The following is a 115,343-nucleotide window of genomic DNA, read 5'->3' on the forward strand; positions in this document are numbered from 1 at the left end:
CGTCGAGCAGGTCGTCCTGCAGCACCACGGCAGCCCCGGAGTCCGACGCCTCGTCCAGCGCGGCACGATTCGAGTCGGTGACGGTGACGATGGCACCGAGATCGAGCAACGGTTGCACGACGGCCAGTCCCGAGATGCGGGCACCGGTCACCAGCACCGAACTGCCGCGCAACCAGGTCAGGTCGGTCCGAGCGTGGTGCGGAGATTCGGCCATGCCCTATCCGCCGACAGCAGCGAGATACTCGCTGTAGAACAGAGCGAGTCCGACGGCCGACGCGATGGCGGCCAACAACCAGAACCGGATGATCACCGTCGTCTCGGCCCATCCGGCCAACTCGAAGTGATGATGGAACGGTGCCATGCGGAACACGCGTCGGCGACTGGATCGGAACACCGCGACCTGGATGACGACCGATGCGGCCTCGGCGACGAACAGCGCACCGATGACCACCATGATCAGTTCGGTCTTGGTCACCACCGACAGGCCTGCGATCAGACCGCCGAGGGCCAGGGATCCGGTGTCGCCCATGAAGATCTTGGCAGGCGCGGCGTTCCACCACAGGAAGCCGATGCAGGCTCCCGCTGCGGAGGCGCAGACCAGTGCCAGGTCGAGGGGATCTCGGACGTCGTAGCAGCCCGGGGCTGGCCCGGCGGGGCCTGCGCACGCCTGGCGGTACTGCCAGAAGGTGATGACGGTGTAGGCACCGAGCACCAGTGTCATCGACCCGGCTGCGAGGCCGTCCAGTCCGTCGGTGAGGTTGACCGAGTTGGACCACGCGATCACGAGCAGGCAGACGAAGAACACGAAGACCACCGCGGACATCGACCAGGTGGCGATGTCGCGTACGTACGACAGTTGGGTGCTGCCAGGAGTGAGCCCACTCTCGCTGCGGAACTGCAACACCAGGATCGCGAACAGCACGGCTGCCGTTATCTGACCGACGTACTTACCGGTGGCGTTCAGACCCAGGTTGCGCTGCTTGCGGATCTTGATGAAATCGTCGAGAAAGCCGACGAGACCGAGCACCGTGGTCAGGCCGAGAACGAGCAGGGCCGAGGCCGACGGACCGTCTGCGTCGTAGCCGATACCGATCAGATGCGAGCCCCAGTAGCCGGCCCAGATGCCGACCAGAATTGCGACGCCGCCCATTGTCGGTGTGCCCCGCTTGGACTGGTGACTCGCCGGGCCCTCCACTCGAATCTCCTGGCCGAAGCCCTGTTTCGAGAAGGTCTTGATCAGCACCGGGGTCAGGAGGATCGCGACCGCGAGCGCGATGCCTCCGGCGAAGAGGATCTGCCTCACTGCTCACCCTCCGCGGTGGCGCTCGACGCATCGGCCAGCAGGGCGTCTGCGACGGTCCACATCGCCCCGGACTGCGAGGCCTTCACCAGCACGATGTCGCCGGGACGCACTTCCTCGTGCAGTACTGCGATCGCCGTTTCACGGTCGGGCACCAGCATCGATTCCTCGCCCCACGAACCCTCCATGACGGCACCCTGGTGCAACGCCCGGGTGGGACGGCCGGTGTCGACGATGATCAGACGGTCGACGTCGAGGCGGACGGCGAGGCGGCCGATCGCGTCGTGCTCGACCACCGAGTCCGAACCCAGTTCGCCCATCTCTCCCAGCACCGCCCAGCTGCGGCGTTTCGGCCCGTCGTCGCGACGCGACATCGACACCAGTGCTTTGAGTGCGGCGCGCATCGAATCGGGGTTGGCGTTGTACGAGTCGTTGACGACGGTGACGCCGTCGGCGCGGGTGCGCACGTCCATCCGCCTGATCGACGTCGGTGCGGCGGCCCCGACCGCCTGGGCAACCTGCGTCAGCGTTGCTCCGCACTCGAGTGCGACGGCCGCTGCCGCGAGGGCGTTGCCGACCTGATGCTCACCGTGCACCGCCAGGGTGATCGGTACCGAACCCGCTGCGCATTCGAGCGTGAACGACGCCCGGGCGTCGGTGTCGACCTGCACGTCGACTGCTCTGATGTCGGCATCTGCGTTGCGCCCGACCGTGACGACGGCAGCCGTTGTACGCGTGACCATTTCGGCGACGAGGCGATCGTCGATGTTGAGGATCGCCACTCCCCCGTCGGCGGCACTCGGCAGCGCCTCGACCAGCTCGCCCTTCGCCAGTGCGATGGCCGCGCGCGAGCCGAACTCGCCCAGGTGCGCGGTTCCGACGTTCAGGACAACCCCGATCCGGGGCGGTGCGAGCGTGGCGAGTTCGGCGATGTGGCCGATTCCTCGGGCGGACAATTCCAGACAGAGGAAATCGGTGTCGGCATCCGCTCGCAGCGCCGTCCACGGATGTCCCAATTCGTTGTTGAACGATCCGGGCGGTGCCACCACCGAGCCCAGAGGCTCGAGGACCGCAGAGATCAGGTCCTTGGTCGAGGTCTTCCCGGAGGATCCCGTCACACCGACGACGGTCAGGCCGTGCTCGGCCGTCAACTCGAGCACCGAGGCCCGGGCCAGAGCGCCGAGCGCGGACAGTACTGCCGAACCGGAGCCGTCCGGGTCGTTCTCGAGTGCCATCGCGCGGCTCTCGTGCGGAACCGGACTGACGACCACGGCCGGTACGCCCACCGGACGCGCGGCCAGTACCAGCGCCGCACCTGCGGCAACCGCGGCGGGGGCATGGTCGTGACCGTCCACCTTCGCGCCGGGTAAGGCGAGGAAGATGCTGCCGGGGGTGACCTTGCGGGAGTCGAACTCCACCGGTCCTGGCACCACGACCGTCGGATCCGGCACATCGTGCACCGTGCCTCCGACGATCTCGGCGAGGCGGTCGATCGAGAGGGGGATCACCGTACGCCCGCGCTCGTGCCGACCCGACGCGCATCGATGGCCGAGGCGAGTATCACTCGATCGTCGAACGGATGCTTCACACCCGCTACCTCTTGTCCGGTCTCGTGCCCTTTACCTGCGATCAACACAACATCCCCTTCGCGTGCCCACGCCACGGCCTGTTCGATCGCCGCTGCGCGGCCTGCCACGTTTCGTACTTCACCGCGAGCCTCGTCCGGCACCGACAGTGCGCCGTCCTCGACGGCCTGTCGAATGATGGCCGGGTCCTCGCTGCGCGGGTTGTCGTCGGTCACCACCAGGAGCTCTGCGCCGCGCGCACCGGCGGCACCCATCAGGGGACGCTTCGCGGTGTCGCGGTCGCCACCTGCTCCGAGTACCACCGCGATTCGTCCACGCGAGGATTCGCGCAACGTCGCCAGCACGGCCTCGACGGCGGCAGGCTTGTGCGCGTAGTCGACCACCGCCAGGAAGTTCTGTCCACGGTCGATCCGCTGTACGCGGCCCGGCACGTCGACCGTCGCGACCCCGGTCACGGCCTTGCTCACGTCGGCCCCGGCCGCCGCGCAGGTCGCCAACGCCAGCACGGTGTTCGCGACGTTGTAGCGACCCGGCAACCGGACCGAGACCGGCAGCGACGCACCCTCCGGATCGGCGACCGTGAACGACTGGGTGCCGTCGTCGTGCTTGGCCCAGTCCGAGACCGTCCACTGCGAATCGGCCCCGGTCGACGCGGTCACCACGGCCGACCCGGCCGATCGAGCGATGTCGGCCATCCGCATGCCCCACGCGTCGTCGACACAGACGACGGCGGTGTCGGCACGAACCGCCGAGTCGGCCGCGAACAACCGACTCTTGGCCGAGAAGTAGTCCTCGAGAGAGTCGTGAAAATCGAGGTGATCCTGGGAGAGATTGGTGAACGCACCGATCGCGAAGCAGGTGCCGTCGACCCGGCCGAGGGACAACGCATGGGAGGACACCTCCATCACCACCGTGTCGACACCTTGCTCGACCATGACGGCGAAGAGCGCATGCAGCTGCGGGGCCTCGGGCGTGGTGAGCGCGCTCGGTACATGCCGGCCCAGAACACGTGTCTCGATGGTGCCGATCAGACCGCATCGACGACCTGCAGCAGTCAGGCCGGCTTCGAGCAGATACGACGTCGTCGTCTTTCCCGAGGTACCGGTGATACCGATGACGGTCATCTTCGACGACGGGTTGCCGTACACCAGAGCGGAGACCGCACCCAACACCTGGCGCGGGCGCTCGTGCACCAGAACCGGAACTTGTCGACCCGTGCCTGCGAGCGCTCCCCGCACGATCTCGAGTCCGGCCGGATCGGTGAATACCGCCACGGCACCCCGCTCGACTGCGTCGGCGACGAACTCGGCACCGTGTCGAGACGATCCGGGCAGTGCGGCGAAGAGATCGCCGGGAAGAACGGACTGCGCGCGCAGATCGATACCGGTCACGCTCACACCGGCGGGATCGGCCTCGCCGATCGTTGCACCGACCGCGGACGCCACCTCCCGCACTTCGGTGTGCGGTGGATGCGCCGGACGTGAACCCGGAGCCGGTTGTGAATCCGATGACACAGTCACTCCTGCTCCCTTCCTCTCTACTGCCGGCCACGCGCCTGCCGCGGCTCGATCACGCCGCGGCGGCAGACGAACGAAGACGCCCGAGCCGATGTGTCAGATTACCGGCGTCCGGGATCGTGATGTCGCCGCCCCGACTACGAGGACCGGCGGGTCGGGATCTCAGTCCGCCTGCAGAACCAGCTTGGGTCCGGGGTCCGCGGACATCGGCACGCTGTCGCGCTGCAGCATCCAGCTGGCGATGTTGTGGAACAGCGGTGCTGCCGACTGGCCGCCCGAACCGTCGGCGCTGCGGGTCGGGGCGTCGAGCATGATCCCGATCACGTAGCGGGGATCGTCGGCGGGCGCGATACCGGCGAACGTGATCCAGTAGTTCGAGTTCGAGTAGCACTTGCACTCGGGGTCGACCTGCTGAGCCGTACCTGTCTTGCCGCTGATCTGGTAGCCCTCGACCCCAGCGGCCACTCCGGTACCGCGCTGGTTCCCGGTGTCGTCCTGGGTGACGGATCGGAACATGTTGCGGACGGTCTTCGCGGTATCGGGACTGACCACGTACACCCCGTCCGGCTGCTGGGTCTCGGTTCGCTGACCGTTGGCGTCCACTGTCGCTTCGACGATCCGCGGCGGGATGCGAACCCCGTCGTTGGCGATGGCCTGATACATCCCCGTCATCTGCAACAGCGTCATGGACAGGCCCTGACCGATGGGGAGGTTGGCGAACGTTCCACCCGACCACTGATCACGGCTCGGTACATTTCCCGCGCTCTCGCCTGGCAGACCGACGTCGCTGCGTTGGCCGAGGCCGAACTTGGTGAGCATGTCCGCGTAGCGATCCTCACCGACGCGCTGCGCCAGCATGAGGGTGCCGACGTTGGAGGACTTACCGAACACGCCGGTCGTCGTGTACGGCACGACGCCGTGGTCCCACGCGTCCTTGACCGACACGCCGGACATGAAGATGCTGCCCGGTACCTGCAGCACCTCGTCGGGTGTGGTGAGTCCGTACTCGACGGCTGCGGCCGCGGTGATGATCTTGTTCACCGAACCGGGTTCGAACGGCGTGGTGACGGGCAGATTGCCCATCTCCTTCGTGCGCTCGTTGTTGCCGACTCCGATACCGGGGTTGAAGGTGTTGTCGTTCGACATGGCGAGCACCTCGCCGGTGTGCGAATCCTGCACGTACGCCGAGGCGTTCTTCGCTCCCGACAGGTCCTTCGCCAACTGCACCTGCTGTTGCACGTAGTACTGCAGATCTGCGTCGATGGTCAGTTCGACACTCGAACCGTTGACTGCAGGCTGCTTGTCCCGCCAGCTTCCTGGAATGACGGCACCGTCGGATCCGCGGTCGTAGGTCTGCGAACCGTCGGTTCCGGCCAGGGTCGCGTCGAGCGAATCCTCCAGACCGAGCAGACCGTGTCCGTCCCATCCGGTGGCACCGACGATGTTCCCGGCCAGCGATCCGCCCGGGTACTCACGGATGTCCTGACGCTCGAGTCCGACCTGCTTGAAATCCTTGCTGATCTTCGACGCCACGGTGGCGTCCACACCGCGGGCGAGGTAAGTGAATTCGTCGTTGCTCTTCAGCTTCGCGAGCAGGTCCTTCTCGCTGATCACATCGCCGAGATCGCTGTGGATGCGGGCAGCGATGTCCTCGAGGTACTGCTCGGTCTCCGGCTCGGTGGGGTCCTTCGCCCTCGCCTCGTCGAGTTCCTTGCGAACCCGAACCGGTTGGAACGTCAGCGCTTTGGCCTCCATCGTGAAGGCGATCGGATTGCCGTTGCGGTCCAGGATGGATCCACGCATCGCCGGATCGACGAGAGTCGTGGTGCGTTGCGACGCCGACTCGGCCGACAACCTCGGCGCATCGAATCCCTGAATCCACAGCAACTGTGCCGCCGCGACGGCGAGCGCCACATACATCAGGACGCGACCGGTGCCGTGACGGAACCGAAAGGTGGACGAGTCGAGACGCTTTCGGCTCGGTGGCCGACGGCGTGGAGCAGGCGACGGCCTGGTCACTGCCCGCCACCCGATGCTTCGCCGGTGGACTCGGGGGCTTCGACCGAAGGTGTTTCGAGCGAGGGGATGCTCATGGGAACCAATTGTTCAGCAAGCGCGGTGTTTCCAGCTCCATTGCTTGTACTCGGCGTGGCGGCGCGGGTGTCGATCGTGCCCGAGGTTCGGTTGGGCTGAGACGCGCTTCGCGGCGTCTGCTGCTGCGATGACTGCGTGCTCGGATTCGCGACGGTGCCCTCGCCTGCGGCCGCGGCCGGTACCGGATCGAGCGGTGCCACCGGTGCACCGTCGGCCGGAGCCGGAGTACCGACGACCTGGACACCGCCGTCCGGCGCGACGATCAGACGCGCGGAGTTCTTCGCCGGGACCATCCCGAGCTCGGCGGCCTTGCGCGCCAACTCCGGAGCCGATTCCGCCAACTCCACATCACGCTGCAACGACGCCCGCTCCTGAGCGAGTTCGGCGTTGACGGCCTTGGCGGCGCTGAGATCGTAGGAGTCTCCTGCGGACCGAGTGGTCAGGAGCAACGTCAGACCGAGACCGATGGCGAGCAGGCCGATGATCAAGGCGACGAACGGAATTCGCGCGGCGATAGCGCTTCCGTTCAGCGAAGGCCGCGCACCGGCCCCGGAACCACGCGCAGAATCCGAGGTATGGATCGACGCACGCTGCTGCCTGCGCTCGTATGCGCGAAGTGCAGCGCCTGATCGTCCACCACCCTTGCTCGTACGTTCGGGTCGCGAGAGTGGAGCCTGCGGAGCGACCCTGTTCCTCGGTGCTGGAACCCGATTGCGTTGTGTTCCAACGGTTGTGCCTGGAACCGTCATTCCGCTCTCCTTGCAATCCGTTCGGCGGCGCGCAATCTCACCGGAGCCGAACGTGGGTTGTCGTCTATTTCTGAATCCGAGGCACGCTCGGCACCTCTGGTCAGGAGCCGGAACTCCGGACCCATTCCTGGAAGCTCGACCGGCAGCCCCTCGGGACTGCGGGACTTGATCCGAGGTGCCAACTCCTGCTTGACGACTCGGTCTTCGAGCGATTGATACGACATGAAGACGACCCGGCCGCCGACAGCCAACGCGTCGAGCCCGGCAGGTACCGCCGCCTTCAACGAATCCAGTTCACCGTTGACCTCGATGCGAAGTGCCTGGAAGGTGCGCTTGGCAGGGTGTCCGCCGGTGCGCCGGGTCGCGGCCGGAATTGCGGCATAGAGCAATTCGACCAACGGGCCACTCGTGGTGAAGGGCGTGTGCTCTCGGCGTCGCAGTACAGCGGAAGCGATCTTGCCGGCGAACCGTTCCTCGCCGTACGTGCTGAGGACCCGTGCGATGTCGCCGTGCGAGTACGTGTTGAGGACGTCTGCGGCGGTGATTCCCACGGTCGGATTCATTCGCATGTCGAGTGGGGCGTCCACGGAGTAGGCGAATCCGCGATCGGACTCGTCCAACTGCATGGACGACACTCCGAGGTCGAACAGAATCGCGTGAACGGAGCCGACAGCAGGCAGACCGGCCTCGTCGAGGGCTTCGGCGATGCCGTCGTAGGTCGTGTGCACCAACGTGATTCGATCGGTGAATGGAGCCAAGCGGGCTCCGGCCAGCTCGAGCGCATCGGGATCCCGGTCGAGTCCGATGAGGTGCAGGTGCGGACAGGTCCGCAGGAAATGCTCGGCGTGACCGCCGAGGCCGAGCGTTGCGTCGATCATGACGCGAGTACCGCCGGTGGAGCCGAGTGCGGGTCCGAGCAGTTCGTCGGCTCGTTCGAGTCGAACCGGAACGTGGAGCGGGCCGGCGGATCGACGGTGGGTTCGGTCGGCGGACGACTCGATGTCGTCCGGTCCGGTGCCCTCCGTCATGGTTCCTCCCGGTCGCGCGTACGTACTTCTCGCCCGGGTCCGGGCCGTGCGGGTCGCCCACCGAAGCCGACGCGAATGCATCGAGGTCCCTGTCCGATAGGGAACCTGGCGTTGGGGAAGAACGTCAGGGTCCTGATCTGCGAAACCTGGCGTTGGGGAAGAACGTCAGGGTTCTGATCGGGCAGAGGCCTCGCTGCACTCGCAGGCGACCTGGTTCGGGCTACAAGATCCCTCCGAGGGACTCGTCGAAAGCGTCGGAGAAATCCTGTTCGTTCTCAGCGGAGTAGCGCGCCCACGCTTCGTCGTTCCAGATCTCGATGAAGTCCATCGAACCGATCACCACGCAGTTTCGTTCGAGCCCCGCGTACCGGCGATGCTCGGGACTGATGGTGATTCGACCCTGTCCGTCCGGCCGCTGTTCGTCGGTTCCCGAGAAGAACTGGCGAACGTAAGCACGGGCTTTGGGGTTGGCACGAGAAGCCGCCGTCAATTTCCGAGAGCGCTCTGCGAAATCGGCCGCGGTGTAGACAGCGAGGCTGAAATCCTGCCCCTTGCTCACCATGACCCCTCCTGCAAGCGCGTCCCGAAACTTGGCCGGCAACGTGAGTCGACCCTTGTCGTCGAGCTTCGGCGTGTAGGTACCGAGAAACACTCGCCACCTCCAGCCTCGACTCTCCGCTGCGGACCACTTTACCCCACTCTCCCCCACTTCGAACCATCCGAAGCCGGAAAACTTTGGCGAAAGTGACATTCATGCAGCTCAGCATGCACAAGATCGGCGGCATCGGCAGCGATGCCGCGGGTGATATCGCCGGTTCGATTCGGGAGCGACAGCCCTCGGGTCCGTCACTGAAGCCGCCTGACCAGCACCTCGACGTCGGGTGTGGCGGATGGACGCAGATCTCTGCCCTTCAGTGGGGCCTCGGTGGGGAGAAGTGGGGAATGTGGGTGAAAGTGGGGAGTGTCGGGGAGGGATCCCAGAATTCCCGTGCGCGGGAGTGTTCGAGCCGGCCCTCGACGCGGAGCGGAGGGCTGCAGGCAATTCTGCGGCGTCTGTTCGCGGGCAGAAAACGACAACAGCACCTCACCCGAGGGTGAGATGCTGTTCTACGTCGACGCGTGAAGTTGTGGAGACGAGTCGGTTCGATGGAACCCGGTCGATTCAGTCCTGCTCGAACCTCTTACGGAACCGATCTTCCATGCGAGAGGTGAAGCTGCCGCCCTTGCGACCACCCTTCGATTTCTGCCCGGTAGAACGCCCGGACGTCTCGGCAGCATCGTTGGCTGTGCTGCTTTCGTCCTGCGACGCTGCGGCTCCCTTGCTGGAACCGCCGAACAGGAACAGTGCCCCGGCACCGAACATCAACAAAAAGCCGATGAGACTGACGACGAGAAAAGCCAAACTGTTCGTCGACAATGCAACACCGGCGACGAGCAACACGAGTCCCACTACGAACAGCGCGGCAGCCTGAAAGCGCCTCCTGCTCGACGCCGCGCGTACGCGACCGCCCCTCACATGAGACGCGAATTTGGGATCCTCGGCGTAGAGAGCGCTCTCGATCTGATCGAGCATGCGCTGCTCGTGCTCGGAGAGTGGCACGGTACCTCCCCCTGCACAGATATTGAAGGTCATTTCGGTTACGAAACGACGGGAAGCTGACCTTGGCGGCTACCTGTTGTCGATGATACGAGCTGAATCGGCCGCTTACCACCTACTCGGTCGATGTGTTCCTGAGAAACACCGAAGTTTTCGAGACGCACGTCCCGAAAACTCCGTGCGAACACCGCATGACGTGGCGATTGTCGCCTGACGTCCAGCTGTGTGAGCTACGCCGACAAGGGTGCGGTCATCGGGTCGACGGACGCGAAACGCCCCTGCCCGCCGAGTCGATCCTCGACGGAGTTCAGAAAACGACCGACGTGCCGCTGGAAATCGTCGGCGTCGAGATCGTCGATCGTGCTCGACGCACCGGCCTCGACTGCAGCCCGGGTGGCCGAGAAGGACGCGAAGTAGTCGGCCCAGACAGCGAGGTCCGGTGCCGCCTTCGCCATCAACACCCACGCACTGCGTGAACGAGGACGCGCTCCGATCGAGTTCGGCAACGACGCGAGCACCGCTGCCGCGCCTTTCAGTGCGGCGGCGTAGCTGCCGAGAAATCGATCTCCGGCATTGCTCTCCCCGATGGACTCGGACAGCAGAGCATCCGCTCGACCCAACAGAACCTGAGCCTGACGCGACACCGGCGACCGCACTCCGGCATCGAATGCCTTCGTGATCGTCATACTCGAACACCTCCAGTTCGAATCTCCGGCGCGCACCTGGCGCGGCCGGAACCGTGGCGAAGCCTTACAGTCGAACTCCGGAGAATCCGACTCGAGGATCCGAGCCGGAACCACCGGCGCACTCGGCCCCGATTGTCGAACACCCGTTCGACACATTCAATATAGCTGTGCCCACCGACAAGTTTCCGAAGAAAGGTTGAGAACAGTCGTCACCGATGCGCAGACAACGCCGTACCTGGTCGATCTGACGCCCCCGGAATTCCGCCAGCGGCTGTTCGAGGCACTGTCCATCTACGTCGAGGCCATGGGCTATCCGCGTGGAACCGAACAGAGCAGAGCACCGATGTGGAGCGAACATCTGCACCGGCCGGGCTGGCGAGCAGTCGGTGCACTGCTCCCGAACACCGACCCGACACAACCCGATTCCCTGGTCGCCGTCGCATACGGCTACAACGGTGCCGCGCACCAGTGGTGGCATCAACAGGTTCGCGACGGTTTGCGACGCACGGGGCATTCCCCACAGAACGTCGAGGCCACGCTCGACGACTACTTCGAGCTCACCGAGTTGCACGTCCTGCCGAGCGCTCAGGGGCACGGCCTCGGCGGACGACTGTGCAGCCGTCTGCTCGACGGCGTTTCCGCGCAGAACGTGATGTTGTCCACACCCGAGGTCTCGGAGGAGGACAATCGAGCCTGGCGGTTGTACCGGCGGCTCGGCTTCGCGGACGTACTACGCGACTTCACGTTCGCCGGTGACCGACGCCCCTTCGCGGTCCTGGGCCGCCGGTTGCCTCTCGACGGGCCAGTAGCCTGAAGGTGTGATCGATGCTGTGGTGGTGGGCTCCGGCCACAATGCCCTGACCTCTGCCTGTTACCTGACCGACGCCGGCATGTCGGTCGAGGTTCTCGAGCGCGACTCCGTCGCCGGTGGCGCGGTATCGACGGTGGAACGCTTTCCCGGCCACCGTGTGGACCGTGGTTCGTCGGCGCACATCATGATTCGTCACACCGGCATCATCGAGGAGCTCGGACTCGCCGACTTCGGTCTGCGCTACATCGACTGCGATCCCTGGGCGTTCGCGCCTGGGGCCGTCGGCACCGACGAACGCGGCATCGTGTTCCACCGCGATCTCGACCGAACCTGCGACTCCATCGCCGCTGCCTGCGGCACAGCCGACGCACGCGCCTACCGCACCTTCGTCTCCGTCTGGGGTCCCCGCAGCGAACGCACCATGCGTGCGTTCGGCGGACCACCAACCGGGGCGAAACTGCTCCGATCCTTCTGGGGCCTCGGCGCGCCCGACGGCGGCAGCATGCTCTCGCGGGAATTCCTCGCCACCGGCGATTCCCTGCTGGACGAGATGTTCTCGAGCGAACGCCTCAAGGCCGCACTCGCGTGGTTCGGCGCACAGTCGGGTCCGCCGATGTCCGAGCCGGGTACCGCACCGATGGTCGGCTTCGCTGCCCTCATGCACACCCTTCCGCCGGGCCGCGCCGTCGGCGGTAGCGGCGCGCTGACCGAGGCGATGATCTCTCGGCTACAGCGCGACGGTGCCGTACTGACGCTCGGCGACGCCGTGACCTCGCTCGTACGCCGCCCACACGGCTGGACCACCAGGACCGCGTCGGGACGGGAGGTCGACAGCCGCATCGTCGTGGCCGGTTGCCACATCGTGACCACCCTCGACCTGCTGGCCGCCGGCGGCCACGATTCGGCGCAGCTCGCGCGGTGGCGCAGCACCATTCGGGTGGGGCCCGGGATCGGTACCGCGGTCAGACTGGCCACCGACGCCCTTCCGGCGTTCCCGAGCGCGGACCGGATCGAGGACGGCACCCACGGTCTGGCGCTGCTGGTACGCGACCGCAGCCAACTGCGGTTGGCACACGGGCACGCGCTGGCGGGCGATCTGCCGCCCACCCCGGCTGTGCTGGGGATGTCCTTCAGCGCGCTCGATCCCACCATCGCGCCGCCGGGACAGCACCAGATCTCTCTGTGGTCGCAGTGGCATCCCCACACCCTCGCCGACGGCAGACAGTGGCGATCGGATGTTCCCGGCGAGCGATCGTTGGCCGAGTACGAGGCGGATCGGATCGTGGCCGAATTGGACCGATACGCACCCGGTTTCGCGGGATCGGTGCTGGATCGGTTCGTTCAGTCGCCGCCCGACATCGAGCGGGAGCTCGGTCTGGTCGGAGGCAACATCATGCACCTGGACATGTCGTTGGACCAGATGATGATGTGGCGACCTCATCCTCAACTGGCCGGACATCGGGTCCCCGGTGCAGACGGGCTCTATCTCACCGGCGCATCGACCCATCCCGGCGGAGGGGTCACAGCGGCCAGTGGTCGCTCGGCGGCGCGGATCGCGATCGCCGACGCCCGCGCCGCCCGCCGTCGCACGTTCTTCGGAAGGAAACGGGTATGAAGGTTGCGCCGATCGTCGTGGCTGCCGCTGCCGTGGGCTGCCAGATCCTCTACCCCTTGGTGTCGGGATCGACCAGAGACGTGGTGACGGTGGCGGTGGTGGCCCTGCTCGCGCTTGCGTCGATCCTGCACGCGGCACTCAATCGCGGCGTCGTGTGGGCCACCATTCTCGTCGTCGTGACCGCAGGTACCGGATTCGCGTCCGAACTCGTCGGCACGGCAACCGGCATCCCGTTCGGCGAATACTTCTACGCGCAGAATCGATTGGGCCCGAGCCTGTTCGAGGTGCCTGTCGTGGTTCCCCTGGCGTGGACGGCCGGGTTCTACCCGATCTGGTGTGCAGTGACCTTCGTCGTTCGCCGTCTCGATACGACGCAGGTACGCGCCACCGCCCTCCGAATCGTGGCGGTCGCGGTGGGAATGGTCGGTTGGGACCTGTATCTCGATCCACAGATGGTCACCGACGGACAGTGGACCTGGACCGCCGGATCCGCCGGACTGCCCGGGGTGCCGTCGATTCCGCTCACCAACTACCTCGGCTGGCTGGTGGTGGCCACCCTGATGGCTGCGGTGATGGAATCGCTCGACCGCGCCGTCGGTCGCCCACAACCATCCGACGACGCGGTGCCCATCGGGTTGTTCCTGTGGACGTGGCTGGGGTCGGCGCTCGCGCACGCGGTGTTCCTCGACGGTCCGGAACTCCGATACTCGGCGGTGTACGGGTTCGTCGTCATGGGCCTCGTCGGCATCCCCCTGTTGTGGATTGCCCGTCGCGACCGACCACTCGGGGCCGGACCGCGTGCGGCCGTCGATCGCTCCGGTACCGACACGCCTCGCTGACAACCCCTGCCGACTGACATCACCTCGATGTCCTGGCACGATGTCGCTGTGCAGTCGACATCGCGAACATCTCATCGAACCCACCGCCGCCGTGTTCTCTCGGTGGTCGCGCTGGCGCTGCTGGTCGCGCCGATGCTGGCCGGTTGTCTGCGTGTGCAGGTCACGATGGGCGTGTCGGCCAACGACCGCGTCGCGGGTCAGATCGTGGCTGCCAGCGTGCCGACATCGGACTCCGACACCGGCCCGGAACTGGTGGTGCCCTCCTCGATCGAGGACAAGGTTCGCGTCGAGCCGTACAACCAGGACGGATACGTCGGGTCGCAGGCCATCTTCGACGATCTGTCGTTCGGCGACGTGCAGACCCTCGGCTCGATCTTCCAGAACGCGGCCGGATCGTTCCAGCTGACGCTGCAGCGCTCGGGTGACACCGTCACTCTGGCAGGCAACGCCGATCTGTCCTCCGTTCCGGTGCAGGGCTCGGACGTACAGTTCACCATCGCGTTCCCGGCCCGCATCGGCACCACCAACGGCACCCGCGAGAGCGACAACTCGATCTCGTGGAAGTTGCCTGCGGGCGAGGTCACCTCGCTGCGCGCCGAGGTCAACTATCCCGATCCCAACACCCGCAGCTTCGCCGGCTGGGCCGGCATCGTGGGCGGCGTGACCGTCGGCGTCGCGGCCATCGTCGGGGCCATGGCCTGGGTGTCGCGCAACCCACCGCTACGGGGCCGCGGGTCGCGCAACACCGACTCCGGAAGCTCCACCGACAGAACGTCTGTGTGAGAGCCCGCCTGCTCGCGCGCACAACGGCGACGGCAAGCGTCCTCGCGACAGCGTCGGCCGCGGTCTCCGTGTTCAACTCTCGATTCATGCCGAGCCTGCGCTCCCCGGACCACGACGTCACCGAGCGCGTCGTCGTCTGCATTCCCGCCCGCAACGAGGTTTCGACGCTGCCTGCGCTGATCGGCGACCTCACGCGGCAACGATCGTGCACAGACCTGCGCGTGATCGTCCTCGACGACGATTCGACCGACGGAACGGCGTCCGCTGCCCGTGCGGCTGCGGACGGTGACCCGAGGATTCGCGTCGCGACCTCCGGTGTCGCTCCCCCGGCCGGCTGGACCGGCAAGGCCGCAGCGTGCGCCGAGCTCGCCAGACTGGCCGACGAGGACGACCCGATGACGTCGCTGATCGTGTTCGTCGATGCCGATGTGCGACTCGAACCGGAGGCGGTGGCGGCAGCGGCCCGGGTACTGCGACGGCGCGGTGCCTCCCTGCTGTGCCCGTGGCCGGAGCAACTCGCCGAGAGCACCGTCGAGCGACTCGTCCAGCCCCTGCTCGCGTGGTCGTGGATGTCCACGCTTCCGGTACCTCTGGGCAACGCCACTCTCGCACCGTCGATGGCGGTCGCGTGCGGGCAGTTCATGGCCTTCGACGCCGCCGCCTATCGCGCCATCGGTGGCCACGGATGCGTGGCGGCGAGCGCAACCGAGGACCTGGATCTGGCACGCGCTCTGCGTCGACGAGGATTCTCGACGGCGGTGGCGTCGGGTGCGGGGTTCGTCCGATGCCGGATGTACCGATCGGCCGCGGAGTTGCGGTCCGGCTACAGCAGGTGGTTGTGGAGCGAGTTCGGTGGACCGGCCGGTTCGGCTGCGGCGGCCCTGGCACTGACGGCCGTGTACGTCCTGCCCCCGATCACCGCACTCACGTCCTCGGGTGTCACGCGCCGCCTCGGTCTCGCCGGGTATCTCGCCGGCACGGTATCTCGGATGTCCACCCGTCGGCGCGAGGTGGGATCGCGATTCGGGGTGGTCGACGCAGTCGATGCTGCGCTGCACCCGGTGTCGATTCTCGCGTTCGTCGGCCTCGTCGCGGAATCCCACGTGCGTAGGCGTCGTGGCGCGCTGTCGTGGAAGTCGCGCCCGATGCCGCGCGGCGAGACCTGACCCGTCTCACACTCGTGCGGCCGCGAGCCCCAGGTTGCTCAACACCTCACGCGTCGCGCGCGCGAAGTTCAGGGTGATGAAGTGCAATCCGGGCGCGCCCTCGGAGATCAGGCGCTCACCGATGTTCGTGGCGAGTTCGATGCCCACCTCTCGGACGGCGGCGCGGTCCTCTTCCGGACCGGATCCTGCTGCGCGAGTGAACTTCTCGTCCAGGTGCGACGGAAGCGTTGTACCCGAGAGCTCGAGCATCCGGCGAACCGAACGAAGTGAGGTGATGGGCATGATCTCGGGAATGATCGGCTTGGCACCCTGCTCGGCGTCGAACGCACTCACGCGGTCCCGCAGGCGCAGGTAGTCGTCCACATCGAAGAACATCTGTGTGATCGAGTACTCGGCACCCGCCCGCAACTTGCCGACCAGGCACCGGGTGTCCTGCTCGAGGTCGGCGGCGCGGTGGTGACCTTCGGGGAACGACGCCACGCCGACGTGGAAGTCGCCGAGATCACGTACCAGCCGGACGAGCTCCTCGGCGTACTCGACTCCGTCCGGATGCTTCTCCCAGTCGCCGAGTGGATCTCCGGGGGGATCTCCCCGCAATACGAGAATGTTGGTGATGCCGCGGTCAGCGTACGACCCGACCATCGATCGCAGCTCGTCCACACTGTGCGAGACGGCAGTGAGATGCGCCACAGGGAGGAGGGTGGTCTCCTCGGCGATCTGCCCGGTGACACGCACCGTTCGATCGCGGGTGGAGCCGCCTGCGCCGTAGGTCATCGACACGAATGCGGGCTGAAGTTGTTCGAACTCACGAACCGCCCGCCACAGCCTGGCCTCGGCCGCCGCGTCTCGTGGAGGCGAGAACTCCACCGAGAACGGGATCCTGGCCTCGGGTTCTGTCCGTAGTCGGTCGACGATGGACGGTGTACTCGTCACGAATCCTCGACTCGACCGCCCCCTGACGGATTCTTCGCTCACCCGAAGATCATAGGTTGTGCCCCAGCGACGCCCGTGAGGCCTCCCGGACGACAGATGTTCGCTGCACGTCGGCCCATGGTGTGCGCGGCTATTACTGTGGGAACCGGAATCCACGCAATTCACAGCAACCTTGGAGGATCGTCCTGTCCGGAGACTTTTCTTCACCCGTAGCCGACGCCCCCGTCGCCGCGAACGACCCGAAGGCGATGCGTTCGGCGGTCGACGCGACTCTCGCCGAGTTCTTCGCCTCGCGCCGAGGTGTCGTGGACACCGTCGGCGGCGGCTACCCCGATGCGGTGGCCGATCTCGAGGCGTTCGTGCTTCGCGGCGGCAAACGCATGCGCCCCGCGTTCGCTTGGACCGCGTGGCTCGGTGCAGGCGGTGAATCCACCGGTGCCCGCGCCGAGGCAGTGCTGCGGGCGTGTTCGGCGCTGGAACTGATCCAGGCCTGCGCTCTGATCCACGACGACATCATCGACTCGTCCAGCACGCGCCGCGGTTTCCCGACCGTGCACGTCGGCTTCGCCCAGCGGCACCGGGACGCGGGCTGGACCGGCTGTGCGGACCATTTCGGTGAATCGGCAGCGATACTCGTCGGCGATCTCGCTCTGTGCTGGGCCGACGATCTACTGCGCGAGTCGGGTATCGACGCCGATGCCGCGCGGCGAGTCCAGCCGGTGTGGTCGGCGATGCGCACGGAGGTTCTCGGCGGTCAGTTGCTCGACATCGAAGCCGAGGCAGGCACCGACGAGAGCGTTGCGGCGGCAATGCGCGTCAACCGCTACAAGACCGCCGCGTACACCGTCGAGCGGCCGCTTCATCTCGGAGCAGTCCTCGCCGATGCCGACGAGAACCTGATCTCGGCCTACCGCAACTTCGGTGCGGACATCGGAATCGCGTTCCAGCTGCGCGACGACCTCCTCGGCGTGTTCGGCGATCCCGAGGTGACCGGCAAACCGTCCGGCGACGACATCACCGAGGGCAAACGCACCGTCCTGATCGCGCTGGCACTGCAGAAGGCGGACGAGACGAGGCCGGATCACGCAGCCACGATCAGGGCCAGCCTCGGGACCGAACTCGACGCCGACGAAGTGGCCGACATCCGTTCCATTCTCGTCGAACTCGGCGCAGTGGACGCGGTCGAGAAACAGATCGACGACCTCGGGACCCGGGCCGTCGCAGCCCTCGACAACAGTTCGATCGAACCGGTCGCTGCCGCGCACCTGCGCGCCATGGCAACCGCCGCCATCCAACGGCAGTACTGAAAGAGAGCGCCATGTCTTCGATCCGCACGGTCTCCGGCACCACCGACTCCGTCGTCGTCGTGGGAGCCGGATTGTCAGGCCTCGCCGCCGGTCTGCACCTACTGGGAGCGGGCAGGAAAGTCACGCTCGTCGAGCGTGACGAGACCGTGGGCGGCCGCGTCGGGGTGTACCCGGTGTCGGACGCCGACGGATCGCACCTCTACGACATCGACAACGGTGCAAGCGTGTTGACGATGCCGAACCTGGTGCTCGAGGCACTCGCCGCCGTGGGGGCCGACTTCGAATCGACCACGCCGCCGATTCGGCTGACGGCTCTGTCGCCGTCCTATCACACGCGCTACGCCGACGGCACGTCCATCGACGTCTACTCCGATCCCGAAGCCATGGCGGCCGAGGTGGAACGCACCTGCGGCCCCGCCGAGGCGCAGGGATACCGCGAACTGCGACGATGGCTCGCCGACATCTTCGACGCCGAGTTCGACCGCTTCATCGACTCGAACTTCGACTCACCGCTCGATCTCGTGGGATCGAAAGCTGCGATCTCCGACACCGCGACACTGACGAAGCTGGGCGGCTTCGGTCGCCTCGGGCCCCGCGTCGACAAGTTCCTGAAGGACACCCGCCTACGCCGCGTCTTCACGTTCCAGGCGCTCTACGCAGGCATGGCACCCCAGAAGGCCCTGGCGGTCTACGGAGCCATCGCGCACATGGACACCTCCCTCGGAGTGTTCTTCCCCGAAGGCGGTATGGCGGCCATCGCCAAGGCCATGGCCGACGCGTTCGTCACCGCGGGCGGCACGCTCGAACTCGGCACCGAGATCGTCGACATCACCGTCGACCGGGGTCGGGCCGACTCCGTGATCACCGCAGCCGGTGGTCGAATCGCCTGCGACGCACTCGTTCTCACCGCAGACCTGCCCGTAGTCGATCGACTCCTCGACAGGGCGTCGGTGTCGAAGAAAGGCCGACGGAACGGATACGGCGTGGTCTCACCGTCGGCGGTCGTCGCGCACGGAACCGTTCCCGTCGAGCTGACGGAGACGTGGCCCGCCCGCGCTCACCACACCATCGACTTCGGCGACGAATGGGCCGAGACCTTCCGCCGCATCACCGCGCGATCGGGCAAGGGATCGTTGATGGCCGATCCGTCCCTGCTGATCACCCGACCGTCGGTGAGCGATCCCGATCTCGAAGTGGTGCGCGGCGGAGTACGCAGCGAACCGGTGTCGATCCTCGCACCGTGCCCCAATCTCGACAGCGCTCCACTGCCGTGGGGCGAGCTGGCGCAGCCGTATCTGAACGAGATCCTGACGACTCTGGAGGCTCGCGGATACAAGGGTCTGCTCGACGGATTCACGCTCGACCACATCGACACACCCGAGACCTGGGCGCAGAAGGGCATGATCGAGGGTTCTCCGTTCTCGTCCGCCCACGTGTTCAGGCAGACCGGACCGTTCCGACGCAAGAACATGGTCGCCGGGCTCGACAACGTGGTTCTCGCCGGCTCGGGCACGACTCCTGGAGTGGGCGTCCCCACGGTTCTGGTGTCGGGAAAGCTCGCCGCGCAGCGGGTGACAGGGCGCACGGGCCGGTAGGTTCGTTCGATTCACTGCGTCGACCAACTAAGCTGAGCGCGATCGTTTGCCGGTCGCGCTCATTGCTGCGACCATGATCGTTCGGTGATCGGCGAGAACCATCGGCCGACGTACACATCTCGACCCACAACTCGTTGCAGAGGAGGAGCAGGCGGCAATGTCTTCGATCTCGTCGCACTCCACCTCCGAGGATCGATCGTCGGACGGCGGCACCCCACCCTCGGCTGCGCGACGACCGTCCAGACTGACCGCAACCGGCAATTTCCTGCGCAGTCCCGAGGGCAAGGCAGCGATACTCGGTGTGGTCGGTGCCGTCTGCATCGTGTTCGGCGGGTTCGGCGCGGGCAGTGTGCGCCGACGCGATCCGTTGCTCGAGGAGATGCACCTGTCGTGGCTGCGATTCGGTCACGGATTCGTACTCTCCACCATCATCGTCTGGGTCGGCGTACTGCTGATGATCACCGCGTGGGTTCGGCTCGGGCGCGCAACCCTGCACGGCCGCACCACGGTGGGCGAACTGCGCTGGATCGTCCCGGCATGGACCGCTCCGCTACTGCTGTCGGTGCCGATGTTCAGCCGCGATGCGTACTCCTACCTGGCCCAGGGCGCTCTGCTCCGCGACGGATTCGACCCGTATGCCGTTGGCCCCGTTGCCAATCCAGGAGTTCTGCTGGACAACGTCAGCAACGTCTGGACCACCACCACCGCCCCGTACGGCCCGCTGTTCCTGCTGCTCGGTCGCGGAATCACCAGCCTGACCGGCGACAACGTCATCGCCGGGACCATGCTGCTGCGCCTGACGATGCTGCCCGGCCTGGCACTGATGATGTGGGCGGTTCCGCGGCTGGCGAAACACCTCGGCGGCCGCGCGACCACCGCGGTGTGGCTCGCCGTCCTCAACCCTCTCGTCCTGATCCACCTGATCGGCGGAGTGCACAACGAGTTGCTCATGGTGGGCCTGATGACCGCAGGGATCATGCTGACGCTCGAACACCGACACGTGGGCGGCATCGCACTGGTCGCGATCGCGGTGGCGATCAAGGCCACAGCAGGCCTGGCGCTGCCCTTCCTGGTGTGGATCTGGATGCTCCATCTGCGGGAGAAGGCGCGGGCCGAGGGGCGAACCCCGATGCCGCCCGCCCTGGCGTTCGTCAAGACCGCGGGCATCGGAGCCGCCGTCTTCGTTGCTGTGTTCGCCGTGGCGTCGGTGATCGCCGGAGTCGGAATCGGTTGGCTGACCGCGCTTTCCGGATCGGCCAAGATCATCAACTGGCTCTCGCTTCCCACGATCCTGGCTCACCTGGTGACCGTCAGCACGTCGTGGTTCCTCGATCTACGCCTCGGACCCGTTCTCGACGTCACCCGCCTGCTGTGCGCCATCGCGCTGGTCGTCGTGCTAGCGGTCGCCTGGTGGTTGGGCCGCAGATCCGAACGCGACGCGGTCAAGGGCATTCTGATCGCCCTGGTCGCCACCGTCGTCCTCTCCCCCGCGGCCCTGCCCTGGTACTACTCGTGGCCACTGGCTGTCGCCGCAGGCTTCGCACTCTCGCGCACCACCCTGATGATCCTGACGGGTCTGTCGACGTGGCTGATGCTCGTCTTCCAACCCGACGGATCGATCGGCCTCTACACCCTCGGACACGTCGCACTGGCGGTCTTCGCCGCGGTCGTCGCAGCTCTGTCTCTGACGCGCGTCGATCCGCTGCGTCTACGATCGGACCGATCCAGGCAACACCGTGCCGTGCCGAACGCACCCAAGACCCCAGCAACGGAACCGACCGGAGACGAATCCACGTCATGAAGGCTCGCGTGATGAAAGAACTGGACGGGATCGATCCGGAGCTGCACGAGGCATACCGCATCTGTCGCGAACTCAACGCCCAGCACGGCAAGACGTATTTCCTCGCCACTCGCCTGCTCCCCACCGACAAGCGCGCAGGCGTGCATGCGTTGTACGGGTTCGCCCGGATGGTCGACGACATCGTGGACCTCGAGGGCACCGACATCTCCGTGGGATCTGACGAACTCAATGCCAGACGCATCGTCGAACTCGACGTGATCGAGTCCCGGGTGCGCGACGCCTTGGCCGGAAAACCGTTGTCCGAGAGCGTGTCCGATCGAGTGTTGAGCGCGTTGTGCGACACCGTGGGGCGCTACGACATTCCGCACGACTATTTCTACGCGTTCATGCACTCGATGCGGATGGACATTCCGGGGAGTCCGATGTTCGTCTCGCGCTACCGGACGATGGAGCAGCTGCGCGAGTACATGTACGGCTCCGCTGCGGTCATCGGACTGCAGATGTTGCCGATCCTGGGAACCGTCGTCGAGCGGTCGGAGGCCGAGCCTCCCGCCGCAGCCCTCGGCGAGGCGTTCCAGCTCACCAACTTCATCCGAGACATGGGTGAGGACCTCGATCGCGACCGCATCTACCTACCCACCGACGAACTCGCGGCGTTCGGTGTCGACGAAGAACTGCTCCGGTGGTGCCGCACCACGGGAAATGTCGACGCCAGGGTGACCAGGGCCCTCGCGCACCTGATCGCCGTCACCCGCTCGATCTACCGCACGTCCGACGCGGGAATCGAGATGCTGGATCCGCGAGTGCGACCGTCGATGCGCACGGCATCGATCCTGTACGGCCGCATACTCGCAGAGGTCGAGTCACAGGGCTACCGCGTGCTCTCGCAACGCGCGACGGTGCCGCAGTGGACCCGAGCTCGCATCGCGCTTCCGCAGTTCGCCGTCACCGGCTTCAAGCGCGCAACGATTCGCTAGAAGGCCATTGCCTGAGCTCGCCTGATCACTTCGCGCATCAGGTCGCCGTGCAGAGCAGCGACGGGTGCACCGGGCAAGCTCTCGTCCTCGGTGAACAGCCACCGCAGGATTTCCTCGTCCTCGTAACCGCCGTCGTGCAGCACGGCCAGCAGACCCGGCAGGCCCTTGACGATGGTGCCCTTGTCGGTGTCGAGGAACTGCTCGGGAACACCGGGCACACGCGAACGCTTCAGCGCCAGCAGCTGCCGATCTCGAATCAGCTGCTCGACGCGGGTCTTGGGAACGTCGAGAATCTTCGCGACGTCGGCGAACTGCAGCACGGACACCGACGGATCGAGCACGTCGTCGGCATAGGGAATGGCACTCACGCAGGTAACGTTAACGGGTCCGGCATCCAGACATCAAAAGCGTGACAGTCGGCCCAGCAGGACGAACACACGAGCCACGATCGTCGGTCGGCATCTCCTGCACCGATACGATCGACTTCAGCATCCGGCGTCGAACGCCGGAAGACCAGTGGACGACGAGGGGAGGTTCGGTGATACCGGGTTCGATGCTCGATCGTCGATACCGAATAGACGCACCGATCGCGCGCGGCGGTATGTCGACGGTCTACCGCGGACTCGACACCAGGCTCGACCGCCCCGTGGCGGTGAAGATCATGGACCCGAAGTTCGCCGAGGACCCACAGTTCGTCCAGCGCTTCGAGTTCGAGGCACGGGCAGTGGCCAAGCTCAGTCACCCGGGCCTCGTCGCCGTCTACGACCACGGTCGAGACGGCGAACACGCCTTCCTCGTCATGGAACTCGTCGAGGGAGGAACTCTGCGTGAGCTGCTGCGCGAGCGTGGACCGATGCCTCCGCATGCTGCAGCGGCCGTCATCCGGCCGGTCCTCGACGCACTCGCCGTCGCCCACCGAGCCGGTCTGGTGCACCGCGACATCAAGCCCGAGAACATCCTGATCAGCGACGACGGTGACGTGAAGATCGCGGACTTCGGACTCGTCCGAGCCATAGCGGCCTCCACCGTGACGTCGAGCAGTGTGATTCTGGGCACCGCCGCGTACCTGTCTCCCGAGCAGGTCACCACCGGTTCCGCGTCCGCGAGCAGCGATGTCTACGGCGTCGGTGTCGTGTTGTTCGAGCTGCTGACCGGACGCACGCCGTTCACCGGCGACACCTCGCTGTCCATCGCCTACCAGCGCATCGACAACGACGTACCGCTCCCCTCCACCCTCATCGCAGGCGTCCCCCCGCAGTTCGACGAGGTGGTCCAGCGTGCCACCGTCCGCGCCCCGGAACACCGGTACCGCAATGCCGACGACATGGCCCGGGCCCTGCGCGCGGCCGCGTCGGCGCTGGCGCTGCCCGAGTACCGAGTGCCGGCACCCAAGCGCTCGGCCGAGCACCTGAGCTCGGCCGCAGCCGGAGCACCGACGACGGTCGCGGGCAACCGTCCGCCGTCCGCTCGCACCCAGGTCGTGGACACTTCGCCGCCGCCATCTCCGCAACACGGGGTGCAGCACACCAGGGTGGTCACCTCGCCCACAGCGCGGGGCATCGACGACGGCCAGGACATCGCCGAGGTGCCGCCCGCCGGACCACCCCCGACCGGCAGGCGGCACTACGAGTTCCCCGATTTCGACGCCGACCGCCAGCGCTCGCGCCGAGCGATCGTCATCTGGCTCCTCGTCGTCGCCCTGCTCGCGGTGTTGGTCGGCTTCGGCGGATGGTGGATGGGCTCGGGTCGCTACACCGCAGTCCCGATGGTGGACGGGCTCGACACCACCGGTGCCACCAGTGCCGTGGAAGCCGCCGGTCTCGAAGCCGCGGTGCGCGGAACCTACTCCGACTCGGTGGACACCGACCTTCTCATCGGCACCGACCCCACCGGCGGATCGCGAATCGCCAAGGGCGACACGGTGTCTCTGTTGGTGTCACTGGGACGCCCCACCGTTCCCTCGATCGACACGAGCGCATCCGTCGACGACATGGAGCAGCAACTGCGAGACCGAACGTTCACGCCCGTCGACGGCGGCGAGGCCTTCAGCACGTCCGCTCCGATCGGCGGCGTCGCAGCCCTGGACCCGCCGCCCGGCACCGTACTGACCACGGGAAGCTCGGTCACGGTGCTGCGCAGCAAGGGGGCACCGCCGGTCGAGGTACCCGACGTACGCGGGCAGAGCGTCGACCAGGCCAGGACAACGCTGGAATCGGTGGGCATCACCGTCGGCGAGGTTCGGGAGACCTTCGACGAGGACACCGACGGCGGCAGGGCGATAGGGACGACGCCGGAGGCCGGGCAGACGGTGCGATCCGGGACCACCGCTGCGCTCGAGGTGTCCAACGCCGTCACCGTGCCGTCGCTGCTGGGTCGCTCGGTCGGCTCGGCCCGGACCGCTGTCGAGACGTTGGGCCTGACGATCGACGTGCGTCAGGTGGTGGACACCGACGGGTCGCTGATCATCACCCAGAGCCCCGGAGCCGGTTCTCGGGTGGAACCGGGCTCCGAGGTCATGGTCGTCTCGCTACCCTGATCAGTCGCGGAGCATCTCGGCGACCAGGAATGCCAGTTCGATGCTCTGCTGCGTGTTCAGACGCGGGTCGCAGGCGGTCTCGTACCGGCCGGCGAGGTCCAGGTCCGAGATGTCCTGGGCACCGCCGAGGCACTCGGTGACGTTGTCGCCGGTCAGTTCGACGTGAATTCCGCCCGGATGCGTTCCGAGGCCGTTGTGCACCTCGAAGAATCCCTGGACCTCGTCGACGATGCGGTCGAAGTGGCGCGTCTTGTAGCCGGTCGAGGCCTCGTGAGTGTTGCCGTGCATCGGATCGCACTGCCAGATGACCTGGTGGCCGGTGGCCTGAACCTTCTCGATGATGGCGGGCAGGATGTCGCGAACCTTGCCGTTGCCCATGCGTGAGATCAGCGTCAGACGTCCCGGCTTGTTGGTCGGGTCGAGGCGCTCGACGTACTCGACGGCCATCTCGGGCGTGGTCGTGGGCCCGATCTTGAGACCGATCGGGTTGGAGATCAGCTCGGCCAGCGCGATGTGCGCCCCGTCGAGCTGGCGGGTGCGGTCGCCGATCCACAGGAAGTGCGCGGACAGGTCGTACAGCTTGGGGTGATCGTCGGTGTTGTCCAGGCGCAGCATCGCACGCTCGTAGTCGAGAACGAGCGCTTCGTGGCTGGCGAAGATCTGCGCGGTGTGCAGGTTCGGGTCGGAGACGCCGCAGGCATCCATGAAGCGCAGGCCGCGATCGATCTCCCCCGCGAGCGCCTCGTAGCGCGCACCGGCGGGCGACTGGGCGACGAACTCGCGGTTCCAGTCGTGCACCTTGTGCAGATCCGCCATCCCTGCACCGGTGAGTGCGCGGACCAGGTTCATCGCCGCGCTGGCATTGGCGTACGCGCGCACCAGTCGTGACGGATCGTGGCCGCGGACGCTCTCGTCGGCGACGAGCGAGTTGATCATGTCGCCGCGGTAGGACTGCAGACCGAGCGCGTCGATGTTCGACGACCGCGGCTTGGCGTACTGACCGGCGATACGGGCGACCTTGACCACCGGCATGCTCGCGCCGTAGGTGAGCACCACAGCCATCTGCAGCAGCGTGCGGATGTTGCCCTTGATGTGCGGCTCGGTGTTGTCGACGAACGTCTCGGCGCAATCGCCACCCTGCAGCAGGAAGGCCTCGCCTCGGGCGACGGCCGCGAGCTTGTCCGACAACGCCTCCACCTCACCGGCGACGGTGATCGGTGGCACGCTCTCGAGCACCTTGCGCATGTCGGCAGCATGCTCGGGATCCCACTGCGGTTGCTGCGCAGCCGGCTTGGCCAACGCATCGTCCAATCGAGAGCGCAGCGTCGGCGACAACGGCGGCAGGTCGGGCAAGCGATCGATGGGTACGTCGACAGTCCAGTTCACGGCTACAGGATATTCGCACCGCCGAAGCCGCAGGACAACGGGTGTTCACCCGCGGTGCGAGTACTCCTCGATCGTCTGGAACTTCGCCAGATTGTGCCGCGCGTCGGCCAAGGCATCGTGAGCGTCGTCGGGCACCGACGGCAGCTCGGGACTGCCGCGATCCTCCCAGTGCTGGCGCAGCTCGCGGGTGAACCGCGGCAGCGAACGCGGCAACTCGGTCATCGAGCCCCACAGCTGGCAGAGCGCGACGTGGTCGTACGCCGCCACCCACGCCCACAGTTCGACCTCGGCACCGTAGTGCGGAACGAGAAATTCGAGCAGTTCGTCCCGGATTCGCGACCTGCTCATCCACAGCGGCGACGAGTACGGTGGCAGCTTGGGAAGCACGTTGCGTCGAACCCAGCGGCCGGCGCGCTCGGGGTCGAACTCGGAGGACACCGCATAGAACTCGCGGCCGTCCTCCGACACCACACCGATCGAGACCAACTCGATTGTGCGACCATCCTCGATGAACTCTGTGTCGTAGAAGTAGCGCACGCGGCTCACCCTAGCGCGTCCCCGACACGTCCCCCCACGTGCCGGTAGCCCCGATCCGAACAGCCCTGAAAGGCAACGCCAGTGACTCCGCCCGACACCAACCGTCCGGTCGCCGAAGCATCGGAGCCGGCGGCGCCGACGCGACGCCGGTGGCCGAGTTGGGCGGTGGCGTCGAGCAGGGTTCTCGTCCTGATCGGTGCTCTCGTCGGCGTGCTGTTCCATCTCAACGGCTTTCCGGGGTTGCGTGAGCTCGGCGAGCACTACCGACTCGATCTGGACGTGTATCGACTCGGCGGTCAGGTGTTCGCCGAGGGCGGGGATCTCTACGGTCAACTGCCGCCGATCGCGACCGGTACGACGCTGCCGTTCACCTATCCCCCGATCGCCGCGGCGATCTTCAGCCCGCTGTCGTCGGTGTCGCTGTACGCCGCCTCGATCGCGGTCACCGTGCTGTCCATGCTCTTACTGCTGGTGACCGTGGTGGCGACCCTCACCTCGCTCGGACTGCGTCCTCGCACGCTCGTGTGGTGGACTGCCGGAGCAGTCTTCGCCGTGGCCGTGCTGCTTCTCGAGCCGGTCACCTCGACGCTGAACTACGGGCAGATCAACATCGTGCTGATGGCGTTCGTTGCACTGGACTGCCTGCCGAAGAAGACGCCGTGGCCCCGAGGTGTGCTGATCGGACTCGTGGCTGCCGTCAAGCTCACCCCCGCGGTGTTCGTATTGTTCTTCTTGTTGCGCAAGGACTTTCGAGCCGCTGTGGTTTCGGTCCTGAGCTTTGCGGTGTTCACCGCGGTCGGTTTCGCGCTGACGTGGTCGGACTCGGTGAAGTACTGGACCGAGACGATCGTCGATTCCGACCGAATCGGCGGTCCGGCCTACCCGCCCAACCAGTCGATCACCGGAGTGCTCGCGCGGCTCGGGCTGGACGAACTGCCTCGGTCGATCCTGTGGCTCGCGTTGTCGGTGGTGGTCCTTGCCATCGCGGCGATAGCGATGCGAAAGGCGTTCTCCGCGGGCGAGACTGCTCTCGCCCTGACGATCAACGCCATGTTCGGTCTGCTGGTGTCGCCGGTCTCCTGGTCACACCACTGGGTGTGGGCCATCCCGTTCACCGTGGTGCTCGCCGTCCTCGGCTACCGACGCCGCAGTGCGCTGTTGGCAACTCTGGTGGCCGTCGGGCTGGCGTTGATGGTCTACCCGCCGCACTGGAAGCTCGGCGAGGGCCGTTGGAGCGGTCTCGGTTGGCCGCTCGTGGATCAGTTCGCGGCCTCGGGATACGTGTGGTGGGCGCTCGCGTCGATCATCGCGGTGGCCGCGGTCGGCTGGACCGACCGGGCCGATACGACAGTCGACACCCGCTCCGCAGTCTGATCACGGAGCGGGCCGAGCAGATTCAGCTCGCCTTGGAATCCGGGATGCGCTGCGCGGTCGGACCCGACTCCGCCTCGGGTGCAGCCTTCTTCAGCGATGCGGCGTACACGTCCACGTACTCCTGACCGGAGAGCAACATCAGGTCGTACATCACTTCGTCGGTCACCGCACGCTCGACGAAACGGTTGCCTGCCATGCCCTCGAAGCGCGAGAAGTCGATGGGCTTGCCGATCCGGATGGTGACCTTCGCCGGACGCCACACGCGCGAACCGATCGGGTTCATCTTCTCGGTACCGATCATCGCGACCGGAATCACCTGAACTCCGGTCTGCAGTGCCAGACGCGCCATCCCGGTCTTGCCCTTGTACAACCGCGCGTCGGGTGACCGAGTGCCCTCGGGGTAGATACCGAGAACCTTGCCTGCTTCGATCACACGCACGCCTGCGTTGAGTGCGTCCTGTGCCGCGTCGGCTCCGGTGCGATCGATCGGCACCTGCCCGACGGCGGTGAAGAACCATTTCTGGAACTTGCCCTTGAGTCCCGGTCCGGTGAAGTACTCGCTCTTGGCGAGGAAGGTGATGCGTCGAGGCGTCTTGAGCGGAAGGTAGAAAGAATCGAGAACGGCCTTGTGGTTGCTGGCCAGAATGACCGGCCCCTCCGTCGGGATGTTCTCCGCACCCTCGATCGTGGGCCGACCCAGGGCGATGAGAAGGGGGCCGACGAAAATGTACTTAACCAGCCAGTACCACATTGACATGCTCCCTGATGATGGTCGGGAAATCGTTTGGTGCCGCCTCGCCCTGAAGCGAATCGACTGCGGCCGTGCGTCCTCGAACCGTGCCGCGTAGTGAACTGTACCCACGGTTTATGACACCAGCCACATCATCGCCGACACCAGGACCGAGGTCACAGAAAGCAGTCGAAGAACCGTCAGCGAACGCCGGTGACGAACTGCGCCCGGGCCAACTCCGCGGCCCCGATCATGCCTGCTGCCTCACCGAGTTGAGTACTGCGAATACGCGCCAGGGGGCGATGCCCCGCACCGGTCACCAGCTCCGCGTACTTGTCGGTCGCGCGAGCGAGGAACTGACTCGACGACGTCGCCACTCCACCGGCCAGCACGATCAGATCGGGGTCGTACACGTCGCTGACCATCGAGAGCCCGACGCCGAGCCACTGCGCGAAGTCCTCCATCGTGCGGCGGGCGATCGAGTCACCCTCGTGCGCGGCACTGGCGATTCGGCGGCCGGTCAACGAACCCGGGTCGAGGAACACCTCACGTGCCAGCGTCGTCGAGGACGCCGGGTCCGCCGCCAGCAACTCGACTGCGGTGTCCACCAGAGCGGTGCCGCTGCAGTACCGCTCCCAACAACCGCGCTTGCCGCAGGGGCACGCACGGCCGTCCGGCACGACCTGGATGTGACCGAGTTCCGGTGCCACACCGTGGCTACCCCGATAGATCCTGCCGTCGATCAACAGGGCCGCGCCGATTCCGGTGCCGATGGCCACCATCACCACGTTGCGCCCCCCGGACGCCGCACCGAAGCGATACTCGGCCCACGCCGCAGAATTGGCGTCGTGCTCGAGCAACACCGGCAGACCGATGCGCATGCTCATCTCGGTCGCCACAGGGGTGTTCACCCACGGCAGATGTGGGGCGAAGAGAACCGTCGTGCGATCGGAGTCGATGAACCCGGCGACGGCGAGCCCGACGGCCGCGATGTCGTGTCGCCCGGCCAGCTCCTGCACGGCCCGATCGAGACCGCGTTCGAGCGCACGCGCAGTGTGCGGAGTGGGAGCGGCCGTCGAATCGAGGACTTGCCCGTCCTCGTCGACGACGGACGCGCGCAGGCTCGTCCCGCCCACGTCGATTCCTACCGTCAGTCGCTGGTGGTGGCGCTTCATTCGTTCATGCCTTCCTCGCCCGTCCCCCGCGCGGGCTGCACCCGAGTCGCTCCGATCACGGACGCTCCTGCTCGTCCGAACGCGAATTCTTCACTCGAACGGTAATCGGAACGAACGAAGCGGGACGATCGCCCTGAAGTTTCGTGTCGATCGACACGTCCGCGACCTCCGCGGGGTCCGAGGGGACACCGGCACTACCGGACCCGGGCTCGGGCGCAGTCCCCGGTGGCGGCGAGGTCGGCGGAGCCTGCGCTGCGGAGTGCGTCGCCCCGGAGGTCGTGTGATCGGCCAGCAACTGACGCAACAGCGCGATCACCACGGCGCTCTCGGAGGCCACGAGCTCGACGAGATCGTGGCGCTCCCCGCGCACCAGTGCCGCGAGAGCGCAAACCGGACACCAACTGCATCCCTGGCGGTCACGATCCTGCTGCGTCTCGGCGACGCGACGCAGGATCGGCTCGAGTCGCGTCAGCACGGTCTCGGCCAGGGCCAGCAGGTCCGCCCCAAGCTCGGAGTGGTCCGAGGTCATCGCGACACCCCGGCCGTCGGGGTTGGCGGAGTCACAGCGGCCACACGTCGGGGTTCGGACGAAAACGCACCACCAGGCACGGTCCGTCGAGTTCGGCGGAGTCGGCCACGCACCGACGCAGCACCGACGCCAATCTGATGCGCCGTCGCCTCCCGTCGGCACTCACTATCAAGTCGTCCTCCACTCGCCCCAGGCCCAAGGTCGTCGAATCCACCACCGGCAGCAGCATTCTCATCGCGTACACGGATTCGAGTCCGCCACCCGACTCGAGCACGACCGAAGGCTGCTCACCCCAGCCCGGCGCGCGCCGTTCGAGGGAGTCCGGTTCGAGGCGATCGGCAACATCTTGCAAGGGCCCCAACCCTACCGGTTCACCGGGAGCCTGCTCCACCTCCACGATCGGCACGGTACCGATGCGTCGGCGCAGCTCGGCGACCGCGTCGAGCTGCGCCGCCCGCCACCTCTCGAACCAGAACACGGCCGGATGAGCGCCCACCAGACCGACCGACGATGCGTTGAGCTTCGGCAGGATTCTGTTGACCAGCACACGATCGATTCTGATTCCGAGCAGAGCAGCTGCCGACAGAGTTCGTTCCGCGTCGACGATCGAGAGCTGTTCGGCGGTGACGACCACGGTCGCCCCGGTACGGTCGGCGTCGGTGATCAGGGACCGGACGGAGTCGATCTGCGCAAGGATTCGCTCGATCATCGCCACCACGAGAGTGAGCCGCACATCGGAACCGGTGCCGGCGACCATCCGAGCGTGCAGAGGCCAGATCCGCTCGACGTATGCGGCGACGGTGTCGGGCAACTGCAGGGTACGTAAGGCATCCGCCGATGCGGGAAGGTCGACTATCACTGTGTCCCAGCGATTCTCGTCGGCAAGACGGCTGATCTCGTGCATGCCGAGCAGCTCTTCTATTCCCGGGAGACCGAGCAGCTCCTCCGGTTCGATCGCCCCGAAGCTCACCCCGTGCTCGTGTCCCGCGGACGCCACGGCCAACAGTGAGCCCAATCCCCGGTACCGGGCTTCGAGCAGCCTCAACGTATCGATCTCGAGGATGTCGAGGCCGGGTGCGATCGAACGAACACCGGACGCATCCTCGACCTCGGCGTCCCCCTTGAATGCATCGGCGAGCGAGTGAGCCTGGTCGACGGACGCGATCAGAACCCGTTCGCCGGCCTGGGCGAGTCGTAGCCCCGACGCAGCCGCCAGCGTCGTCTTACCCGCACCACCTTTGCCGAGGAACAGCAACACCGTGGTGCGGGCTTCGGTGCGAGCTTCGCTCAGCCTTCGACCCGCTTCTTCAATTCCTTGAGTGCAGTGTCGGTGATGACCTTTTCTGCCTTGCGCTTGAACAGACCGATCATCGGAATGTTCAGATCCACGGTGAGCTCGTACGTCACGTCGGTGCCGCTGCGGGTCTCCTTCAACGTGTACGAGCCGTTCTGCGATTTCTGCATTTCGCCCGATACGAGGTTCCAGGAGACCGAATTGCCGTCGGCTGCCCAGTCGTATTCGAGCTCGTAGGTGTCTTTCACCATCCCGGCGTCGAGCACGAACTTGACCCGCTTGCCGCGGCCGTCCGCACCGACCTCGAGGACCTCGACGGATTTCGCGGCCGACACCCACGTGGGGTACGCGTCGAAATCGGCGATGACGTCCATGACCCGGCTCGATGGAGCTTCGACGACGATCGACCTCTGGGTTTTCTCCGCCATGACTACTGGTCCGCTTCCTCTCGGGTACTTCGATCAGCTCGGTTCGCTTCGGTGCCGCAGAACTCGCGCAGGCCTATCTCACACGATCGATCCGCGGACGCACAATGCGAACCGGCCGACCGTACCGCGCGGTTCATTCGCGAGCTGAAGTCGACGCTACGTGGTGGGGTGCTTCACCTGCAGACCGACCGGCCTCGAGCTCTCGCTTGAGCTCGAACGTCATCGCACGTCCGGCCACCCGCCGGGCATGCTGGTGCGCTGCCACGTCGGCGTCCGCGGCGGGTTCGGCGTGCAGGAAGTAATGGACGATCACCCCGTCCAGCGCAGGCTCGAGCCACAGCTCCATCGTTCCGACCACACCGCCGCGCACTGCCCAGCGGATCCCCTTCTCACCCCGGTCCTCGGTGATCGTCAGGTTCAGATCCGGCCACCATCGACGCCACCGCGCAGGCGACGCGAACGCCTGCGCCACCCGCACGCCGGGGGCGGCCACGAATGTCTGATCCGCAACTTGAATACTGCTCATCGACAGAGCTTCACACATCGGGTCGGGGGCCGTGCGCGTCGAGGCGTATTTCGACGCCGGGAGCCCGGGTCTAGAGTATCTGTGAAGCCGAGCTATCGACTTTCGTTCTCCCCAAGTTCTATCCGGAGGTAATCCCGTGCGCGAGTTCACCGTCGCCGCCAAATACGCCATCGCGGACACCGACTCGGCTGTCGATACCGTCTTCGCTCGCGCCCGCACCTCGCCCGACGCGGTGGTGTTCCGACGCACAGTGGACGGACAATGGATCGACGTCACCGCCGCCGAGTTCGAGCGCCTGGTGGTGGGGGTGGCACGGGGTCTGATCGCCGCAGGCATCGAGCAGGGCGATCGGGTCGCACTGATGTCGTCGACGCGATTCGAGTGGTCGGTAGTGGACTACGCGATCTGGGCCGCGGGCGGTGTGACGGTGCCGATCTACGAGACGTCCTCGGCCGGTCAGGTCGAATGGATCCTCGAAGACGCCGAGCCGGTCCTGCTGATTCTCGAGAACGACGCGCATGTGCAGGAGACGAAGTCCGTTGTGGCAGCAGCCCCGTCGGTCCGACAGACGTTCGTCATCGCGAACTCGGCGGGCACCGACGCAGTGCAGGCACTGCTCGACGGTGGTGCCGAAGTCGCCGAAGACGAGGTGCACCTACGGGTTTCGAAACTCGTCTCGTCCGACCCGGCAACCCTGATCTACACCTCGGGAACCACCGGTCGGCCCAAGGGCGTCCAGCTGACCCACGCCAATCTGCTCGCCGAGTCACTCGGGATTCGTGAGACGTCGCTGAAATCGCTGATGACACAGGGCCGCAGCACGCTGATGTTCCTTCCGCTCGCACACGTCCTGGCACGCGCAGTGTCCATCGCGTCGTTCGACGCCGGGGTCACCATCGGCCACACCAGCGACATCCCCAATCTCGTCGCGACGTTCGGCACGTTCCAACCGGACTTCATCCTGTCGGTTCCGCGAGTGTTCGAGAAGGTCTTCAACACCGCCAAGCAGAAGGCGCACGCCGACGGCAAGGGAAAGATCTTCGACCTCGCCACCGAATGCGCAGTGGCATGGAGTGAAGCGCAGGATACCGGAGGTCCGGGAATCGTGTTGCGCGCCAAGCACACCGTGTTCGACAAGTTGGTGTACGGCAAACTGCGAGCAGCGCTCGGCGGCAAGTGCGAACTCGCGATCTCCGGCGGAGCGCCCCTCGGTTCCCGGCTCGGCCACTTCTACCGGGGCATCGGTGTGACGATCTACGAGGGCTACGGACTGACCGAAACCACGGCAGCGTTCGCGGTCAACACCATCGGATTCCAACGCGTGGGCAGCGTCGGGCGTCCACTGCCCGGCAACACCGTGCGCATCGCCGAGGACGGAGAGATCCAACTCCGCGGACCGGTGGTGTTCGACGGCTACTGGCGCAACGAGACCGCCACCGCCGAGTCGCTGGACGAAGGCTGGTTCCGCACCGGTGATCTCGGTTCCGTGGACGACGACGGCTACATCACGATCTCGGGACGCAAGAAAGAACTGATCGTCACCGCAGGCGGCAAGAACGTCTCACCCGCCGGGTTGGAAGACCACCTGCGGGCGGGTGCACTGATCAGCCAGGCCGTCGTCGTGGGCGATCAGAAGCCCTTCATCGGCGCGCTCATCACCCTCGATCCGGACGCGTTCGATCGCTGGAAGTCCGCACACGGCAAGGCCGCCGACGCCACCGCGGCGGATCTGCAGACGGACCCCGAACTCGTCGCGGAGATCGACGCCGCCGTCGCCGACGCGAACAAGTCCGTCTCGCATGCGGAGTCCATCAAGAAGTATCGACTTCTCCCCCACGACTTCTCGGAGGAGAACGGCGAGCTCACTCCCACGATGAAGCTCAAGCGCAACGTCATCACCAAGTCGTACGCCGACGAGATCGAGTCGATCTACTCCCGTTGAGCCGTACTGCCTAGATCAACGAACGCAGCTTCTCGGTCAGCACGTCCCAGCGCCATTCCGCGTCCACCCAGGCGCGGCCGGCGTTGCCCATCTGCGTCGCCAGCGTGCGATCGGACAGGATTCGCACGATCGCGTCGGTGGTGTCCGAGACGGACGTGCCGTCGACGACGAGGCCGGTCTTGTTGTGCTGCACCGCTTCCGGCGCACCCCCGGACATGCCGGCGACTACGGGTACACCACAGGAAGACGCCTCGAGGTAGACGATGCCGAGACCTTCGACATCGAGACCGGCACCTCGGGTTCGGCTCGGCATCGCGAACACGTCGGCGATCGTGTGGTGGGCGCCGAGCTCCGCCGACGGCACGGTACCGGTGAACACCACGTGTTGCTCCATGCCGGTGGATCGGACGAGCTCGCGCAGAGTCTTCTCGTACGGCCCGCCGCCGACGATCACCAGAATCGCTCCGTCGACGGCCCGGCGGATCCCCGGGAGCGCCCGGATCAGGACATCCTGACCCTTGCGCGGAACCAGCCGGGACAGGCACAGAACGGTGGGGCGATCACCGAGGCCGTAGCGGGCACGAAGTTCCGCTCGCGCTGCGTCGTCGGGCACGAAGCGATCGGTATCGACACCGGGCGGCAGATGTTCGAGGGCGGCGGTCCGCCCGAACGCCGAACTGAATCGCCCCCGGGTGTACTTGCTGACGTAGGTCACCACATCGGTGTTCTCGCCGATCGTGCGCAGGGTCGCCCGCCCGCCCGGCACCATCGACCATCCGACCTCGTGACCGTGTGTGCTCGCCACGATGCGATCGGCCCCGGCCTTGCGCAGGTACGACGACATCACTGCCAACGGAGCCGACGCACCGAACCACACCGAATCGCAGCCTCGGGACTTCAGGATTCGAGCCGCACGACGCGCGACGAGCGGAGTCGGCAACATCAGGGTCGTCGGATGCCGGATCACCTCGAAAGGCTGCCTGGCATCGAACTTCTCGTGCGAGTCGCCGCGCCAGCGGGGGGCGTAGACCACCAGCTCGTCGGCCGGCAGCTGCGAGGCGAAGCTGTGCAAGTAGGACTGAATACCACCCGGGCGAGGAGGAAAGTCGTTCGTCACGAGCAGGGTACGACGCATGGCGTCAACCGTAGCGCCCCGTCTCAGCGGGCCTGGCGAGCCACCCAGTCACCCCACGAGGACACGAACTGTGCCCGGTCGAGTCCCAGCACAGACTCGAATGCAGAATCGGTGGGGCTCTCGGACGCGAGCGCTTCGTACAGGGAACGCAGGGTCGACTCCCCGAACCGGTCGGCCACGAATGCGAACACCGACCAGGCCGATTCGTAGGCCACACTCGACCGGGCACCACCGGCACCGAAGTCCTCGTTCTTCGGCAGCACCGTCGGCGGCCCACCCGCCGCCACGATCGCCGCGAGAGTGGGTGCGAGTTGCGCGAACTCGGCACCGGACCCTCGATACCCGGAATAGTCGGCGAACCCCTCCGACACCCACAACTCCGTACCGTCGGACGTCCTCGCCCTCGCCGCCACATGTGTCAACTCGTGCCGCAGAACCGAGCGCACGGTGAACGGCGTCAACCTCGACGCGGCGTCGGGACCGAACACCACCCGCTGACCCGTCGGACGGGAGCCGTCGGCCGCCACCGCGTCGGACACCGTCACCGCAGCCACGTCGGTGGACGGATCGGACCCCGTCAGTTCGGCGAACTCCTCCGCCGAGGATGCGACGAAAATCAGCCCGTCGCGCGCCCAGTCGTCTCCCCAGAAGTCGGCCACGGCCGCGATTGCCGACGGAAGTTCGGCCGTAAGGTTCTCCACGAACGCATCGCGGTCCGGATGACCCATGACCACAGATGTCCCGGCTTCAGTGGCCACCGAACGCACGGTGAGAGGGCCGAAGTCCCACGGCCCACGCCAGGTCTGGCGTCGATACTCGGTCAGATCCGCGTCGTCGACCAACCGCCATCGACCGTCCCGCTCGGCGACGACGAGTGAGACCGGCCGACGCGTCGGCGATGCGTCCGGGCCGGTGATCGCGTATCGCAGATACACCGCGGGTGCCCAGACATCGGTGGAATCGAGCGCCGCTGCGATCGACGGCGGCACCGGGGTCTCGGGCTCGTCGCCCAGGTCGTAGCCGAACTCCGCGAAGGGGACGCCGGGTACCACTGCTGCCCGGCGCAGCTGCGCTTCGACGAAGCCGGGGTCGGCCTGCGGATCCATCACATCGCGCAGTGCGTCGAGATCACCGGAACGAACCGCGCGCGCCCACTGGTCGAGGAGGACGGTCACATCGGCGCGGCGCTGCTGATCGTAGGTCGGCGGGTCCTGGCCGACGGTGACCTCGGCGGTCCCGGCCGTGGGCGGGCCGTCGAATCGGTGAATCAGGACGACCGAGACGGCGACCACCACGACGACCACGACGACAAGCCAGCGCCGCCATGACGATCGGAGGATGACGTGCAACCCGGATGGTCGGTTCGAGGTGGTCATGCCGCCACTCGTCGATCGTCGAGACACGACCTCAGTATCGACGCGCCCCGTAGTACGGGAACGATGCCATCGACTGCACCTTCACGGGCACACCGAATGTGGAGGCATGCAGCACGTTGCCGTTTCCGGCATAAATTCCGACGTGTGAGATGTCCGGATAGAACAGAACGACGTCACCGGGCTGCAGATCCTTCTGATCCACCGGAGTTCCGCCCGCCGCCTGCGCCTGACTCGATCGCGGCAGCGTCTTGCCCACCTGCTTGTACGCCCACACGACCAACCCGGAGCAGTCGAAGCCATCCGGACCGGTTGCGCCCCAGACGTACGGCTTGCCGATCTGCGTGAGGCCGGCCTGCAGCGCACTGGCTCCCGATCCCGGCGTCAGGTTCTGCAGAATCGAGGACGGGTCGAACCCGTCGGGCAGGGTCGAACCGGCCAGAGACAGTTGCTCCGAGGACGAGAGCGCACTGTAGGCGGCCATGACCTCGGCTATCTGTCCCTGCAGCTCACTCTGCTTGGCCTGGAGATCGTCGCTGACGGCCTTGGCCTGCTCTGCGGCGACGCGTGCCTGTTCGGCGGCCGTCGTCGCGGCCTGCTCGGCCGTCTCTGCATCCGAGCTGGCCTGCTTGAATCGGGCGACCTGGTCGGCGGTCTCCGCCGAGATCACGTCCAGCGCCGACATCTGGTCGAGCAACTGCTGTGGTGAGTCGCTGACCATGACGGCGAACAGTCGGTTGGTCCGCGCGCCCTGGTAGTTGACGTTGGCGACCTTGTCCATGGCCGGTTTGAGCTGCTCCAACTGCGCCTGCGCTGCGTCCACGGCGGCACGGCTCTGGTCGACGAGGGCCTGAGCGTCGAGTTGCTGCTGGGTCTTGGCGTCGAGATCGATCTGAGCATCGTGCAGAGATTCGGTGGTCTGCTCGGACTGGCGAGAGAGCTCGGCGAGTTCGGTCTGCGCGTCGGATGCCGAACCGAATCCCGGCTGCGCGGTTGCCGTCGTCGTCGGCACCACGGCGATGCATGCGGTCAGCGCGAGCGCAACCACCGAGTTTCGGGCCGTACGCAACGCTCGGGTAGATCTCGATATCGCCACGGAAAGCGACTCTCCGTCCTCACAGATGTTGCCTCGACCGAGGCAACGGTTGGAAAAGTAGTCCGAAAACGAACCATACCCATGCTCTTACGGGCGCGGACGTGAACACGGTCCGAAATCGACGGGGGTTCGAGGTGACAGGTCACAAAATAAACATCGACCAGGTCTCGATCAGATTACGAACTGGATCCTTCCCTGTCCACCGAACCGGCGTGTCGCGCAGTCCGTGTCCGGATACGCCGACAGGGCCGAGCCGATGAACGGCTCGACCCTGTCGGTCGGTTCACAACGAACGTCGATCGCTCGAGTCAGTAACGGCGAGCACCGTCGAACGGCATCGAGTCGAGCGGGGCAACCTTGACCGGCACGCCGGACGTGGATGCGTGCACGACATTGCCGTTGCCGACGTAGATGCCCGAGTGCGAGCCGTCGTAGAACGAGACGACGTCGCCGGGGGCGAGGCTGTCGCGCGAGACCGGAGTGCCTGCGGCGGCCTGGTCGTAGCTCGTACGAGGCAAGCTGACGCCGGCCTGCTTGTACGCCCACTGGACGAGGCCCGAGCAGTCGAACGAATCCGGACCCGAAGCGCCGTACACGTACGGTGCTCCGATCTTGGATTCTGCGGCCTGAACGGCCTTCGCAGCCGGGGTGACCTGCGGTGCCAACGGCGCACCCGGCGCGGGCACACCCGGAAGGTTGAGGGGAGGAAGGCCCGGGATGTCAGGAATCTCGAAGGTTCCGACGCCGGGAATGGTGAGGGGGGCCGCCATTGCGGGTGCAGCGGGAAGAACGACCACGCCTGCCGTGAGCGCTCCGGCTACGAGGACTCGCCGCAATGTTCGGTTGGAAAGTTGTGACGCCACGAAAGATGGTGCTCCGTTTCTTCCTATCGTCCGCCGACCGAGTTAGCTGACGGGTTCGGGCTGGGAAGAGCAGCCCTACCCACCGGCCACCATGTGGTGGCTCAGCGGGATTCACCCCAGTAGATATCGGGTTCCCGGTACGAACACTCTCGCGAGTGAACGATTAGGCGGTGACTTGCGACGCCACTCCGGTTTGGACTGGCGAGACTCCGCAAGGTCTCAGGAAGGTTACGAAATGGCATACCCCCGTGTCGACCCCAACTCGCCGAGGAGAGCGAATTCGGCTCGATTCTCGCTAGCCGGCGCGCTGATCCCCCGGTGTGTCACGAGTCGATAACAAAGGAACCTCGGCGATGTCGTCGTCGTTCACCACGAGCTTGAGAGTGGGCACGAGACCGACATCGGCGAGCACCCCCATGGCACCGAGTTCCTCCTGCTCGAGAGTGATACGAGACGGCGGACCGACCCGCCGTCCGTCCGACCCGGACGGCATCCCCGGAGCCCCCAGAAGCACCGTCACGACGCAGTCCGCGCAGGCGATGTCACGGACCAGGCAGTCACTGCAATCGATGATCATTGTGATCCTTGTCTCTTTACGGTTTCCGGCGGCCGAATCGGCCGACTCAGCGAAAGATAGCGACGGGCACCGACAGGTTCCGTGACACGACGACGTGGGACGGCGCGATGAGCGTTCTTGTCGGAGGTCGGCCCTAACGTCGTCCCGGTGAGCCTGCCCATCCAGCTGACGTTCGACGAACTCGACACCCCGCTGCACGAGACGACGTTCGTCGTCGTCGACCTCGAGACCACCGGCGGTAGCGCGGACACCGAGGCCATCACCGAAATCGGGGCAGTCAAGGTTCGAGGCGGCGAGATTCTCGGCGAGTTCGCCACGTTGATCGACCCGGGCAGGTCCATTCCGCCGTACATCGTGGAACTGACCGGCATCACATCGGCGATGCTCATCGGTGCGCCGCGCATCGAACGGGTTCTGCCCGGTTTCCTCGAGTTCGCACGAGGTTCGGTACTGGTGGCGCACAACGCCGGCTTCGACACCGGATTCCTCAAGGCCGCCGCGAGCCGTCTCGACATCGCGTGGCCACGGTTTCAGGTGCTGTGCACGGTCAAGCTGGCTCGCCGAGTTCTGACGCGCGACGAAGCTCCGTCGGTGAAGCTGTCCGCACTGTCGACTCTGTTCCGATCCGGCACCAGGCCTACCCACCGTGCGCTCGACGACGCCAGGGCCACGGTCGACGTTCTGCACGGCCTCATCGAACGCGTGGGCAATCAGGGAGTCCACAGCTACGCCGAGTTGGTCGACTACCTACCTGCGGTGTCGGCCGGCCAGCGCGCCAAACGCGGGCTGGCCGCCCATCTTCCCGGCACACCCGGCGTCTATCTGTTCCGCGGCCCGTCCGACGAGGTGCTGTACGTCGGTACGTCCAACAACCTCAAACGACGCGTGCGCAACTACTTCACCGGCTCGGAGACCCGAGGCCGGATGAAGGAGATGGTCGCACTGGCCACCCGCGTCGACCACGTCGAGTGTGCACACGCGCTCGAAGCCGGAGTCCGCGAGCTACGTCTGCTCTCGGCGCACATCCCGCCGTACAACCGCCGCTCGAAGTTCCCCAGGAAAGGGTGGTGGATCACCCTGACCGACGAGGCGTTCCCTCGCCTGTCGATCGTCCGCACCCCGGCACCGAACAGTCTCGGACCGTTTTCGGTTCGCGGTGACGCCGCAGAGGCCGCGGCGCTCGTCGCGGAGTTCTGCCGCCTGCGTACGTGCACTCGCCGTCTGGCCCGCTCGGTTCGACACGGTGACCAGTGCCCGGCGACCGACGTCGGAGGCTGCCCAGCGGCACTGTCCGGCCCGTTGACGGCCGACGAGTACTCCGATGCCCCGACGCAGTTTCTCGCGCTGGTGTGTGGCCAGGACGACGCCGTTCTCTACTCCATGCGCCGCCGCGTCGCCGAGCTCGCAGACAAGGAGCTGTACGAGACGGCTGCCCGTCTGCGCGACAGAATTGCGATCACCGTCGATGCACTGCGCCGGATGCACCGATCGGCAGCAGTGGCCGCCATTGCCGAACTGGTTGCGGCGAGGCGCACGGCCGACGGCGGGTGGGAGTTGATCGTGGTGCGCTTCGGCCGGCTGGCCGGCGCTGCCGTCGCGCCGCGGGGAGTGCATCCGATGCCCGTCGTCGATGCCATCACCGCGTCGGCCGAAACGGTGGTGCCCGATACGACCCCGCTGCGCGGCGCGCCCCCGGAGGAAGTCGGACTTATTGCGGCCTGGCTGCGCACGGAGGGAGTCCGGATCGTGCGCACGAGCAGTGGGTACTGCAGCCCGGCACGGTCGGCGGGTTCGTGGGAGTCGTGGTGTCGGACGGCGAGAGAAGCCGCGAGGGCAGGAGTGGAGCCTGCGGAACGACTGTTCAGCTCAGGAGTGGAGCCTGCGGAACGACTGTTCAGGTCAGGAGTGGAGCCTGCGGGACGACTGTCGGGGTACGGCAGCAACTAGGGTCTGGGGGTAGCTCGCGTCGGACACCGAGCTCGAGATGCTTGAGGAGCGCACATGATCAATGCCATCGTCTTGATCGACGCCGAGGCCGACTTGATTCCGGAAGCGGCGCAGGCCGTTGCGGATGTCGACGGGGTGTCGGAGGTCTATTCGTGTGCTGGTGATGTCGATCTGATCGCCATCGTGAAAGTTCGTGATCATGCGTCGATCGCAGAGGTCATCACCAAGCACATCAATCGTGTGCGGGGGGTGCGCAGCACCACCACTCACATTGCGTTCCAGTCCTATTCGAGTGCCGATGTCGAAGCCGGGTTCTCGATAGGCGAGTAGCCGCGCTCTTCGTCAGCCGGCGAGTTCGGTGGTGCATCGACCCCAGTCGGCGAGTAGCCGTGCTGCTGCACCGGAATCGATTGTTGTTGCGGCAGTGGCCAATCCGGCTTCGATTCGGGCGTGGAGGTCGTCGGACACGCCGTGGTGCGCTGCCATGGCTGCGGCGGCATTGAGCAGTACGGCGTCGCGGACGGGGCCCTGTTCTCCGGCGAACACTCGGTGCGCCACCGCGGCATTGAATTCGGCGTCTCCACCTCTGAGAGCTTCTATGGGCGCTCGGGCGATGCCGTAGTCGAGCGGGTCGATCGTCTCGACGGTCACCGAACCATCGGACACCACGTGCACTGTCGTGGTGGTGGACAGTGTGATCTCGTCCAGTCCGTCGTCACCGCGGACCACGAGCACCGAGCTGCCCCGGGCTGCGAACACGTCGGCGACGACGGGGACCAGGTTCTCGAACGCACAGCCGATCAGGCCTGCGCGCGGGCGCCCGGGGTTCGTCAGTGGCCCCAGCACGTTGAAGACCGTGGGGATTCCGATTTCCTTGCGCGGTGCGGCAGCGAAGCGCAGTGCGGGGTGGTGGATCGGTGCGAAGCAAAAGCCGATGCCGACCTGCTCGACGCTCGACGCGACTGCGTCGGCCCCGAGGGTCACTCGGACCCCCAATGCTTCGAGCACGTCGGTCGTGCCGCTCTTCGACGACGCTGCGCGGTTGCCGTGCTTGACGACTCGGATCCCGCTGGCAGCGACGACGACGGCTGCCATGGTGGAGATGTTGACGGTGTCCGCTCCGTCTCCTCCGGTCCCCACGACGTCGACGGCGTCGGTGTCGGTGTGCACCAGCACTGCGTGCGCCAGCATCGATTCGGCGAGTCCGTTGACCTCCGCCGGCGTCGGACCTTTCATCTTCAGCGCTACTCCGAAGGCTGCGATCTGCGCGGCTGTCGCGTTGTCGGCCATGATCTCGTCCATGACCCAGCCGGTGTCGGCGCTGGACAGGTCGGTGTGGTTCGTCAACGCGCCGAGGATTCGACGCCAGGTTCGCGGCTGTTCGTCGCTGATCGCTGCGGTCATGGTGGTTCTGCCGTGCCCTTCTGCCGTCGATGCACTCGGTGCGGTGGAAGCTTAGCCAGACGCTGCGTCGGGCTGCGCGGGCTGCAGTGCGTCCCACCCCAGTACTGCTCCCCCTCGACGCTGAGCAAGGCCGGCCATGCGAGAACGCTCCTGCGAGCAGTGCAGAGCGTCGAGTACCTGAACACGTTGCAGAACCAGCGGCACGCCGCCTTCCACCCGAGGGCGGTAGCCGGTGCTCTCCGGTAGTTCGGCGGCCGGCCCCACTTCGTAGTCGTCCTGAGCCGCAACCGCTGCTGCGTCCTCCACTTGGTCGGAAGGCAACACGAGATGATGCCGTAGCACCACCTCCGCCGATTCCGTCCACAGCGGTCGGGTCCTCGCTGCTTCGTCGAGCACGGCCGAGCATGCCTGTGCATCGTCGAAGCAACTCGCCACTGTCACGAGGTCCTCGCGAGTGGGGTCCAGACGTTCGGCCGTCGATCGCGAGAACAGTCTCCGAAACCATCCACCTTCGGTGCGCTTTGCCATGAGGCCAGCCTTGCACGACTGGACCCTACCGGCCCGTACAGAGGCTCTGACCAGCACGGGAACAAGGACGTACGCGGATTCGTTCCGACACGACGCGCCAAGAGCGGACCCGGATATGCCTTCCGTACTACGACGGGTCATACTTCTCTTTGTGACGAGCGCTGTAGGGACTCAAGGATCGGCAATCACCCAACGCGTGCACTCGCTGAACCGTCCCAATATGGTCAGCGTCGGCACGATCGTGTGGCTGTCTAGTGAACTCATGTTCTTCGCCGGGCTGTTTGCGATGTACTTCGTCGCACGCGCCCAGGCGAATGGAATCTGGCCGCCGGAGCCGACGGAGCTGAACCTCGCTCTCGCTGTGCCGGTGACCGCGGTGCTGATCGCATCGTCGTTCACCTGCCAGCTGGGCGTGTTCGCCGCCGAGCGAGGTGACGTCTTCGGACTGCGCCGCTGGTACATCATCACTCTGGTGATGGGCGCGTTCTTCGTGGCCGGCCAGGCGTACGAGTACTACCACATGGTGCACGAGGGCACGACGCTCTCGAGCAGCGTGTACGGCTCGGTCTTCTACATCACGACCGGTTTCCACGGATTGCACGTCATCGGCGGACTCATCGCCTTCGTCTTCCTGATCACCAGAACGCTGGTCAGTAAGTTCACGCCCGCGCAGGCCACCGCGGCCATCGTCGTTTCGTACTACTGGCACTTCGTCGACATCGTCTGGATTGCCCTCTTCGCAACGATCTACTTCATCCGCTAGTGACAGTCAGCACACCAAAGATAACGAGCGAACGGAATCAGCCCCCGACGTTCGGTCCGTCCCGACACGACAAGGGATAGAAGATGAGTACATCTCCCCCAGCAGCATCCGACGACAACGCCGCCTCCAAGACGAGACGGCAGCGTAGGACGCGCCGACGCATCACCGGTGCTCTCGTTCTGATGATGGGCCTCCTGAGCGCAGGGTTCCTCGCCTCGGCCCTGACGCCGGCTCCTCAGGTCGCGACTGCCGATACCGATTCGGCAGCGCTCATCCGCGAGGGCAAGCAGCTCTACGACACGTCCTGCGTCACGTGCCACGGTGCCAACCTGCAGGGTGTTCAGGATCGCGGACCGAGCCTCATCGGCGTCGGCGAAGCAGCCGTGTACTTCCAGGTGTCGAGCGGTCGTATGCCCGCTGTTCGCAACGAGGCACAGGCGATGCGCAAGCCGCCGAAGTTCAACGACAAGCAGATCGACGCCCTCGGTGCCTTCATCAACGCCAACGGCGGCGGACCGACGGTCATCCGCGACGAGAACGGTGAGATCGCTCAGGAGTCCCTGCGCGGTGGCGACATCGGACGCGGCAGTGAACTGTTCCGACTCAACTGCGCTTCCTGCCACAACTTCACCGGTGAAGGCGGCGCTCTGTCCTCGGGCAAGTTCGCACCGTCCCTCGGCCCTGCCAACGAGCAGGAGATCTACACCGCGATGGTCACCGGCCCGCAGAACATGCCGAAGTTCTCCGATCGTCAGCTGACGATCGAGGAGAAGTCCGACATCATCGCGTACGTCAAGTCGGCCCAGGAAACCCTTCCCGCAGGCGGTTGGAGCATCGGAAGTTTCGGTCCCGGTACCGAGATGATCGCTATCTGGACGGTCGGCATCATCGCCGTCGTCGGAGCAACTTTGTGGATCGGAGCTAGATCATGACCGACGGCGATTCCGGCCGTAAGGACGCGGGCAACGACGACGAATCCGGACGCAAGGATGCGCCCGGTGCCGACGGCGTGAACGCGGACAAGAAGTACACCGACGAGGAACTCGCCGCGATGAGCCGCGACGAACTGGTCGAGCTCGGCACCAACCTCGACGGTGTCGATGTCGCTTTCCGCCGCAACCGTTGGGCTGTAGAAGGTACCCGCGCCGAGAAGCGTGCCGAGCGCAGCGTCGCGATCTGGTTCGCGATCGCCGGCCTCGCCGCTGTCGCATTCATCGGCATCTACCTGTTCTGGCCGTGGCAGTACTCCGGTATCGGCGAAGAGAACTACCTGGCCTACTCGCTGTACACCCCGCTCATCGGCGGCACGATGGGCCTGGCGATCCTCGCGGTCGGTATCGGCGCGGTGCAGTTCACCAAGAAGTTCATCCCCGAAGAGGTCTCCATCCAGGACCGTCACGACGGCGGCTCGTCCGAGCTGGACCGCAAGACTCTCGTGGCAGAGCTGGGCGATTCGCTCGACACGTCGACCATCGGTCGCCGCAAGGTGATCAAGCGTTCGCTCGTCTTCGGTGGTGGCGCGCTCGGCGTCATGGCGCTGCTCCCCCTCGGTGGACTGATCAAGAATCCCTGGGCCAAGGGCGAAGATTCGCCGTTGTGGGTATCCGGCTGGACTCCTCGCTACGATGGAGAGACCATCTACCTCCGACGAGACACCGGGCGACCGGAAGATGTCGTTCTCGTTCGGCCCGAGGACTTGGACGCTGGTGCCATGGAGACCGTCTTCCCGTTCCGCGAAGCGGACCGCGAGAGCGAGCACGATCTGCTCGTCTCGCTGCGTGGAGTTCGTAACTCGGTCATGCTCATTCGCCTTCGCCCGGATGCCGCAAGCACCGTCATCAAGCGCAAGGGTCAAGAAAGCTTCAACTACGGCGACTACTTCGCCTACTCGAAGATCTGTACGCACCTGGGTTGCCCGACATCGTTGTACGAGCAGCAGACCAACCGAATTCTGTGCCCTTGCCACCAGTCGCAGTTCAACGCGCTCGAGTACGGCAAGCCGATCTTCGGACCGGCTGCGCGTGCGCTGCCCCAACTTCCCATCACTGTCAACGAAGAGGGATTCCTCGTCGCTTCGGGAGATTTCACCGAAGCTCTGGGGCCCGCCTTCTGGGAACGTCGTCCGGAGCGTGACTCATGAGTACATTGCAAACCCTCGCCGCCAAGCAGGCCGACGGCGTAGACAGTCGTTACCACCTGGCGCCGGGATTGCGTCGCCAGATCAACAAGGTCTTCCCCACGCACTGGTCGTTCCTGCTCGGTGAGATCGCGCTGTACAGCTTCGTCATCCTGCTGATCTCGGGCGTGTTCCTCACCTTGTTCTTCGATCCGTCGCTCAGCGAGGTCGTGTACGACGGTGCGTACACCCCCCTCAACGGTGTGACGATGTCCAGGGCATACGCCACCGCTCTCGACATCACGTTCGAGGTTCGTGGCGGTCTGTTCATGCGGCAGATTCACCACTGGGCGGCCCTGATGTTCGCCGCCTCGATCATCGTGCACATGATGCGCATCTTCTTCACCGGTGCGTTCCGTCGCCCGCGCGAGGCCAACTGGGTCATCGGTTGTTTGCTGCTCATCCTGGCGATGTTCGAGGGCTTCTTCGGCTACTCGCTCCCCGACGATCTGCTTTCCGGCACCGGCCTCCGCGCCGCTCTCGGTGGCATCACGATGAGTATCCCGATCATCGGCACGTGGATGCATTGGCTCATCTTCGACGGCGACTTCCCCGGCACGATCATCATTCCGCGCCTGTACGTCGCTCACGTTCTTCTTCTACCGGCCATCATCCTGGCGCTGATCGCAGCCCACCTGGCCCTGGTCTGGTACCAGAAGCACACGCAGTTCCCCGGACCCGGCCGCACGGAGCAGAACGTCGTCGGCGTTCGTATTCTTCCGGTCTTCGCGGTCAAGTCCGGTGCTTTCTTCGCCGTCACCTTCGGTGTGCTGGCAGCAATGGGCGGACTCATCCAGATCAACCCGATCTGGAATCTCGGACCGTACAACCCGTCGCAAGTGTCGGCAGGCGTGCAGCCCGACTTCTATCTGATGTGGACCGACGGCATGGCACGACTGTGGCCTGCCTGGGAGATATACATCGCCGGGCGCTACACCATCCCGGCAGTGTTCTGGGTGGCAGTGATCATGGGTCTCGTCTTCACCGTGATGATCGCGTACCCGTGGATCGAGAAGCGTCTGACCGGAGACACTGCGCATCACAACCTGCTTCAGCGTCCCCGTGACGTTCCGGTGCGTACTGCGATCGGCGCGATGGCCCTCACGTTCTACGTGATCCTCACGCTCTCGTGCATCAACGACCTCATCGCCTACAAGTTCGACATCTCGCTCAACGCGATGACGTGGATCGGTCGTATCGGAATTCTCACCATGCCTCCGCTCGCGTACTTCATCGCGTACCGATTCTGCATCGGACTGCAGCGCAGCGATCGGGCAGTTCTCGAGCACGGCATCGAAACCGGAATCATCAAGCGACTCCCGCACGGCCAGTACGTGGAAATCCACCAGCCGCTCGGACCGGTCGACGATCACGGACACCCGATTCCCCTCGATTACCAGGGCGCAGCCGTTCCGAAGAAGATGAACAAGCTCGGCTCGGCCGGAAAGCCCGGCTCGGGATCGCTGTTCAGTCCGGATCCGGTGGCACAGAGCAAGGCTCTCGAAGATGCCCTTCACAAGGGTGAACACGAGCAGCTGACGATGCTCCGCAACTACCAGGCGGGCATCCACGGCAACGGCCACTCGAACGGCAACGGCCATGCCAATGGCAACGGGCACTCGAACGGCAACGGCCACTCCAATGGCAACGGCCACTCGAACGGCAACGGCCATGGACTCCACTCGGATGAGGACACCGCTATCGCTTCGGGTCGAAGCGACAACGACAGAGAACACTGACATCTGACAGAGTCTCGAAAAGGGCGACACCGGCAACGGTGTCGCCCTTTTTGTTGTCTGCGAACACGATCCGGGCTGGAACACTTCGCATCACCCTCCGAGGCAGCACGGCCGGCTGCTCGTCGTCGGGAGATCCGATAGCCCTCCCCTCCCCCACCGTCGGATGACCCATCCATATCCCAGGTACATCGACCGGTCTCAGCTCCGGGGTTCGCGACGACCGGTATTACTATCGGTGTCATGGTCCGTGTTCCACTCACCCCCGGCGAACTCGCCCGCGGTGCCAGGCTCGGCTCCGCTCTCCGTCATGCCCGCGGTGGCCGAACCATGACCGACGTCGCCGATACAGCAGGCATCTCGGTCGAAACTCTGCGCAAGATCGAGACCGGCCGAATTCCGACGCCGGCGTTCTTCACCGTCGCCGCGTTGTGCGGCGCGCTGAACATCTCCCTCGATTCGCTTGCCGATCAGGTGCCCCGTGCCGTTCGGTCCCACTCGGAGGCCGACGTTTCCTGAGGGTGCGTGCCACCTCGTTCACCGCAGCGCGCTCGACCTCCACACGCTCGCTCTCCGTGTCACCTGACAGCGCCATGAGCGGACCATCCTGTTCGGCCGGTATGCGGACAGCAGAAAAGGGCCCCGGTCGCTCGTGAGAACAACCGGGGCCCTTTTCGGGTGGAGCAGATGGAGTCAGTGGCGCTCGGCACCGACGTGGTACTCGAACACCAAACCTGCGGCCGCAGCGATGACGCTCACCACGCCGAGGGCGATGAGCCACGGCTGGAAGAAGGCGAATCCGATGGCGGTGATGGACGCGGCGCCTGCGAGCACGATCGGCCAGAAGCTACCGGGGCTGAAGAAGCCCAGGTCTCCTGCGCCGTCGCTGACCTCGGCGTCGTCGAAGTCCTCGGGTCGGGTGTCGAGGCGTCGTGCGACGAATCGGAAGTAGGTTCCGACGATCAACGTCAGACCGACCGACAAGAAGATCGCGGTGACTCCGGCCCACTCGACTCCTGTGCGGCTCAGGCCCGTGAACAACGCGTACACGATGCCGACCAGGAGAAAGAAGACAGTGAGGATTTCGAAGATCTTGGCTTCGATTTTCATATCAGCATGCTTCCTTGGTCAGTTGCCTTCAGCGACAGCGGCTGTGCGGAGGGTGCGGTCGGTCGAGAACGGAGCGGTGCTCGTTGCGAGGGGGCTTTCGCCGATGGCTTCGAGTGCCTGCGCGTTGGTCAGCGCATCTCCGCCTTCGGACAGAGGCTTGCGAAGCTCGATGTACTGCTCGAACCGCTCGGGAGACACGGCACGAACCTCGAAGTTCATCATCGAGTGGAAGGTGCCGCACATTTCGGTGCACCGTCCGACAAAGGAGCCTTCGCGTTCGATTTCGCTGATCTGGAAGACGTTGTCGGAGTGGTTCTCCTCGGGGTTCGGGAGAACGTCACGCTTGAACAGGAATTCCGGAACCCAGAATCCGTGGATGACGTCCGAGGACGCGAGCACGAATTCGATGCGCTTACCGGTCGGCAGAACCAGGACCGGGATCTCTTCGCTCGAGCCGACCGTTTCGATCTTGTTGTAGTGCAGGTACGACAGATCCTGCGTGGATGCTCCGTTGATCGGTCCCGGAACGAACTCGCCGTCCTCGCTGCCCTCGGCACCTTCGCCCGGAGTGGCAGCGGCCTCGGCGGCAGCCTGCTCCTCCTCGTCGGTGCCCTCGTACTTGGCGGCACCGTCCTTGAGGTCGATGGTGCGGTAGCCGAACTTCCAGTTCCACTGGTAAGCCGTGACATCCACCTGGACGTCGGGATCGGCCTGCTTCTCGTCGACGTAGTTCTGCACCACGACGGTGAAGTAGAACAGGACGGCGATGATCACGAACGGGACCGCCGTGTAGAACAACTCGAGCGGAACGTTGTAGGCCGTCTGGCGAGGGAACTCCGGTGAGCTCTTCTTCTTACGGTGGAACAGCACCACCCAGAAGATCAGAACCCACACGATGATGCCAATGACCAGGGCGGCAATGACCGACCACGTCCACAGGTCGCCGATGCGTCGCCCCTGCGGGGTGACGCCCGAGGCGAAACCGAAATTGAGTACGTTGTCGCTGCTGATGGAACAGCCCGACAGCATCAACGCGGCTACACCGAGAAATGCTGTCAGCCCCGCTCGCCGAAGGATCCGACTATGCGCCACGTTCACGCCTTCCTGATTGCCCACCACTGAAGAATAAGGGCTTCCACATGGAGATGCCCGAGTACTACGCAGCGTAGACCAATGCTGACGCGGAGCCACCCTTGGGTCGTTACCTAGGTTCGAGCGTGTCTGCGGCATACTCGGTTGCTGATCGACCGTCCCGCTGACGACACGCGGAGATCCGGCCCCCGGCATTGTCCCCAACTGCGAGAAGAGGTAGCAGACGCTGTGTGTGGACTGCTCGGAGTACTGACATCTCACGGAACGACCGCCGCCGGCGTCGAGCTGGTGAGCTCGGCGACTCACTGCATGCGCCATCGTGGCCCGGACGAGCCCGGTGGCACCTGGCACGACGACGACGTCGTATACGGCTTCAATCGACTCTCGTTCATCGACATCGAACACTCGCACCAGCCGATGCGGTGGGGTCCGCCCGAGTCGCCGAACCGGTACGCACTGGTATTCAACGGTGAGATCTACAACTACCTCGAGTTGCGTGCCGAGCTCGCGCGCGATCACGGGGCAGAATTCGCCACCGAAGGTGACAGCGAGTCGATCGTTGCGGCGTTCCACTACTGGGGCGCTGCCGCCGTGCAGCGTCTGCGAGGAATGTTCGCCTTCGCCATCTGGGACACCGAGACGCGCGAGATGTTCGTTGCACGCGATCCCTTCGGCATCAAGCCGCTGTTCCTGGCCACCGGTCCCGGAGGCACCGCGTTCGGTAGCGAGAAGAAGAGCGTGCTCGAGCTGATGGATCTGCTCGGCGTCGGCACCGATCTCGATCCGCGTGCCATCGAGCACTACACGGTGCTGCAGTACGTCCCCGAGCCCGAAACCCTGCACGCAGGCGTTCGGCGGCTCGAATCCGGTTGCTACGCCACGCTGTCACCGGGCACGCCGCCGAAGGTCACTCGCTACTTCACCCCGAAGTTCCCGGTTCAGCCATTCGCACCCGGCAGCGAGAAGGCGCGGTACCAGGAAATCGCCGAGGCACTCGAAGACTCGGTTGCCAAACATATGCGCGCCGACGTCACGGTCGGCTCCTTTCTCTCGGGCGGAATCGATTCGACGGCCATCGCAGCTCTGGCGATCCGTCACAACCCCGACCTGATCACGTTCACCACCGGATTCGAGCGCGAGGGCTACTCCGAGGTGGACGTGGCAGCGGAGTCGGCCGCGGCAATCGGTGCTCGGCACATCGTGAAGGTCGTCGGACCCGAGGAGTTCGCGGCGTCCATCCCCGAGATCGTCTGGTATCTGGACGATCCAGTGGCCGACCCCGCGTTGGTGCCGCTGTACTTCGTCGCCAAGGAAGCCCGCAAGCACGTGAAGGTCGTGCTCTCCGGCGAAGGTGCGGACGAGTTGTTCGGCGGTTACACCATCTACCGCGAACCGCTGTCGTTGAAGCCGTTCGAGTCGCTTCCCGCATTCCTTCGACGTGCGGCCGGCTCGTTGAGCGAGCGAATCCCCGAGGGCACTCGCGGCAAGAGCCTGCTCAACCGCGGATCCATGACTCTCGAAGAGCGGTACTACGGCAACGCACGCAGTTTCAACGACGCGCAGTTGCGGTCGGTGCTGCGCGAGTTCCGATCCGAGTGGACCCATCAGGACGTCACCGCGCCGATATACGCGCAGTCGCAGGGATGGGATCCGGTGGCTCGCATGCAGCATCTGGATCTGTTCACTTGGTTGCGCGGCGACATTCTGGTGAAGGCCGACAAGATCACCATGGCCAACTCACTCGAGTTGCGCGTTCCGTTCCTCGACTCCGAGGTCTACAAGGTCGCCGAGAAGCTCCCGCTCGACCAGAAGATCACCAAGAGCACCACCAAGTACGCTCTGCGTCAGGCGCTGGAGGGAATCGTTCCCGGTCATGTACTGCATCGCGCCAAGCTGGGATTCCCTGTGCCACTGCGCCATTGGCTGCGCGGACCGGAACTCTTCGATTGGGCCCACCAGCAGATCGCCGACTCGCAGACCGATCACCTGCTCAACAAGGCCGCCGTCGTGGCGATGCTCGACGATCACCGCGCCGGCAAGTCCGATCACAGCCGTCGACTGTGGACGCTGCTGATCTTCATGGTGTGGCACGGCATCTTCGTCGAGAAGCGCATCGTGCCGCAGATCGCCGAACCGGAGTATCCGGTCAACATCTGACCTGGCCGACCGTCCCCGCCGGATCAATGCGACTTTCGGTCGCTCGGAGTGCAACAAAGCCACATTGATCCGGTGGGCGAACGAACAACCTCGATCAGGCGGGGAGCAATGCCCCGATTTCCTCGCCCGCTTCTTCACCATAGGCAGAGGTCAGACGCTTGATCGCGTCGTCGCGGTTGAGATCCCACTCCTGAGTGCCGGTGGTCTCGAGCACCAGCACGGCCACGAGCGAACCCAGTTGCGCTGCACGTTCGATGCTGGCTCCGGCCATGTGGGCGGTGAGGAAACCTGCTCGGAAGCCGTCGCCGACACCGGTCGGATCCACCTTGCTCGTCTCTGGCACGACACCGACATGGGTGTGCACACCACCCTTTTCGACGATGTCCACGCCACGCTTGCCCAGGGTGGTGACGCGCAGATCCACCTTGTCGGCGATGTCAGCGTCGGACATGCCGGTCTTCTGCTTGAGGAGCGCCCATTCGTACTCGTTGGTGAACAGGTACGCGGCACCGTCGATCAAGTCGGTTGCCTGCGCGGCGTCGAGCCGAGCGAGCTGCTGCGACGGGTCGGCCGCGAACGGGATGCCTGCAGCGCGGCACTGCGCCGTGTGCGCCGTCATCGCGTCGGGGTCGTTGGCACCGATCAGAACCAGGTCCATCGCGTGCTGCGCTGCGAGTGCCTCGATGGAGATGTCCCGGGCCTCGCTCATCGCTCCGGGGTAGAACGACGCGATCTGCGCCATGTCCTCGTCCGTGGTGCAGACGAAGCGAGCAGTGTGTGCGGTAGCGGACACGCTCACACCACTGCAGTCGACACCGTGCTCTTCGAGCCAGGTCCGGTACTCGGCGAAGTCCGGTCCCACGGCCCCGACGAGCAGCGGCGCGCCGCCGAGAACTCCGAGTGCGTACGCGATGTTTCCGCCGACGCCTCCCTTGCGAATGACCAGATCGTCCACCAGAAAGCTCAACGAGATGTTCGAGAGCTGATCGGCGACGATCTGCTCGGCGAACCGTCCGGAGAATCGCATCAGATGGTCGGTCGCTATCGAGCCGGATACCGCGAGTGTCACGAAGGAAGGCCTTTCGGTTCGTAGATGCTGTGGAGTCGACGGGCAGACACGACTGTGACCGGTACACGCATGCGTGTACCGGTCACAGTCGAGTACGAGTCAGCTCAGTTGAACGAGTCGCCGCACGCGCACGATCCCGTGGCGTTCGGGTTGTCGATCGTGAAACCCTGCTTCTCGATCGTGTCCACGAAGTCGATGGATGCACCCTCCACGTAGGGAGCGCTCATCCGGTCCACTGCGAGGGTGACGCCGTTGAAGTCGACCGCGAGGTCGCCGTCGAGGCTTCGGTCGTCGAAGAAGAGCTGGTAGCGCAGTCCTGCGCAACCACCCGGCTGCACGGCGATGCGCAGCGCGAGGTCGTCACGGCCTTCTTGATCCAGCAGCGCCTTGGCCTTGGTCGACGCGGTCTCCGTCATGGTGACCTTGTGTGCCGTGGTTTCGGTCGTTGCGGTCTCATTCGAAACGGTCATGGGTTCTCCCTATCAGTCGTACAACCCGTGAATGACTCAACCGTACTCCCGGTAGCTCTATTCCTCACGCTCGCCGCCTCCCTTGCACACCGGTGTCGACCACGTCGGCCGCGACGCGCGCGGCCAACTGTTCGAGCTGATTCGCCGCATCCGACATCGCCAGCTCGACCGAACCCGCGAACTCACTGATCGAGTGCGCAGCCGAGATGCCCGCCGACTCCAGTTCGTCCTTCGACAACGTGACCTGCCCCGCGAGCACGATCGTGTCGATGCCCGTCGCGCCGCCCGCGGCAGCGATTCTGGTCACCAGCTTGCCGCGCAGCGATTGCGAGTCGAATTTGCCCTCACCGGTCAGCACCAGGTCGACGGAGTCGAGCAGTTCCTGCTGGCCGGTTCGTTCGGCCACCACGACGGCACCGGGTAGCTGCCTGCCGCCGAGTGCGAACAGTGCCGCCCCCAGACCTCCTGCGGCTCCGGCTCCCGGTCGGTCTGCCACGTCGTAGCCGGCGGCAGAGAGCACTGCAGCCCAATCGGTGTTCGACTCCTCCAGCCGAGCGACGGTGTCTGCGTCGGCACCTTTCTGTGGACCGAACACGCGGGCCGCACCGGCGTCGCCCAGCAGCGGGTTCTCCACGTCCGACGCGGCGACGAGGTCGATGCCCGACAATCGCGCGACCGCCGATCCGAGTCCGCCCAGCGCACGAATCATCGCGCGCCCGCCGTCGCTGCAGCTGCTTCCGCCGAGCCCGACGAACACCGTTCGCGCCCCGGCGTCGAGAGCGGCGTCGAGCAGCTGACCGACGCCGTAGCTGCTCGCCTTCAGTGCTGACAGTGGAGTGGGCGGGCCGTCGAGAAGATGCAGTCCGCAGGCCTGAGCCGATTCGATGTACGCCGCCGTACCGTCGAGCAGCCAGTGGGCTCGGACCGGGTTGCCGAGGGGCCCGTCCACGTCTGCGGTCTGCACGGTGCCGATGCGCGAGGCCAGGACCTCGACGAACCCTGGGCCGCCGTCGGATTGGGGCGCGAGTTCGAGTTCGTCGGTCTCACGAACCGAGGCCCATCCCCTGGCGATGGCGTCGGCCGCGGCCGCGGCAGTCAAGGTGTCTCCGAACGAATCCGGCGCAATCATCACTCGCATCGTCGGAAGTCTAGGGCTGCAGCGCCGGAACGGCATCCGCTGTTTCGCCGCTGACCTGGCCGGTGTTCGTCGGCAACGGGCCATCCCATACTCTGAGTGCGTGAAGCTGCTACGCCGTGGAAACTCTGACAATTCGGACGGAAACGACTCGAACGAATCCGAGTCGACGACGGCCGGGAGCGACGCAACCCCTTCGGTGTCTCTCGGCAAGGGCCGACCGACCCCCAAGCGCCGTGATGCCGAAGCTCGGCGTCGCGGACCGGTTGCTCCTGCTCCTCTGACGAGCAAAGAGGCACGCGAGCGCCGCAAGGCGAACAAGGGCAGCAAGGAAGACCGCAAGGCCGCCTCCAACGAGCGACGCGCCGCCGCAGCCGAACGACGCGCACGGATGCTGGCGGGCGAAGACAAGTATCTGCTCCCCCGCGACAAGGGTCCGGTGCGTGCATACGTACGCGACATCGTCGATGCACGACGCAACCTCGTCGGCCTGTTCATGCCGCTGGCGTTGATCCTGATCTTTGCGCTGTTCCTGCAGCCTCAGGTACAGCAGTACGTCACCCTCGGCATGTTCGTGATGATGCTCTTCATGGTCGGCGAGGGCATCTACCTCGGCAAGATGATCAACAACAAGATCCGGGTGCGGTTCCCCGAGACCACCGACGGCGGTTTCAGGATCGGGTGGTACGCCTTCGTCCGTGCGTCCCAGATCCGCAAGATGCGCGCACCCAAGCCGCGAGTCAGCGCCGGCGAGGCCGTCTGACGTCGGTGGGCGAACCGAGACGAACCCTCGTGCTCGGTGGAGCCAGATCCGGCAAGTCCGGGCACGCGGAATCGCTTGCCGTTCTCGAGCCGGTTCGCTACCTCGCGACCGGTCGGCGGGACGCCACCGACGAGGACTGGCAGCTTCGTATCGAGCGTCACCGTGCGTCGAGACCGAGACACTGGTCCACCGTCGAAACCGTCACGTCACTGTCCGGTGTCGTCTCGCAGCCCTGGGACGGCACCACCGTCGTCGACGATCTGGGAACGTGGCTGACGGGAATGCTCGACGATGCACAGGCCTGGGAGCTCCCCCGCGGCACGATCGCACCGGCTGTCGACGATCTGGTTCGGGCAGTCGCGGACTGCCCGTCCCGCCTTCTGCTCGTCAGCCCCGAAGTCGGCTTGTCCGTGGTGCCCGAATCCCGTTCCGGTCGCCTCTTCCGAGACGAGCTGGGATTGCTCAATTCTCGGCTCGCGGCAGTATGTGACAGGGTTCTGCTGGTCGTCGCAGGACTCGCGCTGACCCTCAAGGACCCTCCGGCGGACTTCATCACCGCGAAAGGCACAGTGTGACAATTCTTTCGGAAGAGGCTTCGGCGTCGTCGCCGTTTCGTCCGGTGACAGCTCCGTCGGACTCGGCTCGATCGGCCGCCGCCGACCGGCAACAGGAATTGACCAAGCCTGCCGGAAGCCTCGGTCGCCTCGAGGCGCTCGGTGAGTGGATCGCCGCCTGCCAGGACGCCTGCCCGCCGCGGTCTCTCGAACGAGTGCGTGTCGTCGTCTTCGCCGGCGATCACGGCGTGGCCGCACACGGGGTCTCTGCCTACCCTCCCGAGGTGACGGCTCAGATGGTCGCGAACATCCGCGCCGGCGGCGCAGCGGTCAACGTACTCGCGGCCATAGCCGGTGCCGCGGTTCGGGTTGTCGACATCGCGGTCGACGCCGATACGGATTCTTCGGTGTCCGCGTTCAAGATTCGACGGTCCAGTGGATCGATCGACCGCGAGGATGCACTCACCGAGGACGAGGTTCAGGCCGCGATCGCTGCCGGAGCCGCCATCGCCGACGAAGAGGTCGACGGCGGCGCGGATCTTCTCATCGCAGGCGATATGGGTATCGGAAACACCACTCCGGCAACGGTATTGATCGCCACCCTGACCGACACCGAGCCGGTTGCCGCCGTCGGCCGCGGCACCGGAATCGACGACGCGGGGTGGATCAGAAAGACTGCAGCGATCCGGGACGCGATGCGTCGAGCCCGGCCGGTCGCGAAGAACCCCACCGATCTGCTGCGAGTCGCGGGCGGTGCCGACATCGCGGCCCTCGCCGGCTTTCTGGCACAGGCAGCGCATCGGCGAACCCCGGTGATTCTGGACGGCCTGGTGGTGACCGCGGCCGCATTGGTGGCCGAGGACGCGGCGGCCGGAGCACGCAACTGGTGGGTTGCCGGGCATCGCTCGGCCGAGCCTGCCCATTCACTTGCGTTGCGGCACTTGCGTCTCGAACCGATCGTGGAGCTCGGGATGCGACTGGGCGAAGGTTCGGGAGCGCTGGCGGCGTTGCCTCTGGTTCGTGCGGGTGTCGGCACCCTCAATTCGATGGCAACCTTCGCCGACTCCGGTGTCAGTACCGGCGACAGCGAAGCCCGCAGCACTGCCGAAGACCACAGCACCGCCGAAGACCACTGACTGTGCGCAGCCCAGCCGATTCACTGGTGCTCGCGTTCTCCTGGCTGACGGTGCTTCCCGTGCGCGGCCCCGACGAGGTCGACAGGGACTCCGCCGGGCGCGCGATAGCGCTCGCTCCAGTCGTCGGTATCGCCCTCGGCAGCATCAGCGCGATCGTTCTGTGGGTGTCGATCACTGCGGGCTTGACGCCTCTCCTCGGCGGACTGCTCGCCGTCGCGGCCTCGGCATTGCTCACTCGGGGTATGCATCTGGACGGCTTGGCCGACACCGCGGACGGACTGGGCTGCTACGGACCTCCCGAGCGCGCGCGAGAAGTCATGAAGTCCGGCAGTGCAGGCCCGTTCGGCGTGGCATCACTTGCTCTGGTGCTGGGGATACAGGCCGCAAGCCTGGGCCAGCTCGCGCAGTTGCACATGTGGTGGGCCATCGTGTGTGTCTCGGTGATCGGACGGGTGTCGGTGGTCGTCGCGTGTCGCCGAGGGATCGAGGCGGCGGCACCGAGCGGCTTCGGCGCGCTGGTGGCAGGCACTCAGTCGATCGCAGCCGTGGCGTTGTGGACAGGCGTGGCAACGGCCATGTCCACGTACATCCGTCCCGACCGACCGTGGCAGGGAGCGCTGGTGGTCGTTTTCGTACTCGCCGTCGCGGTAATCCTCACTCGCCACTGCGTCCGACGCTTCGGCGGGCTCTCCGGCGACGTGCTCGGAGCCGGAATCGAGACCACCACCGCGCTGGCCGCGGTCGGCCTGCTTCTGGGAAGCTAGCGGAGCGTGGTCATCCAGCCGTGCGTATCGGCGAACGTTCCGCGCTGAATACCGGTGAGCGTGTCGCGCAGTGCGAGCGTGATCTCGCCGGGCTCGCCGCCTGCGATCTCGAACGCCCCCTCGGTGGACTTGACGCTACCCACCGGTGTGATGACGGCTGCTGTACCGCAAGCGAACACCTCGGTGATCTCGCCGGAGTCGGCCCCCTTGCGCCACTCCTCGGTGGAGATCCGACGCTCTTCGACGGGGATGCCTGCGTCGGTCGCCAGGGCCAGCAGCGAGTCGCGAGTGATGCCGGGGAGCAGTGACCCGGACAGCGACGGCGTCACCAGTCGTGCGTCGGAGCCCGAGCCGAAGACGAAGAACAGGTTCATCCCGCCCATCTCCTCGACGTACCGGCGCTCGATGGCATCGAGCCAGACCACCTGATCGCATCCTTCGTCGCTGGCCTGTGCCTGCGCCAGCAGAGATGCGGCGTAGTTGCCCGCGAACTTCGCGTCTCCGGTGCCGCCCGGTGCCGCCCGGACGTATTCGGTCGACAGCCAGACGCTCACCGGCTTGACGCCTCTGGGGAAGTACGCACCTGCGGGAGAGGCGATCAACATGTAGCGGTACGAATCGGCCGGGCGGACACCGAGTCCGGCTTCGGTGGAGAACATGTACGGCCGGACGTAGAGCGCGTCCTCGCCGCCTGCCGCGGGGACCCAGTCGTGGTCGAGTTCGAGCAGCTTCTCCATCGATCCGATGAACAGCTCGTCGGGCAACTCCGGCATCGCCAGACGGCGAGCCGAGGAGCGGAAGCGCTCGGCGTTGGAGTGCACCCGGAAGGTCGAGAGGTCGCCGTTCGGCTGACGGTAGATCTTGAGTCCCTCGAAGATTGCCTGGCCGTAGTGCAGGACCATCGCGGCGGGGTCGAGCTCGATCGGACCGTACGGCGCGATCGTGGCATCGTGCCATCCGCCGTCACGGGTGTAGTCGATGTACACCATGTGATCGGTGAAATGTTTTCCGAAACCGGGTGCAGCGAGCACCGCGTCGCGCACGGCGGGCGTAGCGGGCGAGGGATGCTGCACGTACGTGAATTCGGAGACACCTGTCATGCCCGAGATCCTATCGTCACGGCCACCGAGCTCTCGCGCGGTCACCTGGTCTTCGCTGCGACGAAGGGCGGCGCGACCACTTCGCAGCGCAACGCTCGCCCACGAACGTCGACCTCGACCTCGGTGCCCACCGCAGGAGCGGCCTCCGCGTCGAGCAGGGCGAGGGCGATTCCGATCTTCAGCGACGGCGAGAACGTGCCGGACGTCGTCGTTCCGATCTGCTGTCCCGATGCTTTGACGGCTAGGCCCGGGCGCAGGACACCGCGATCGAGAGCCCTCAGTCCACGCAGCACACGTGCCGGTCCGCTCTCCTTCTCCGTGGACAAGGCTTCCTTGCCCCAGAATGCGTCCTTCTTCCACCCGATCGCCCAGCCGCAGCGCGCCTCGAGGGGCGAGATGTCCAGTGCCAGTTCGTGTCCGTGCAACGGGTACCCCATCTCGGTGCGCAGTGTGTCGCGTGCTCCGAGCCCGCACACCTGTCCCCCACGAGACCGCACTGCTGCCATCAGCGCCCGGAAGAGGGGTTCGACGTCGCCCGCGGGTGGAACCAGTTCGTAGCCGTGCTCGCCGGTGTATCCGGTTCGGCAGACTCGCACCGCAACCGAATTCCAGGTGGCGTCCTCGAACGCCATGTAGTCCATGTCGGTCGGCAGGCCCAGTTCCTGAAGAACCTCGGTCGATTTCGGCCCCTGCACGGCCAGGACTCCGAACTCACGGTGCTGGTTCACCACCGAAATCCCGTCGGGTGCCTGCTCGGCCATCGCCGCGACGACGGCCGCCGTGTTCGCCGCGTTCGGCACCAGGAAGACATCCTCGTCCGAGACGTAGTACGCGATCAGGTCGTCGACGACGCCGCCGGATTCGGTGCAGCACAGCGTGTACTGCGCCTTGCCCGGTTCTATTCGGTTCAGATCGTTGGTGAGAACGGAGTTCACGAACGCAGCGGCTCCGGGTCCGGTCACCGATGCCTTGCCGAGATGGCCCACATCGAACAGACCCACGGCCTCTCGCACTGCCGTGTGTTCGACGACGACCCCGGCGTACGACACCGGCATGGTCCAGCCGCCGAAAGGTGCGAATGTCGCACCCAATTCGGTGTGCACGGCGTGAAGTGGTCCCTCGATCAGCTCGGTGTCGGTCATGGCGGTCACGCTAGCTCACATCGCGGCCGTCGCGGGCCCGGCAGACCGACTGCGTCCCTCGACGAGTCGTCATTAGGATCGAGGTACGTACACGTCAACCCCTACAGGAGCAGCCACGTGCCTTCACCCTCGACGCCTTCCCGCACTCTCGGACCCGACCTGGTCCTCGCGGGCAAGCTCGGTAAGAAAGTCGACGTTCTCGTCGTCGCGCTGAGTACCAGCGACGACGGCCTCGAGCTCGCCATCACCGACGACATCTCCGACGACGCCGTCGCTGCTGCGCTGCTCGATTCCTTCGAGTCCGTCGGTGCCACCGGCAAGGCCGATGAACTGGTGCGCATTCCGGCACCGGCCGGCCTGTCCGTGGACAGCGTCCTGGCGGTCGGCCTCGGTAGCGCGGCCGACATCGACAGCGAGCGCATCCGGCAGTCCGCCGGAACCGCGGCCCGTGCACTGAAAGGCGTCGATACGGTGGCGACCACGTTGTCGGCACTCGATCTCGGTGCGGCCGCGGAAGGTTTCTTTCTCGGCGCGTATCAGTTCACCGAGTTCAAGTCCTCGCTCTCGGCACCGAAGGCGGACGGTCTTCCCCTCGCCCGCGTCGAGTTGCTCGTGCCCGACACGCGCTCGAAGGAAGCGAAGAACGAGCTGGCACGCTCGATCGCCATTGCCGAATCCGTCGCTGTAGCACGTGATTTCGTCAACACCCCGCCGAGTCACCTCTACCCGGAGGAGTTCGCGGCGCAGGCGAAGGCGCTGGGTACGGCTGCAGGTCTGAAGGTCGAGATCCTCGACGACAAGACACTGGAGAAGGACGGCTACGGCGGCATTCACGGCGTCGGCAAGGGTTCTTCACGCCTGCCGCGACTGGTTCGCCTGACGCACTCGGGCGGCAAGCGGGGCGCGAAGAAGGTCGCCCTGGTGGGCAAGGGCATCACGTTCGACACCGGCGGCATCTCCATCAAACCCGCTGCGGGCATGGAGAACATGACCTCGGACATGGGCGGTGCGGCTGCGGTCATCGCGACGGTGATCCTGGCCGCGAAGGTCGATCTACCGCTCGACGTCGTCGCGACGGTGCCGATGGCCGAAAACATGCCGTCGGGCACAGCGCAGCGTCCGGGCGATGTCCTGACCCAGTACGGCGGCATCACCGTGGAGGTCATCAACACCGACGCCGAAGGCCGCTTGGTGTTGGCCGACGCGATCGTGCGTGCCTGCGAGGACGATCCGGATTACCTCATCGACACCGCGACACTGACCGGGGCCCAGGTGGTCGCGCTCGGCAATCGAACGCCAGGGGTCATGGGCACCGACGACTTCCGCGACCGCGTCGCCGAGATCTCTCAGGCCATCGGCGAGAACGCGTGGCCGATGCCGTTGCCGAAGGAGATCCGACGTGAACTCGATTCCAAGGTGGCCGATCTGGCGAACGTCACCAACGGCCGGGCCGGTGGAATGCTGGCCGCTGCGCTGTTCTTGAAGGAATTCGTCCCCGAGGGCGTCGAATGGGCTCACATCGATGTCGCAGGACCGGCGTACAACACCGGCGGGCCCTTCGGTTACACCGGCAAGGGCGGCACCGGCGTTCCCGTACGGACGATGTTCGCGGTCCTCGAGGACATCGTCGAGAACGGCTGATGGCACAGTCCGTGCGTGCGGATCCGAATCTGCACGCACGGATTTCGGTCAGAGATCGCGCTGCTGCTGTTCGCGCTTCTTGATGATCTTCTGGCGAGCGTCGTGATCGCGCATGCGTTGGGGATAGCCGGTCTTGCGCACGTCGTAGACCGGCATCTTCAGGTCGCGTCCGATCTTTCGTGCATATTTTTCATCCAGCGGCCGACGGGTCCACTCGCCGTCGTTCGCGACGAGCACCACCGTCAGCGGGGTCACCGTCGTCTTCGGCTCGACGTAGGCCTCGACACCGATTCGAGCGGCCGTCCAATCGGCCAGGTACTGGGCAACCGACCCCTCGGGGCCACGTTTCGCGGACCCGCCGCTTCGTTTGAGTCGATCGAACAATCCCACGAGAACATCCTTTTCGTACGGCCGATGGATCACCGGTTCGGGTGCCGGAATGTTGTTACCCGCCAGTTTGCCAGGCGTGTTGAACGCCCTAGGGGAACGGCGAGGCGATAACAATGGAAGGATGACATTAGAGGGTTCAGCTCTCTTGATAGTGAACCAAGGCTCGTGAAGTGAGTAAGTGAATTGCCGAGAGGGAGTGTCTACGTGGGCGCTGTGTCGAGCCGAACACGCTCGATCGGTGTCTTGTGCACCGGTGCCTCCGTCGAACCGAATCACGCAACTCTCGTCCATGAACCCTGTTCCGCCAGCACAATGGTCTGCGACCACGAGTCGTCGAACCACATCACCCGCACACAACTGTCGAGGAGTCAACAGACATGGCCTTCTCCGTCCAGATGCCAGCTCTTGGTGAGAGCGTCACCGAGGGAACTGTCACGAGGTGGCTCAAACAAGAAGGCGACACCGTCGAAGTCGACGAGCCATTGCTCGAAGTCTCCACGGACAAGGTCGATACCGAGATCCCGTCGCCTGCAGCCGGTGTTCTGACCAAGATCGTCGCTCAGGAAGACGACACCGTCGAGATCGGTGGCGAGCTCGCCCAGATCGGTGACGCAGGCGAGGCTCCCTCGTCCGACGCGCCGGCCGAGGAAGCTGCCCCCGCCGAGGAGTCGGCACCCGAGGAAGCTGCCGAGGAGCCCACTCCCGCAGCCGAGCCCGAGCCACAGGCCGAGGAGGAGGCACCCGCAGCGAGTGCATCGTCCGACTCGTCCGGATCAGGCACCCCGGTGACGATGCCCGAGTTGGGCGAGTCCGTCACCGAGGGCACCGTGACCCGTTGGCTCAAGGCCGTCGGCGACGAGGTTGCTGTCGACGAACCATTGCTCGAGGTCTCCACCGACAAGGTCGACACCGAGATCCCGTCTCCGGTCGCCGGAACTCTGCTCGAGATCTCCGCCGAGGAAGACGACACGGTCGCCGTCGGTGGCCAGCTCGCCGTCATCGGATCGGGATCGCCGGCCGAGAAGGCCCCCGAGCCCGAGGCCACCCCGGAGCCCGAGGCCCCCAAGGCCGAAGAGCCGAAGAAGGAAGAGCCCAAGACGGAGGCTCCCAAGAAAGAAGCCCCGAAGGCCGAACCGAAGCCCGAACCCAAGGCCGAGCCCAAGCAGGAGGCCCCCAAGGCTGCTCCCGCCAAGGAGTCGGCACCGTCGGGTGATTCCAGCCCGTACGTCACGCCGTTGGTTCGGAAGCTGGCGTCGGACAACGATGTCGACCTCTCGACGGTCAAGGGCACCGGTGTCGGTGGACGCATCCGCAAGCAGGATGTGCTCGCTGCTGCCGAGGCCAAGAAGGCTCCGGCTGCTCCGGCCGCCGAGGCTGCGCCCGCCGCGGCCGCCAAGCCTGCTGCGCCGGCCACCGCCGGTGTTCGTCCCGAGCTCGCGCATCTTCGTGGCACCACGCAGAAGATCAACCGGATCCGTCAGATCACCGCGAAGAAGACGCGTGAGTCGCTGCAGACCTCTGCGCAGCTCACCCAGACCTTCGAGGTGGATGTCACCAAGATCGCCGGTCTGCGGACGAAGGCGAAGGCGAAGTTCGCCGAGAACGAGGGCGTCAATCTGACGTACCTGCCGTTCTTCGCGAAGGCCGTCGTCGAAGCTCTGAAGGCGCACCCCAACGTCAACGCGAGCATCAACGAGGAAGCCAAGGAGATCACGTACCACGCCGATGTCCACCTCGGTATCGCCGTGGACACCGAGCAGGGTCTGCTCTCCCCCGTCATCCACAATGCGGGCGACCTGTCGCTCGCGGGGCTGGCTCGGGCGATCAACGACATCGCCACCCGTGCACGCTCGGGCGGGCTCAAGCCCGACGAGCTGTCCGGTGGCACGTTCACGATCACCAACATCGGCAGCCAGGGTGCATTGTTCGACACCCCGATCCTGGTTCCGCCGCAGGCCGCCATGCTGGGCACCGGCGCAATCGTCAAGCGTCCGGTCGTCGTCAAGGACGACTCGGGCAACGAGTCGATCGGTGTTCGCTCGATGTGCTACCTGCCGCTCACCTACGACCACCGCCTGGTGGACGGAGCCGATGCGGGACGCTTCCTCACGACGATCAAGCAGCGTCTCGAAGTGGCGTCGTTCGAGGCCGATCTCGGCCTGTAGGCAACCGGCGAATCGCTACTCTCACGTATTCTGGTGAGAGCGCGAAACATTCGCATCGGAGTCTCGAAAAGAGGGGCACGAACCGTGCATCCGGGGCATCATTCGTTCGCGAATGATGCCCCGTTTGCGTCAAGGAGGCTTTCGTTCACATGCGCGTAGTCATTGCAGGTTCATCAGGTTTGATCGGCACGGCCCTGGTCGCAGCGCTGCGGGGCCGTAGCCACGACGTCACCCGCCTGGTTCGGAGATCACCGGCCGGACCCGACGAGTCACAGTGGGATCCATCGCGCGGAAGCGTCGATGAGGCCGCGCTCGCCGGAGCCGACGCGATCGTCAACCTCTGTGGTGTCGGAATCGGTGACAAGAGGTGGTCCGGTGCGTACAAGCAGTTGGTACGGGACAGCCGCATCGCTCCCACCGAAGTACTCGCCGGGGCTGCCGCCGACGCGGGTGTGCCCACTCTGATCAACGCGAGCGGCGTCAACTTCTACGGCGACACGGGCGATCGGGTGGTCGACGAGACGGCTCCCGTCGGTGAGGGGTTCCTGGCCGAGGTCTGTCGTGATTGGGAGAACGCCACGTCTGCGGCGTCGGAAGCGGGTGTTCGCACGATCATGCTGCGCAGCGGTGTCGTGCTGTCGCAGCGCGGCGGCATGTTGGGCAAGCTTCGTCCGCTGTATCTGTTCGCCCTCGGCGGGCGGCTCGGCAGTGGCCGCCAGTACTTCCCGTGGATTTCTCTCGAGGACGAGATCGGCGCCATCGTTCACGGCATCGAGAACGATTCCCTGCGTGGGCCGGTCAACATGGTCGGTCCCACTCCGGTGACCAACGCGCAGTTCAACAGTGCGATGTCGCGCGCGGTGCACCGTCCGGCCCCCTGGGTCGTCCCCGGCTTCGCACTGAAGGCAGTGATCGGAGAATTCGCCGAGGAGGCCATTCTCACCGGTCCACGGGCAATTCCGAAGGCTCTCGAGGACGCGGGCTACACCTTCGAGCACAACACCGTGGGAGAGGCACTGCGGGTGGCCGTCGGCTCGTGACGCGGCGTACCGTTCCGATTCATGAGTGATGCGAACTCTTCGTCGGCCGTAGTGTCGGCGCGCGCGAGCTCCGAACCGATGGTGGTGCGTGAGTTGGGCACCGTCGAGTACACCGAGGCCTGGGCACTGCAGCGCGAGCTGGCCGGTGCCCGGGCGGATGGCGTCGGATCCGATACGCTGCTGCTGCTCGAGCATCCGTCGGTCTACACGGCAGGGCGGCGCACTGCCGAGGAAGACATGCCGCGGGACGGCACTCCCGTCGTCGAGGTCGATCGTGGCGGCAAGATCACCTGGCACGGTCCGGGCCAACTGGTGGGTTACCCCATCGTGAAGCTCGAACAGCCGATCGACGTCGTCAAGTACGTGCGCCGGATCGAAGAAGCTCTGATCTCGGTCGTGTCCGGGTACGGCATCGCCTGCGGACGCGTCGACGGCCGATCGGGAGTGTGGTTGGCAGCCGAGATGCGCGACGGCGCGTGGCTTCCCGAACGCAAGATCGCCGCCATCGGAGTACGCGTTCAGCGTGGGGTGACGCTGCACGGATTCTCACTGAACTGCAACGCCGCCATGACCGGCTTCGATGCGATCGTCCCGTGTGGCATCGCCGATGCGGGTGTGACGTCGCTGTCGCTGGAGCTGGGCCGAGACGTCACCGTCGGCGAGGTAACCGCTGCTGTCACCGAGGCCGTTCTGGCCGCGCTGGACGGGTCGATGCCCGTGCAGGATCACGAGATCGAACATCCGGCCGTCACGAGTGCGTCGATCAACCCGCAGTTCACCACGGTCCGCTTCGGCGCGTAGCATCGACTCTGTGACTGTGGCCCCAGAAGGACGCAAGCTGCTCCGCCTCGAGATCCGAAACGCGGAGACCCCCATCGAACGCAAACCCAACTGGATCAAGACCAAAGCGAAGATGGGCCCGGAATACACCGAGCTCAAGGGTCTTGTGAAGCGTGAAGGTCTGCACACGGTGTGCGAGGAAGCCGGCTGCCCCAATATCTACGAATGCTGGGAGGATCGCGAAGCGACCTTCCTCATCGGCGGTGAGCAATGCACCCGCCGTTGCGATTTCTGTCAGATCGACACCGGCAAGCCGGAGGACCTCGATCGAGACGAGCCGCGCCGGGTGGCGGAGAGCGTGCAGGCCATGGGTCTGCGCTACTCCACGATCACCGGCGTTGCTCGGGACGATCTCGAGGACGGCGGCGCGTGGCTGTACGCCGAGACGGTGCGGTACATCAAGAAGCTGAACCCCAACACCGGCGTCGAGCTGTTGATCCCGGATTTCAACGCCAAGCCGGATCAGCTGGCCGAGGTGTTCTCTTCCCGCCCCGAGGTGTTGGCGCACAACGTCGAGACGGTGCCGCGCATCTTCAAGCGCATCCGCCCCGCCTTCCGGTATCAGCGGTCGATGGACGTCATCACCGCGGCCCGCGACGACGGTCTGGTCACCAAGTCGAATCTGATCCTCGGCATGGGTGAGACCCCGGAAGAGGCGCAGGAAGCCATTCGTGATCTGCACGAGGCCGGTTGCGACATCCTGACCATCACCCAGTACCTGCGCCCGTCGCTGCGCCACCACCCGGTCGAGCGTTGGGTCAAGCCGGAAGAGTTCGTCGAGCACTCCGATTACGCCACCGAGATCGGGTTCGCCGGTGTGCTGGCCGGTCCGTTGGTCCGCTCCTCGTACCGCGCCGGACGCCTCTACGCACAGGCCATGGCGCATCACGGCCGTGAATTGCCCGAGAGCATGAGTCACCTGACCGATGGTGGCGAGGCCTCTCAGGAGGCCAGCTCGTTGATGGCTCGTCTGGCCGCCCGCTGATCGTCGTTCCCAATCCGGAGCGGTGCGAGTGAGCGTCGGCACAGGACGTATCCTGTGAGGTATGGCGAACGGCAGTAAGGCTGGCAAAGCAGCAAAGCCCAGCAAGGAAGCAAAAGCGGCTGCCAAGGCGGCGCGCAAGCAGGCATCGAGGGAACGGCGCAAGCAGCTCTGGCAGGCGTTTCAGATGCAGCGCAAGGACGACAAGATTCTCCTGCCGCTGATGATCGGGTCGGTGGTCGGGCTGGGGCTCCTCGGGTTCCTGATCGGCCTGGCCTTCGGTTTCCAGTGGTTCCTGCTCCCCATCGGACTGCTCCTCGGAGTCCTGGTTGCGTTCATCATCTTCGGTCGCCGCGTGCAGAAGTCGGTGTACAAGAAGGCCGACGGGCAGGCCGGAGCGGCCGCGTGGGCCCTGGGCAATCTGCAGGGGTCGTGGCGGGTGACCAACGCGATCGCCGGAACCACCCATCTCGACGCCGTGCATCGTGTCATCGGCAAGCCCGGTGTCATCCTCGTGGCCGAGGGTGCACCGCACCGCGTGAAGTCGTTGTTGGCTCAGGAGAAGAAGAAGACCGCGCGCTTGGTGGGCGATACTCCGATCTACGACATCATCGTCGGCAACGAGGAGAACCAGATTCCGCTCTCGGGTCTGCAGAAGTACCTGTCGAAGTTGCCGAAGAACATCGACGGCAAGCGCATGGACACCATCGAGTCGCGGCTTTCCGCTCTCGGCACCAAGGGAGGCCCGGCGATGCCGAAGGGACCCATTCCCGGCGGAGCCAAGATGAAGGGCGTTCAGCGGACCATGAAGCGCCGCTAGTACTCACGACCACTCGAAACAGCCCTGGTGCGACGACCCCTCAGCGGGTCCGCAGCAGGGCTGTTCCCGTTGCGCGGTCGTGCATTCCTCGGCCGTCCATGTCGGTCACGACGGCCGGTACGACGAACAGTAGAATCAATTGGCGAACCAGGGCGCGGACGAACCCGACCCGCGCATGGGCGTCGATGCGTGCCACCTGAACACCGACGACGAACTGCCCCGGGGTGAACGAGAACAGTGAGACGCTCACCAGTCCCACTCCGAACCACACGGCCAGCACGATCGTCGAGATCAGGCCACTGGTGGTGTATCCGCCGAGAATCAGCGACGCCACGCCGGTGGCCATCGTCCAATCCAGCAGCAACGCGAGGACTCTACGTCCGGTACCTGCCAGCGATCCGACGCCCTGCTGCGGCAGACCCAACTCCTCCCCGCGAAAGTTCTGGGGTTCACGTGGGTTCGCCGAGGCCGGTCCGGACAACCAGGACCCTGTCATTCGTGCCATGATTTCAAGGATAGGCGCGGTCGGGCACACGGGAAAACACCTGGACGTACTGTTGTCCGTGCCAGTCGTGAGCCAGGACGTGTAACACGGGCGAAACACGAGCTTGACGGGCGGGCAACACCAAGTCCATACCGTCAGGTCGACGGACTCAACAAAGGAGCAAAAGCGTGGCGTTTTCCACGGCCCAAGAGGTCATCAAGTTCATCGCAGATGAAGGAATCGAATACGTCGACATCCGGTTCACGGATTTGCCGGGTGCACAGCAGCACTTCTCGATCGCCGCCAAGGCGTTCACGGCAGACACACTGGAAGACGGCCTCGCGTTCGACGGCTCGTCCGTCCGCGGCTTCCAGTCCATTCACGAGTCCGACATGATTCTGCTTCCGGACTACGCCACCGCTCAGGTCGATCCCTTCCGCAATGCGAAGACGCTGAACATCGACTTCTTCGTTCACGACCCGTTCACGCGTGAGGCCTACAGCCGCGACCCGCGCAACGTCGCACGCAAGGCCGAGGAGTACTTGGCGAGCACCGGCATCGCCGACACCGCTTACTTCGGTGCCGAGGCCGAGTTCTACATCTTCGATTCCGTGCGCTTCGATTCGCAGGCGAACGGCGCGTTCTACGAGGTCGATTCGTCCTCGGGTTGGTGGAACACCGGAGCCGAGACCGAGGCCGACGGCAGCCCGAACCTCGGCTACAAGGTGCGTTTCAAGGGTGGCTACTTCCCCGTCGCTCCGTACGACCACTACGTCGACCTGCGCGACCAGATTTCGACCAACCTGCAGAACGCGGGCTTCGAGCTCGAGCGTGCGCACCACGAGGTCGGCACCGGCGGCCAGCAGGAGATCAACTACAAGTTCAACACGCTGCTTCGCGCAGCGGACGACCTGCAGCTGTTCAAGTACATCGTCAAGAACACCGCATGGCAGAACGGCAAGTCCGCGACGTTCATGCCGAAGCCGCTGTTCGGCGACAACGGCTCGGGCATGCACGTGCACCAGTCCCTGTGGAAGGACGGCAAGCCTCTCTTCCACGACGAGGCCGGATACGCCGGACTGTCGGATCTCGCTCGCCACTACATCGGCGGCATCCTGCATCACGCGCCGTCGCTGCTGGCGTTCACCAACCCGACGATCAACTCGTACCACCGTCTGGTGCCGGGCTACGAGGCCCCCATCAACCTGGTCTACAGCCAGCGCAACCGCTCCGCTGCGGTGCGTATCCCGATCACCGGCAACAACCCGAAGGCCAAGCGCCTCGAGTTCCGTGCGCCGGACTCCTCGGGTAACCCGTACCTGAACTTCGCCGCTCAGATGATGGCGGGTCTGGACGGAATCAAGAACAAGATCGAGCCGATGGCTCCGGTCGACAAGGATCTCTACGAGTTGCCGCCCGAGGAAGCCAGGAACATTCCTCAGGCACCTACCTCGCTGAATGCCGTGATCGACCGGCTCGAGGCCGATCACGACTACCTCACCGAGGGTGGCGTCTTCACCACCGACCTGATCGAGACCTGGATCTCGCTCAAGCGCGAGCAGGAAATCGCTCCGGTGAACCTGCGTCCGCACCCGTACGAGTTCTCGCTGTACTACGACGTGTGATCGTCTGATTTCACGCTGACAACGCCCGGCCGAATCCTTTCGGCCGGGCGTTGTTGCGTTCCCGGGCAGTAACCGATCGGCAACGCTTAGGGCAATCGACGAAGAATTCAGACCGGTCGGCGTTTGATTGTCGGTACGCGGGGTAAAGGTATTTATCCGCTACCGGCGAACAGAGGACGACAACTGCATGGATGCACTGTGGGAATTCATCGTCGGACGGCGAAGGCAGTTGGCGATCGACTCCTATCTGCACGTCTCGGCCGTCGTTCAGTGCGTCGTCATCGCCACCGTCATCGGTGTCGCGATCGGTGTTCTGGTCTACCGCAGCCCCGCTGGGTCGGCGATCGCGACGGCTCTCGCGAGCACGATTCTGACGATCCCCTCGTTCGCGCTGCTGGGAGTTCTCATTCCCATCATGGGATTGGGCGTTCGGCCGACGGTGACCGCGTTGGTTCTGTATTCGCTACTGCCGATCATCCGCAACACCGTGGTGGGTCTCGCTGCAGTCGATCCGGCTGTCGCCGACGCCGCCCGCGGTATCGGCATGAGTCGCACGCTGGTGCTGCGACGCATCGAAATTCCTCTCGCCTGGCCGTCGATCCTCACCGGGATGCGGATCAGCACACAGATGGCCATGGGCATCCTGGCCATCGCTGCGTACGCGAAAGGCCCTGGCCTGGGCAACCTGTTGTTCTCCGGGCTCGCTCGCGTAGGCAGTCCCACAGCCCTACCGCAGGCCCTCACCGGCACTGTTCTGATCGTCCTGCTGGCGTTGATCCTGGACGGGATCTACGTGTTGATCGGCAAACTGACCACCTCGAGGGGTATCCGTGAGTGACTCGACCCGTACATCCAACGTCTCCGGCGCGGAAATCGTGCTCGAGAACGTGACCAAGAGCTACCCGGGGCAGAAGCTGGCCGCGGTGGACAACGTGTCCATGACGATTCCCGCCGGCGAGGTCGTCGTTCTGGTCGGGCCCTCGGGCTGCGGCAAGACGACGACGATGCGCATGATCAACCGGCTCATCGAACCGACGTCGGGCCGCATCACCATCGGTGGCAAGGACGCGCTCTCGATCGACCCCAACGAGTTGCGTCGCACCATCGGCTATTCCATCCAGCAGGCGGGTCTGTTCCCGCACATGACGATCGCGCAGAACGTCGGCATGGTGCCCGGGCTCATCGGATGGAACAAGAAACGCATCGACGATCGCACCGACGAGATGCTCGATCTCGTCGGGCTCGATCCGGCGGTGTACCGCCAGCGCTATCCGCGTCAGCTCTCCGGTGGCCAGCAGCAGCGTGTCGGCGTCGCCCGCGCTCTCGCCGCCGATCCCCCGGTGCTGTTGATGGACGAACCCTTCGGCGCGGTCGATCCGATCACCCGAGGACTGTTGCAGGACGAGTTGATGCGGTTGCAGGCGGAACTGGGCAAGACCATCGTGTTCGTGACCCACGATTTCGACGAGGCCGTCAAGCTCGGCGATCGAATCGCGGTGCTCGGAAACCAATCGACGATCCTCCAGTACGACACCCCCGAGGCCGTTCTCGCCAACCCCGCCGACGACACCGTCGCCGGATTCGTCGGGGCCGGGGCCGCGTTGAAGCAGCTGACCCTGATGCGCGTACGCGACATCGAACTGTCCGACGTTCCCGTCTTCGGCGAGGACGACTCGGTGGAGAAGATGAACACCGCTCTCGGCTCCGATCCGGAGGCGTGGGGAATCATCCTCGATGCGCGCAAGCGGCCGCTTCGCTGGACCGATCGTCGCCACCTCGTGGGGGTCGGCAGCCTGCGCGACGTCGGTGTGCCGATGGGCGAGATGGTCTCGACGCAGTCCACCCTGCAGGACGCACTGGAAGCTCTTCTCTCCGAGGGCAACGCGACGGCCACCGTGACCGGCAACCGCGGCGAGTACGTCGGCACCGTGACGATCGACGTGTTGATCGACACCATCAAATCTCTACGCTCTCAGCACGCCAACGATCACGACGAGGCGCGCAGCGACGTCGGGACGCCGTCGTGACCACACTCGCCGACACCGGCGAAACCACGAAGGACACCGCGCGCGCCGCCAAGCGGGCCGAGCGACTCCGGCTACTCATCCAGCCCGTGGTCATCCTCGTCATAGTGGCGGTGCTTTTGGTCTACACGTTCAGCCGGGACCTCACCGCCACCCAGTCGGGCACCCTCAACGCCGGCAGCATCACCACCGCCGTCCGCGAGCACGTGGCGATCACGTTCGTCGTGACCGCGCTCGTACTCGCCATCGCGGTGCCGCTCGGAATTCTGCTGACGCGGCCCGGGTATCGGAAGCTGGCTCCGTTGTTCATCGGTATCGCCAACATCGGTCAGGCAGCGCCGGCCGTCGGACTGCTCGTTCTGTTGTTCCTGGCCACCGGATGGACCGGATTCACTGCGGGCGTTCTGCCCATCGCGTTCTACTCGCTGCTCCCGGTGCTGCGGAACACCATGTTGGGCTTCCAGACGGTGGACCCGAACTACATCGATGCTGCACGCGGGCAGGGCATGTCGAACATGGGCATCCTGCGGCGCATCGAGTTTCCCCTCGCGGTTCCGTTCATTCTCGCCGGTCTGCGGACCTCGCTGGTGCTGGCTGTGGGCACTGCGACCCTGAGTTTCCTCGTCGGAGCGGGCGGTTTGGGCGTGTTGATCGATACCGGCTACAAGCTCAACCAGCCGATCATTCTGGTGGTGGGAGCAGTTCTTGCTGTTGCTCTCGCACTGCTGGTCGACTGGCTGGGCGCACTCGCCGAGGCATTCCTCGGACCGAAAGGACTCCGCTGATGCGGCGCACCACTCGACGACTTGCGGCCCTGTGCGCCGCGGCAACCCTGGCGCTCTCGGGATGCGGATTGCAATCCGGCGGTGCCATGCCGTTGTCGGTCGAGCCGGGAAGCATCACCCCGCTCCCCGGCCTCGAAGGTGCCCAGTTCACCGTGGGATCCAAGGACTTCACCGAGCAGATCATCCTCGGCTACATCCTCGAATTCGCGTTGAGCGCGGCCGGTGCCGACGTACGGGATCTGACCAACATCGCCGGATCGCAAAGTGTGCGGCTGGCCATGCAGAGCGGTCAGGTGGACGTCGCGTACGAGTACACCGGTACCGGATGGATCAACTTCCTGGGCAACGAAACCCCCATTCCCGACGCCACCGAGCAATTCGAGGCCGTGCGCGACGCCGACAAGGCCAATGGCATCGACTGGGTCAATCCGGCCCCGATGGACAACACGTACGCGCTGGCGATGAATCAGCAGGTTGCACAGGAGACCGGGGTTCGCACCCTCTCCGACTACGCGGCGCTGGTGAACAGCGACCCCGCCGCGGCAGCACTGTGTGTGGAGACCGAGTTCAACAGTCGTCAGGACGGGTTGCCAGGCCTCGCCGCCACATACGGGTTCGACGCCAGCACGTTGCCGGTGCAGATTCTGCAGACCGGCGTCATCTATCAGGCCACGGCCGAGGGCGCTCAGTGCCGATTCGGTGAGGTGTTCACCACCGACGGAAGAATCAAGGGCCTGAATCTGACGGTCGTCGAAGACGACAAGTCGTTCTTCCCGCGCTACAACGCGACCGTCATCATCCGCCAGGAGGTCGCCGATCAGTACCCCGAGATCGCCGAGGTGACCGGACCGATCTCGGCCGCGTTGACCAACGAGGCCATTTCCGAGCTGAACAAGCAGGTCGACATCGACGGACGCGAGCCTGCGGACGTCGCACGGGACTGGATGGTTCAGCAGGGATTCGTCACCGTCGGAAGTGATTAGAGGCAGACGGGGACTAGTTCCCGCCGAACGTCCTCTCCACCACTGCCTTTGCTCGACGCGTCACTCGTAGGTAGTTGTCGAGGAACGCTCCGGCATCGCCGTTCTCCCAACCCGCTACCTGCGCGACCGCCGACAGCACAGCTCCCGGTCGCGGCAGCTGATCGGTGGGCTTACCGCGCACCAGGACCAGCGCGTTGCGGGCCTTGGTTGCCAGAATCCACGCCTCCCTGAGCAATTCGACGTCGGTTTCGCTCATGAGCTCGGCTGCGCCGATGGCGTCGAGCGACTGCAGAGTCGAGGTGTTGTGCAGCGTCAGGACCTTGTGCGCGTATCTGAGCTGGATGAGCTGGACGGTCCACTCGATGTCTGCCAGTCCCCCACGTCCGAGCTTGGTGTGGGTGGAGGGGTCGGCCCCCTTGGGTAGACGCTCGGAGTCGATGCGCGCCTTGATGCGTCGGATTTCGCGGACCGCGTCGGCGGACACGCCGCCCTCGGGGTAGCGCACCTTGTCGGCCATCAGTAGGAATCGGATTCCGAGATCCTGGTCGCCGGCCACCTGGTGTGCGCGCAGCAGAGCCTGCACTTCCCAGGCCTGAGCCCACTGCGAGTAGTACGCGGCGTAGGACGAGAGTGTGCGCACCACCGGTCCGCTTCGGCCTTCCGGTCGCAGACCGGTGTCGACCTCGAGAGGTGGGTCGGTGCTGGGCGCGCCGAGTAGCTTGCGGATGCGGTCGGCAATGGTGTTGGCCCACTTGACCGCAACGGTCTCGTCGACTCCGTCGACCGGATCGCAGACGAACAGTACGTCCGCGTCGCTGCCGTAGCCGAGCTCGCCGCCGCCGAGGCGTCCCATTCCGATGACGGCGAGAGTTGCCGGGGCCGGTTCGCCGCGCTCGATCTCGCTGGCGCGGACGGCAGCCGCGAGGGCTGCGTTGATGACCGCGGCCCAGACCGAGGACAAGGCCCGACACACCTGAGGGACGTCGAGCATTCCCAGAATGTCTGCCGAGGCCACCCGCGCCAGTTCGTGGCGTCGTAGTGCCCTGGCCGCGTTGATCGCCCGTACCGGATCCTCGTACCGCGCCGAGGACGACAGGATCGCGCGGTACGTCTCCTCCGGCTCGACGTCCAGCAGCCGCGGCCCGGTGGGTCCGTCGGCGAACAGCCGAATGACCTCGGGGGCCTTGATCAGCAGGTCCGGTACGTAGGCCGAGGAGCCGAGCACGATCATCAGCCGTTGAGCCACAGCGCCTTCGTCGCGCAGCACGCGCAGAAACCACGTCTGCTCCCCCGCCGATTCCGACAGCCTGCGGTAGTTCAGCAGCCCGGCGTCCGGGTCGGGGGTGTCGGCAAGCCATTCGAGCAGCGTCGGAAGCAACACGGCCTGAATCTGACCGCGGCGGGTACCCGAGCCGACGAGCGCACGCAGGTGGCCCAACGCGTTCTGCGGGGTCGCGTAGCCGAGCGCGGCCAGCTGACGCGTCGCGGCGTCCGGCGTCAGACGCACCGTCTCGGAGTCGAACTTGACCACCGAGTCGAGCAACGGCCGGTAGAAGAGCTTCGCGTGCAATCGCCTGATGCGCTGCGCGTTGCGTTTGATCTCCGCGTTGAGCACGCCGAGGGCGTCGCGGTTGCCGTCGGGACGCATGTGCGCCGAACGGGCCAGCCACCGCAGGGCTTCCTCGTCGTCCTGAGGAGGCAAGGTGTGTGTGCGACGCATTCGTTGCATCTGCAGGCGGTGCTCGATCAGCCGAAGAAACTCGTAGGAGGCCGTCAGATTCGCAGCGTCGTCGCGGCCGACGTAGCCGCCCTCGGTGAGTGCGGTCAGTGCGTCGGTCGTGCCGAGAACGCGCAGCGACTCGTCGGTTCGACCGTGCACCAATTGCAGGAGCTGGACGGCGAACTCGACGTCGCGCAGGCTGCCGCGTCCGAGTTTGATCTCGCGCTCGCGGAGCTCCGGCGGCACCATTTCCTCGACTCGACGCCGCATCGCGCGCACCTCGGGCACGAAGTCCTCGCGCTGGCTGGCCAACCACACCATCGGGTTGACCGCGTCGACGTAATCGTTGCCGAGCGCGATGTCGCCGGTCATCGGGCGGGCTTTGAGCAGCGCCTGGAACTCCCAGGTCTTGGCCCAGCGCTTGTAGTAGGCAACATGCGAATCCAGGGTGCGGACCAGCTCGCCGCGCTTGCCCTCGGGACGCAGCGCCGCGTCCACCTCGAAGAACGCCGAGGATCCGATGCGCATCATCTCACCGGCGATGCGGCTCGCCTGCGAGTCGGCGGGCTCGGCGACGAACACGACATCGACGTCGGAGACGTAATTGAGTTCGCGCGCACCGCATTTGCCCATCGCGACGACGGCCAGACGCGTCGGACACGGAGCGTCCGGGCACACGGTGGCCACCGCCACTGCCAGTGCGGCGGTGAGCGCAGCGTCGGCCATGTCGGAAAGCTGCGACCCCACCACCGTGTACGGCAGGACGGGCTCGTTCTCGACGGTCGCGGCGAGGTCGTATGCCGCCAGCACCATGATCTGGTCGCGGTACTTCTTGCGCAGCGCGATCACCGCGGGCGGTCCTGTGACGGTCGCGCGGTACAGGTCCGGTGCGGCATTGGGGCCGGTCTCGGGCTCGGCCCCGACAGCCTCGAGCAGTTCCGCGACCAGGGTGGCTTTGGTGGGTAGCTCGATCTTGGCCGAGACTCCGCTGCTCTGACCTTCCTTGGTCAGAAGCAGACGCCAAGTGCTGTCGTCGGCAACCAGGTGATCGGCGAGCGCACTGGAAGCGCCGACGAGACCGAGGATGCGCCCGCGGAAGCCCTTGTCGGTGCGCAGTGCAGAGTCGAACTCGGCCCACCCGGCACCGAGCAGTTCGTACATACGCACCAGCGTTCGCAGTGCGAGGTCCGCGTTGGGCGCACGGGAGAGCGACCACAGCAGCTCGAGGCTTTCCTCCCCCGTCCAACCGAGGGTGCGCAGGTCGGACGGCGCAGTTTCTTCGACGAGGCCGAGACGGCCCGGTCCGGGAACGACGGATCTGGAGGTCGGAGGACGCACCATCAGAATCCACCTCGGGGTGCCACAGAATTACCTCGTCGTCAGTACACAGCGGCGCGAGGGTGCTCGCGTCGGCATCGGAACTACCATTGAAGGATCGAGTAGAACGTAGCCCATGACGACGCCGTGCTGTTAAAGACCCAGGTAGGCCTTCAGCTCGTACGGCGTGACGTGACTGCGGTATTCCTCCCACTCGCGACGCTTGTTGCGGAGGAAGAAGTCGAAGACGTGCTCGCCCAGTGCTTCGGCGACCAGTTCGGAGCCCTCCATCGCGTTCAAGGCCTGATCGAGGTTGCCCGGTAGTTCCTTGTAACCCATGGCGCGACGCTCGGCGGAGGTCAACGCCCACACGTCTTCCTCGGCCTCGGGCGGCAGGGTGTAGCCCTTCTCGATTCCGCGAAGACCGGCCGCGAGCAGCACCGCGAATGCCAGGTACGGGTTGCAGGCCGAGTCTGGGCTACGGATCTCGACGCGACGCGAGGATGCCTTGTTCGGGGTGTACATCGGCACGCGGATCAGAGCCGAGCGGTTCGCCGGTCCCCAGGATGCAGCGGTCGGTGCTTCGCCGCCGCGCACGAGTCGCTTGTAGGAGTTGACCCACTGGTTGGTCACGGCGCTGATCTCGTTGGCGTGTTCGAGGATGCCGGCGATGAACGACTTGCCGGTCTCCGAGAGCTGCATCGGGTCGTCCGGGTTGTGGAAGGCGTTGGCGTCGCCCTCGAACAGGCTCATGTGCGTGTGCATCGCCGAGCCGGCCTGGTCGCTGAACGGCTTGGGCATGAACGTCGCGCGCACACCCTCCTCGATGGCGACTTCCTTGACCACGTAGCGGAAGGTCATGATGTTGTCGGCCATCGACAGTGCGTCGGCGTAGCGGAGGTCGATCTCCTGCTGGCCGGGCGCGGCCTCGTGGTGGCTGAACTCGACCGAGATTCCCATCGACTCGAGGGCGTCGATGGCGTGCCTGCGGAAGTTCGGGGCCGAGTCGTGCACGGCCTGGTCGAAGTAACCGCCGTTGTCGGCCGGGGTCGGCGGTGAGCCGTCCTGCGGGGCGTCCTTGAGCAGGAAGAATTCGATCTCGGGGTGCACGTAGCAGCTGAACCCGAGGTCCGCGGCCTTGCTCAACTGGCGACGCAGCACGTGGCGCGAGTCGGCCCAGGACGGCGAGCCGTCGGGCATGGCGATGTCGCAGAACATCCGCGCCGAGTGCTGGTGGCCCTTGCTGGTGGACCACGGCAGAATCTGGAACGTCGACGGATCGGGCTTGGCCACGGTGTCGGCCTCGGACACGCGGGCGAATCCTTCGATGGCGCTACCGTCGAAACCGATTCCCTCGTCGAAAGCCCCTTCGAGCTCGGCGGGGGCGATGGCCACCGACTTGAGGTACCCGAGGACGTCGGTGAACCAGAGGCGGACGAAACGAATGTCGCGCTCTTCGAGGGTCCGGAGCACGAATTCCTTTTGACGATCCATGAACGCGAGAGTAAGCAAACGGAGTTAAATCTGTGTTACATCGTGAATTCGGTCTCACTTCGTGAAACTCTCAGCACACTTTCCAGGTGGTGAGGTAGCACGTCAGCACCGCAATCCGTCCCCCGGCGGAACCAGATCGACAAGATAGTTCACCAACGGATCGTCGATGCACTCGACGCCCGAGAAGGCGACCGTGTGCTGGGTGCCCTCGTAGGTCACCAGATCGCCGCGCAGCTGAGCAGCCAACTCCACACCAGCCTGGTACGGCGTGGCCGGATCGTCGGTCGTCGAGACCACCACCAGGTTCGGCAGTCCCTCGACGTCGACGACGTGCGGTTCGCTCGTGTTCGGCACCGGCCAGAAGGCACACAGGTCGAGCGGCGCATTGCCCGTCGCCCGGCCGTCGTCCAGATACGGCGCGGCGGCACGGAACCTGACGTCCGCCGCGTCGGCCTCGGCGCGATCGGTGGTCGGCGGGCCGTCGACGCAGCGAACAGCGTTGAACGCGTCGTCGATGTTGGTGTAGCTGCCGTCCTCGAGCCGTCCGGAGTAGGTGTCGGCGAGCCGGAGCAGGGTGTCGCCCCTGCCGTCGCGCAGTTCGTTCAATCCGGCCCGCAGCAGACGCCACAGCTGCTGCGAGTACAGCGCCTGCTGGGCACCGGTGATCGCATCGTCGTAGCTGAGACCGCGAGGGTCGGTCGTCTCGGCCGGCTGGTCGATCAGCGGGTCGACCAGCGATCGGAACTGCTCGACGGCCTGGGCCGGATCGGTTCCGAGCGGGCAGGTGTCGGTCTGTGCACAGTCGGCGGCGAACTGATCGAACGCGGTCTGGAACGCCGCGCCCTGGGCGACGGCTTCGTCGACGGGTGACTGGTCCGGATCGAGCGCACCGTCGAGCACCATCGCACGCACGTTGGACGGGAACTCCTCGGCGTACGCGGTCCCGATCCGGGTGCCGTAGGAGTAACCGATGTAGGTCAGCTTCTCGTCGCCGAGTACCGCACGGATGACGTCCATGTCGCGCACCACTTCCCGGGTGCCGACGTGCTCGAGCACGTCCGCCCCGGTGCGCTCGACGCACTGCGCGGCGTAGTCCCGATGTTCGGCCTCGGTCGCCGCGATGCCCTCGGGGCTGACGTCCACATCGGGTTCGCGACGTTCCTCGTCGACCTCCTCGGATGTCAGGCATCGCACCTCCGGTTCGGATGCTCCGATTCCGCGTGGGTCGAAGCCGATCCGATCGAAGCGATCGGCGACGGCAGTGCCTTCGGCCTGCCCGGCGAGGTAGAGCCCCGACGAGCCGGGCCCGCCCGGGTTCATCAGTACCGATCCGATCTTCTCGCCCGTCGCCTTCGTCCGCGAGATGGCGACCTCGATCGTCCTGCCCTCGGGGTCTGCGTAATCCAACGGCACAGTCACCAGCGCGCACTCGACGGCACTTCCCAGTTCGCTGCCGTCGGTGTTGTAGCTGTCGCAGGACTCCCACTCCAGGGTCTGGGTGTAGAACGCCTCGAGCCCCGAGGGAATCGGGCCGGCGACCGATGCCGGCGACGAGGCGTCGGGCACCGCGGAGTTCTCCGGTGTGGCGGTGGGCTCGGGGCCGGAGCAGCCTGCGAGCACCACGGCCACGGCCGACATCGCCACGGCCGTCTTCCTGGTGCGCGTTCTCATGGACACGATCGTGCCAGGTCTTTCGAGCGTGTCGCTGTCGCCGCCCGGCGGGGACGTCGTGCGACCACTAGCGTGGGCGCAGTGCAGGCACTTCGACTCGCCCTCGCCCAGATCAACTCCGTCGTCGGCGATCTTCCGGCGAACTCCGCAGCCATCGTCGAGTGGACGGTCCGCGCGGCCCACGACGGTGCCAACGTGGTGGTGTTCCCCGAGATGGCGCTGACCGGATACCCCGTCGAGGATCTGGCTCTGCGACCGTCGTTCGCCGCCGCATCGGCTCGTGCGCTCACCGAGCTGGCTGCCGCCTTGGACAGTGCCGGGTGCGGCGACCGCATCGTGGTGGTCGGTTACCTCGATCGCGACGCCGAGGGCTCACGGAACAGCGCGGCAGTGATCACCGATGGACGGGTTGCCACTCGATACGACAAGCACTCGCTCCCCACCTACCGAGTGTTCGACGAGGCCCGCTACTTCGCTCCGGGATCCGGTCTGAGCATCACGACGGTGAACGGCCTGCGGCTCGGTGTCGTTGTCTGCGAGGACATCTGGCAGCCGGGCGGGCCGGTGCCGGCCTACGGGGCAGCCGGAGTCGACATGTTGCTCTGCCTCAACGCCAGCCCTTTCGAGCAAGGAAAGGACGAGGTGCGCCGCTCCATCGCCGCGCGCCGAGCCACCGAGATCGGCGCTCCGATCGCCTACGTCAACGTCGTCGGTGGACAGGACGAGCTGGTGTTCGACGGGGCGAGTTTCGTCGTCGGGCCGGACGGTTCCACCTGGGGCCGCTCCCCTCAATTCGTCGAGCATCTGCTGATCGTCGACGTCGATGCGCCCGCCGATCCGGGTCCGGACGCCGCGACGGTACCCGGCTGGAGCATCGACCGGATACCGCTGCCCGACGTCGCGATCACCGGCTGGCAGCGAGCCGAGCCGTACCTCGCAGAGATCGCGAGCACCGAGGAACAGGTGTGGGGCGCACTGGTGACCGGACTACGAGACTATGTGCACAAGAACGGTTTTCGTTCGGTGGCTCTCGGATTGTCCGGCGGGATAGATTCTGCGGTGGTCGCCGCCATCGCAGTCGACGCCCTCGGCCACGACGCGGTACACGGAGTGTCGATGCCCTCGACGTACTCGTCGGACCATTCCCGCACCGACGCAGAGGATTTCGCGTCGCGCACCGGTATCCATTTCCGCGTCGAGCCCATTGCCGACATGGTTGCTTGCTACGTGGACCAACTGCATCTGACCGGCTTGGCCGAGGAGAACATTCAGGCCCGCTGCCGGGGTATGGTGTTGATGGCGCTGTCGAACAGCTTCGGCCATCTGGTGCTCGCCACCGGTAACAAATCCGAGCTGGCCGTGGGCTATTCGACGATCTACGGAGATGCCGTCGGCGGCTTCGCGCCGATCAAGGACGTGCCGAAGTCACTCGTCTGGGATCTGGCGCGGTGGCGAAACAAGTCCGCTGCCGACCGTGGTGACATCCCTCCGATACCCGAGTCGAGCATCGACAAGCCGCCGTCCGCCGAGCTCCGGCCGGGCCAGCTCGATACCGACTCGTTGCCCGACTACGACGAACTGGACGCCATCGTGTTTCGCTACGTCGATCACGACCAAGGGTTCGCGGACATCGTGGCGGCCGGGTTCGACGCGGCGGTGGTCGCGGACATTCTGCGCAAGGTCGATGCGTCGGAATACAAGCGGCGCCAGTACCCGATCGGCACCAAGGTCACTTCTCGTGCGTTCGGTCGCGATCGCCGCATGCCGATCACCAACGGCTGGCGGGACTACGCGACGCTCGACGGGGTGTGACCAATTGCACTGCCGGTAGCTGCCCGGCAGGTCGCGCGCAGTGGCAGACTTGTCCACGTCATCACACCCCATCCCGGGGACCCGCCGAGCGGGCCTCGAGGACCAGAAAGGGACAAAGATGTCCGAAACTGCTGTGTACGGCGGATCTGCCCAGGAAGCACCCTCCACCGCATTGACCCGCAAGACCCGCACCCACCACCTTCTGCAGATGAAGTCCGACGGTGAGCGCTGGGGAATGCTCACCGCCTACGACTACTCCAGCGCCCGCATCTTCGAGGAAGCCGGCGTACCTGTTCTCCTCGTCGGCGATTCGGCGGCCAACGTCGTCTACGGATACGACACCACCGTGCCGATCACCGTGGACGAGCTTCTTCCGCTGGTTCGCGGAGTGGTCCGCGGCGCACCGCACGCCCTCGTGGTCGCAGATCTGCCCTTCGGCACGTACGAGGCCTCGCCGCAGCAGGCCCTCGAGACCGCAGTTCGGTTCATGAAGGAAGGGCTCGCAGGCGCAGTCAAGCTCGAGGGCGGCGAGCGCGTGGCCGCTCAGATCGCTGCGATCACCGCCGCGGGCATCCCGGTGATGGCCCATGTCGGCTTCACCCCGCAGAGCGTCAACACCCTCGGCGGCTTCCGCGTCCAGGGTCGCGGAGACGCGTCCGAGCAGCTCGTGGCCGACGCCATCGCAGTCCAGGAGGCGGGAGCATTCGCCGTCGTCATGGAGATGGTTCCCGCCGACATCGCCGGCCAGGTGACTCGCAAGCTGACCATTCCGACGGTCGGTATCGGTGCGGGCAACGAATGCGACGCGCAGGTACTGGTGTGGCAGGACATGGCCGGATACACCAACGGCAAGACTGCGAAGTTCGTGAAGAAGTTCGCCGACGTCGGCGATTCACTGCGGACCGCGGCAACGACGTACATGTCCGAGGTGCGATCGGGAGTCTTCCCCGGGCCCGAACACAGCTACTGATCGTTCTCGCCTCGCCGGAGTTCGGGTGGCACACTCGGGGCCATGACAATCAGACGGGGTACGACGTCCATTGCAGGAAGAAGCGCAGTCGCATTGGCAGGCGCGGCTGCGCTTCTCGTCGTAGCGACTGCATGCAGCACCGACACCACCAACACCGGTTCGTCCTCCACCACGACGGTCGCACCGACCACCACGGTCACCGCACCGCCTGCGGGCGCAGCGATCACCGACGCGCAGAAGCAGCAGCTGTGCACCGATCTCGAAGCGCAGCTGTCCAATTGGCGCGTCCAAGGGCCCACCCTTGGTCGCGGCGGGCTCAACATTCTCGTGCAGACCTGGGCGGCGCAGAGCGGCGTCATCAATCTTCAGGTGGTGCAGGACCGAGCGATCGTCGACGACATCACGACGGAAACGTGTTCGGACGTACGAGACGAGGCCATCCGATCGCTCGACATTCCGGACCTCGCGTCCGGCCTGGTGGGCTTCTGAGATGCGGACCCTCTACCCCGAAATCGATCCTGTGGAGACCGGCCACCTCGATGTCGGCGACGGCCAACAGATCTACTGGGAGGTCTCCGGCAATCCCGACGGTGCGCCGGTGGTGTTCGTGCACGGCGGTCCGGGCGGTGCCACCAATCCGTTGCAGCGCAGGTATTTCGACCCACAGGCCTATCGAATCGTGTTGTTCGATCAGCGAGGCTGTGGGCAGTCGACCCCGCACATCGCCGACGGTGCCGATCTGTCGGTCAACACCACCGACCGGTTGATCTCGGACATGGAGAAGCTCCGCGAGCACCTGGGTATCGACACGTGGTTGGTGTTCGGCGGTTCGTGGGGCTCGACGCTGTCCCTGGCGTACGCGCAGTCGCACCGTGATCGTGTGCGTGGGCTCGTACTACGGGGAATCTTTCTCGTGCGTCCGTCGGAGATCGCCTGGTACTACGGCGGCGGGGCAGGCCACATCTTCCCCGATCTGTGGGAGAAGTTTCTCGAACCCATTCCGGAAGACGAGCGCGACGGCAATCTCGTCGAGGCGTATCACCGGCAGCTGATGTCCGAAGACCACGAAGCCGCGACGCGAGCTGCGGTGGCATGGTCCACCTGGGAGGCAGCGACGAGTTACCTGCTGCCCAAACCGGATGCAGTGCAGTCCAATTCGGATGCACGGTTCGCACTGGCGTTCGCCGGTATCGAGAACCACTACTTCCGGAACAACTGCTTTCTCGAAGAGAATCAACTGCTGCGCGACGCCCACCTGCTCGACGGCATCCCCGGTGTCATCGTGCAGGGCCGCTACGACGTCGTGTGCCCGGCAACGAGCGCGTGGGCACTGCACAAGGCCTGGCCCTCAGCAGATCTGGTGATCGTCGACGATGCCGGTCATTCTGCGGCCGAGCCCGGCATCGTGCATCACCTCGTGGAGGCGACGGACCGTTTCAGGCCGTGACGGCCGAGTAGTCGAATCGTACTGCGCGCGAGTCGGTGTCGGCCCGGGTCAACCGGACCTTCACCGACTCCCCCGCGGGCGGTTCCCCGTCGCACTTGCCGAGGACGATCGGTTCGGACACCAGCACCTCGGCATCCCGCTTGCCCTCGGCACCGCGCAGTACGACCGCTGAGAACTGCTCGCCCACTCGGTCTTTCAGTACGTGCGCTTCGGTGAGGTCGATGCAGGCGCGGTCCACTTTCGATGCCGCAGAATCCGATCCGCGCATGATTGCAGGCAGCTCCGGCAAAGCCTGTGCTGCCCAGTCCGGTATCGGAGTTCCCGCGACGACCGCCAGGCACACCTCGGTGGCGAATCGATCGGACAGCCGCCGCAGTGGCGCCGTCACGTGGGCGTACGGGGCACCGATTCCAGAATGTTCCACCGATTCGTCACTGTCGGCAGGGGTGGTGGTGCGATCGAACGCGCGGTAGTCCGCACCACGCAGCAAACCGGTCGCCTGCGTCATCATCGCCAGTGTCGACGGCTCACCGGTAGGCAAACCGGCCAGCACTGCGCCGGCCGATGCCCCTGCCGGCCAGTCGATTCCGAGCGCGGTTGCGGTCTTCTTCAACGTCTCCACGGCCTCGGCGGGCGCGGGTGGGAGTGTGCGGACGAGGCCGATTCCGGCGTCGAGCATGATTCTGGCGGCGCACATACCCGTCAAGAGCGACACCTCGGCGTTCCACCCGTCCACTGCCGTGCGGGGCTGCAGATCGATGCGCCACCCTTTTCCGTGCGGCGTCACTTCCTGCTCGGGCAGTGTGATGTCGATTGCCCCGCGCCGCCTGGCTGCGGCCGCGCGCTGTGCCCCGAATTCCGCCAGCGCCGCGATGGAGGGGTGCGGTGTGCCTGCGTCGACGTCGGCTTGCACCGCGGCGTAGTCGAGCCGTGCAACAGAGCGCACCAGCGCGCGGGTGACGGTCCACGCGGCCGCCTCGCCGACGTCGTCGAGTTCGATGGTCCACAGCGCGGCGCAGCGAGCCTGCCCCTCCAGCAGACTGCCCGACCCCTCCGACAGCTCTCGTGGATGCAACGGCACAGATCCGTCGGGGAGGTAGAACGTCTGGCCGCGTCGACGGGTTTCGGCATCGAGCGCTCCCCCGGGCGTCACCAGTGCGCCCACATCGGCGATCGCGTAGTGCACCACCAATCCGTTGGCCGTCTTCTCGATGTGTACGGCTTGGTCGAGGTCCTTCGAGCCGGGTGGGTCGATGGTGACGAACGGAATGTCGGTGCGGTCGATTCTGCTGTCGGCGTGCAGGTCTCGTGCTTCGATCGCCTCGCGCATCACGTCTACGTCGAAAGCTTCGGTGAGAGCGAACTCGGATCTGATGGCCTCGAAGTCGAAGCCCGGAGCCCTCAGCCGGGTGAGCAGCACCGTCAGTTGTTCCAGTCGTCGTCGGAATCTGCGGCCTTGTTGCGCGCCGCGGCTATCTTCAGCGCCTGCTCCGCGGTGGCCTTGTCCGGATAGGGGCCCATGCGGTCGAGGGCGTTGGTCTGCTTGCCCTGTACGACCTGCTTGGTGGTGATGTCGTAGTACCAGGAGGTGTCGTCGTCGGTCATGACTTCCAGTGTGCCCCATGGAGCGACGCCGCAGGCGAACTGCGGGAGAAATGGTGAGTGCGAACGAGTCGGCCTGTAAGCCGGATCCTGTCTGCCGTTCCTGCTCTCGCAGGTTCGACGTCGACGACCATCCATCTGGGCACACCGTTGCCGGGTACCTCGAGCAGTCCACCCGCAGGCTCGGGCGAGCAGCCCTCGAGCACCTGCGCAGCTGCACCCCTTGCGCGATGCAGCCTTCGACCTTGCTCCGGGCGGGGTTTACCTAGCCATCCCAGTCACCTGGGATGCTGGTGCGCTCTTACCGCACCGTTTCACCCTGACCTGCAGTTCGACTCCGAAGAACCGATCCGCAGGCGGTCTGTTTTCTGTGGCACTGTCCCGCGAGTCACCTCGGGTTGCCGTTAACAACCGCCCTGCTCTGTGGAGTCCGGACTTTCCTCGGTCCGAAGCGCGACGACACTCGTTCGCCGGTCCTCCGAGCCGCAGCCGTCCGGCCAACTCGTTCGCGGTTGCACACTCTACTCGGCACTCCGCGTCAGCCGGGAACCGAACTACAGTTCCTCCCATGAGTGAGTGGGTCGTGTTGCTCCGCGGCATCAACGTCGGTGGCATCAACATCAAGATGGCCGATCTCCGTGAGGCCCTGACATCGGCCGGCTTCACCGATGTCCGCACCGTTCTGGCGACCGGCAATGTTCTGCTGGGCTCCTCGCTGAGCGTCGACGCCGTCAAGGCACAGGCGGAGAGCACGCTCGCGCAGGCGTTCGGCTACCAGGCCTGGGTGAGCGTGCTGGACGTGCCGACACTTCGAGCGATAGTGGAGTCCTACCCGTTCGACGCCGAACGGGAAGGCTGGCATCCTTATGTGGTGTTCGGTAGCGACGATAGCCATGTGACCGAATTGTCCGCTCTTGCAGAAGAACTCGACCCCGAGCTCGAACGTGTGGCTGCCGGGCGCGATGTCGTCTACTGGGAGGTCCGGGCAGGCAGTACAACGACGAGTCGCTTCGGGAAGGCGACGGCCAAGGCGAAGTTCAAGTCGACGACCACCACACGAAATCTGCGCACGCTCGTGAAGCTTCTCGCGTGACCGTTCTCGCCGCAGCATTGGTCGCTGCCGTTCTCGTCTTCGCGATCGTCCGCCCCCGCGGTCTGCCCGAGATCGTCGCCGCACTACCGGCTGCGGCGACCGTTCTGCTCATTGGCCTCGTCAGCCTCGACGCCGCACGCGAGCAAGTACTCGAACTCGCTCCCACCGTGGTCTTTCTGGCGTTCATCCTGATCCTGGCGCATCTGTCGGACGCCCTCGGAGTGTTCACCTGGATCGCCGCCAAGCTCCGCCGAGGATCCAGGGGAAGCCCTCGCCGATTACTGACCCTCGTGTTCGCGGCGGCCGCATCGACTACGGCGGTACTGAGCCTCGACGCCACCGTGGTTCTGCTGACACCGGCCATCATCGGTGCTGCGCGGATCCTGGGGATGTCGCCGCGTCCGCACAGTTACGCCACTGCACACCTGTCCAATTCGGCGTCGACTCTGCTGCCGGTGTCGAACCTGACCAACCTTCTCACATTCGCCGCGACCGGCCTGACTTTCCTGCACTTCACTGCTCTGATGGCTCTGCCGTGGATCTTCGCGGTGGCCATCGAGCTAGCGGTGTTCCTGATCTTCTTCCGCAAGGATCTGAGCCGCACTGCCGCACCGCCGGAGAAGCCCGTCGAGCAGAGCGCCGACGACGTCCCCGCACCGCGGACCACGCTGATCATCCTCGGCGCGACTCTCGTCGGCTTCGCAGTGGCCGGCCTGTTCGACGTCGAACCGTTCTGGGTGGCCGCGGTGGGATCGGTGGCATTGGCCATCCCCGCACTCCGGGGCCGGCACACCAGTGCTCGCGCCATTCTGCGCGGTGCCGATCTACCGTTCTGCGGCTTCGTCTTCCTGCTCGGCATCGTCGTTCTCGGCGTCACGACAGGGCCGATCGGCGACTGGCTGGCGCGAATCCTGCCGTCCGACACCACTTTCACCTCGCTCCTGGCCGCCGCAGCCATCGCGGCAGTGGCGTCGAACATCGTCAACAACCTGCCCGCGACGCTGCTGCTACTGGCCGCCTTCGGGGCCGACGCTCCCCCGGCGTTGCTGTTGGCCATGGTGATCGGGGTCAACCTCGGCCCCAACCTGACCTACGTCGGCTCGCTGGCAATCATGCTGTGGCGACGCGTCGCATCGGCCAACGACGAGCCGGCAGACCTGCGGACGTTCACCGTCCTGGGAGTTATCACTACACCGCTGACCATCGTCGGTGCCGTGGCGGGCCTGTGGCTTGCGTTGCAGATCTGACCCTTGCCATGCAGCTCGTGCATCGAACAGGCGAGTCCCGACAGCTGCCGGGTAAGGCCGTCGGCCAACCTGCTCGACAATCGGCGCGGAGTCAGGGCAAGCGTCGTGTGCGGAGTGTCGAGACCGCCAGGCCCACACCGAACACCGCGGCACCGATCACCGCTCCCATCACCGGCAACAGCAGCCCCGCATGCACGGTGTCGAACAACGGCGGACCACCGTAGATGTCCAGACGCGCAGCGCCGGTCGGCCCGAGGTCGTCGAAATAGGGGTCCGCGACCATCCTGACGCGGATTTCGGGAGGTTGGCTTCGTGCCCACCATGCTGCCCCCGCGCCGACGATGCTTCCCGCCACGAGTGGGGCCGCCACAAGCGTCAGCCGACCGGTCTTTCGTACGAGAGGGAACCACCCGATAGCGACCGACACGACGGTGCCGACCACAAGAGCGGCAACCGGAGCGACCCACGTAACCGGCCACCACGGCGGACCCGACACGTACTGCATGTAGTCGTACACCCGAAAGTACCCAGAATCGCCCGGATTCACGGGCGGTGGCGCTTCCGCATCGATCCACATCCGCGTCACCCCGTACCGCCACCCGAACGCGACTGCCAGACCGGCAACGGCCGATGCGAACGATGCCAAGACAATCCAGCGCGCCGCCGCAGGCTCGCGAATACTGTTCTCGGACATGCGAACCGCGTCCTCCGTCGATGCTCCGAAAAGATCAGGCCAGTCGTCCCAGGTGCGAGGTGTCGTTCACCAATCGCACCGAGGCCCCGCCGTCGGGGTAGAACTCCGCGATGCTCAGCGACGCGAGGTCGAGATGCAGTCGGTACAGCAGCGACGGGCCGACGTCGAGTGCGAGTTGCAGCAACATCTTGATCGGGGTGACATGGGTGACCACCAGCAGGGTTTTTCCGGCGTACTCGGTGAGCAACTGATCGCGGGTTGCTTCGATGCGCGTGCGCACCGCGTCGAAGCTCTCCCCGTTCGGTGGTGCCACTGAGGTGTCACCGCGCCACGCCTTGTGCGCGTCGGGGTGACGTTCCATGGCCTCGGTGAACGTGAGGCCTTCCCAGTCGCCGAAGTCGGTCTCGATGAGTCCGTCGACGGTGGTGACGGGCAATCCGAGAATGCCTGCGGTCGCTGCCGCGGTCTGTTGCGCGCGTGCCAGTGGCGAGGCCACGATGGCGTCGATATCTGTCCGTGAACCGAGAACCGTTGCGGCAGAATCGGCTTGACGTCGACCCAATTCGGTGAGATCGGGGTTGCCGCGGCCGGAGTAGCGCCGGTCCACCGACATCGGGGTCTGGCCGTGACGCAGCAACAGCAGGCGAGTCGGCTCCCCCATCGCCCCGGTCCAGCCGGGCGACTCGGCCTTCTTCGCTACCGGCTCGGCATCAGGCAATTCCGATAGGTCCACGCCCTCGGCCGCGGCGTCCATCGCCTCGTTCGCCAATGCGTCGGCGTGCGAGTTCTGCGAACGCGGAATCCACTCGTAGGTGACGGAATCGAAGTGGCGGGCCAGTTCGGCCGCTTTTCGCTGAAGCGGAATCATGTCCGGGTGCTTCACTTTCCAGCGCCCGGACATCTGTTCGACGACGAGTTTGGAGTCCATGCGGACTGCAACCTCACGGGCCCCGACATCACGGGCCGCGCTCAGTGCTGCGATCAGTCCGTTGTACTCGGCGACGTTGTTCGTGGCCACGCCGAGCGACGCCCGACGCTCGGCCAGAACCTGCGAGCGATCGGCGCTGAACACCACTGCGCCGTACCCGGCCGGGCCGGGGTTACCACGCGATCCTCCGTCGGCCTCGGCAACGACCCTCGATACCTGACTCAAATTCCGGATTCCTTGGTGCGCACCAGGATTGCATTGCACTCGGAGCAACGAATGAGAGCATCCGCTGGCTTGTTGGCGATGCTTGCGATCTCGTTGCGATCGAGTTCGATGCGACATGCTCCGCAACGCCGAGCCTGCAACAATGCCGCACCGCGGCCGGTGAGCGCTCGCTGCTTCTCGTAGAGCGCAAGCAGATCCGCGGGCAATCCCGACGCCAACGATTCGCGGCGCTCGGCGCTGCGCTTCTCGGCGACATCGAGGTCTGCGACGGCGTCGTCGCGGCGACGGCCGGCGTCGACCAATTCGTCTTCGATCTGCGTCAGCTGCGCACCGGCGTGCTCGTAGTCCCGCTCACTGGCCTCGCGCTGCTCCATGACCTCGAGCAGCTCCTCCTCGAGGATTCCCTGGCGACGCTCGAGGCTGCCGAGTTCGTGCTGCAGTTCGGTCATCTGCTTCGGGGCGATGGTGCCGCTCTCGAGCATCTTCTTGTCGCGAGCCTCGCGTTGCCGGACCGCGTCGACCTCGCCTTCGAGTTTGCGGATGTCCCGATCGAGGTCGTCCATCGAAATCTGAACCGTCACCGCGGCATCCTTGCGGGTGGTGCGCTCGGTCTCGAGCTTGTCCACCTCCTGCTGCTCGGGGAGGCTCTTGCGGCGGTGGGCGATCTGCGAGAGTTCGGTATCCACACCGGCCAATTCGAGCAGCGAGGCCTGGACTTTGGGATCGACGTTCACGCTTGATGACTCCTGCGACTATGGAAGTTGATAAGAGATCACCCTACCGGCTACCCGAAACCCAGACAGCCGGATCCACTTCACCGCCGGTCGCTGGCTCGATGATCACAGCGTCCACGGGTCGGTGCGCACGTCGGTGACCCGGCTGCTCCACCCGTCGGTGTCGCCGAACGCGGCGTCGACGATGCCTCTCGCCTGCTCACACCACGGAAACTCAGAGGCCCAGTGCGCGGTGTCGATCACGGCGGGTCCACCCGCGCGCAGATGCTCGTCGACGGGGTGGTGCCGCAGATCCGAGGTGACGTACACATCGGCGTCGGTGCGCGCGACTGCAGACAGGAACGAGTCACCCGCTCCCCCACACATCGCAACCACCGAGACCGTGGCCTCAGGATTCCCTGCCGCACGTACTCCCCACGTCGTGGCAGGCAACGCCTCGCGGACGACCTCGGTGAACTCGGCAAGGGTCATCGGATTCGGTAGCTTTCCGATGCGCCCCAAACCGGTGCACGACGGTAAGGCCGCGGACTCGAAGACATCGAACGCGGGCTCCTCGTACGGGTGTGCCCGACGCATTGCCGAAAGCACCTCTGCACGTAGCCCTTTCGGGGCAACGACTTCGATGCGATCCTCCGCCTGGGTGTGCACCTCTCCGACGACACCGAGCGTCGGGTGCGCATTCGGACCCGGACGGAATTGGCCGAGTCCTGCGCTCTGCCAGCTGGCTTCGCTGTACTCGCCGATCTGTCCGGCTCCGGCGTCGAACATGGCCTGTCGCACCGCGGCCGAGTCGGAGGTGGGCACGAAGACCACCCACTTGTCATGTGCGGGAGCAGGAATGGGGTCGAGTGGCCTGGTGTCGATCACGCCGAGTGCGGACGCGAGTGCGTCGGAGACCCCGGGATCGGCGGAGTCGGCGTTGGTGTGGGCGGTGAACAGCGCGCAGTCGGCCTTGATCAGGCGATGGATCACCGAGCCCTTCGCGGTGTCGGCCGCGACGGTGTCGACGCCTTTGAGCAGCAAGGGATGGTGGGCGACGATGAGGTCGGCACCCCGAGCGATGGCGTCGTCGACCACGGCGTCGGTGACGTCGACGGTGTACACGACCTGCTGCACAACAGCTTCGGGATCCCCGCACACCAGGCCCACCGAGTCCCAGCTCTCGGCCAAGCGCGGTGGGTATGCGTCGTCGAGTACCTCGATGACGTCCGCCAGTGTCACTGCCATGGTCGATGCTCTCCTCACAGAACGGTGTTCAACGCGTCCACCAGTATGTCGACCTGCTGCGAGTCCCGTACTGCGACGCGCAGGTAGTGACGGTCGAGCCCCGGGAACGTGTCTGCACGCCGCACCGCGATACCCATGGTGCGCAGGCGTTCTCGAACCACATCGGCTTCGTGGACGCGCAGCAGCAGGAACGGGGCGCGAGCCGGGCCTGCGACAAGGAGGCCGTGAGCCTCGAGGCGCGGGATCATCGCGGTGCGTTCGCGGTGGATTCGCTCGGACTCGGCGCGTGCCTGGTCGACCGCGAACGGTTCGGTACAGGCGCGGATCGCTTCGAGCTGCAGACTCCCCAGAGGCCAGTGCGCGCGGCCGTATTGCAGCTTCGCGAGGACGTCGGGGTGGCCCAGCGCATATCCGCATCGCAATCCCGCCAGCGCCCACGTCTTCGTCAGGCTGCGCAGAACCAGTACGTCGGGAAGGCTCTGTGAGGCGATCGACTCCCCAGCCCCGAGCACTGCGTCGGCGAAGGCCTCGTCGACCACCAGCGTGCGTCCGGGTCCACGCAGACTCAGTACCGCCTCACGGGGATGCAGAACCGAGGTGGGGTTGGTCGGGTTGCCGAGGATCACCATGTCGGCGGCGTCGGGCACGAGCGTCGGATCGAGTTCGAAGGGCGGCGGCAGGATCACTCGGTGCACCGGAATGCCCGCCTGCTCCAGCACCCAGTCGGGCTCGGTGAACGACGGGTGGATCGTCGCCACGAGCTGTGGCTCCAGCCGCGGCAGCATCGAGAAGCCCTCGGCCCCACCGCTGAGCAGCAGTACCTCGTCCGGTGAGCGGCCGTGGTGTTCGGCCACCTGTTCTCGTGCGGCCTTGTCGGCGGCCGTGCTCGGGTACGTACCCAGCGAATTCAGTGCCGCAGCCAGCCGATCGCGAAGCCATGCCGGCGGTCCGTCGCCCCGCACGTTGACTGCGAAGTCGACGAATCCGGAATCGACCTCGACGTCGCCGTGGTGACGGAGTCGCGCATCGGGATCGGCAGCTGTGTCGGACATCGCGACGAGCGTAGCCGCGCCTTCGTCGAACAGCCCGCACCGATAGGCTCGGGCCATGTCTGTCGATGCTCCCGCGTCCGTTGTCCTGTTCGATCTCGATGGGACGTTGACCGATTCCGCACCGGGAATTCATGCCGGTTTTCGTCATGCATTGGCGTCGGTGGAGGCTCCCGAACCGACCGAGGAACAGCTGTCGATGGTCGTCGGGCCACCCCTGATCGACACGCTGCGCGGACTCGGCCTGGACGAGGATGCCGCGCAGCGTGCCTTGGCGGCGTACTTCCAGCGCTACGACGAGCGGGGCTGGGCCGAGAACACCGCGTTCGACGGCATCGAGACGGTGTTGACGCGGTTGCAGGATCGCGGCGTACGCCTCGGCGTTGCGACGTCGAAGTCGGAGCGATTCGCCGTCCGGATTCTGGACCACTTCGGTCTGTCGCGGTACTTCGAGTTCATCGGCGGTGCCAGCAACGACGGCACCCGACGGGCGAAGTCCGATGTGATCGCGCATTCGCTGACCAACCTCGGGATCGAGCCGGTGGAGTCCGCGGACGGCGGCACGGCCGGGGTGATCATGATCGGTGATCGGGATCACGACGTGCACGGTGCCGCTCGATTCGGCATTCCCACGGTGTACGTGGAGTGGGGCTACGGCGTCGACGGCGAGAGCGCCGACGCCGCGTTCACCGCGTCGAGCATGGACGAACTGGCCAAGTTGCTGGAGCAGAACACGGCGGCCGTGCAGTGAACGAGCTACTGCACGTGACCTTCGTGTGCACCGGCAACATCTGCCGGTCGCCGATGGCCGAGAAGGTTTTCGCCGGGCATCTGCGCGACGCCGGTCTGGGCGACGCGGTGCGCGTCTCGAGTGCCGGGACCGGCGGTTGGCATGTGGGCGACGGCGCAGATCCACGCACCGTCGCCGAGCTCGATGCCCACGGATACGACAGCGAACACGAGGCAGCGCAGGTCGGACCGGATCACCTGGCGGCAGATCTGATCGTCGCGCTCGACACCGGCCACGCGAAGGCACTGCTGCAGCTCGGTGCGCCTGCCGAACGGGTGGCCCTGTTGCGATCGTTCGATCCCGATGCCGACGACTCCTCGGTGGCCGATCCGTACTACTCCTCCGATTCGGCGTTCACCGAAGTGCGCGAGCAGATCGAAAGTGCCGTTCCCGGCATGCTGGACTGGGCACGGTCTCGACTCTCTCGCTGACCCGGCTACCGTGGTGGAGTGCGAAAGTTAGCGTTCTTGCTGCGACCCAAATGGTTGGTGCTGGCTGCGGTGGTGCTGGCCTTCGCGTTCCTGTGCTTCAGCGTGCTCGCTCCGTGGCAGTTGGGGAAGAACACCTCGACGTCCGCGCGCAACGATCTGATCACCCGATCCGTCGACGCGGATCCGGTGCCGATCTCTGACGTTCTCACCGCAAACGGGTTTCCGGCCGAGGACGAGTGGCGTCGGGTCATCGCTTCCGGGGCCTATGTCACCGATTCCGACGTGCTGGTGCGACTGCGCAGCATCCGTGATCAGCCCGCATACGAGGTCATCACCCCGTTCGTGATCGACGGCGGGCCCACCGTGCTCGTCAATCGCGGGTACGTGTTGCCGGTGGAGGGAACCAGAGCGCCCGAGTTCGAGGCGGCACCCGCCGGCGAAGTGACGCTGAACGCACGGGTCCGCCAAGCCGAGGGCACCTCGCGCGAGCCCGTCGAGGACGACGGTCGGCTGCAGGTCTACAACATCAACCCGGAACAGATCGGCGCGGCGGTCGGAGTCGACGCCATCGACGGATACCTACAGCTCGACGACGCTCAGCCGGGCGGTCTCGGCTTGATCGAGCTACCGCAGACCGACGCGGGCCCCTATCTGTCCTACGGTCTGCAGTGGCTGGCGTTCGGCATCATGGCACCGCTGGGTCTGGCGTATTTCGCTCGGGCGGAGATACGGGAACGCCGCAATTCACGTGCCGAGCTCGCGAACGCGATGTCCGGCGAGCCGGACACCGAGCCCGAGCCGGAGGACAAGGCCGGCCCGGACGAGGAAGAAGAATTCACGCTGCCCACCCGACGCGAGAAACGAGCAAAGGCGCGCGCGGCGTCACGCCCGACGACGCCGTCGGATCCTCGCTTGGCCGATCGCTACGGCAAGAATCGCTGACGCGACCGCGGACAGTTCCTGTACTCGGCTCGACAGTGCGACCGATCGACGAAGATCGCGTGCGGTCGGCGAATGTCCGTCACCGAGTGTCGGCCTGATCTCCATGCCGTGTCGGTACTGGGTTCTGCCGCCGAGCTGCAGCCCCAGTGCCCCGGCAGCCGACGCCTCCGCAACACCTGCGTTGGGGCTGGGATGCTGCGCGGCGTCGCGTCGCCACATCTGCAGGGCTCGGGCGGGCGATCCCTGCACCGAGGGTGCTGCGACAACCGTCGCCACACCGGTGACGCGGGCCGGTAGCAGGTTCAGAACGTCGTCGATTCGCGCTGCGGCCCAACCGAAACGCAGATACTTCGGAGACCGGTAGCCGACCATCGCGTCGAGCGTGTTGCTCGCTCGATAGGCCAGAATTCCCGGGACCCCGGCCAGTGCTCCCCACACCAGCACTCCGACCGTGGCATCGGAGGTGTTCTCCGCGATGGACTCCAGTGCGGCGCGCGCGAGGCCGTCGGAGTCGAGTGGTTCGGGATCCCGACCGCACAGTGATGGCAGCAACGCGCGTGCGCTCGCGAGGTCGTCGTTGTCGAGGTGATCTGCCATCTGCCGGCCCACCTTGGACAGGGACGTGCCGCCGAGCGCGACCCAGGTAGTGGCCGCGACCAGAGCAACCTCGGCGGGTGCACCCACACGAACGGCGACACGGTTCGACCCGACGCCGAGTGCGGTCACCGAGCCGATCAGCGCGACTGCGTGGACGACGCCCAGCGCTCGACTATCGCGGTAGAGGACGTGTTCGACGCGCAGCGCCGTGGTGCCGAATCCTGCAACCGGGTGCCAGCGTTGTGGGTCTGCGAACACTCGATCGAGGCCGTAGCCGACCAGTAAGCCGATCGCTCGGGAGTGTGTCCACATCCCACGAATCTTGCCAACTGCGCACCCGGCGCAGGAATTCGGTATGCCGGACTCAGCGCTGGCGGTACGCGCCTGCCAACTGGCGACCGCGGAAGTCGATGTCGCTTCCGTCGTTGAGCAGTGCGATTGCCATTCCTACGAAGCCGACCGTTGCAATTACGAACAGTGTCATGATTCCCCCAGAATCTCGAGTGGATCCGCGTCCGCGGATGTGTCTGTAACAGATTGTTACCCCTATCTTCACTGTTTCCCACTTCTTTGAGGTCGGCGTCACGTGTGTCCGTCATCACGAGACGCGCGTCTCATCGAAACGTCCAAATATCAACGGCCACCGGCACTCTCGGACTGTGCACTTCTCCCGTCGTTACTGCGACACAGGAACGAGATGCTCTTCGTCGGTCACGACCGATCTGAGGAACTCGTCGACGACTTTCACCCGGGCCAGACCGGTCAGCTCTCGCGGCACCACCGTCCAATACGTCCTCTCGACCGAGACGACGCCGTCCAACACCGACGTGAGAACCTCGTCCGGCTCACCGATGTAGCTTGGCAGGGGCACAATTCCCACCCCGGATCTCGCCGCGATCCACTGCCCGGTGATGTTGTTGGTCTGAATCTGCGCGCGGCCCTCCGGCAGGATCGCATCCAGAATTCGCAGCGGTGCCACATCCAGCAGCGCGTCGACGTACGAGATAAGCGTGTGTTCTCGCAGATCGTCGACGGTGTCGATGGGCGACGTCGCGGCGAGATACTCGGCGGAAGCGTAGAGCCCGAGGGAGTACGTGGCCAACCTGCGAGTCACCACTAATCGCGGCGACGGCCGCTCCAACGTGATTGCGATGTCGAATTCCCTGGTGGCCAACGAGTTGTGCTCGGTGGCGGTGACCAATTCGATGTCGAGATCGGGGTGCTTGTCTCTGAGCAGCCCCAGTTTCGGTGTCAGAACGAACGCTCCGAACCCGTCCGGGGCTGCGATGCGCACGGTCCCTCGCAGGGTGCCGGTGTCGGAGGTCTGATCCTCGAAGGCGGCGATGAGTGTCGATTCGACGGTCTCGGCATATCCGACGAGGCGTCGACCCGCCTCGGTGAGTCGCCAACCCGTCGGCGTTCTGTCGAACAGGCGCTGACCGGCCGATTTCTCGAGCGCGGTGATGCGCCGACCGACGGTGGTGTGGTCCACACCGAGAGTGTGCGCGGCGTCGGTCAAACGCCCGGTCCTCGACACTTCGAGGAAGTAGCGGAGGTGGTCTGCGTTCAACACCCATCGAGACTATCGCCGGTGTGCATTTCTGCACAGCGATCTGCGGTTTTGGCCTTTGACATGTGCATCCTTACAAGTGAGACTCGGGACACACCCGAAGGAAGGATCGAACGTTGACCGACGTCATTGCGCACTGGCTCGATGGAAAGACCTATTCCGGCACCTCCGACCGAACCGCGGCCGTCACGAACCCCGCGACCGGCGAGGTCACCGGCACGCTCACCCTGGCCGATCAGGGCGACGCCCGGGCGGTCATCGACGCCGCTGCAGCCGAATTCCCGGCGTGGCGCGACACCTCCCTCGCCAAGCGCACATCCATCCTGTTCTCCTTTCGAGAGTTGTTGAACGCGAGGAAGAACGAGCTCGCCGAGATCATCACCTCCGAACACGGAAAAGTTCTCTCCGACGCCCTCGGCGAGATTTCCCGCGGCCAGGAAGTCGTCGAATTCGCCTGCGGCATGGCGCATCTGCTCAAGGGCGGATACACCGAGAATGCCTCGACCGGCGTCGACGTCTACTCCATCCGCCAGCCGCTCGGACCGGTCGGCATCATCTCCCCCTTCAACTTTCCCGCCATGGTCCCGATGTGGTTCTTCCCCATCGCCATCGCGGCCGGCAACACCGTGGTACTCAAGCCCTCGGAGAAAGACCCGAGCGCGAGTATCTGGCTCGCCCGGCTCTGGGCCGAGGCCGGTCTGCCCGACGGCGTGTTCAACGTCCTCCAAGGCGACAAGGTTGCCGTCGACGAGCTCCTCGAGAACAAGAAGATCAAGTCGATCTCCTTCGTCGGCTCCACCCCCATCGCCCAGTACGTCTACTCCACCGGCACCGCCCACGGAAAGCGCGTCCAAGCCCTCGGCGGCGCCAAGAACCACGCCGTCGTACTCCCCGATGCAGATCTCGACCTCGCCGCCGACGCCATGGTCAACGCCGGCTTCGGCTCCGCAGGCGAACGCTGCATGGCCATCTCCGCACTCGTGGCCGTCGGGAACATCGCCGACGAACTCGTCGCGAAGATCGCCGAACGGACCACCCCGCTGGTCACCGGCGACGGCACCCGAGGGGCAGACATGGGTCCGCTCGTCACCAAGGCCCACCGTGACAAGGTCGCCTCGTACGTCGATGCAGGCGAAGCCGCCGGGGCCACCCTCGTGGTCGACGGCCGCGGTGTGAAGGCCGACGGTGGAGAGAACGGATTCTGGCTCGGCCCCACCCTCATCGACCACGTCACCCCCGACATGAGCGTCTACACCGACGAGATCTTCGGACCGGTCCTCTCGGTCGTTCGCGTCGAGACCTACGACGATGCCCTGCAGCTGATCAATGAGAACCCCTACGGCAACGGCACCGCCATCTTCACCAACGACGGTGGGGCGGCACGCCGCTTCCAGAACGAGGTCGAGGTCGGCATGGTCGGCATCAACGTACCCATCCCGGTTCCCATGGCCTACTACAGCTTCGGCGGCTGGAAGAACTCTCTGTTCGGCGACAGCCACGCCCACGGCACCGAGGGTGTTCACTTCTTCACCCGCGGCAAAGCTGTCACCAGTCGCTGGCTCGACCCCAGCCACGGCGGCATCAACCTCGGCTTCCCCGAAAACAGCTGACCCCCGAAACAGAGCTGACGCATGTGCGCGGAACTTCTTAGCCCACAACGAAGTTCCGCGCACATGGTCACACCTCGAAGGAGCACTCCATGGTTGCCAATATTTCGTTTCCTCGGTTTCTCAAGCTGGGCGGCGGTGCCGTCGAGGATCTGGGGACGGTTCTGACCGACCTCGACGTGTCACGGCCGTTGCTCGTCACCGATGCGTTCATGGCCGGTAACGGCTCGGCGGATCGTTTGATGAAGATCATGACCGAGGCCGGTAAGACGCCTGCATTGTTCTCTGGCACCGTTCCGGATCCGACGACCGATTCGTTGGTGGCCGGTCTCGACGCGGTGCAGCAGCATTCGGCCGATTCGATCATCGGGTTCGGCGGTGGCAGTCCGATGGACACGGCCAAGGCGTTGGCCATCCTCGCGGTGCAGGGCGGCACGATGCGGGACTTCAAAGCTCCTGTGCTGTCGACCGGCCCGGCCCTACCGATCATCGCCATCCCCACCACGGCCGGAAGTGGTTCGGAGGCAACTCAGTTCACCATCATCACCGACGTGGCCTCGGACGAGAAGATGTTGTGCCCCGGGCTGTCGTTCCTGCCGATCGCCTCGATCATCGACTTCGAGTTGACGATGTCGATGCCGGCGCGTCTGACGGCCGACACCGGTGTCGATGCACTCACCCACGCCATCGAGGCGTACGTCAGCAAGAAGGCCAACCCCATCTCCGACGGTTTGGCGCTCAGTGCGATTCGCACGATCGGGACGTCGTTGCTGCGGGCGTATCGGGACGGCGACGACCGGCAGGCGCGCGAGGCGATGATGCACGCCTCGACGCAGGCGGGAATGGCCTTCTCCAATGCGAGCGTCTGCCTGGTGCACGGGATGAGTCGTCCCATCGGGGCGCATTTCCATGTTGCACACGGGCTTTCCAACGCGATGCTGTTGCCTGCCGTCACCGCATTCTCGATCGACGGAGCACCGGCGCGTTACGCCGACTGCGCACGCGCACTGGGCGCGGCGTCGGAAAGCGATTCGGATCAGGTTGCCGGTGGCAAGTTGCAGGATGCGATCGTCACACTGTGCCGTGAGGTGGAGGTTCCGACGCCGGAGACCGTCGGTATCGACAAGGCGAAATGGGACGACCTGTTGCCGCTCATGGCCGAGCAGGCACTCGCGTCCGGCAGCCCGGGCAACAATCCGGTCGTGCCGACCGCCGAACAGATCGTCGATCTGTACCGGCAGGTGTACGCGGGAATCTAGTCGCACTCACTCCGATGCGCGGGCGGCAACAGTGTCGCGCCGCGTATTTCGGCGTTGCACCACTATTCCGCCGATCACGGTCACTGCAGCGAGGACGGCCGAGAGCAGGATCGACGACCGCTGCTCCGGCCGCACCACCATCATCACCAGGACGAAGACGATGAACCCGATGGCCAGGTAGGTCAACCACGGGTACAGCCACATCCGAACGGCAGGGCGTTCGTCGTCGCGATCGAGTTGACGCCGCAGCACCAGCTGGCTGCTGGCGATGGCAAGGTAGACGAACAGGGCGACGGCCCCGGTGGTCGCCAGCAGGTAGGTGAAGAGTTTCTCGGGCAGGATGTAGTTTCCGACCACGGCGAGGAAGCCGAGCACCATCGAGGCGATCACCGCGATCCACGGCACCCCATTTGTGGTGATCTTCTTGACCGCCCTGGGTGCGTCGCCTCGATCGCCGAGCGAATACAGCATGCGCGACGCGGTGTAGAGCGCAGAGTTCAGGCACGACGCGACGGCAGTCAGGATGACGATGTCCATGATGGTCTCCGCGTGCGGAATTCCCATCTTGGACAGCACGAATTGGTACGAGCCCGTATTGGGATCCAATTCGTTCCAGGGCACCAAAGCGACGATGACGAAGATGGAACCGAAGTAGAAGATCGAAATTCGCCAGATCACCGAGTTGGTGGCGCGGGTGATTCCCTTTGCCGGGTCCTTGGATTCGGCAGCGGCGATGGTGACGATTTCCGACCCCATGAACGAAAACATCGTCGTCAGCATGGCCGCGATCACCGCACCGAACCCGAGGGGCATGAATCCGCCCGAGGCCCAGAGTTGGTCCACACCACTGACTTCCGAATCGGGTAGCCATCCCAGAATGGCCGCGATTCCGAGGCCGATGAACGCGATGATCGCCACCACCTTCACCAGCGCGAACCAGAACTCGAACTCGCCGTAGTTGCCGACGCTGATCAGGTTGGTCGCGGTGAGGGCAATGACGATGAGAAGTGCCCACATCCACTGGGCCCCGCCGAGCCAGTTGGTGAGAATCGACGCTGCCGCGGTGGCTTCCACCGGTATCACCAACACCCAGAACCACCAGTAGAGCCATCCCACAGAGAATCCGGCCCAATGTCCGAGTGCGCGTGTGGTATACGTGGAGAACGAGCCGGTGTCGGGATTGGCCGTCGCCATCTCCCCCAGCATGCGCATCACCAGAATCACGAGTGTTCCCGCGAACAGGTACGCCAGCAGCACCGCCGGGCCTGCCGTCGCGATCGCGTTGGCCGAACCCACGAACAATCCCGCGCCGATGACTCCGGCTATCGAAATCATCGTCACGTGCCGTGGTTTCAGGCTGGTACCGAGTCCGTTCTCGCCGGTGTCCGGCTTCTCCGTAATGGCCATCCCTGTAGTCGAACACAATGTGAACGCCGACGCAGCGGGTGACCGTTATGTCCAGACAGGCGGTGGTACAGAGATATTCGCGCGAATCCGGGCATACTGGACGCATGAACTCCCAAGCGGACAGCATCACCGATCCGGTCACCATCGTCGGTGCGGGCATAGCCGGCGCGGCCTGCGCGCGGGTTCTCCGCGACGCAGACGTGCCGTTCCGCATCGTCGACCGAGGACGCGCTCCGGGCGGGCGGATGTCATCACCGGAGTTGCACGGCCGTCGCGTCGACCTGGGCGCCGGTTACTTCACCGTCCGTGATCAGGAATTCTCGACGGTGGTTGCCGATTGGGAGTCGGCTGGGTTGGCGCGCCAGTGGGCCAACACGTTCGGCATCCTCAAGCCCGCAACAGCCCCGTGCACAACGACCGGACCGGTTCGCTGGGCTACCCCGAACGGGCTGCGATCGCTGGTACGAAACATGCTCGACGGCTTCGACATCGAGCATTCCACCGAGCTGCCCGAATTGCCCGACGGTCATGTCGTGGTCGCGATGCCGGATCCGCAGGCGGCGCGACTGACCGCCGTCCCCGATGCCGTCGATTACGTTCCTGTCATCGCAGTGGCGTGTGGGTTCGACGGGCTCGACATCCCCTTCCGCGATGCGGCGTTCGTCAACGATCATCCTGATATCGATTTCGTCGTCGACGACGGTGCACGCCGAGGCGACGGCGCTCCGGTTCTGGTGGTGCACACCACGTCGGAGCGAGCGCATCAGCATCTCGAAGACCCAGACGGCGCGATCGCCCCGGTTCTCGACGCGCTACGCGAGTTGTCCGTCGCCTCGGCGGCACCCGTGTGGACCCACGCTCATCGATGGACCTTCGCCAAGCCTGCGACCCAGCACGATTCGAACTACGCGCTTCAGCAGCAGGACGGACGTTTCGTCGGATTGGCGGGCGATCAGTGGTGTGAAGCCGGAGTGCCCAGGGTGGAAAGCGCCTGGCGTTCGGGGACTGATGTGGCGCGTGCGCTGATCGACTCGCTCCGACACTGAACCTCGCGGCACGACTGCTCCACTCCCTTGCGCGCTCGGGTTTCCCTCGTGGCGGTATCGAAATCGGCGTGGACCATTACCGCGTTCATGCCCGCTGATGCCACCGAAAACTCTGCGCGCGAACATCTCCCAACCGGATCACCAGCAGCTACGTCTCCGCGCGATAGTTACTTTATTTCCTGTTCACTATTTCGAAGTATGTACACATTTAACCGGTTAAGGTGTGACGACACGCGCAGATCTCGCCCCCTCGTCGCCGTCGCACACAGAATCGGAGCAGTCCGTGGCCACCATCCGAACCCCGGAGCAGACCAGACGCCGTGGCGTACTCGCTGCCACCGTCGGCACCATCGTCGAGTACTACGACCTCACCGTTTACGCCTATCTCGCGGTGGTCGTCAGCCCGTTGTTCTTCCCCGGTGACGACCCGACGGCGTCGTTGCTCGCCAGTCTGGCCGTCTTTGCGTCCGCCTACCTGATGCGTCCGATCGGTGGAATCTTCTTCGGCCGCCTCGGTGACCGCCACGGCCGCAAGCGCGCCTTGTTGTTCTCGGTACTGCTCATGGGCGTCGGCAGTGCGCTGATGGCCTTCCTCCCCACCTACGAGAACGCGGGGGTTCTCGCGCCGATTCTGCTGGTCATAGCCCGCCTGGTTCAGGGCTTCTCTGCCGGTGGCGAACTCGGCGGCGCGCTCACATACGTCTACGAAACGGTCGGCGAAAAACGCAAGGGGCTCGGCGCATCTTTCGTCGCATTGGGTAGCAACAGCGGTTTCGCACTCGCGGCCATCGCTGTGGCCGTCACCTCCACTCTCACCACCGATGCACAAATGACCAGCTGGGGCTGGCGAATTCCGTTCCTGCTCGGCATCCCACTGGTGCTGTTCTGCCTCTGGACCCGAACTCGAATCGAAGACACCCCGCAGTTCGTCAACGCAGTCGCGGAAAACGAAGTCGCGAAGGCACCGTTGACCGAACTGCTTCGCACTCACCCCAAGCAGGTTTTGCAGGTCTTCGGGCTGGGTGTGGCTCAGAACGCGACCGGATACATGGTGCTCACCTACATCGGCATCCATTTGGTGCGCGAAGGTGGATTCAGTCAGAGTTCGGTCACCTGGACTGCGGCCGGTGTGATCGTGCTAGTCGCGGCGTCCATGCCGCTCGCCGGGTTGCTCGTAGATCGGTTCGGCAGCGTGCGTGTGCTGGCCAGCGGATTACTCGCCTCGGCACTGCTCGCATACCCGGCAATGTCGATGATGAGCGGTCACGGGTTGTTCGTTGCTGCAATTGCTTTCATGTTCTTCGCGGTAGGCACACCCTTGATCCAGACGGCAACCGCTCCCCTGTTCCCGTCGTTGTTCGACTCGCGAGTTCGATTGACCGGCGTCGCTCTCGGCTTCAACATTGCGACGATCGCGACCGGTGGGACCGCTGCCTACATTGCGACGTGGCTGATCGACCGCACCGGAAGCTCGGTTTCACCCGCATACTTCGTCATAGGCTCGGCCGTGATCGGCATGATCACCCTCGCGACCATCCGGCAGAAGACCTACGGCGGATTGCGGACCGGCAGCCGAGTCGCCGACGGACTGCCGTCGCAGTCGGGAGCGCTCGACGATGTCAGCTCCCGACGAACGTGACCGTCTCGTCCAGAGGCGCTCGGCTGGTGCGGAATCCGTTGATCGGGTGAGTCTCGTCGGGATAGCCGAAGGAAATGCCGGCCACCACTCTTCGAGTGTCCGGGATGTCGAACCACTCGTGCAGAAACGGTGAGTACGCGGCCAGGGCTGCTTGTGCGATCGCTCCGAGACCGAGACTCTGCGCCGCGAGCAGGAAAGTTTGCAGATACAACCCGCAGTCGACCGCCCCGTACACACCCAGATCGGCGTCGGTGGTGATGATGGCCGCGTGCGGGGCGTCGAACAGCTCGTAATTGCGAATGAATTGACGCGTCGTCGCCTCGGTGTCGGACTTGACCACGCCGATGCTCTCGTACAGCGCCCCACCGCATTCGCGTCTGCGCGCACGGTGCACAGCGTTGTAATTGGCCGGGAACGGGAAGTCCGGTTGCGGCACACCGGACGGCACGTGCTCCACCAACGCGTCGGAGAACTTCCGGGTGGCATCGCCCTCGGTCACGATGATCTGCCACGACTGGGTGTTGGACCACGAAGGTGTGCGCCGGGCGGCAGACAGTAGCTGTTCGAGTACCTCACGCGAGACCTGCTTCGGCAGGAACTGCCGGCACGAGTACCTCTCGTCGAGCAGTTCTGTCAGGGCGTCGTACCGGGTCACATCGTCCGCCTCGTGTCGGTGTTCGTCGGGTGCGGGTCGAACGTAACACCACGGCTGCGCCCGACGGTCAGCCGCTGGACCGTCGGACGCAGGGTACCGCTACTGCAGGGGTAGCAGAATGTCCTTGACACGCGGATCGGTGGCCAGGAATTCCTGCACCGCAGGATCCTTGAACGCCGCGACGAGATTCTTGATGTTGTCCGTATCCGCCCAGCGGCTCCCGATCGTGAGCTGGCCGGCGAACTCGTCCGGTGCCGGCGGAGCGAAGATCTGCTTCTTGACGGGGATGCCTGCGGCGAGGTCGTACTCGGTGTAGCCCACAGCTGCATCGAGATCCGGGAGCGCCCGCGACTGCGCGGCGAAATCCAGAAGAGTGAATTTCAGGTTTTTCGGGTTACCGACGATGTCCTTCTGCGTGGCCGTCGACTTGTCGACAGCGGGGTCGAGCGTGATCAGCCCCGCTCGCTCGAGCACCCACAGGCCCTGGGCTTCGTTGGCCGGGTCGGAGTAGAGCGACACCGTTGCGCCGTCCGGCAATTGGGCCGGGTCTGAGTACTTGTCGGACCACAAGCCGAAGCCCCATCGGAACACCGGGGTGGCGGCTTCCTCCTGGAAGTCCGGGTTGGATTCGAGGACCTGGCCGAGCCACAGCTTGTGTTGGTAGACGGTCGCCGCTACTTCACCTTCGCTGACGGCGCGGTTGATGGTGTTGCTGTCCGCGAGTCCGCGGTACGCGACCGTGATGCCGTACTTGGGAGCAACCTGATCGGCAACGAATTCGACCAGGGCCTGCTCGGATGCATTGCCTTCGGCAGTGGCGACAACAAGGGTTGCCCCCTCGGTCTCGTTCGCCGAGGCCGTGTCGCCGAAGAAGGCGATGCGGACAATGACGGCGAGGGCGATCAGCAGTACGACGGCCGCGATGATCCAAGGAGCTTTTCGACGGTTCTTCAGCTCGAAGCCGTGTGCTTCGGTGGACGTTGTCATGGTGGATGGACCTTTCGAATGTGGTTCAGACAGTGCGCACAGCGCGTTGATGAGGTGTGGTGTAGCGAACGAGAGCATCGCCGACTAGCTGGACGGCGGCGACGGTGAGAATCAGAATGACGATCGTTGCGATCATGACGGTGTGGTCGAATCGCTGATATCCGTATGTGACTGCGACATAACCGATTCCGCCTGCACCGATGGTGCCCGCGATGGCCGAGTACTCGATCATGGCGATGACGTTGATGGTCAGTCCACCGATGATCGACGGCACAGCCTCGGACAACTGTGTGGTGGTGACCTGCAGCGTGGAGCCACCCGACGCTCGGGCGACGTCGACCACCGACGTCGGGACCGAGCGCAGGGAGTTCTCGACGATGCGGGTGAAGAATGCGATGCCCGCCAACGACATCGGCACCACAGCGGCTGCGACACCGATGTTCGTTCCGGTGATCCATCGCGTGACCGGAACCAGTGCAGCCATCAGGATCAGAAACGGCAACGACCGTCCGATACTGACGATCCAGCTGATGGGCGCATGGAGTACCGGGTTCTCGAACAGCCCACCGGGGCCCAGGTTGAACAGCGCGGACCCCAGCGGAACACCCACGAGCACCACGATGAACATCACGATCCCGACCATCGTGAGGGTGTCGCCGAGCGCAGGCAGGAGTAGAGCAGGCAGCTCGTCGACCGGAACCTTGTTGCCTGCGGCCACAATTGCTATGACGACGCCACCTCGAGTACCGGTTGGTCGGATGCTGCGGATCCGGAAAGTCCTAGCGCCGCGAGAGCACCGGGGACGCGTGCACTCAGGTGGGCACCGATGCCGAGTGCGGCGCTGCCGACAGCCACTCCGGCGACCACCTGGACCGAGGCTCCGAGTAATGCGACGGGTGCGCCGAGATCCTGGCCCAACCGCCCGATCCAGTCCTGCGGAACCTCGGGCGAGTCGTAGATCACGTTCCATTGCACGTCACCGGCCGCAGCCGGTGCGTCGTCCCGCCTGGGGCGCAGTTCGTTGCCGAGCGCGGACGTGTGGTCGGTCAGCAGATCGACCAGCTTCCCGGATTCGACGATGCGTCCGTGATCGAGTCGGGCAACCGAATCTGCTGCTCGCAGAACGGTATCCATTTCGTGTGTGATGAACACGATGGCCAGGTCGAGGTCCTGGCGCAGTTCGCGCAGCAATTGGACAACCGATTCGGTGGTCTGCGGATCCAAGCCGGAGGTTGCCTCGTCGGAGAGCAGCACCGATGGCCGCAGCGCCAACGCTCGCGCAATTCCCACTCGTTGACGCTGCCCGCCCGAGAGTTGAAAGGGATAGCGAGCGGCTTTGTCGGACAGCCCCACTCGGTCGAGAAGCTCGCCCACTCTCCTGGCCGTCTCGGCCTTCGTGGCCCCGAGGTAGTCCAATGGCAAGGCGACGTTCTCCGCAACGGTTCGACGCGAGAGCAGACTCGAAGACTGAAACACGGTACCGATGCGCCGCCGCGCAACCCGAAGTTGCCTGGCATTCAACGCCGTCAGGTCGTCCCCGTTGACGATGACCGAGCCCGAGGTGGGCCGGGTCAGCAGGTTGATGCATTGGGCCAGCGTGCTTTTGCCGGCACCGCTGGGGCCCACGACGGCGAGGATCTCGCCGGCCTGAACTGTGAAGTCCAGCCGGTCGAGTACGACGGTTCGGCTGTCCCCCGCCCCGTATGTCTTGGTCAATTGCGCTATTTCGATCATGCTCCGACGCTTCTTTCGCTGATGTGACTGCGCAAGAGTGAGGCATCGGAGCACTACTGACCAGCTATCGACTCATCACGATCCGAACTGTTCCCACCGGTCTGAGTCGTCGGTAGCGTCGCCTCGCTGTCGAATCCAGACAGGTCGTCCCGCCGAAGGAGTTACCCCGTGTCACGCGAGATTCGTTTCAATGCCTTCGACATGAATTGCGTCGCGCATCAGTCCCCCGGTCTCTGGCGTCATCCACTCGATCAATCGTGGCGATACAAGGAACTCGGCTACTGGACCGATCTCGCGAAGCTGTTGGAACGAGGCCTGTTCGACGGTTTGTTCATTGCCGACGTCCTCGGCACATACGACGTGTACGGCGGGAATCACGATGCCGCCATCCGGCACGGTGCGCAGATACCGGTCTCGGACCCACTCCTGCTCGTCAGCGCGCAGGCTGCCGTCACCGAGCATCTGGGGTTCGGCATCACTGCGGGTACCGGTTTCGAGCATCCGTATCCGTTCGCGCGACGGCTCTCCACGCTCGATCACCTCACCAACGGCAGGATCGGCTGGAACGTCGTGACCGGGTATCTGCCGTCGGCGGCGCAGAACATGGGCCACGACGACCAGTTGAAGCACGACGATCGTTACGATCACGCCGACGAATATCTCGAGGTGCTCTACAAGCTGTGGGAGGCGTCGTGGGACGACGACGCGGTGGTCCGTGATCGCGAAACCGGCGTGTTCACCGACCCCACCAAGGTGCATCGAATCGGCCACCGCGGCAAGCACTTCACGGTGCCGGGTATCCATCTGGCCGAGCCGTCGCCGCAGCGGACGCCGGTGATCTTTCAGGCCGGCGCGTCGCCGCGGGGCGTACGGTTCGCGGCGCAGAATGCCGAAGCGATCTTCGTCGGCGCACCCACCAAGGAGATTCTGGCGCAGACGGTTTCGAATATCCGTCGAGCCTTGCGCGAGGCCGGCCGCGATCCGTACTCGGCGCGGATCTATCAGCTGCTCACCATCGTCACCGATGAGACCTCTGAACTCGCCCATGCCAAGCACGCCGAGTATCGGTCGTATGCCAGTGCCGAGGGTGCGTTGGTGTTCATGTCGGGCTGGATGGGCGTCGACCTGTCGCGGTATGCGCTCGACGAGCCGCTCGGCAATGTCGAGAGCAACGCGATTCAGTCGTTCGTTGCGTCGTTCCAGTCCATCGGAGCCGACGGCAAAGAGTGGACGGTCCGCGATATCGCCGAGTGGGGCGGCATCGGCGGTGCCGGCCCACGCATCGTCGGCTCCCCCGGCGAGGTCGCGGATCAACTGCAGGAGTGGGTGGACGAGACCGACGTCGACGGCTTCAATCTCGCGTATGCCATCACACCGGGGACATTCGAAGACGTCGTGCAGTACGTCGTACCCGAATTGCAGCGCCGCGGTGTCTATCGCACCGAATACACGCCGGGGACATTGCGACACAAGCTCTTCGGCAAGGGCGATCGACTGCCCGAGGAACACCGGGCGCAGCAGATCGTGCGAGAAGTTCGGGCGAACCGAGAATCGCTGTGAATGGTGGGCGCAGAGGGGTTCGAACCCCCGACCGCTGGTGTGTAAAACCAGAGCTCTACCGCTGAGCTATACGCCCGAGTACCGGTGGCCTGGGGATAACCCCGGGCCACCGGAACGCTTGGAGAAATTTATCGTGTCTGATCTCTAACTACAATTCCGCAGGTCAGCTCACCTGTGCGAGAGCCTCGGCCCACGAAGAACTGTCGCGAGCCTCGCCGGGTCCGTTCATTTCGGCGAACCTGATGATTCCGGATTTGTCGACGACGAACGTTCCACGATTGGCGAATCCGGCGCTGTCGTTGAACACGCCGTACGCCTGAGCAACCTCACCGTGCGGCCAGAAGTCCGACAGCAGCGGAAAGGTGTAACCCTGTTCTGCAGCCCAGATCTTGTGGGTCGGAGGCGGACCCACCGAGATTGCCAGGATCGCAGTCTCGTCGTTCTCGAAGGTCGGTAGCTCGTCGCGCACTCTGCACAGCTCGCCCTGGCACGTGCCGGTGAAGGCCAGTGGATAGAACACGAGCAGAACGTTTTTCACGTTCCTGTACGACGACAACGTGACCAGTTGGTTGTTCTGGTCTTTGAGGGTGAAGTCGGGCGCAACTGCGCCAACCTCGATCGGCATCTAGAACCGTCTTCCTGTATCGAGCATCGGCCTACCGCTTGGTGGCAGGGGTCTTGGGCTGAACCAATCGACTTCCGATCCAGTCACCGAGGTTTGCCGCAGAGGTCTGCGTCAATCCTGCGGTCGGGGCGGACTCGGCAATCTCACTGGGTTCGACATGACCGGACATGCCGGTCTTGGGGCTGAGGACCCACACGATGCCATCGTCCGAGAGCGGACCGATCGCATCCATGAGCGCATCGACCAGGTCACCGTCTCCGTCGCGCCACCACAGCAGTACAACGTCGATCACCTCGTCGGAATCCTCGTCGAGGGTCTCGCCACCGATCGCATCTTCTACGTCGGCGCGCAGATCATCGTCGGTGTCCTCGTCCCAGCCCAGCTCCTGTACGACCATGTCGCGAGTGATGCCAAGTTTCTGAGCGTAGTTCTGAGCGTCCGCCGCGGCGACCACGGTGGTGACCTCCTTGAATTGTGGGTGCAGTAGTCAAAGCGAACAGTGTCGAAGCCGTTCGCGCAAGCTGACCGCGCCGAAATTGCGTACATAAATTTCTACTGGTGGGTATCGGACCTCTGTACTACCAGAACCGACGAGATGCGGCAGGATTGGGGAGGAATCACGAGAACGAGGAAAGTAGACCGCCGTCACAGGGGCGGGTCTACCGGGACCGGGCGCCACACCGAGCGTCCGCCACATTGAGGAGTGCACACGTTGTCCGAAGTGAACAGCGGCGAACGGCAGAACACATCGTCTGCAGGCAAGAAGGGCTCGGACGGCCGGGTCCGCGTCATCCGTGAGGGTGTCGCGTCGTACCTGCCCGATATCGACAACGACGAGACCAACGAATGGATCGAATCGTTCGACGGCTTGTTGGAGAGGTCCGGCCCCAACCGCGCTCGCTACCTGATGCTCAGGTTGCTCGAGCGCGCCGGCGAACGCCGCGTCGCGTTGCCGTCGCTGACGTCGACGGATTACGTCAACACCATTCCCACCGAGAACGAGCCGTGGTTCCCCGGCGACGAGTCCATGGAACGCCGCTACCGCGCCTGGATCCGCTGGAACGCCGCGATCATGGTGCACCGCGCGCAGCGTCCCGGCGTCGGCGTCGGCGGACACATCTCCACGTACGCATCCTCGGCTGCGCTGTACGAGGTGGGCTTCAACCACTTCTTCCGCGGCAAGGACCACCCGGGCGGCGGCGACCACATCTTCATCCAGGGTCACGCCTCCCCCGGCATCTACGCCCGCGCATTCCTCGAGGGCCGCATCCCGGCCGAGCGCATGGACGGCTTCCGCCAGGAGGCCAGCCACGAGAACGAGGGCGGCGGACTGCCGTCGTACCCGCACCCGCGTCTGATGCAGGATTTCTGGGAGTTCCCGACGGTGTCGATGGGTCTCGGCCCGATGAACGCGATCTACCAGGCCCGCTTCAACCACTACCTCAACGACCGCGGCATCAAGGACACCACCGATCAGCACGTGTGGGCGTACCTCGGCGACGGCGAGATGGACGAGCCGGAGTCGCGCGGACTCGCGCACGTGGCCGCCACCGAAGGCCTCGACAATCTGACGTTCGTCGTCAACTGCAACCTGCAGCGCCTCGACGGCCCGGTCCGCGGCAACGGCAAGATCATCCAGGAACTGGAGTCGTTCTTCCGCGGTGCCGGCTGGAACGTCATCAAGGTCGTCTGGGGCCGCGAGTGGGACTCGCTGCTGCACAAGGACCGCGACGGCGCGCTCGTCAATCTGATGAACACCACCCCCGACGGTGACTTCCAGACGTACAAGGCCAACGACGGCAGCTACGTCCGCGACAACTTCTTCGGCCGCGATCCCCGCACCAAAGAGCTCGTAGCGGATCTGTCCGACGCCGAGATCTGGAACCTCAAGCGCGGCGGCCACGACTACCGCAAGGTGCACGCTGCCTACGCGGCGGCGATGGCGCACAAGGGCCAGCCGACGGTCATCCTGGCGCACACCATCAAGGGCTACACCCTCGGTAAGCACTTCGAGGGCCGTAATGCCACGCACCAGATGAAGAAGCTGACGCTCGACGACCTCAAGACGTTCCGCGACATCCAGCACATCCCGATCTCCGACGAGGAGCTCGAGAAGGATCCCTACATGCCGCCGTACTACCACCCCGGTGCGGACGCTCCCGAGATCCGGTACATGCTCGATCGCCGCAGCAAGCTCGGCGGATTCGTCCCCGAGCGGCGCGTCGACGTCAAGCCGCTGCCGCAGCCGAGCGACGACACGTACAAGACGCTCCGCAAGGGCTCCGGCAAGCAGGAAGTCGCCACCACCATGGCGCTCGTGCGTGTCATGAAGGAACTGTTGCGAGACAAGGAGATCGGCCACCGAATCGTGCCGATCATTCCCGACGAGGCGCGCACCTTCGGTATGGACTCGTGGTTCCCGTCGCTCAAGATCTACAACCGCAACGGTCAGCTCTACACGTCGGTGGACTCGGAGTTGATGCTCGCCTACAAGGAGAGCTCGGTCGGTCAGATCCTGCACGAGGGCATCAACGAGGCCGGCTCGACGTCGTCGTTCACCGCTGTCGGCACCTCGTACGCCACGCACGGCGAGGTCATGATCCCGCTGTACATCTTCTACTCGATGTTCGGTTTCCAGCGCACCGGCGACGGTCTGTGGGCTGCAGCGGACCAGATGGCTCGCGGATTCGTCCTCGGTGCCACCGCGGGTCGCACGACTCTGACCGGTGAGGGTCTCCAGCACGCCGATGGTCATTCGCTGCTGTTGGCGTCGACCAACCCGGCGGCCGTGGCCTACGACCCGGCGTTCTCGTACGAAATCGCACACATCGTCAAGGACGGTCTGCGACGGATGTACGGCGGCACCGAGGGCGTGGAAGGCTTCGGCGGCGAGAACATCTTCTACTACATCACCCTGTACAACGAGCCGTACGTACAGCCGGCCGAGCCGGAGAACCTCGACGTCGAGGGTCTGCTCAAGGGCATCTACCGGTTCGCAGCTCCGCAGGAGGGCGACGGACCTGAGGCACAGCTTCTGGCGTCGGGCGTCGGCATGGTCTCGGCCCGCAAGGCCCGTGAGCTGCTGTTCGAGGAGTGGGGCGTGCGTTCGGCCGTCTGGTCGGTGACGTCCTGGGGCGAGCTGCGCCGCGACGGCGTCGACGCCGAGAAGGAGTCGCTGCGCAACCCCGGTGCCGACAAGCGCGTTCCGTTCGTCACCTCGGCACTGGCCGACGCCAACGGCCCGGTCATCGCGTCCTCGGATTGGATGCGCGCTGTTCCGGACCAGATCCGTCAGTGGGTTCCGGGCGATTACGTCACCCTCGGCACCGACGGCTTCGGATTCTCCGATACCCGTCCGGCCGCCCGACGGGTGTTCAACGTCGATGCCGAGTCGATCGTCGTCGCCACGTTGTCCGCTCTCGCCGCGTCCGGTGAGATCGACAAGTCCAAGGCAGTCGAGGCAGCGGAGAAGTACAAGATCGACGACGTCACCGCAGCTCCGACGTCGTACGCCGACACCGGTTCGGCGTAGGTTCAACCCCTGTTCGGCCGACCCCCGTCCCACGTCGCGAAGCATGTCCGCCGCGATGGGGGCCGGGGGTCGGGCGTAGGTTCTCCTTATGTCCGATGCGAAACCCGACTCACCGGGCAGCGCGTCATCACGCGATGTGTCCCGACGCGACGCCTACCGTGAGGCGTTGCGCGAATCGTTGACCTCGGACAACGAAGTGCACCTTCCGGTCGCCTCACTGGCACCCTCCCGCCAGAAACGCGATCCTCTGCCCGACGCCCTGCTGCGACGGGTCAAGCAGTTCTCCGGCCGACTCTCGACCGAGGCCGTGACGACGATGCAGGGTCAGCTGCCGTTCTTCGGCGATCTGGACGCGGCCCAACGTGCCAGCGTCCAACTGTTGATTCAGACAGCCGTCGACAACTTCCTCGAATGGCTGAAGAACCCCAACAGCGATATTCGCTTCAGCCTCGATGCCTTCCAGGTCATTCCCCAGGACCTTGCCCGACGCCTCACTCTGCGCCAGACAGTGGACATGGTGCGGGTGGCGATGGAGTTCTTCGAGCAGTGGCTCCCAGCACTAGCCCGCAACGATCAGCAGTTGGTGGCCCTGACCGAGGCCGTGTTGCGATACGGGCGCGAGCTGGGTTTTGCGGCCGCGTCGGTCTACGCGAGCGCAGCCGAATCGCGCGGAGCTTGGGACACCCGCCTCGAAGCCCTCGTGGTCGACGCTGTCGTACGCGGAGATACCGGCTCGGACATGCTCTCGCGTGCCGCCACGTTGAACTGGGACGCCACCGCGCCCGCCACGGTGCTGGTGGGCACTCCTCCCGACGATCGAGGCGTCTCGGTCGTCGGCACCGTCCACGCCGTGGCGCAGAAGCACGGTCGCGCCGCACTGGCAGTGGTGCAGGGAACGCGGCTGGTGATGGTGGTCAGCGGTCAGCTCGACGACACTGCCACCCATCGCGCCTTCATCGACGACATGCTGCAGAACTTCTCGGACGGACCCGTCGTCATCGGCCCCACCACCCGCACCCTCG

106 protein-coding genes, 1 tRNA gene, 1 other RNA gene and 1 riboswitch (2 of these 109 cut by a window edge) are annotated in these 115,343 nt (G+C 65.3%); of the genes, 51 read left to right on the plus strand and 57 right to left on the minus strand.

Translation table 11 applies throughout. From position 1 onward, the window contains the following. The 10 genes from murD to R3P95_RS13930 all read right to left on the minus strand — a co-directional run. Positions 1-214 carry the 5' portion of a UDP-N-acetylmuramoyl-L-alanine--D-glutamate ligase gene (murD, locus tag R3P95_RS13885; RefSeq protein ID WP_269593900.1) on the minus strand. 1,259 nt of this gene lie to the left of the window's left edge, so 214 of the gene's 1,473 nt are visible here — the first part of the coding sequence; the start codon lies at positions 212-214; its stop codon lies off the left edge, out of view. A 3-nt stretch (positions 215-217) separates the two neighbouring features. Beyond that, entirely contained in the window at positions 218-1,303 is a 1,086-nt protein-coding gene (mraY, locus tag R3P95_RS13890) for a phospho-N-acetylmuramoyl-pentapeptide-transferase (protein ID WP_032394385.1), read from the minus strand. Next, positions 1,300-2,808 (minus strand): UDP-N-acetylmuramoyl-tripeptide--D-alanyl-D-alanine ligase, encoded by a 1,509-nt coding sequence (locus R3P95_RS13895; RefSeq protein WP_269593899.1) that lies wholly within the window; start codon positions 2,806-2,808, stop codon positions 1,300-1,302. Before R3P95_RS13895 ends, mraY begins: the two co-directional genes overlap by 4 nt. Then, entirely contained in the window at positions 2,805-4,406 is a 1,602-nt protein-coding gene (locus R3P95_RS13900) for a UDP-N-acetylmuramoyl-L-alanyl-D-glutamate--2,6-diaminopimelate ligase (protein WP_269593898.1), read from the minus strand. The genes R3P95_RS13895 and R3P95_RS13900 overlap by 4 nt, the downstream gene beginning before the upstream one ends. A gap of 159 nt (positions 4,407-4,565) precedes the next feature. Then, a complete protein-coding gene (locus R3P95_RS13905) occupies positions 4,566-6,422 on the minus strand; it encodes a peptidoglycan D,D-transpeptidase FtsI family protein (RefSeq protein ID WP_269593897.1) in 1,857 nt (618 codons plus the stop codon). Beyond that, positions 6,419-7,246, minus strand: coding sequence for a hypothetical protein (locus R3P95_RS13910; RefSeq protein WP_269593896.1), 828 nt, complete (start codon positions 7,244-7,246; stop codon positions 6,419-6,421). The genes R3P95_RS13905 and R3P95_RS13910 overlap by 4 nt, the downstream gene beginning before the upstream one ends. Continuing rightward, positions 7,243-8,274, minus strand: a complete 1,032-nt coding sequence (rsmH, locus tag R3P95_RS13915) for a 16S rRNA (cytosine(1402)-N(4))-methyltransferase RsmH (RefSeq protein ID WP_269593895.1) — start codon at positions 8,272-8,274, stop codon at positions 7,243-7,245. The genes R3P95_RS13910 and rsmH overlap by 4 nt, the downstream gene beginning before the upstream one ends. A gap of 220 nt (positions 8,275-8,494) precedes the next feature. Next, on the minus strand, positions 8,495-8,926 hold the full coding sequence (gene mraZ, locus R3P95_RS13920) for a division/cell wall cluster transcriptional repressor MraZ (protein ID WP_027497352.1): 432 nt from the start codon (positions 8,924-8,926) through the stop codon (positions 8,495-8,497). A gap of 510 nt (positions 8,927-9,436) precedes the next feature. Continuing rightward, entirely contained in the window at positions 9,437-9,874 is a 438-nt protein-coding gene (locus R3P95_RS13925) for a DUF3040 domain-containing protein (RefSeq protein WP_269593893.1), read from the minus strand. A gap of 227 nt (positions 9,875-10,101) precedes the next feature. Continuing rightward, positions 10,102-10,557: an SAV_6107 family HEPN domain-containing protein gene (locus R3P95_RS13930; RefSeq protein ID WP_269593892.1), complete on the minus strand. Its 456-nt coding sequence runs from the start codon at positions 10,555-10,557 to the stop codon at positions 10,102-10,104. Between the two features lie 196 nt (positions 10,558-10,753). On the opposite strand from R3P95_RS13930, the gene R3P95_RS13935 reads away from it, so the two are divergent. Genes R3P95_RS13935 through R3P95_RS13955 form a run of 5 tightly spaced genes read left to right on the plus strand, consistent with a single transcriptional unit; the run spans position 10,754 to position 15,771 of the window. Beyond that, positions 10,754-11,371, plus strand: coding sequence for a GNAT family N-acetyltransferase (locus R3P95_RS13935; protein WP_317548575.1), 618 nt, complete (start codon positions 10,754-10,756; stop codon positions 11,369-11,371). Between the two features lie 4 nt (positions 11,372-11,375). Then, positions 11,376-12,983 carry a phytoene desaturase family protein gene (locus tag R3P95_RS13940; RefSeq protein WP_269593890.1) on the plus strand — a complete coding sequence of 536 codons (1,608 nt, stop codon included), beginning with the start codon at positions 11,376-11,378 and terminating at the stop codon, positions 12,981-12,983. After that, entirely contained in the window at positions 12,980-13,822 is an 843-nt protein-coding gene (locus R3P95_RS13945) for a carotenoid biosynthesis protein (protein WP_269593889.1), read from the plus strand. The genes R3P95_RS13940 and R3P95_RS13945 overlap by 4 nt, the downstream gene beginning before the upstream one ends. A gap of 27 nt (positions 13,823-13,849) precedes the next feature. After that, positions 13,850-14,605, plus strand: coding sequence for an LppM family (lipo)protein (locus tag R3P95_RS13950; RefSeq protein WP_176460266.1), 756 nt, complete (start codon positions 13,850-13,852; stop codon positions 14,603-14,605). Next, entirely contained in the window at positions 14,602-15,771 is a 1,170-nt protein-coding gene (locus R3P95_RS13955) for a glycosyltransferase (protein WP_317548576.1), read from the plus strand. Before R3P95_RS13950 ends, R3P95_RS13955 begins: the two co-directional genes overlap by 4 nt. 6 nt (positions 15,772-15,777) lie before the next feature. Here the strand turns inward: R3P95_RS13955 and metF are convergent, their stop codons facing one another. Continuing rightward, positions 15,778-16,704 (minus strand): methylenetetrahydrofolate reductase [NAD(P)H], encoded by a 927-nt coding sequence (gene metF / locus R3P95_RS13960; RefSeq protein WP_269593991.1) that lies wholly within the window; start codon positions 16,702-16,704, stop codon positions 15,778-15,780. 248 nt (positions 16,705-16,952) lie between these two features. Between metF and R3P95_RS13965 the strand changes: the two genes are divergently transcribed. The 4 genes from R3P95_RS13965 to R3P95_RS13980 all read left to right on the plus strand — a co-directional run bounded on the left by R3P95_RS13965 (position 16,953) and on the right by R3P95_RS13980 (position 22,384). Then, positions 16,953-18,011: a polyprenyl synthetase family protein gene (locus R3P95_RS13965; RefSeq protein WP_068052016.1), complete on the plus strand. Its 1,059-nt coding sequence runs from the start codon at positions 16,953-16,955 to the stop codon at positions 18,009-18,011. An 11-nt stretch (positions 18,012-18,022) separates the two neighbouring features. Next, on the plus strand, positions 18,023-19,606 hold the full coding sequence (crtI, locus tag R3P95_RS13970) for a phytoene desaturase family protein (RefSeq protein WP_269593887.1): 1,584 nt from the start codon (positions 18,023-18,025) through the stop codon (positions 19,604-19,606). A 157-nt stretch (positions 19,607-19,763) separates the two neighbouring features. After that, a complete protein-coding gene (locus R3P95_RS13975) occupies positions 19,764-21,407 on the plus strand; it encodes an alpha-(1->6)-mannopyranosyltransferase A (protein WP_269593886.1) in 1,644 nt (547 codons plus the stop codon). An 11-nt stretch (positions 21,408-21,418) separates the two neighbouring features. Next, positions 21,419-22,384 (plus strand): phytoene/squalene synthase family protein, encoded by a 966-nt coding sequence (locus tag R3P95_RS13980; RefSeq protein ID WP_068052046.1) that lies wholly within the window; start codon positions 21,419-21,421, stop codon positions 22,382-22,384. Here R3P95_RS13980 and R3P95_RS13985 read toward each other — a convergent pair. Further along, entirely contained in the window at positions 22,381-22,752 is a 372-nt protein-coding gene (locus R3P95_RS13985) for an Rv2175c family DNA-binding protein (protein ID WP_068052028.1), read from the minus strand. The genes R3P95_RS13980 and R3P95_RS13985 overlap by 4 nt on opposite strands. A 185-nt stretch (positions 22,753-22,937) precedes the next feature. Between R3P95_RS13985 and pknB the strand changes: the two genes are divergently transcribed. After that, positions 22,938-24,920, plus strand: coding sequence for a Stk1 family PASTA domain-containing Ser/Thr kinase (pknB, locus tag R3P95_RS13990; protein WP_269593989.1), 1,983 nt, complete (start codon positions 22,938-22,940; stop codon positions 24,918-24,920). Here pknB and R3P95_RS13995 read toward each other — a convergent pair whose 3' ends face one another. Together R3P95_RS13995 and R3P95_RS14000 are read right to left on the minus strand one after the other, a co-directional pair. Next, on the minus strand, positions 24,921-26,306 hold the full coding sequence (locus R3P95_RS13995; RefSeq protein WP_032394396.1) for a class II 3-deoxy-7-phosphoheptulonate synthase: 1,386 nt from the start codon (positions 26,304-26,306) through the stop codon (positions 24,921-24,923). Between the two features lie 45 nt (positions 26,307-26,351). Continuing rightward, positions 26,352-26,843, minus strand: a complete 492-nt coding sequence (locus tag R3P95_RS14000) for a polyadenylate-specific 3'-exoribonuclease AS (protein ID WP_094688468.1) — start codon at positions 26,841-26,843, stop codon at positions 26,352-26,354. 81 nt (positions 26,844-26,924) lie between these two features. Between R3P95_RS14000 and R3P95_RS14005 the strand changes: the two genes are divergently transcribed. Beyond that, positions 26,925-28,217, plus strand: a complete 1,293-nt coding sequence (locus R3P95_RS14005; RefSeq protein ID WP_394855420.1) for a glycosyltransferase 87 family protein — start codon at positions 26,925-26,927, stop codon at positions 28,215-28,217. A 22-nt stretch (positions 28,218-28,239) separates the two neighbouring features. Here the strand turns inward: R3P95_RS14005 and R3P95_RS14010 are convergent, their stop codons facing one another. The 6 genes from R3P95_RS14010 to R3P95_RS14035 form a co-directional block, all read right to left on the minus strand. Then, complete coding sequence (locus R3P95_RS14010; RefSeq protein WP_068052034.1) at positions 28,240-28,968, minus strand: lysophospholipid acyltransferase family protein; 729 nt, start codon at positions 28,966-28,968, stop codon at positions 28,240-28,242. A gap of 179 nt (positions 28,969-29,147) precedes the next feature. Beyond that, positions 29,148-30,122, minus strand: coding sequence for an ROK family protein (locus R3P95_RS14015; protein ID WP_037192841.1), 975 nt, complete (start codon positions 30,120-30,122; stop codon positions 29,148-29,150). Between the two features lie 55 nt (positions 30,123-30,177). Further along, entirely contained in the window at positions 30,178-30,651 is a 474-nt protein-coding gene (locus R3P95_RS14020; protein WP_094669861.1) for a hypothetical protein, read from the minus strand. A gap of 31 nt (positions 30,652-30,682) precedes the next feature. Beyond that, a complete protein-coding gene (locus R3P95_RS14025) occupies positions 30,683-31,909 on the minus strand; it encodes an ArsA family ATPase (RefSeq protein WP_082898940.1) in 1,227 nt (408 codons plus the stop codon). Between the two features lie 29 nt (positions 31,910-31,938). Then, positions 31,939-32,373: an SRPBCC family protein gene (locus R3P95_RS14030; RefSeq protein ID WP_269593885.1), complete on the minus strand. Its 435-nt coding sequence runs from the start codon at positions 32,371-32,373 to the stop codon at positions 31,939-31,941. Positions 32,374-32,506: 133 nt separating this feature from the next. Further along, the gene (locus tag R3P95_RS14035) at positions 32,507-32,899 is read right to left on the minus strand and encodes a polyketide cyclase / dehydrase and lipid transport (protein WP_082898941.1); all 393 of its coding nucleotides are present in this window, start codon (positions 32,897-32,899) and stop codon (positions 32,507-32,509) included. 136 nt (positions 32,900-33,035) lie between these two features. On the opposite strand from R3P95_RS14035, the gene R3P95_RS14040 reads away from it, so the two are divergent. Continuing rightward, positions 33,036-34,841: an AMP-dependent synthetase/ligase gene (locus tag R3P95_RS14040; RefSeq protein WP_269593884.1), complete on the plus strand. Its 1,806-nt coding sequence runs from the start codon at positions 33,036-33,038 to the stop codon at positions 34,839-34,841. Between the two features lie 10 nt (positions 34,842-34,851). Here R3P95_RS14040 and R3P95_RS14045 read toward each other — a convergent pair whose 3' ends face one another. The 5 genes from R3P95_RS14045 to R3P95_RS14065 all read right to left on the minus strand — a co-directional run bounded on the left by R3P95_RS14045 (position 34,852) and on the right by R3P95_RS14065 (position 39,885). Further along, a complete protein-coding gene (locus tag R3P95_RS14045; protein WP_269593883.1) occupies positions 34,852-35,976 on the minus strand; it encodes a glycosyltransferase family 4 protein in 1,125 nt (374 codons plus the stop codon). Between the two features lie 23 nt (positions 35,977-35,999). Continuing rightward, positions 36,000-37,352, minus strand: coding sequence for a hypothetical protein (locus R3P95_RS14050; protein ID WP_269593882.1), 1,353 nt, complete (start codon positions 37,350-37,352; stop codon positions 36,000-36,002). 31 nt (positions 37,353-37,383) lie between these two features. Beyond that, positions 37,384-38,445, minus strand: coding sequence for a C40 family peptidase (locus tag R3P95_RS14055; protein ID WP_394855421.1), 1,062 nt, complete (start codon positions 38,443-38,445; stop codon positions 37,384-37,386). Between the two features lie 308 nt (positions 38,446-38,753). Continuing rightward, positions 38,754-39,308, minus strand: coding sequence for a C40 family peptidase (locus R3P95_RS14060; RefSeq protein WP_068052083.1), 555 nt, complete (start codon positions 39,306-39,308; stop codon positions 38,754-38,756). A 16-nt stretch (positions 39,309-39,324) separates the two neighbouring features. Then, positions 39,325-39,488, minus strand: a riboswitch (cyclic di-AMP (ydaO/yuaA leader). Between the two features lie 115 nt (positions 39,489-39,603). Continuing rightward, positions 39,604-39,885, minus strand: a complete 282-nt coding sequence (locus tag R3P95_RS14065) for a hypothetical protein (RefSeq protein ID WP_068052086.1) — start codon at positions 39,883-39,885, stop codon at positions 39,604-39,606. A gap of 147 nt (positions 39,886-40,032) precedes the next feature. Between R3P95_RS14065 and R3P95_RS14070 the strand changes: the two genes are divergently transcribed. Beyond that, entirely contained in the window at positions 40,033-41,832 is a 1,800-nt protein-coding gene (locus tag R3P95_RS14070) for a DEDD exonuclease domain-containing protein (protein ID WP_269593881.1), read from the plus strand. 54 nt (positions 41,833-41,886) lie between these two features. Further along, positions 41,887-42,162 (plus strand): Lrp/AsnC family transcriptional regulator, encoded by a 276-nt coding sequence (locus tag R3P95_RS14075; protein ID WP_068052089.1) that lies wholly within the window; start codon positions 41,887-41,889, stop codon positions 42,160-42,162. A 12-nt stretch (positions 42,163-42,174) separates the two neighbouring features. On the opposite strand, the gene trpD is transcribed toward R3P95_RS14075, so the two are convergent. Together trpD and R3P95_RS14085 are read right to left on the minus strand one after the other, a co-directional pair. Then, the gene (gene trpD / locus R3P95_RS14080; RefSeq protein WP_094640136.1) at positions 42,175-43,236 is read right to left on the minus strand and encodes an anthranilate phosphoribosyltransferase; all 1,062 of its coding nucleotides are present in this window, start codon (positions 43,234-43,236) and stop codon (positions 42,175-42,177) included. A gap of 51 nt (positions 43,237-43,287) precedes the next feature. Further along, complete coding sequence (locus R3P95_RS14085; RefSeq protein ID WP_068052095.1) at positions 43,288-43,764, minus strand: hypothetical protein; 477 nt, start codon at positions 43,762-43,764, stop codon at positions 43,288-43,290. Positions 43,765-43,915: 151 nt separating this feature from the next. Between R3P95_RS14085 and ctaE the strand changes: the two genes are divergently transcribed. From ctaE to R3P95_RS14110, 5 genes are all read left to right on the plus strand, one after another. Then, positions 43,916-44,527: an aa3-type cytochrome oxidase subunit III gene (gene ctaE / locus R3P95_RS14090; protein WP_037192869.1), complete on the plus strand. Its 612-nt coding sequence runs from the start codon at positions 43,916-43,918 to the stop codon at positions 44,525-44,527. Between the two features lie 83 nt (positions 44,528-44,610). Continuing rightward, positions 44,611-45,459 carry a cytochrome bc1 complex diheme cytochrome c subunit gene (qcrC, locus tag R3P95_RS14095; RefSeq protein ID WP_094640137.1) on the plus strand — a complete coding sequence of 283 codons (849 nt, stop codon included), beginning with the start codon at positions 44,611-44,613 and terminating at the stop codon, positions 45,457-45,459. Beyond that, a complete protein-coding gene (qcrA, locus tag R3P95_RS14100; RefSeq protein ID WP_256980917.1) occupies positions 45,456-46,667 on the plus strand; it encodes a cytochrome bc1 complex Rieske iron-sulfur subunit in 1,212 nt (403 codons plus the stop codon). Before qcrC ends, qcrA begins: the two co-directional genes overlap by 4 nt. Further along, a complete protein-coding gene (qcrB, locus tag R3P95_RS14105) occupies positions 46,664-48,442 on the plus strand; it encodes a cytochrome bc1 complex cytochrome b subunit (RefSeq protein WP_068052098.1) in 1,779 nt (592 codons plus the stop codon). The genes qcrA and qcrB overlap by 4 nt, the downstream gene beginning before the upstream one ends. Positions 48,443-48,682: 240 nt before the next feature. Continuing rightward, positions 48,683-48,958, plus strand: a complete 276-nt coding sequence (locus tag R3P95_RS14110) for a helix-turn-helix domain-containing protein (RefSeq protein WP_068052101.1) — start codon at positions 48,683-48,685, stop codon at positions 48,956-48,958. 174 nt (positions 48,959-49,132) lie between these two features. On the opposite strand, the gene R3P95_RS14115 is transcribed toward R3P95_RS14110, so the two are convergent. Both R3P95_RS14115 and ctaC read right to left on the minus strand, forming a co-directional pair. Continuing rightward, positions 49,133-49,549: a cytochrome c oxidase subunit 4 gene (locus R3P95_RS14115; RefSeq protein ID WP_068052104.1), complete on the minus strand. Its 417-nt coding sequence runs from the start codon at positions 49,547-49,549 to the stop codon at positions 49,133-49,135. Between the two features lie 18 nt (positions 49,550-49,567). After that, positions 49,568-50,647: an aa3-type cytochrome oxidase subunit II gene (ctaC, locus tag R3P95_RS14120; protein ID WP_269593986.1), complete on the minus strand. Its 1,080-nt coding sequence runs from the start codon at positions 50,645-50,647 to the stop codon at positions 49,568-49,570. A gap of 222 nt (positions 50,648-50,869) precedes the next feature. Here ctaC and asnB point away from each other — a divergent pair, with 222 nt between their 5' ends. After that, on the plus strand, positions 50,870-52,798 hold the full coding sequence (gene asnB / locus R3P95_RS14125; protein ID WP_094669854.1) for an asparagine synthase (glutamine-hydrolyzing): 1,929 nt from the start codon (positions 50,870-50,872) through the stop codon (positions 52,796-52,798). A 94-nt stretch (positions 52,799-52,892) separates the two neighbouring features. Here the strand turns inward: asnB and R3P95_RS14130 are convergent, their stop codons facing one another. The 3 genes from R3P95_RS14130 to R3P95_RS14140 form a co-directional block, all read right to left on the minus strand. Continuing rightward, positions 52,893-53,867 carry a carbohydrate kinase family protein gene (locus tag R3P95_RS14130; RefSeq protein WP_094688459.1) on the minus strand — a complete coding sequence of 325 codons (975 nt, stop codon included), beginning with the start codon at positions 53,865-53,867 and terminating at the stop codon, positions 52,893-52,895. Positions 53,868-53,971: 104 nt separating this feature from the next. Further along, the gene (locus R3P95_RS14135; RefSeq protein ID WP_068052114.1) at positions 53,972-54,337 is read right to left on the minus strand and encodes a HesB/IscA family protein; all 366 of its coding nucleotides are present in this window, start codon (positions 54,335-54,337) and stop codon (positions 53,972-53,974) included. Positions 54,338-54,401: 64 nt separating this feature from the next. After that, positions 54,402-55,475, minus strand: coding sequence for a glycerate kinase family protein (locus R3P95_RS14140; RefSeq protein ID WP_094640141.1), 1,074 nt, complete (start codon positions 55,473-55,475; stop codon positions 54,402-54,404). A gap of 100 nt (positions 55,476-55,575) precedes the next feature. On the opposite strand from R3P95_RS14140, the gene R3P95_RS14145 reads away from it, so the two are divergent. From R3P95_RS14145 to R3P95_RS14160, 4 genes are read left to right on the plus strand one after another with little or no spacing between them, the layout of a single operon-like run. Further along, the gene (locus R3P95_RS14145; protein ID WP_068052118.1) at positions 55,576-56,235 is read left to right on the plus strand and encodes a DUF3043 domain-containing protein; all 660 of its coding nucleotides are present in this window, start codon (positions 55,576-55,578) and stop codon (positions 56,233-56,235) included. Between the two features lie 5 nt (positions 56,236-56,240). Further along, positions 56,241-56,810: a bifunctional adenosylcobinamide kinase/adenosylcobinamide-phosphate guanylyltransferase gene (gene cobU, locus R3P95_RS14150; protein ID WP_094688458.1), complete on the plus strand. Its 570-nt coding sequence runs from the start codon at positions 56,241-56,243 to the stop codon at positions 56,808-56,810. Next, positions 56,807-57,925 (plus strand): nicotinate-nucleotide--dimethylbenzimidazole phosphoribosyltransferase, encoded by a 1,119-nt coding sequence (cobT, locus tag R3P95_RS14155; protein WP_317548577.1) that lies wholly within the window; start codon positions 56,807-56,809, stop codon positions 57,923-57,925. Before cobU ends, cobT begins: the two co-directional genes overlap by 4 nt. Before the next feature lie 2 nt (positions 57,926-57,927). Next, on the plus strand, positions 57,928-58,689 hold the full coding sequence (locus R3P95_RS14160) for an adenosylcobinamide-GDP ribazoletransferase (RefSeq protein WP_269593879.1): 762 nt from the start codon (positions 57,928-57,930) through the stop codon (positions 58,687-58,689). On the opposite strand, the gene R3P95_RS14165 is transcribed toward R3P95_RS14160, so the two are convergent. After that, positions 58,686-59,789 carry a branched-chain amino acid aminotransferase gene (locus R3P95_RS14165; protein WP_269593878.1) on the minus strand — a complete coding sequence of 368 codons (1,104 nt, stop codon included), beginning with the start codon at positions 59,787-59,789 and terminating at the stop codon, positions 58,686-58,688. The genes R3P95_RS14160 and R3P95_RS14165 overlap by 4 nt on opposite strands. A gap of 41 nt (positions 59,790-59,830) precedes the next feature. Beyond that, positions 59,831-60,931, minus strand: coding sequence for a glycine cleavage system aminomethyltransferase GcvT (gene gcvT, locus R3P95_RS14170; protein ID WP_269593877.1), 1,101 nt, complete (start codon positions 60,929-60,931; stop codon positions 59,831-59,833). Between the two features lie 117 nt (positions 60,932-61,048). On the opposite strand from gcvT, the gene R3P95_RS14175 reads away from it, so the two are divergent. Then, the gene (locus R3P95_RS14175; protein WP_269593876.1) at positions 61,049-62,572 is read left to right on the plus strand and encodes a leucyl aminopeptidase; all 1,524 of its coding nucleotides are present in this window, start codon (positions 61,049-61,051) and stop codon (positions 62,570-62,572) included. A gap of 48 nt (positions 62,573-62,620) precedes the next feature. Here the strand turns inward: R3P95_RS14175 and R3P95_RS14180 are convergent, their stop codons facing one another. Further along, positions 62,621-62,962 (minus strand): oxidoreductase, encoded by a 342-nt coding sequence (locus tag R3P95_RS14180; RefSeq protein WP_094688555.1) that lies wholly within the window; start codon positions 62,960-62,962, stop codon positions 62,621-62,623. A gap of 377 nt (positions 62,963-63,339) precedes the next feature. Here R3P95_RS14180 and sucB point away from each other — a divergent pair, with 377 nt between their 5' ends. The 5 genes from sucB to R3P95_RS14205 all read left to right on the plus strand — a co-directional run bounded on the left by sucB (position 63,340) and on the right by R3P95_RS14205 (position 68,809). Further along, complete coding sequence (gene sucB, locus R3P95_RS14185; RefSeq protein WP_269593875.1) at positions 63,340-65,127, plus strand: 2-oxoglutarate dehydrogenase, E2 component, dihydrolipoamide succinyltransferase; 1,788 nt, start codon at positions 63,340-63,342, stop codon at positions 65,125-65,127. 149 nt (positions 65,128-65,276) lie between these two features. Next, positions 65,277-66,167: a TIGR01777 family oxidoreductase gene (locus R3P95_RS14190; RefSeq protein WP_269593874.1), complete on the plus strand. Its 891-nt coding sequence runs from the start codon at positions 65,277-65,279 to the stop codon at positions 66,165-66,167. A gap of 21 nt (positions 66,168-66,188) precedes the next feature. Beyond that, positions 66,189-66,968 (plus strand): lipoyl(octanoyl) transferase LipB, encoded by a 780-nt coding sequence (lipB, locus tag R3P95_RS14195; protein WP_317548578.1) that lies wholly within the window; start codon positions 66,189-66,191, stop codon positions 66,966-66,968. Positions 66,969-66,978: 10 nt separating this feature from the next. After that, positions 66,979-67,992 carry a lipoyl synthase gene (gene lipA / locus R3P95_RS14200; protein ID WP_269593872.1) on the plus strand — a complete coding sequence of 338 codons (1,014 nt, stop codon included), beginning with the start codon at positions 66,979-66,981 and terminating at the stop codon, positions 67,990-67,992. 61 nt (positions 67,993-68,053) lie between these two features. Then, complete coding sequence (locus R3P95_RS14205; protein WP_269593871.1) at positions 68,054-68,809, plus strand: DUF4191 domain-containing protein; 756 nt, start codon at positions 68,054-68,056, stop codon at positions 68,807-68,809. Positions 68,810-68,849: 40 nt separating this feature from the next. Here the strand turns inward: R3P95_RS14205 and R3P95_RS14210 are convergent, their stop codons facing one another. Then, complete coding sequence (locus R3P95_RS14210; protein WP_149406144.1) at positions 68,850-69,314, minus strand: RDD family protein; 465 nt, start codon at positions 69,312-69,314, stop codon at positions 68,850-68,852. A gap of 167 nt (positions 69,315-69,481) precedes the next feature. Between R3P95_RS14210 and glnA (R3P95_RS14215) the strand changes: the two genes are divergently transcribed. From glnA (R3P95_RS14215) to R3P95_RS14235, 5 genes are all read left to right on the plus strand, one after another. Continuing rightward, complete coding sequence (glnA, locus tag R3P95_RS14215) at positions 69,482-70,918, plus strand: type I glutamate--ammonia ligase (RefSeq protein ID WP_317548580.1); 1,437 nt, start codon at positions 69,482-69,484, stop codon at positions 70,916-70,918. Positions 70,919-71,105: 187 nt separating this feature from the next. Beyond that, a complete protein-coding gene (locus tag R3P95_RS14220) occupies positions 71,106-71,756 on the plus strand; it encodes an ABC transporter permease (protein ID WP_037192916.1) in 651 nt (216 codons plus the stop codon). Beyond that, positions 71,749-72,945: an ABC transporter ATP-binding protein gene (locus R3P95_RS14225; protein ID WP_149406145.1), complete on the plus strand. Its 1,197-nt coding sequence runs from the start codon at positions 71,749-71,751 to the stop codon at positions 72,943-72,945. Before R3P95_RS14220 ends, R3P95_RS14225 begins: the two co-directional genes overlap by 8 nt. Beyond that, positions 72,942-73,727 (plus strand): ABC transporter permease, encoded by a 786-nt coding sequence (locus R3P95_RS14230; RefSeq protein WP_149406146.1) that lies wholly within the window; start codon positions 72,942-72,944, stop codon positions 73,725-73,727. The genes R3P95_RS14225 and R3P95_RS14230 overlap by 4 nt, the downstream gene beginning before the upstream one ends. Next, positions 73,727-74,710, plus strand: coding sequence for a glycine betaine ABC transporter substrate-binding protein (locus tag R3P95_RS14235; protein WP_300524272.1), 984 nt, complete (start codon positions 73,727-73,729; stop codon positions 74,708-74,710). The genes R3P95_RS14230 and R3P95_RS14235 overlap by 1 nt, the downstream gene beginning before the upstream one ends. 13 nt (positions 74,711-74,723) lie before the next feature. Here R3P95_RS14235 and R3P95_RS14240 read toward each other — a convergent pair whose 3' ends face one another. The 3 genes from R3P95_RS14240 to R3P95_RS14250 all read right to left on the minus strand — a co-directional run bounded on the left by R3P95_RS14240 (position 74,724) and on the right by R3P95_RS14250 (position 80,912). Beyond that, the gene (locus R3P95_RS14240; protein WP_317548581.1) at positions 74,724-77,771 is read right to left on the minus strand and encodes a bifunctional [glutamine synthetase] adenylyltransferase/[glutamine synthetase]-adenylyl-L-tyrosine phosphorylase; all 3,048 of its coding nucleotides are present in this window, start codon (positions 77,769-77,771) and stop codon (positions 74,724-74,726) included. Between the two features lie 129 nt (positions 77,772-77,900). Next, complete coding sequence (glnA, locus tag R3P95_RS14245; RefSeq protein ID WP_032379097.1) at positions 77,901-79,241, minus strand: type I glutamate--ammonia ligase; 1,341 nt, start codon at positions 79,239-79,241, stop codon at positions 77,901-77,903. Positions 79,242-79,343: 102 nt separating this feature from the next. Continuing rightward, on the minus strand, positions 79,344-80,912 hold the full coding sequence (locus R3P95_RS14250) for an alpha/beta hydrolase (protein WP_317548582.1): 1,569 nt from the start codon (positions 80,910-80,912) through the stop codon (positions 79,344-79,346). Positions 80,913-80,993: 81 nt separating this feature from the next. Here R3P95_RS14250 and R3P95_RS14255 point away from each other — a divergent pair, with 81 nt between their 5' ends. The 4 genes from R3P95_RS14255 (at position 80,994) to pip (ending at position 85,141) form a co-directional block, all read left to right on the plus strand. Then, on the plus strand, positions 80,994-82,724 hold the full coding sequence (locus R3P95_RS14255) for an NAD+ synthase (protein ID WP_317548584.1): 1,731 nt from the start codon (positions 80,994-80,996) through the stop codon (positions 82,722-82,724). 118 nt (positions 82,725-82,842) lie between these two features. Continuing rightward, positions 82,843-83,694, plus strand: coding sequence for a 3-methyl-2-oxobutanoate hydroxymethyltransferase (gene panB / locus R3P95_RS14260; RefSeq protein WP_149406151.1), 852 nt, complete (start codon positions 82,843-82,845; stop codon positions 83,692-83,694). Between the two features lie 42 nt (positions 83,695-83,736). Then, positions 83,737-84,183: a hypothetical protein gene (locus R3P95_RS14265; RefSeq protein ID WP_317548585.1), complete on the plus strand. Its 447-nt coding sequence runs from the start codon at positions 83,737-83,739 to the stop codon at positions 84,181-84,183. Position 84,184: 1 nt separating this feature from the next. Further along, positions 84,185-85,141: a prolyl aminopeptidase gene (gene pip / locus R3P95_RS14270; protein WP_317548586.1), complete on the plus strand. Its 957-nt coding sequence runs from the start codon at positions 84,185-84,187 to the stop codon at positions 85,139-85,141. Here the strand turns inward: pip and R3P95_RS14275 are convergent. The 3 genes from R3P95_RS14275 to rnpB form a co-directional block, all read right to left on the minus strand. After that, complete coding sequence (locus tag R3P95_RS14275; RefSeq protein ID WP_317548587.1) at positions 85,131-86,561, minus strand: RNB domain-containing ribonuclease; 1,431 nt, start codon at positions 86,559-86,561, stop codon at positions 85,131-85,133. The genes pip and R3P95_RS14275 overlap by 11 nt on opposite strands. 2 nt (positions 86,562-86,563) lie before the next feature. Continuing rightward, positions 86,564-86,746, minus strand: coding sequence for a hypothetical protein (locus tag R3P95_RS14280; protein WP_094688449.1), 183 nt, complete (start codon positions 86,744-86,746; stop codon positions 86,564-86,566). Positions 86,747-86,806: 60 nt separating this feature from the next. Beyond that, positions 86,807-87,248: RNase P RNA component class A (gene rnpB, locus R3P95_RS14285), an RNA gene on the minus strand. A gap of 63 nt (positions 87,249-87,311) precedes the next feature. Here rnpB and R3P95_RS14290 point away from each other — a divergent pair. Together R3P95_RS14290 and R3P95_RS14295 are read left to right on the plus strand one after the other, a co-directional pair. Beyond that, positions 87,312-87,836 carry a DUF1697 domain-containing protein gene (locus tag R3P95_RS14290; RefSeq protein ID WP_317548588.1) on the plus strand — a complete coding sequence of 175 codons (525 nt, stop codon included), beginning with the start codon at positions 87,312-87,314 and terminating at the stop codon, positions 87,834-87,836. Beyond that, positions 87,833-89,083, plus strand: coding sequence for an SLC13 family permease (locus R3P95_RS14295; RefSeq protein ID WP_317548589.1), 1,251 nt, complete (start codon positions 87,833-87,835; stop codon positions 89,081-89,083). Before R3P95_RS14290 ends, R3P95_RS14295 begins: the two co-directional genes overlap by 4 nt. 91 nt (positions 89,084-89,174) lie before the next feature. Here R3P95_RS14295 and R3P95_RS14300 read toward each other — a convergent pair whose 3' ends face one another. From R3P95_RS14300 to cobC, 5 genes are all read right to left on the minus strand, one after another. Then, complete coding sequence (locus tag R3P95_RS14300) at positions 89,175-89,777, minus strand: hypothetical protein (protein ID WP_317548590.1); 603 nt, start codon at positions 89,775-89,777, stop codon at positions 89,175-89,177. Positions 89,778-89,811: 34 nt separating this feature from the next. Beyond that, positions 89,812-90,930 carry a bifunctional RNase H/acid phosphatase gene (locus R3P95_RS14305; protein WP_317548591.1) on the minus strand — a complete coding sequence of 373 codons (1,119 nt, stop codon included), beginning with the start codon at positions 90,928-90,930 and terminating at the stop codon, positions 89,812-89,814. Further along, the gene (locus R3P95_RS14310; RefSeq protein ID WP_032394446.1) at positions 90,927-91,664 is read right to left on the minus strand and encodes a zinc ribbon domain-containing protein; all 738 of its coding nucleotides are present in this window, start codon (positions 91,662-91,664) and stop codon (positions 90,927-90,929) included. Before R3P95_RS14310 ends, R3P95_RS14305 begins: the two co-directional genes overlap by 4 nt. A 105-nt stretch (positions 91,665-91,769) precedes the next feature. After that, on the minus strand, positions 91,770-92,891 hold the full coding sequence (locus tag R3P95_RS14315) for a Nif3-like dinuclear metal center hexameric protein (protein WP_149406160.1): 1,122 nt from the start codon (positions 92,889-92,891) through the stop codon (positions 91,770-91,772). Between the two features lie 14 nt (positions 92,892-92,905). Continuing rightward, a complete protein-coding gene (gene cobC, locus R3P95_RS14320) occupies positions 92,906-93,943 on the minus strand; it encodes an Rv2231c family pyridoxal phosphate-dependent protein CobC (protein WP_317548592.1) in 1,038 nt (345 codons plus the stop codon). 55 nt (positions 93,944-93,998) lie between these two features. Here cobC and R3P95_RS14325 point away from each other — a divergent pair, with 55 nt between their 5' ends. Genes R3P95_RS14325 through R3P95_RS14335 form a run of 3 tightly spaced genes read left to right on the plus strand, consistent with a single transcriptional unit; the run spans position 93,999 to position 96,103 of the window. Continuing rightward, on the plus strand, positions 93,999-94,691 hold the full coding sequence (locus tag R3P95_RS14325) for an HAD-IA family hydrolase (protein WP_317548593.1): 693 nt from the start codon (positions 93,999-94,001) through the stop codon (positions 94,689-94,691). Continuing rightward, on the plus strand, positions 94,688-95,161 hold the full coding sequence (locus tag R3P95_RS14330) for a low molecular weight protein-tyrosine-phosphatase (RefSeq protein WP_317548594.1): 474 nt from the start codon (positions 94,688-94,690) through the stop codon (positions 95,159-95,161). The genes R3P95_RS14325 and R3P95_RS14330 overlap by 4 nt, the downstream gene beginning before the upstream one ends. An 18-nt stretch (positions 95,162-95,179) precedes the next feature. Beyond that, positions 95,180-96,103 (plus strand): SURF1 family cytochrome oxidase biogenesis protein, encoded by a 924-nt coding sequence (locus tag R3P95_RS14335; protein WP_149406163.1) that lies wholly within the window; start codon positions 95,180-95,182, stop codon positions 96,101-96,103. On the opposite strand, the gene R3P95_RS14340 is transcribed toward R3P95_RS14335, so the two are convergent. Together R3P95_RS14340 and R3P95_RS14345 are read right to left on the minus strand one after the other, a co-directional pair. After that, positions 96,044-97,012: a cobalamin biosynthesis protein gene (locus R3P95_RS14340; protein WP_317548597.1), complete on the minus strand. Its 969-nt coding sequence runs from the start codon at positions 97,010-97,012 to the stop codon at positions 96,044-96,046. The genes R3P95_RS14335 and R3P95_RS14340 overlap by 60 nt on opposite strands. Before the next feature lie 364 nt (positions 97,013-97,376). Beyond that, positions 97,377-98,273: a LysR family transcriptional regulator gene (locus R3P95_RS14345; RefSeq protein WP_317548599.1), complete on the minus strand. Its 897-nt coding sequence runs from the start codon at positions 98,271-98,273 to the stop codon at positions 97,377-97,379. Between the two features lie 113 nt (positions 98,274-98,386). Between R3P95_RS14345 and R3P95_RS14350 the strand changes: the two genes are divergently transcribed. Beyond that, positions 98,387-99,880 carry a CoA-acylating methylmalonate-semialdehyde dehydrogenase gene (locus R3P95_RS14350; RefSeq protein WP_317548600.1) on the plus strand — a complete coding sequence of 498 codons (1,494 nt, stop codon included), beginning with the start codon at positions 98,387-98,389 and terminating at the stop codon, positions 99,878-99,880. A gap of 89 nt (positions 99,881-99,969) precedes the next feature. After that, the gene (locus R3P95_RS14355; protein WP_317548601.1) at positions 99,970-101,136 is read left to right on the plus strand and encodes an iron-containing alcohol dehydrogenase; all 1,167 of its coding nucleotides are present in this window, start codon (positions 99,970-99,972) and stop codon (positions 101,134-101,136) included. 6 nt (positions 101,137-101,142) lie between these two features. On the opposite strand, the gene R3P95_RS14360 is transcribed toward R3P95_RS14355, so the two are convergent. Continuing rightward, the gene (locus R3P95_RS14360; RefSeq protein WP_317548602.1) at positions 101,143-102,543 is read right to left on the minus strand and encodes an amino acid permease; all 1,401 of its coding nucleotides are present in this window, start codon (positions 102,541-102,543) and stop codon (positions 101,143-101,145) included. A 104-nt stretch (positions 102,544-102,647) separates the two neighbouring features. Between R3P95_RS14360 and R3P95_RS14365 the strand changes: the two genes are divergently transcribed. Both R3P95_RS14365 and R3P95_RS14370 read left to right on the plus strand, forming a co-directional pair. Beyond that, positions 102,648-103,589 (plus strand): NAD(P)/FAD-dependent oxidoreductase, encoded by a 942-nt coding sequence (locus R3P95_RS14365; RefSeq protein ID WP_317548603.1) that lies wholly within the window; start codon positions 102,648-102,650, stop codon positions 103,587-103,589. A gap of 283 nt (positions 103,590-103,872) precedes the next feature. Continuing rightward, positions 103,873-105,228, plus strand: coding sequence for an MFS transporter (locus R3P95_RS14370; protein ID WP_094640410.1), 1,356 nt, complete (start codon positions 103,873-103,875; stop codon positions 105,226-105,228). Here R3P95_RS14370 and R3P95_RS14375 read toward each other — a convergent pair. The 4 genes from R3P95_RS14375 to R3P95_RS14390 all read right to left on the minus strand — a co-directional run bounded on the left by R3P95_RS14375 (position 105,209) and on the right by R3P95_RS14390 (position 108,604). Beyond that, positions 105,209-105,883: a nitroreductase gene (locus R3P95_RS14375; RefSeq protein WP_317548604.1), complete on the minus strand. Its 675-nt coding sequence runs from the start codon at positions 105,881-105,883 to the stop codon at positions 105,209-105,211. The two genes, R3P95_RS14370 and R3P95_RS14375, sit on opposite strands and share 20 nt — an antisense overlap. Before the next feature lie 99 nt (positions 105,884-105,982). After that, complete coding sequence (locus tag R3P95_RS14380) at positions 105,983-106,870, minus strand: MetQ/NlpA family ABC transporter substrate-binding protein (RefSeq protein ID WP_317548605.1); 888 nt, start codon at positions 106,868-106,870, stop codon at positions 105,983-105,985. Between the two features lie 25 nt (positions 106,871-106,895). Beyond that, complete coding sequence (locus R3P95_RS14385) at positions 106,896-107,513, minus strand: methionine ABC transporter permease (RefSeq protein ID WP_317548775.1); 618 nt, start codon at positions 107,511-107,513, stop codon at positions 106,896-106,898. A gap of 80 nt (positions 107,514-107,593) precedes the next feature. Then, a complete protein-coding gene (locus tag R3P95_RS14390; protein ID WP_317548606.1) occupies positions 107,594-108,604 on the minus strand; it encodes a methionine ABC transporter ATP-binding protein in 1,011 nt (336 codons plus the stop codon). A gap of 168 nt (positions 108,605-108,772) precedes the next feature. On the opposite strand from R3P95_RS14390, the gene R3P95_RS14395 reads away from it, so the two are divergent. Next, positions 108,773-110,164, plus strand: a complete 1,392-nt coding sequence (locus R3P95_RS14395; protein WP_317548607.1) for an LLM class flavin-dependent oxidoreductase — start codon at positions 108,773-108,775, stop codon at positions 110,162-110,164. A 1-nt stretch (position 110,165) separates the two neighbouring features. Here the strand turns inward: R3P95_RS14395 and R3P95_RS14400 are convergent. From R3P95_RS14400 to R3P95_RS14410, 3 genes are all read right to left on the minus strand, one after another. After that, positions 110,166-110,240, minus strand: a tRNA-Val gene (locus R3P95_RS14400). An 87-nt stretch (positions 110,241-110,327) separates the two neighbouring features. Then, complete coding sequence (locus R3P95_RS14405) at positions 110,328-110,789, minus strand: peroxiredoxin (RefSeq protein WP_094640166.1); 462 nt, start codon at positions 110,787-110,789, stop codon at positions 110,328-110,330. A gap of 31 nt (positions 110,790-110,820) precedes the next feature. Then, positions 110,821-111,243 (minus strand): DUF3052 domain-containing protein, encoded by a 423-nt coding sequence (locus tag R3P95_RS14410; RefSeq protein WP_032379129.1) that lies wholly within the window; start codon positions 111,241-111,243, stop codon positions 110,821-110,823. Positions 111,244-111,501: 258 nt separating this feature from the next. On the opposite strand from R3P95_RS14410, the gene aceE reads away from it, so the two are divergent. Then, complete coding sequence (gene aceE / locus R3P95_RS14415) at positions 111,502-114,321, plus strand: pyruvate dehydrogenase (acetyl-transferring), homodimeric type (RefSeq protein WP_317548608.1); 2,820 nt, start codon at positions 111,502-111,504, stop codon at positions 114,319-114,321. Between the two features lie 88 nt (positions 114,322-114,409). Beyond that, positions 114,410-115,343: the 5' portion of a PucR family transcriptional regulator gene (locus R3P95_RS14420; protein ID WP_231893914.1), read on the plus strand. The gene runs 446 nt beyond the window's last position; the window shows 934 of its 1,380 coding nt (coding positions 1-934); its start codon is at positions 114,410-114,412; its stop codon lies beyond the right edge, outside the window.

It is taken from the genome of Rhodococcus cercidiphylli, from assembly GCF_033042225.1.
Taxonomy (GTDB): domain Bacteria; phylum Actinomycetota; class Actinomycetes; order Mycobacteriales; family Mycobacteriaceae; genus Rhodococcoides.

Bases quoted from the DNA above. Each gene is read 5' to 3' on its own strand.
- R3P95_RS13910 (WP_269593896.1), bottom strand. From the start codon at position 7,246: ATGACGGTTCCAGGCACAACCGTTGGAACACAACGCAATCGGGTTCCA.
- rsmH (WP_269593895.1), bottom strand. From the start codon at position 8,274: ATGACGGAGGGCACCGGACCGGACGACATCGAGTCGTCCGCCGACCGA.
- R3P95_RS13930 (WP_269593892.1), bottom strand. From the start codon at position 10,557: ATGACGATCACGAAGGCATTCGATGCCGGAGTGCGGTCGCCGGTGTCG.
- R3P95_RS13945 (WP_269593889.1), top strand. From the start codon at position 12,980: ATGAAGGTTGCGCCGATCGTCGTGGCTGCCGCTGCCGTGGGCTGCCAG.
- R3P95_RS13950 (WP_176460266.1), top strand. From the start codon at position 13,850: ATGTCCTGGCACGATGTCGCTGTGCAGTCGACATCGCGAACATCTCAT.
- R3P95_RS13965 (WP_068052016.1), top strand. From the start codon at position 16,953: ATGCGTTCGGCGGTCGACGCGACTCTCGCCGAGTTCTTCGCCTCGCGC.
- crtI (WP_269593887.1), top strand. From the start codon at position 18,023: ATGTCTTCGATCCGCACGGTCTCCGGCACCACCGACTCCGTCGTCGTC.
- R3P95_RS13975 (WP_269593886.1), top strand. From the start codon at position 19,764: ATGTCTTCGATCTCGTCGCACTCCACCTCCGAGGATCGATCGTCGGAC.
- R3P95_RS13980 (WP_068052046.1), top strand. From the start codon at position 21,419: ATGAAAGAACTGGACGGGATCGATCCGGAGCTGCACGAGGCATACCGC.
- pknB (WP_269593989.1), top strand. From the start codon at position 22,938: ATGCTCGATCGTCGATACCGAATAGACGCACCGATCGCGCGCGGCGGT.
- R3P95_RS14010 (WP_068052034.1), bottom strand. From the start codon at position 28,968: ATGTGGTACTGGCTGGTTAAGTACATTTTCGTCGGCCCCCTTCTCATC.
- R3P95_RS14015 (WP_037192841.1), bottom strand. From the start codon at position 30,122: ATGAAGCGCCACCACCAGCGACTGACGGTAGGAATCGACGTGGGCGGG.
- R3P95_RS14020 (WP_094669861.1), bottom strand. From the start codon at position 30,651: ATGACCTCGGACCACTCCGAGCTTGGGGCGGACCTGCTGGCCCTGGCC.
- R3P95_RS14030 (WP_269593885.1), bottom strand. From the start codon at position 32,373: ATGGCGGAGAAAACCCAGAGGTCGATCGTCGTCGAAGCTCCATCGAGC.
- R3P95_RS14035 (WP_082898941.1), bottom strand. From the start codon at position 32,899: ATGAGCAGTATTCAAGTTGCGGATCAGACATTCGTGGCCGCCCCCGGC.
- R3P95_RS14045 (WP_269593883.1), bottom strand. From the start codon at position 35,976: ATGCGTCGTACCCTGCTCGTGACGAACGACTTTCCTCCTCGCCCGGGT.
- R3P95_RS14050 (WP_269593882.1), bottom strand. From the start codon at position 37,352: ATGACCACCTCGAACCGACCATCCGGGTTGCACGTCATCCTCCGATCG.
- R3P95_RS14065 (WP_068052086.1), bottom strand. From the start codon at position 39,885: ATGATCATCGATTGCAGTGACTGCCTGGTCCGTGACATCGCCTGCGCG.
- R3P95_RS14075 (WP_068052089.1), top strand. From the start codon at position 41,887: ATGATCAATGCCATCGTCTTGATCGACGCCGAGGCCGACTTGATTCCG.
- trpD (WP_094640136.1), bottom strand. From the start codon at position 43,236: ATGACCGCAGCGATCAGCGACGAACAGCCGCGAACCTGGCGTCGAATC.
- R3P95_RS14085 (WP_068052095.1), bottom strand. From the start codon at position 43,764: ATGGCAAAGCGCACCGAAGGTGGATGGTTTCGGAGACTGTTCTCGCGA.
- qcrC (WP_094640137.1), top strand. From the start codon at position 44,611: ATGAGTACATCTCCCCCAGCAGCATCCGACGACAACGCCGCCTCCAAG.
- qcrA (WP_256980917.1), top strand. From the start codon at position 45,456: ATGACCGACGGCGATTCCGGCCGTAAGGACGCGGGCAACGACGACGAA.
- qcrB (WP_068052098.1), top strand. From the start codon at position 46,664: ATGAGTACATTGCAAACCCTCGCCGCCAAGCAGGCCGACGGCGTAGAC.
- R3P95_RS14110 (WP_068052101.1), top strand. From the start codon at position 48,683: ATGGTCCGTGTTCCACTCACCCCCGGCGAACTCGCCCGCGGTGCCAGG.
- R3P95_RS14115 (WP_068052104.1), bottom strand. From the start codon at position 49,549: ATGAAAATCGAAGCCAAGATCTTCGAAATCCTCACTGTCTTCTTTCTC.
- R3P95_RS14135 (WP_068052114.1), bottom strand. From the start codon at position 54,337: ATGACCGTTTCGAATGAGACCGCAACGACCGAAACCACGGCACACAAG.
- R3P95_RS14140 (WP_094640141.1), bottom strand. From the start codon at position 55,475: ATGCGAGTGATGATTGCGCCGGATTCGTTCGGAGACACCTTGACTGCC.
- R3P95_RS14165 (WP_269593878.1), bottom strand. From the start codon at position 59,789: ATGACAGGTGTCTCCGAATTCACGTACGTGCAGCATCCCTCGCCCGCT.
- gcvT (WP_269593877.1), bottom strand. From the start codon at position 60,931: ATGACCGACACCGAGCTGATCGAGGGACCACTTCACGCCGTGCACACC.
- sucB (WP_269593875.1), top strand. From the start codon at position 63,340: ATGGCCTTCTCCGTCCAGATGCCAGCTCTTGGTGAGAGCGTCACCGAG.
- R3P95_RS14190 (WP_269593874.1), top strand. From the start codon at position 65,277: ATGCGCGTAGTCATTGCAGGTTCATCAGGTTTGATCGGCACGGCCCTG.
- lipB (WP_317548578.1), top strand. From the start codon at position 66,189: ATGAGTGATGCGAACTCTTCGTCGGCCGTAGTGTCGGCGCGCGCGAGC.
- R3P95_RS14205 (WP_269593871.1), top strand. From the start codon at position 68,054: ATGGCGAACGGCAGTAAGGCTGGCAAAGCAGCAAAGCCCAGCAAGGAA.
- R3P95_RS14210 (WP_149406144.1), bottom strand. From the start codon at position 69,314: ATGGCACGAATGACAGGGTCCTGGTTGTCCGGACCGGCCTCGGCGAAC.
- R3P95_RS14220 (WP_037192916.1), top strand. From the start codon at position 71,106: ATGGATGCACTGTGGGAATTCATCGTCGGACGGCGAAGGCAGTTGGCG.
- R3P95_RS14235 (WP_300524272.1), top strand. From the start codon at position 73,727: ATGCGGCGCACCACTCGACGACTTGCGGCCCTGTGCGCCGCGGCAACC.
- R3P95_RS14240 (WP_317548581.1), bottom strand. From the start codon at position 77,771: ATGGTGCGTCCTCCGACCTCCAGATCCGTCGTTCCCGGACCGGGCCGT.
- glnA (WP_032379097.1), bottom strand. From the start codon at position 79,241: ATGGATCGTCAAAAGGAATTCGTGCTCCGGACCCTCGAAGAGCGCGAC.
- R3P95_RS14250 (WP_317548582.1), bottom strand. From the start codon at position 80,912: ATGAGAACGCGCACCAGGAAGACGGCCGTGGCGATGTCGGCCGTGGCC.
- panB (WP_149406151.1), top strand. From the start codon at position 82,843: ATGTCCGAAACTGCTGTGTACGGCGGATCTGCCCAGGAAGCACCCTCC.
- R3P95_RS14265 (WP_317548585.1), top strand. From the start codon at position 83,737: ATGACAATCAGACGGGGTACGACGTCCATTGCAGGAAGAAGCGCAGTC.
- pip (WP_317548586.1), top strand. From the start codon at position 84,185: ATGCGGACCCTCTACCCCGAAATCGATCCTGTGGAGACCGGCCACCTC.
- R3P95_RS14280 (WP_094688449.1), bottom strand. From the start codon at position 86,746: ATGACCGACGACGACACCTCCTGGTACTACGACATCACCACCAAGCAG.
- R3P95_RS14290 (WP_317548588.1), top strand. From the start codon at position 87,312: ATGAGTGAGTGGGTCGTGTTGCTCCGCGGCATCAACGTCGGTGGCATC.
- R3P95_RS14300 (WP_317548590.1), bottom strand. From the start codon at position 89,777: ATGTCCGAGAACAGTATTCGCGAGCCTGCGGCGGCGCGCTGGATTGTC.
- R3P95_RS14315 (WP_149406160.1), bottom strand. From the start codon at position 92,891: ATGGCAGTGACACTGGCGGACGTCATCGAGGTACTCGACGACGCATAC.
- cobC (WP_317548592.1), bottom strand. From the start codon at position 93,943: ATGTCCGACACAGCTGCCGATCCCGATGCGCGACTCCGTCACCACGGC.
- R3P95_RS14325 (WP_317548593.1), top strand. From the start codon at position 93,999: ATGTCTGTCGATGCTCCCGCGTCCGTTGTCCTGTTCGATCTCGATGGG.
- R3P95_RS14340 (WP_317548597.1), bottom strand. From the start codon at position 97,012: ATGTGGACACACTCCCGAGCGATCGGCTTACTGGTCGGCTACGGCCTC.
- R3P95_RS14355 (WP_317548601.1), top strand. From the start codon at position 99,970: ATGGTTGCCAATATTTCGTTTCCTCGGTTTCTCAAGCTGGGCGGCGGT.
- R3P95_RS14360 (WP_317548602.1), bottom strand. From the start codon at position 102,543: ATGGCCATTACGGAGAAGCCGGACACCGGCGAGAACGGACTCGGTACC.
- R3P95_RS14365 (WP_317548603.1), top strand. From the start codon at position 102,648: ATGAACTCCCAAGCGGACAGCATCACCGATCCGGTCACCATCGTCGGT.
- R3P95_RS14380 (WP_317548605.1), bottom strand. From the start codon at position 106,870: ATGACAACGTCCACCGAAGCACACGGCTTCGAGCTGAAGAACCGTCGA.
- R3P95_RS14385 (WP_317548775.1), bottom strand. From the start codon at position 107,513: ATGGTCGGGATCGTGATGTTCATCGTGGTGCTCGTGGGTGTTCCGCTG.
- R3P95_RS14390 (WP_317548606.1), bottom strand. From the start codon at position 108,604: ATGATCGAAATAGCGCAATTGACCAAGACATACGGGGCGGGGGACAGC.
- R3P95_RS14405 (WP_094640166.1), bottom strand. From the start codon at position 110,789: ATGCCGATCGAGGTTGGCGCAGTTGCGCCCGACTTCACCCTCAAAGAC.